The sequence below is a fragment of the uncultured Sphaerotilus sp. genome, from assembly GCF_963924895.1.
In the GTDB taxonomy this organism is placed as follows: domain Bacteria; phylum Pseudomonadota; class Gammaproteobacteria; order Burkholderiales; family Burkholderiaceae_C; genus Sphaerotilus.
Window position 1 is genome coordinate 1 of the sequence record NZ_CAWURG010000020.1, and the last position, 108,587, is coordinate 108,587.

At 69.4% G+C, this 108,587-nt stretch carries 113 protein-coding genes (1 of these 113 running past the window's edge); 45 read left to right on the forward strand and 68 right to left on the reverse strand.

The window, feature by feature from the left end:
- The 3 genes from AABN02_RS07915 to AABN02_RS07925 all read left to right on the forward strand — a co-directional run.
- On the forward strand, positions 1–630 hold a 630-nt coding region (locus AABN02_RS07915), incomplete at its 5' end, for a transposase (protein ID WP_338414382.1).
- A 133-nt stretch (positions 631–763) separates the two neighbouring features.
- Positions 764–1,294 (forward strand): hypothetical protein, encoded by a 531-nt coding sequence (locus tag AABN02_RS07920; RefSeq protein ID WP_338414383.1) that lies wholly within the window; start codon positions 764–766, stop codon positions 1,292–1,294.
- Positions 1,295–1,342: 48 nt separating this feature from the next.
- On the forward strand, positions 1,343–2,116 hold the full coding sequence (locus tag AABN02_RS07925; RefSeq protein WP_338414384.1) for a type III pantothenate kinase: 774 nt from the start codon (positions 1,343–1,345) through the stop codon (positions 2,114–2,116).
- On the opposite strand, the gene AABN02_RS07930 is transcribed toward AABN02_RS07925, so the two are convergent.
- The 7 genes from AABN02_RS07930 to AABN02_RS07960 form a co-directional block, all read right to left on the reverse strand.
- Positions 2,104–2,886 carry a potassium channel family protein gene (locus AABN02_RS07930; protein WP_338414385.1) on the reverse strand — a complete coding sequence of 261 codons (783 nt, stop codon included), beginning with the start codon at positions 2,884–2,886 and terminating at the stop codon, positions 2,104–2,106. The genes AABN02_RS07925 and AABN02_RS07930 overlap by 13 nt on opposite strands.
- 65 nt (positions 2,887–2,951) lie before the next feature.
- Positions 2,952–5,051 carry an EAL domain-containing protein gene (locus tag AABN02_RS07935; protein ID WP_338414386.1) on the reverse strand — a complete coding sequence of 700 codons (2,100 nt, stop codon included), beginning with the start codon at positions 5,049–5,051 and terminating at the stop codon, positions 2,952–2,954.
- Between the two features lie 77 nt (positions 5,052–5,128).
- Complete coding sequence (gene hslU / locus AABN02_RS07940) at positions 5,129–6,493, reverse strand: ATP-dependent protease ATPase subunit HslU (RefSeq protein ID WP_338414387.1); 1,365 nt, start codon at positions 6,491–6,493, stop codon at positions 5,129–5,131.
- Between the two features lie 13 nt (positions 6,494–6,506).
- Positions 6,507–7,049 (reverse strand): ATP-dependent protease subunit HslV, encoded by a 543-nt coding sequence (gene hslV, locus AABN02_RS07945; protein ID WP_338414388.1) that lies wholly within the window; start codon positions 7,047–7,049, stop codon positions 6,507–6,509.
- 61 nt (positions 7,050–7,110) lie between these two features.
- Positions 7,111–8,904 (reverse strand): hypothetical protein, encoded by a 1,794-nt coding sequence (locus AABN02_RS07950; protein ID WP_338414389.1) that lies wholly within the window; start codon positions 8,902–8,904, stop codon positions 7,111–7,113.
- A 51-nt stretch (positions 8,905–8,955) separates the two neighbouring features.
- Complete coding sequence (dksA, locus tag AABN02_RS07955) at positions 8,956–9,429, reverse strand: RNA polymerase-binding protein DksA (protein ID WP_338414390.1); 474 nt, start codon at positions 9,427–9,429, stop codon at positions 8,956–8,958.
- A 138-nt stretch (positions 9,430–9,567) separates the two neighbouring features.
- Positions 9,568–10,629, reverse strand: coding sequence for a GTP-binding protein (locus AABN02_RS07960; protein WP_338414391.1), 1,062 nt, complete (start codon positions 10,627–10,629; stop codon positions 9,568–9,570).
- A gap of 172 nt (positions 10,630–10,801) precedes the next feature.
- On the opposite strand from AABN02_RS07960, the gene AABN02_RS07965 reads away from it, so the two are divergent.
- Positions 10,802–11,689 carry a transporter associated domain-containing protein gene (locus tag AABN02_RS07965; protein WP_338414392.1) on the forward strand — a complete coding sequence of 296 codons (888 nt, stop codon included), beginning with the start codon at positions 10,802–10,804 and terminating at the stop codon, positions 11,687–11,689.
- 4 nt (positions 11,690–11,693) lie between these two features.
- Positions 11,694–13,205, forward strand: a complete 1,512-nt coding sequence (gene lnt / locus AABN02_RS07970) for an apolipoprotein N-acyltransferase (protein WP_338414393.1) — start codon at positions 11,694–11,696, stop codon at positions 13,203–13,205.
- Between the two features lie 24 nt (positions 13,206–13,229).
- On the opposite strand, the gene AABN02_RS07975 is transcribed toward lnt, so the two are convergent.
- A complete protein-coding gene (locus tag AABN02_RS07975; RefSeq protein WP_338414394.1) occupies positions 13,230–14,360 on the reverse strand; it encodes a YbdK family carboxylate-amine ligase in 1,131 nt (376 codons plus the stop codon).
- Positions 14,361–14,388: 28 nt separating this feature from the next.
- Positions 14,389–15,699: a cation:proton antiporter gene (locus AABN02_RS07980; protein ID WP_338414395.1), complete on the reverse strand. Its 1,311-nt coding sequence runs from the start codon at positions 15,697–15,699 to the stop codon at positions 14,389–14,391.
- A 224-nt stretch (positions 15,700–15,923) separates the two neighbouring features.
- On the opposite strand from AABN02_RS07980, the gene AABN02_RS07985 reads away from it, so the two are divergent.
- Complete coding sequence (locus AABN02_RS07985) at positions 15,924–17,810, forward strand: ATP-binding cassette domain-containing protein (protein WP_338414396.1); 1,887 nt, start codon at positions 15,924–15,926, stop codon at positions 17,808–17,810.
- A 23-nt stretch (positions 17,811–17,833) separates the two neighbouring features.
- Here AABN02_RS07985 and AABN02_RS07990 read toward each other — a convergent pair whose 3' ends face one another.
- Positions 17,834–18,250: a TerB family tellurite resistance protein gene (locus AABN02_RS07990; RefSeq protein ID WP_338414397.1), complete on the reverse strand. Its 417-nt coding sequence runs from the start codon at positions 18,248–18,250 to the stop codon at positions 17,834–17,836.
- Between the two features lie 123 nt (positions 18,251–18,373).
- Between AABN02_RS07990 and AABN02_RS07995 the strand changes: the two genes are divergently transcribed.
- Entirely contained in the window at positions 18,374–19,291 is a 918-nt protein-coding gene (locus AABN02_RS07995) for a LysR family transcriptional regulator (protein ID WP_338414398.1), read from the forward strand.
- Positions 19,292–19,318: 27 nt separating this feature from the next.
- Here AABN02_RS07995 and AABN02_RS08000 read toward each other — a convergent pair whose 3' ends face one another.
- The 5 genes from AABN02_RS08000 to AABN02_RS08020 are packed head-to-tail and all read right to left on the reverse strand — an operon-like array spanning position 19,319 to position 23,515.
- Positions 19,319–19,948, reverse strand: a complete 630-nt coding sequence (locus AABN02_RS08000) for an SCO family protein (RefSeq protein ID WP_338414399.1) — start codon at positions 19,946–19,948, stop codon at positions 19,319–19,321.
- A complete protein-coding gene (cyoE, locus tag AABN02_RS08005) occupies positions 19,945–20,859 on the reverse strand; it encodes a heme o synthase (protein WP_338414400.1) in 915 nt (304 codons plus the stop codon). The genes AABN02_RS08000 and cyoE overlap by 4 nt, the downstream gene beginning before the upstream one ends.
- A complete protein-coding gene (locus AABN02_RS08010) occupies positions 20,856–22,025 on the reverse strand; it encodes a COX15/CtaA family protein (RefSeq protein WP_338414401.1) in 1,170 nt (389 codons plus the stop codon). Before AABN02_RS08010 ends, cyoE begins: the two co-directional genes overlap by 4 nt.
- A 22-nt stretch (positions 22,026–22,047) precedes the next feature.
- Positions 22,048–22,782: a hypothetical protein gene (locus AABN02_RS08015; protein ID WP_338414402.1), complete on the reverse strand. Its 735-nt coding sequence runs from the start codon at positions 22,780–22,782 to the stop codon at positions 22,048–22,050.
- Positions 22,772–23,515: an SURF1 family protein gene (locus tag AABN02_RS08020; RefSeq protein ID WP_338414403.1), complete on the reverse strand. Its 744-nt coding sequence runs from the start codon at positions 23,513–23,515 to the stop codon at positions 22,772–22,774. Before AABN02_RS08020 ends, AABN02_RS08015 begins: the two co-directional genes overlap by 11 nt.
- 42 nt (positions 23,516–23,557) lie before the next feature.
- Between AABN02_RS08020 and AABN02_RS08025 the strand changes: the two genes are divergently transcribed.
- Complete coding sequence (locus AABN02_RS08025) at positions 23,558–23,782, forward strand: twin transmembrane helix small protein (protein WP_338414404.1); 225 nt, start codon at positions 23,558–23,560, stop codon at positions 23,780–23,782.
- Positions 23,783–23,880: 98 nt separating this feature from the next.
- Here AABN02_RS08025 and AABN02_RS08030 read toward each other — a convergent pair whose 3' ends face one another.
- From AABN02_RS08030 to AABN02_RS08060, 7 genes are all read right to left on the reverse strand, one after another.
- Positions 23,881–24,762: a cytochrome c oxidase subunit 3 gene (locus tag AABN02_RS08030; protein ID WP_338414405.1), complete on the reverse strand. Its 882-nt coding sequence runs from the start codon at positions 24,760–24,762 to the stop codon at positions 23,881–23,883.
- A gap of 60 nt (positions 24,763–24,822) precedes the next feature.
- A complete protein-coding gene (locus AABN02_RS08035) occupies positions 24,823–25,059 on the reverse strand; it encodes a DUF2970 domain-containing protein (protein WP_338414406.1) in 237 nt (78 codons plus the stop codon).
- Positions 25,056–25,679: a cytochrome c oxidase assembly protein gene (locus tag AABN02_RS08040; RefSeq protein ID WP_338414407.1), complete on the reverse strand. Its 624-nt coding sequence runs from the start codon at positions 25,677–25,679 to the stop codon at positions 25,056–25,058. Before AABN02_RS08040 ends, AABN02_RS08035 begins: the two co-directional genes overlap by 4 nt.
- On the reverse strand, positions 25,676–25,798 hold the full coding sequence (locus tag AABN02_RS08045; protein WP_338414408.1) for a cytochrome oxidase small assembly protein: 123 nt from the start codon (positions 25,796–25,798) through the stop codon (positions 25,676–25,678). Before AABN02_RS08045 ends, AABN02_RS08040 begins: the two co-directional genes overlap by 4 nt.
- A gap of 32 nt (positions 25,799–25,830) precedes the next feature.
- Positions 25,831–27,471 carry a cytochrome c oxidase subunit I gene (gene ctaD / locus AABN02_RS08050; protein WP_338414409.1) on the reverse strand — a complete coding sequence of 547 codons (1,641 nt, stop codon included), beginning with the start codon at positions 27,469–27,471 and terminating at the stop codon, positions 25,831–25,833.
- Positions 27,472–27,501: 30 nt separating this feature from the next.
- A complete protein-coding gene (gene coxB / locus AABN02_RS08055) occupies positions 27,502–28,671 on the reverse strand; it encodes a cytochrome c oxidase subunit II (RefSeq protein WP_338414410.1) in 1,170 nt (389 codons plus the stop codon).
- A 280-nt stretch (positions 28,672–28,951) separates the two neighbouring features.
- Positions 28,952–29,866, reverse strand: coding sequence for a biotin synthase (locus AABN02_RS08060; RefSeq protein ID WP_338414411.1), 915 nt, complete (start codon positions 29,864–29,866; stop codon positions 28,952–28,954).
- 28 nt (positions 29,867–29,894) lie between these two features.
- Here AABN02_RS08060 and AABN02_RS08065 point away from each other — a divergent pair, with 28 nt between their 5' ends.
- Complete coding sequence (locus AABN02_RS08065; RefSeq protein ID WP_338414412.1) at positions 29,895–30,656, forward strand: ComF family protein; 762 nt, start codon at positions 29,895–29,897, stop codon at positions 30,654–30,656.
- Positions 30,657–30,683: 27 nt separating this feature from the next.
- Entirely contained in the window at positions 30,684–31,154 is a 471-nt protein-coding gene (trmL, locus tag AABN02_RS08070) for a tRNA (uridine(34)/cytosine(34)/5-carboxymethylaminomethyluridine(34)-2'-O)-methyltransferase TrmL (RefSeq protein ID WP_338414413.1), read from the forward strand.
- A gap of 6 nt (positions 31,155–31,160) precedes the next feature.
- On the opposite strand, the gene AABN02_RS08075 is transcribed toward trmL, so the two are convergent.
- Entirely contained in the window at positions 31,161–32,144 is a 984-nt protein-coding gene (locus tag AABN02_RS08075) for an NAD(P)H-dependent glycerol-3-phosphate dehydrogenase (protein WP_338414414.1), read from the reverse strand.
- A gap of 28 nt (positions 32,145–32,172) precedes the next feature.
- A complete protein-coding gene (gene secB / locus AABN02_RS08080) occupies positions 32,173–32,640 on the reverse strand; it encodes a protein-export chaperone SecB (RefSeq protein WP_338414415.1) in 468 nt (155 codons plus the stop codon).
- Between the two features lie 106 nt (positions 32,641–32,746).
- Between secB and AABN02_RS08085 the strand changes: the two genes are divergently transcribed.
- Positions 32,747–33,424, forward strand: coding sequence for a histidine phosphatase family protein (locus AABN02_RS08085; RefSeq protein ID WP_338414416.1), 678 nt, complete (start codon positions 32,747–32,749; stop codon positions 33,422–33,424).
- Here the strand turns inward: AABN02_RS08085 and AABN02_RS08090 are convergent.
- On the reverse strand, positions 33,397–33,810 hold the full coding sequence (locus AABN02_RS08090) for a thioredoxin family protein (protein ID WP_338414417.1): 414 nt from the start codon (positions 33,808–33,810) through the stop codon (positions 33,397–33,399). The two genes, AABN02_RS08085 and AABN02_RS08090, sit on opposite strands and share 28 nt — an antisense overlap.
- A gap of 107 nt (positions 33,811–33,917) precedes the next feature.
- On the opposite strand from AABN02_RS08090, the gene AABN02_RS08095 reads away from it, so the two are divergent.
- Positions 33,918–34,874, forward strand: a complete 957-nt coding sequence (locus AABN02_RS08095) for a CysB family HTH-type transcriptional regulator (RefSeq protein ID WP_338414418.1) — start codon at positions 33,918–33,920, stop codon at positions 34,872–34,874.
- A gap of 19 nt (positions 34,875–34,893) precedes the next feature.
- Here the strand turns inward: AABN02_RS08095 and AABN02_RS08100 are convergent, their stop codons facing one another.
- From AABN02_RS08100 to AABN02_RS08110, 3 genes are read right to left on the reverse strand one after another with little or no spacing between them, the layout of a single operon-like run.
- On the reverse strand, positions 34,894–35,157 hold the full coding sequence (locus tag AABN02_RS08100) for a Txe/YoeB family addiction module toxin (protein WP_338414419.1): 264 nt from the start codon (positions 35,155–35,157) through the stop codon (positions 34,894–34,896).
- Positions 35,154–35,396: a type II toxin-antitoxin system Phd/YefM family antitoxin gene (locus tag AABN02_RS08105; protein ID WP_338414420.1), complete on the reverse strand. Its 243-nt coding sequence runs from the start codon at positions 35,394–35,396 to the stop codon at positions 35,154–35,156. Before AABN02_RS08105 ends, AABN02_RS08100 begins: the two co-directional genes overlap by 4 nt.
- A 53-nt stretch (positions 35,397–35,449) precedes the next feature.
- Positions 35,450–35,905 carry a TOBE-like domain-containing protein gene (locus AABN02_RS08110; RefSeq protein WP_338414421.1) on the reverse strand — a complete coding sequence of 152 codons (456 nt, stop codon included), beginning with the start codon at positions 35,903–35,905 and terminating at the stop codon, positions 35,450–35,452.
- A 144-nt stretch (positions 35,906–36,049) separates the two neighbouring features.
- On the opposite strand from AABN02_RS08110, the gene AABN02_RS08115 reads away from it, so the two are divergent.
- The 8 genes from AABN02_RS08115 (at position 36,050) to fae (AABN02_RS08150) (ending at position 43,868) form a co-directional block, all read left to right on the forward strand.
- Positions 36,050–37,111 (forward strand): transposase, encoded by a 1,062-nt coding sequence (locus AABN02_RS08115; RefSeq protein WP_338414422.1) that lies wholly within the window; start codon positions 36,050–36,052, stop codon positions 37,109–37,111.
- A 181-nt stretch (positions 37,112–37,292) separates the two neighbouring features.
- The gene (locus AABN02_RS08120) at positions 37,293–38,402 is read left to right on the forward strand and encodes a beta-ribofuranosylaminobenzene 5'-phosphate synthase (RefSeq protein ID WP_338414423.1); all 1,110 of its coding nucleotides are present in this window, start codon (positions 37,293–37,295) and stop codon (positions 38,400–38,402) included.
- Positions 38,403–38,404: 2 nt separating this feature from the next.
- Positions 38,405–39,319, forward strand: a complete 915-nt coding sequence (locus AABN02_RS08125) for an NAD(P)-dependent methylenetetrahydromethanopterin dehydrogenase (protein WP_338414424.1) — start codon at positions 38,405–38,407, stop codon at positions 39,317–39,319.
- Entirely contained in the window at positions 39,316–40,416 is a 1,101-nt protein-coding gene (locus AABN02_RS08130) for an ATP-grasp domain-containing protein (protein WP_338414425.1), read from the forward strand. The genes AABN02_RS08125 and AABN02_RS08130 overlap by 4 nt, the downstream gene beginning before the upstream one ends.
- A complete protein-coding gene (gene mch / locus AABN02_RS08135; protein WP_338414426.1) occupies positions 40,413–41,420 on the forward strand; it encodes a methenyltetrahydromethanopterin cyclohydrolase in 1,008 nt (335 codons plus the stop codon). Before AABN02_RS08130 ends, mch begins: the two co-directional genes overlap by 4 nt.
- 6 nt (positions 41,421–41,426) lie before the next feature.
- Positions 41,427–42,386: a RimK family alpha-L-glutamate ligase gene (locus AABN02_RS08140; protein WP_338414427.1), complete on the forward strand. Its 960-nt coding sequence runs from the start codon at positions 41,427–41,429 to the stop codon at positions 42,384–42,386.
- A complete protein-coding gene (locus tag AABN02_RS08145) occupies positions 42,383–43,258 on the forward strand; it encodes a triphosphoribosyl-dephospho-CoA synthase (RefSeq protein WP_338414428.1) in 876 nt (291 codons plus the stop codon). The genes AABN02_RS08140 and AABN02_RS08145 overlap by 4 nt, the downstream gene beginning before the upstream one ends.
- A 97-nt stretch (positions 43,259–43,355) precedes the next feature.
- Complete coding sequence (fae, locus tag AABN02_RS08150; RefSeq protein WP_338414429.1) at positions 43,356–43,868, forward strand: formaldehyde-activating enzyme; 513 nt, start codon at positions 43,356–43,358, stop codon at positions 43,866–43,868.
- A gap of 55 nt (positions 43,869–43,923) precedes the next feature.
- Here fae (AABN02_RS08150) and AABN02_RS08155 read toward each other — a convergent pair whose 3' ends face one another.
- On the reverse strand, positions 43,924–44,442 hold the full coding sequence (locus tag AABN02_RS08155) for a dihydroneopterin aldolase (RefSeq protein WP_338414430.1): 519 nt from the start codon (positions 44,440–44,442) through the stop codon (positions 43,924–43,926).
- A gap of 195 nt (positions 44,443–44,637) precedes the next feature.
- Between AABN02_RS08155 and AABN02_RS08160 the strand changes: the two genes are divergently transcribed.
- From AABN02_RS08160 to AABN02_RS08180, 5 genes are read left to right on the forward strand one after another with little or no spacing between them, the layout of a single operon-like run.
- Positions 44,638–46,695, forward strand: a complete 2,058-nt coding sequence (locus AABN02_RS08160) for a sigma-54-dependent Fis family transcriptional regulator (protein WP_338414431.1) — start codon at positions 44,638–44,640, stop codon at positions 46,693–46,695.
- Positions 46,628–47,284 carry a flavoprotein gene (locus tag AABN02_RS08165; RefSeq protein WP_338414432.1) on the forward strand — a complete coding sequence of 219 codons (657 nt, stop codon included), beginning with the start codon at positions 46,628–46,630 and terminating at the stop codon, positions 47,282–47,284. The genes AABN02_RS08160 and AABN02_RS08165 overlap by 68 nt, the downstream gene beginning before the upstream one ends.
- Entirely contained in the window at positions 47,254–48,648 is a 1,395-nt protein-coding gene (locus AABN02_RS08170) for a DUF6513 domain-containing protein (RefSeq protein WP_338414433.1), read from the forward strand. The genes AABN02_RS08165 and AABN02_RS08170 overlap by 31 nt, the downstream gene beginning before the upstream one ends.
- On the forward strand, positions 48,645–49,238 hold the full coding sequence (locus tag AABN02_RS08175) for a DUF447 domain-containing protein (protein WP_338414434.1): 594 nt from the start codon (positions 48,645–48,647) through the stop codon (positions 49,236–49,238). The genes AABN02_RS08170 and AABN02_RS08175 overlap by 4 nt, the downstream gene beginning before the upstream one ends.
- Complete coding sequence (locus AABN02_RS08180; RefSeq protein WP_338414435.1) at positions 49,238–49,999, forward strand: (5-formylfuran-3-yl)methyl phosphate synthase; 762 nt, start codon at positions 49,238–49,240, stop codon at positions 49,997–49,999. Before AABN02_RS08175 ends, AABN02_RS08180 begins: the two co-directional genes overlap by 1 nt.
- Here the strand turns inward: AABN02_RS08180 and AABN02_RS08185 are convergent.
- Genes AABN02_RS08185 through AABN02_RS08195 form a run of 3 tightly spaced genes read right to left on the reverse strand, consistent with a single transcriptional unit; the run spans position 49,918 to position 52,611 of the window.
- Complete coding sequence (locus tag AABN02_RS08185; RefSeq protein ID WP_338414436.1) at positions 49,918–50,538, reverse strand: aspartate kinase; 621 nt, start codon at positions 50,536–50,538, stop codon at positions 49,918–49,920. The genes AABN02_RS08180 and AABN02_RS08185 overlap by 82 nt on opposite strands.
- Positions 50,538–51,668: a hydantoinase/oxoprolinase family protein gene (locus AABN02_RS08190; protein ID WP_338414437.1), complete on the reverse strand. Its 1,131-nt coding sequence runs from the start codon at positions 51,666–51,668 to the stop codon at positions 50,538–50,540. The genes AABN02_RS08185 and AABN02_RS08190 overlap by 1 nt, the downstream gene beginning before the upstream one ends.
- On the reverse strand, positions 51,655–52,611 hold the full coding sequence (locus AABN02_RS08195) for an ATP-grasp domain-containing protein (RefSeq protein WP_338414438.1): 957 nt from the start codon (positions 52,609–52,611) through the stop codon (positions 51,655–51,657). The genes AABN02_RS08190 and AABN02_RS08195 overlap by 14 nt, the downstream gene beginning before the upstream one ends.
- Between AABN02_RS08195 and AABN02_RS08200 the strand changes: the two genes are divergently transcribed.
- The 7 genes from AABN02_RS08200 (at position 52,610) to AABN02_RS08230 (ending at position 59,366) form a co-directional block, all read left to right on the forward strand.
- Complete coding sequence (locus tag AABN02_RS08200) at positions 52,610–53,356, forward strand: HisA/HisF-related TIM barrel protein (protein WP_338414439.1); 747 nt, start codon at positions 52,610–52,612, stop codon at positions 53,354–53,356. The genes AABN02_RS08195 and AABN02_RS08200 overlap by 2 nt on opposite strands.
- Before the next feature lie 146 nt (positions 53,357–53,502).
- Positions 53,503–54,720: a formylmethanofuran dehydrogenase gene (locus AABN02_RS08205; protein ID WP_338414440.1), complete on the forward strand. Its 1,218-nt coding sequence runs from the start codon at positions 53,503–53,505 to the stop codon at positions 54,718–54,720.
- Positions 54,717–56,378, forward strand: coding sequence for a formylmethanofuran dehydrogenase subunit A (locus AABN02_RS08210; protein ID WP_338414441.1), 1,662 nt, complete (start codon positions 54,717–54,719; stop codon positions 56,376–56,378). The genes AABN02_RS08205 and AABN02_RS08210 overlap by 4 nt, the downstream gene beginning before the upstream one ends.
- A complete protein-coding gene (gene fhcD / locus AABN02_RS08215; protein ID WP_338414442.1) occupies positions 56,375–57,265 on the forward strand; it encodes a formylmethanofuran--tetrahydromethanopterin N-formyltransferase in 891 nt (296 codons plus the stop codon). Before AABN02_RS08210 ends, fhcD begins: the two co-directional genes overlap by 4 nt.
- Positions 57,262–58,101, forward strand: a complete 840-nt coding sequence (locus AABN02_RS08220; RefSeq protein WP_338414443.1) for a formylmethanofuran dehydrogenase subunit C — start codon at positions 57,262–57,264, stop codon at positions 58,099–58,101. The genes fhcD and AABN02_RS08220 overlap by 4 nt, the downstream gene beginning before the upstream one ends.
- A 26-nt stretch (positions 58,102–58,127) precedes the next feature.
- Positions 58,128–58,661, forward strand: coding sequence for a formaldehyde-activating enzyme (fae, locus tag AABN02_RS08225; RefSeq protein WP_338414444.1), 534 nt, complete (start codon positions 58,128–58,130; stop codon positions 58,659–58,661).
- A gap of 36 nt (positions 58,662–58,697) precedes the next feature.
- Positions 58,698–59,366: an HAD family phosphatase gene (locus tag AABN02_RS08230; protein ID WP_338414445.1), complete on the forward strand. Its 669-nt coding sequence runs from the start codon at positions 58,698–58,700 to the stop codon at positions 59,364–59,366.
- On the opposite strand, the gene AABN02_RS08235 is transcribed toward AABN02_RS08230, so the two are convergent.
- Genes AABN02_RS08235 through AABN02_RS08260 form a run of 6 tightly spaced genes read right to left on the reverse strand, consistent with a single transcriptional unit; the run spans position 59,355 to position 64,952 of the window.
- Positions 59,355–60,962 (reverse strand): ATP-binding protein, encoded by a 1,608-nt coding sequence (locus AABN02_RS08235; RefSeq protein ID WP_338414446.1) that lies wholly within the window; start codon positions 60,960–60,962, stop codon positions 59,355–59,357. The genes AABN02_RS08230 and AABN02_RS08235 overlap by 12 nt on opposite strands.
- Positions 60,963–60,992: 30 nt before the next feature.
- Entirely contained in the window at positions 60,993–61,523 is a 531-nt protein-coding gene (locus AABN02_RS08240) for a thioredoxin family protein (RefSeq protein ID WP_338414447.1), read from the reverse strand.
- Positions 61,520–62,347: a quinoprotein dehydrogenase-associated SoxYZ-like carrier gene (locus tag AABN02_RS08245; protein WP_338414448.1), complete on the reverse strand. Its 828-nt coding sequence runs from the start codon at positions 62,345–62,347 to the stop codon at positions 61,520–61,522. Before AABN02_RS08245 ends, AABN02_RS08240 begins: the two co-directional genes overlap by 4 nt.
- A gap of 29 nt (positions 62,348–62,376) precedes the next feature.
- A complete protein-coding gene (locus AABN02_RS08250; protein WP_338414449.1) occupies positions 62,377–63,375 on the reverse strand; it encodes an MBL fold metallo-hydrolase in 999 nt (332 codons plus the stop codon).
- A 3-nt stretch (positions 63,376–63,378) separates the two neighbouring features.
- Positions 63,379–63,927 carry an SRPBCC family protein gene (locus AABN02_RS08255; RefSeq protein ID WP_338414450.1) on the reverse strand — a complete coding sequence of 183 codons (549 nt, stop codon included), beginning with the start codon at positions 63,925–63,927 and terminating at the stop codon, positions 63,379–63,381.
- Positions 63,924–64,952 (reverse strand): YncE family protein, encoded by a 1,029-nt coding sequence (locus tag AABN02_RS08260; RefSeq protein ID WP_338414451.1) that lies wholly within the window; start codon positions 64,950–64,952, stop codon positions 63,924–63,926. Before AABN02_RS08260 ends, AABN02_RS08255 begins: the two co-directional genes overlap by 4 nt.
- Here AABN02_RS08260 and AABN02_RS08265 point away from each other — a divergent pair.
- Entirely contained in the window at positions 64,947–65,498 is a 552-nt protein-coding gene (locus AABN02_RS08265) for a DUF3280 domain-containing protein (protein ID WP_338414452.1), read from the forward strand. The two genes, AABN02_RS08260 and AABN02_RS08265, sit on opposite strands and share 6 nt — an antisense overlap.
- 17 nt (positions 65,499–65,515) lie before the next feature.
- On the opposite strand, the gene AABN02_RS08270 is transcribed toward AABN02_RS08265, so the two are convergent.
- The 6 genes from AABN02_RS08270 to AABN02_RS08295 form a co-directional block, all read right to left on the reverse strand.
- The gene (locus AABN02_RS08270; RefSeq protein WP_338414453.1) at positions 65,516–66,382 is read right to left on the reverse strand and encodes a quinoprotein dehydrogenase-associated SoxYZ-like carrier; all 867 of its coding nucleotides are present in this window, start codon (positions 66,380–66,382) and stop codon (positions 65,516–65,518) included.
- Complete coding sequence (locus AABN02_RS08275) at positions 66,379–66,753, reverse strand: hypothetical protein (RefSeq protein WP_338414454.1); 375 nt, start codon at positions 66,751–66,753, stop codon at positions 66,379–66,381. Before AABN02_RS08275 ends, AABN02_RS08270 begins: the two co-directional genes overlap by 4 nt.
- Before the next feature lie 11 nt (positions 66,754–66,764).
- A complete protein-coding gene (locus AABN02_RS08280) occupies positions 66,765–67,520 on the reverse strand; it encodes a hypothetical protein (protein ID WP_338414455.1) in 756 nt (251 codons plus the stop codon).
- Between the two features lie 40 nt (positions 67,521–67,560).
- A complete protein-coding gene (locus AABN02_RS08285; protein WP_338414456.1) occupies positions 67,561–68,427 on the reverse strand; it encodes a substrate-binding domain-containing protein in 867 nt (288 codons plus the stop codon).
- Positions 68,428–68,429: 2 nt separating this feature from the next.
- A complete protein-coding gene (locus AABN02_RS08290) occupies positions 68,430–68,795 on the reverse strand; it encodes a cytochrome c (protein WP_338414527.1) in 366 nt (121 codons plus the stop codon).
- A 210-nt stretch (positions 68,796–69,005) separates the two neighbouring features.
- Positions 69,006–70,826 carry a methanol/ethanol family PQQ-dependent dehydrogenase gene (locus tag AABN02_RS08295; protein WP_338414457.1) on the reverse strand — a complete coding sequence of 607 codons (1,821 nt, stop codon included), beginning with the start codon at positions 70,824–70,826 and terminating at the stop codon, positions 69,006–69,008.
- 472 nt (positions 70,827–71,298) lie between these two features.
- Here AABN02_RS08295 and AABN02_RS08300 point away from each other — a divergent pair, with 472 nt between their 5' ends.
- Positions 71,299–71,667: a translation initiation factor Sui1 gene (locus AABN02_RS08300; RefSeq protein WP_338414458.1), complete on the forward strand. Its 369-nt coding sequence runs from the start codon at positions 71,299–71,301 to the stop codon at positions 71,665–71,667.
- A gap of 1 nt (position 71,668) precedes the next feature.
- Here the strand turns inward: AABN02_RS08300 and AABN02_RS08305 are convergent, their stop codons facing one another.
- The 15 genes from AABN02_RS08305 to argH form a co-directional block, all read right to left on the reverse strand.
- Positions 71,669–72,004: a YkgJ family cysteine cluster protein gene (locus AABN02_RS08305; RefSeq protein WP_338414459.1), complete on the reverse strand. Its 336-nt coding sequence runs from the start codon at positions 72,002–72,004 to the stop codon at positions 71,669–71,671.
- Positions 72,005–72,059: 55 nt separating this feature from the next.
- Entirely contained in the window at positions 72,060–72,515 is a 456-nt protein-coding gene (locus AABN02_RS08310; RefSeq protein WP_338414460.1) for an MSHA biogenesis protein MshP, read from the reverse strand.
- On the reverse strand, positions 72,512–73,405 hold the full coding sequence (locus AABN02_RS08315) for a prepilin-type N-terminal cleavage/methylation domain-containing protein (RefSeq protein WP_338414461.1): 894 nt from the start codon (positions 73,403–73,405) through the stop codon (positions 72,512–72,514). Before AABN02_RS08315 ends, AABN02_RS08310 begins: the two co-directional genes overlap by 4 nt.
- Positions 73,395–73,853, reverse strand: a complete 459-nt coding sequence (locus tag AABN02_RS08320; protein WP_338414462.1) for a type II secretion system protein — start codon at positions 73,851–73,853, stop codon at positions 73,395–73,397. The genes AABN02_RS08315 and AABN02_RS08320 overlap by 11 nt, the downstream gene beginning before the upstream one ends.
- Positions 73,843–74,322: a prepilin-type N-terminal cleavage/methylation domain-containing protein gene (locus AABN02_RS08325; protein WP_338414463.1), complete on the reverse strand. Its 480-nt coding sequence runs from the start codon at positions 74,320–74,322 to the stop codon at positions 73,843–73,845. Before AABN02_RS08325 ends, AABN02_RS08320 begins: the two co-directional genes overlap by 11 nt.
- Before the next feature lie 7 nt (positions 74,323–74,329).
- Entirely contained in the window at positions 74,330–77,686 is a 3,357-nt protein-coding gene (locus AABN02_RS08330) for a LamG domain-containing protein (RefSeq protein WP_338414464.1), read from the reverse strand.
- 26 nt (positions 77,687–77,712) lie between these two features.
- The gene (locus AABN02_RS08335; protein WP_338414465.1) at positions 77,713–78,102 is read right to left on the reverse strand and encodes a type II secretion system protein; all 390 of its coding nucleotides are present in this window, start codon (positions 78,100–78,102) and stop codon (positions 77,713–77,715) included.
- Positions 78,103–78,216: 114 nt separating this feature from the next.
- The gene (locus AABN02_RS08340; protein WP_338414466.1) at positions 78,217–79,467 is read right to left on the reverse strand and encodes a type II secretion system F family protein; all 1,251 of its coding nucleotides are present in this window, start codon (positions 79,465–79,467) and stop codon (positions 78,217–78,219) included.
- 4 nt (positions 79,468–79,471) lie between these two features.
- On the reverse strand, positions 79,472–81,193 hold the full coding sequence (locus tag AABN02_RS08345; RefSeq protein ID WP_338414467.1) for a GspE/PulE family protein: 1,722 nt from the start codon (positions 81,191–81,193) through the stop codon (positions 79,472–79,474).
- A 15-nt stretch (positions 81,194–81,208) separates the two neighbouring features.
- Positions 81,209–82,891 carry a pilus (MSHA type) biogenesis protein MshL gene (gene mshL / locus AABN02_RS08350; RefSeq protein WP_338414468.1) on the reverse strand — a complete coding sequence of 561 codons (1,683 nt, stop codon included), beginning with the start codon at positions 82,889–82,891 and terminating at the stop codon, positions 81,209–81,211.
- Positions 82,891–83,394, reverse strand: a complete 504-nt coding sequence (locus AABN02_RS08355; RefSeq protein WP_338414469.1) for a hypothetical protein — start codon at positions 83,392–83,394, stop codon at positions 82,891–82,893. The genes mshL and AABN02_RS08355 overlap by 1 nt, the downstream gene beginning before the upstream one ends.
- 2 nt (positions 83,395–83,396) lie before the next feature.
- Positions 83,397–84,050: a GspMb/PilO family protein gene (locus AABN02_RS08360; RefSeq protein WP_338414470.1), complete on the reverse strand. Its 654-nt coding sequence runs from the start codon at positions 84,048–84,050 to the stop codon at positions 83,397–83,399.
- Positions 84,047–84,697, reverse strand: a complete 651-nt coding sequence (locus tag AABN02_RS08365; RefSeq protein ID WP_338414471.1) for a PilN domain-containing protein — start codon at positions 84,695–84,697, stop codon at positions 84,047–84,049. The genes AABN02_RS08360 and AABN02_RS08365 overlap by 4 nt, the downstream gene beginning before the upstream one ends.
- 4 nt (positions 84,698–84,701) lie before the next feature.
- Positions 84,702–85,625 (reverse strand): hypothetical protein, encoded by a 924-nt coding sequence (locus AABN02_RS08370; protein ID WP_338414472.1) that lies wholly within the window; start codon positions 85,623–85,625, stop codon positions 84,702–84,704.
- Between the two features lie 120 nt (positions 85,626–85,745).
- On the reverse strand, positions 85,746–87,176 hold the full coding sequence (argH, locus tag AABN02_RS08375) for an argininosuccinate lyase (protein WP_338414473.1): 1,431 nt from the start codon (positions 87,174–87,176) through the stop codon (positions 85,746–85,748).
- A 94-nt stretch (positions 87,177–87,270) separates the two neighbouring features.
- Between argH and AABN02_RS08380 the strand changes: the two genes are divergently transcribed.
- Entirely contained in the window at positions 87,271–88,332 is a 1,062-nt protein-coding gene (locus AABN02_RS08380; RefSeq protein WP_338414474.1) for a sensor histidine kinase, read from the forward strand.
- A complete protein-coding gene (locus AABN02_RS08385) occupies positions 88,329–89,096 on the forward strand; it encodes a LytTR family DNA-binding domain-containing protein (RefSeq protein ID WP_338414475.1) in 768 nt (255 codons plus the stop codon). Before AABN02_RS08380 ends, AABN02_RS08385 begins: the two co-directional genes overlap by 4 nt.
- Before the next feature lie 27 nt (positions 89,097–89,123).
- On the opposite strand, the gene AABN02_RS08390 is transcribed toward AABN02_RS08385, so the two are convergent.
- Positions 89,124–90,620: a hypothetical protein gene (locus AABN02_RS08390; protein ID WP_338414476.1), complete on the reverse strand. Its 1,497-nt coding sequence runs from the start codon at positions 90,618–90,620 to the stop codon at positions 89,124–89,126.
- Here AABN02_RS08390 and AABN02_RS08395 point away from each other — a divergent pair.
- Complete coding sequence (locus AABN02_RS08395; protein WP_338414477.1) at positions 90,605–90,871, forward strand: hypothetical protein; 267 nt, start codon at positions 90,605–90,607, stop codon at positions 90,869–90,871. The genes AABN02_RS08390 and AABN02_RS08395 overlap by 16 nt on opposite strands.
- Before the next feature lie 558 nt (positions 90,872–91,429).
- On the opposite strand, the gene AABN02_RS08400 is transcribed toward AABN02_RS08395, so the two are convergent.
- Together AABN02_RS08400 and AABN02_RS08405 are read right to left on the reverse strand one after the other, a co-directional pair.
- Positions 91,430–92,986 (reverse strand): hypothetical protein, encoded by a 1,557-nt coding sequence (locus AABN02_RS08400; protein WP_338414478.1) that lies wholly within the window; start codon positions 92,984–92,986, stop codon positions 91,430–91,432.
- Positions 92,987–93,201: 215 nt separating this feature from the next.
- Positions 93,202–94,911, reverse strand: a complete 1,710-nt coding sequence (locus tag AABN02_RS08405) for a hypothetical protein (RefSeq protein WP_338414479.1) — start codon at positions 94,909–94,911, stop codon at positions 93,202–93,204.
- A gap of 114 nt (positions 94,912–95,025) precedes the next feature.
- Here AABN02_RS08405 and AABN02_RS08410 point away from each other — a divergent pair, with 114 nt between their 5' ends.
- The 4 genes from AABN02_RS08410 to AABN02_RS08425 all read left to right on the forward strand — a co-directional run bounded on the left by AABN02_RS08410 (position 95,026) and on the right by AABN02_RS08425 (position 98,646).
- Complete coding sequence (locus AABN02_RS08410; protein ID WP_338414480.1) at positions 95,026–96,132, forward strand: glycosyltransferase; 1,107 nt, start codon at positions 95,026–95,028, stop codon at positions 96,130–96,132.
- A gap of 95 nt (positions 96,133–96,227) precedes the next feature.
- Positions 96,228–96,521 (forward strand): FeoA family protein, encoded by a 294-nt coding sequence (locus AABN02_RS08415; RefSeq protein ID WP_338414481.1) that lies wholly within the window; start codon positions 96,228–96,230, stop codon positions 96,519–96,521.
- Positions 96,518–98,380 (forward strand): ferrous iron transporter B, encoded by a 1,863-nt coding sequence (locus AABN02_RS08420; RefSeq protein ID WP_338414482.1) that lies wholly within the window; start codon positions 96,518–96,520, stop codon positions 98,378–98,380. The genes AABN02_RS08415 and AABN02_RS08420 overlap by 4 nt, the downstream gene beginning before the upstream one ends.
- 2 nt (positions 98,381–98,382) lie before the next feature.
- Complete coding sequence (locus AABN02_RS08425; protein WP_338414483.1) at positions 98,383–98,646, forward strand: hypothetical protein; 264 nt, start codon at positions 98,383–98,385, stop codon at positions 98,644–98,646.
- On the opposite strand, the gene AABN02_RS08430 is transcribed toward AABN02_RS08425, so the two are convergent.
- From AABN02_RS08430 to AABN02_RS08450, 5 genes are all read right to left on the reverse strand, one after another.
- Positions 98,603–99,613 (reverse strand): NAD(P)-dependent oxidoreductase, encoded by a 1,011-nt coding sequence (locus tag AABN02_RS08430; protein ID WP_338414484.1) that lies wholly within the window; start codon positions 99,611–99,613, stop codon positions 98,603–98,605. The genes AABN02_RS08425 and AABN02_RS08430 overlap by 44 nt on opposite strands.
- Positions 99,610–100,722: a Gfo/Idh/MocA family oxidoreductase gene (locus AABN02_RS08435; protein ID WP_338414485.1), complete on the reverse strand. Its 1,113-nt coding sequence runs from the start codon at positions 100,720–100,722 to the stop codon at positions 99,610–99,612. The genes AABN02_RS08430 and AABN02_RS08435 overlap by 4 nt, the downstream gene beginning before the upstream one ends.
- A gap of 46 nt (positions 100,723–100,768) precedes the next feature.
- Positions 100,769–101,983 (reverse strand): glycosyltransferase family 2 protein, encoded by a 1,215-nt coding sequence (locus AABN02_RS08440; RefSeq protein WP_338414486.1) that lies wholly within the window; start codon positions 101,981–101,983, stop codon positions 100,769–100,771.
- A 3-nt stretch (positions 101,984–101,986) separates the two neighbouring features.
- A complete protein-coding gene (locus AABN02_RS08445) occupies positions 101,987–103,165 on the reverse strand; it encodes a hypothetical protein (protein WP_338414487.1) in 1,179 nt (392 codons plus the stop codon).
- Positions 103,166–103,336: 171 nt separating this feature from the next.
- Positions 103,337–104,710, reverse strand: coding sequence for an O-antigen ligase family protein (locus AABN02_RS08450; protein WP_338414488.1), 1,374 nt, complete (start codon positions 104,708–104,710; stop codon positions 103,337–103,339).
- A gap of 222 nt (positions 104,711–104,932) precedes the next feature.
- On the opposite strand from AABN02_RS08450, the gene AABN02_RS08455 reads away from it, so the two are divergent.
- The 3 genes from AABN02_RS08455 to AABN02_RS08465 all read left to right on the forward strand — a co-directional run bounded on the left by AABN02_RS08455 (position 104,933) and on the right by AABN02_RS08465 (position 107,115).
- On the forward strand, positions 104,933–106,138 hold the full coding sequence (locus tag AABN02_RS08455; protein WP_338414489.1) for a glycosyltransferase: 1,206 nt from the start codon (positions 104,933–104,935) through the stop codon (positions 106,136–106,138).
- Positions 106,139–106,150: 12 nt separating this feature from the next.
- Positions 106,151–106,669: a serine acetyltransferase gene (locus tag AABN02_RS08460; protein WP_338414490.1), complete on the forward strand. Its 519-nt coding sequence runs from the start codon at positions 106,151–106,153 to the stop codon at positions 106,667–106,669.
- Positions 106,670–106,947: 278 nt separating this feature from the next.
- On the forward strand, positions 106,948–107,115 hold the full coding sequence (locus AABN02_RS08465) for a DUF3149 domain-containing protein (RefSeq protein ID WP_338414491.1): 168 nt from the start codon (positions 106,948–106,950) through the stop codon (positions 107,113–107,115).
- Positions 107,116–107,126: 11 nt separating this feature from the next.
- Here the strand turns inward: AABN02_RS08465 and AABN02_RS08470 are convergent, their stop codons facing one another.
- The gene (locus AABN02_RS08470) at positions 107,127–107,783 is read right to left on the reverse strand and encodes an RluA family pseudouridine synthase (protein ID WP_338414492.1); all 657 of its coding nucleotides are present in this window, start codon (positions 107,781–107,783) and stop codon (positions 107,127–107,129) included.
- A gap of 112 nt (positions 107,784–107,895) precedes the next feature.
- Between AABN02_RS08470 and AABN02_RS08475 the strand changes: the two genes are divergently transcribed.
- A protein-coding gene (locus AABN02_RS08475; RefSeq protein WP_338414493.1) for a mechanosensitive ion channel domain-containing protein crosses the window boundary here: on the forward strand, positions 107,896–108,587 show its 5' portion. The gene runs 637 nt beyond the window's last position; only the first 692 of its 1,329 coding nucleotides appear in the window; it begins with the start codon at positions 107,896–107,898; its stop codon lies off the right edge, out of view.

Here is a 108,587-nt window from a genome sequence, read left to right on the forward strand (position 1 = left end):
TTCTCGCAGGACGCGCGCGGCCGGTGGTACCTGAACGTGTGCGTCAAGGTGGACGTGCCGAAGTCGGCGGGTACCGGGTCGGTCGGCATCGACCTCGGCCTGAAGACCGCGGCGACGTGCTCGGACGGCGAAGCGCTGGCATCCGGCCTGTACCGCAAGCACGAGGGCGCGCTGGGGATCGCCCAGCGGGCGCGCAAAAAGGGCCGGGTGCGCGCGATCCACGGGAAGATCGCCAACACGCGCAAGGACGCGATGCACAAGTTCAGCACCGGGCTGGTCGAGCGCAACGCGGCGATCTTCGTCGGGAACGTGCAGGCCGGCGCGATGGTGAAGACCAGGATGGCGAAGTCCACGTTGGACGCCGGATGGTCAATGCTGAAGACGATGCTGGAATACAAGAGCCATGGGGCCGGCATCGTCTTTGAAGAGGTGAATGAAGCCTACACAACCCAGACGTGTTCGAGCTGCGGGGTCATTCCCGCGAGCAGTCCGAAAGGTAGGACAGGGCTTGGAATGAGGAGGTGGACTTGCTGCGAATGCGGCGCGGAACACCACCGCGACGTGAACGCAGCCAAGAACATCGCCGCGCGCGGGCATGCGCGTCTCGCAGGAGGAATCCCCGTCCTTTAGGGCGGGGAGGATGTCAAATTCCTCCCGGCGGCGTTGCAAACGTGCAGCGCAAGGTGAAGATTTACAGTCACAATTCCCACGTGGTGAACCAGCGATTCCGTTGATTCCTTCACCACGATTGCGAGGGACAACCTTGGGGATTCCGTGCAAGACGGCCGCCGGACACGCCGAACTGGCATCGCAGGATTGCAGGCTGTCCAAGCGGCACCGCGTGCTGCTGTTGCTGGTGGACGGGGAACGGTCACTGGACGATGTGGTGCTGCTCGGACGCCAGGTGGGCGTGCCCCAGAGCTACATCGACGAACTCTTTTCACTCGGCCTGATCGTGATCGGGCCACCCCACTCCCAGACCATCAGCGAGTTCGCCTGCCTCGATCCGGACTCCACGCTCCCCTTGCCGAGCGTGGTGGAAGACTCCGAACCGGAGCCACCCGATGCGCGTGAGTTCGATGTCGCCCAGGCACGCGGCGCCTTGCTGGACGTGCTGCTGTCCAATGTCCCCGTGACAGGGATGGTGACGATGATCCGCGTGCGGCGTGTGCAGTCTCGCGCAGAATTGCGGGCCCTGCTGCCCGAAGTCCAGGCTCGACTGAGCCGCTCGCGGTCGCTGGTCGAGGCGCGGCAGCTGTTGCAGCGCGTCGAATCCCTGCTGGCGGTCCGCTGACGGTCGCCAGTCGTCTCCCACCTGTAGCGTCGTAGCGGTCCTGCCTGCATGAGTTTCCTTGTCATCGACATCGGCAATACCCGTCTCAAGTGGGGCTTGTATGCCGCCCCCCGGCCCGGGGCTGAACTGCTGGCGCATGGTGCGTCATTCCTTGAAACCATCGACCGCCTGGCCGACGACGAGTGGGCGCACCTGCCTGCACCCACGCACATGCTGGGCTGCGCGGTGGCGGGCCTGGCGGTGCGCCGGCGGGCCGAAGAGCAGCTGGACCTCTGGGACCTGGAGCCGCGCTGGGTGGTGTCTCAGCCGGTGGCCTGCGGTGTCACCAACGGCTACGAGCATCCCGCCCGGCTCGGCTCGGACCGCTGGGTGGCGATGATCGGCGCGCGGGCGCGGGTGCTGGCCGCCGGGCGGCCGCGGCCGGTGCTGGTGGTGATGGTGGGCACGGCGGTCACGGTCGATGCGCTCGACGCCGAGGGGAACTTCCTCGGCGGGCTGATCCTCCCGGGCTTCGGGCTGATGCTCAAGGCGATGGAGTCGGGCACGGCCGGCCTGAAGGTGCCGACCGGCGAGGTCCGCGAATTCCCGACCAACACCAGCGACGCGCTGATGAGCGGCGGCACCTACGGCATCGCCGGCGCGATCGAGCGCATGCACCGCCACCTCGTGCAGCGCTGCGGCGAGCCGCCGGTGCTGCTGATGAGCGGTGGTGCCGCGGTCAAGCTGGCGCCGGAGACCGATCTGCCCTTCGAGCTGACGGATACGCTCGTGTTCGAGGGACTGCTGCAACTGGCCGCAGCGGGTCCGGGTCAGGGCGGCTGATCCAGCCGGCGCTGCAGCGCCTTCAGTTCCTCGTGCGTGGCGCGCAGCTCGGCGCGCAGCTGGCCGATCTCGGCGTGCAGGTCGCGCAGGATGTCGTCCTCCATGCGCCGCTCCGAGGATTCGACCCACATCGCCGCGATCGAGGCCGTGACCAGCGACAGGATGCCGAAGCCCAGCAGCACCACGAACACGGCGAAGACCTTGGACGCCGGCGTGCTCGGCACCACGTCGCCGTAGCCGACGGTGGCTGCGGTGGTGAAGGCCAGCCACAGGCCGTCCTGCAATGTTGGCGTGCGGGGTTCGATCCACCAGAAGCCCGCGCCGCACAGCACCAGCACCAGCACCGCCGCGCCCAGCAGCGCCGGCAGGCTGTCACGCGCCAGCAGGTGCTGCAGCAGCCACATCATGTGCAGCAGCGTCAGCAGCGCCGTCAGCAGCCGCAGCGACAGCGCCAGTGACGAGGTCGAACTCGGTGGCATCAGCGCCGCCAGCAGCAGCCCGGCGATCAGCGCCCACACCAGCCAGCGGCGGGACCGGCTCGCCATGAGCACCTGCCGCCGCGCGATGCGCAGCAGCATGGCCAGCGCGGCGACGACATAGACGGCGGCGGCTACGAGCGAGCGCTCACCGGTGAGCATCTCCAGGTAGAAGGCCGGGATCGTGGCGATCAGCGTGCCCAGGATGAACCAGCGGTCCGGGTCCCGCAGCACGCGCAGCGGCAGGGTGCCCGAGTGGGCACGCAAGGCGGATCGGAGGCGGTGGATGGCCATCCGGCCAGATTAGCAGAGGCGCGGCGCCACGCTGCTGCACGGTCTGTCGGCCGTGTTGTCCTGCGTCACGAGGGTCGGTGCGTGGCCAGCCAGACCTTCAGCTGGGAAGGCGTCAGCGGGGCGCTGATGATCATCCCTTGCAGCTGGTCGCAGCCCTGCCCGACCAGGAAGGCCCGCTGCGCCTCGGTTTCCACGCCTTCGGCGACCACGCTCAGGCCGAGGCCGCGGGCGAGCTGGACGATGGCGCTGGCGATGGCCGCCGATTCGCGCTGGTGGGGCAGCTCCTGCACGAAGGAGCGGTCGATCTTCATGGTGTCGATCGGCAGCTCCTTCAGGTGGCTGAGCGAGGAGTAGCCGGTGCCAAAATCGTCCACCGAGAGCTTCACACCCAGCGCCCGCAGCTGCTGCAGCCGCGCACAGACCTGCGGCACGTCGTCCATCAGCATGCGCTCGGTGAGTTCCAGCTCCAGCCAGCCGGCGGGCAGGCCGGTCTCGGCCAGCAGGGCCTGGATCGAGGCGACGAAATCCGGCGCCTGGAACTGCAGCGTCGAGAGGTTGACCGCCACGGTGAGCGGCCAGCCGGCGTCGTGCCACTGGCGCGCCTGGCGGGCGGCTTCGCGCAGCACCCAGGCGCCGATGGGCACGATCAGCCGGTGCTGCTCGGCCAGGGCGATGAACTCGTTGGGCGCGAGCAGGCCGCGCTGCGGATGCTGCCAGCGGATGAGCGCTTCGACGCCCACCGGGTGGCCATCACACGCCCGCACCTGCGGCTGGAACAGCAGCGAAAACTCCTCGTGCGTGATGGCGTGGCCCAGTTCGCCTTCCAGCATCAGCTGGTCGTAGGCCGTGGTGGCGACCGCCGGCTCGAAGAAGGCGAAGGTGGCGCGGCCGCGGCCCTTGGCGACGTGCATGGCGGCGTCCGCGTGCTTGATGAGCACGTCGGGCGTGTCGCCGTCCTGCGGATAGAGCGCGATGCCGATCGACGGCGTCACCGAGATCGACTGGCCCTCGACCGTCACCGGCGCGCCCACCGCTTCGAGCAGCTTGCCGGCCACGCGGACCACGGCGTCGCGGTCGCGCACGCCGGGCAGCAGCACCATGAACTCGTCGCCGCCGAAGCGGGCAACCCGGTCGGTGCTGCGCACGCGCTCGCACAGGCGCTGCGAGATGGTCTTGAGCAGCGCGTCGCCGCGGGTGTGGCCGACCGAGTCGTTGACGCGCTTGAAGTGGTCCAGGTCGATGAAGAGCAGCGCGAGCTGGGTGTCGGAGGCGCGGGCGGCCACCATCAGGTGGTCGAGCTGCGCGAGGAAGGCGGCGCGGTTCGGCAGGCCGGTCAGTGCGTCGTGGTGGACGAGGTAGTGCAGCTTGGCCTGGGTGGCGTGGCGGTCGCGGATGTCGCGCACCACCGCCATGCGCATCGGCTCGCCGTGCTGCATGGTGCCGCGGTCGATCACTTCGACGGGGATGCGCGTGCCGTCCTGGTGGACCACGCTGGTCTCGAAGGTGACGTCCTGCTGGCCGTCGAGTTGCCGGATGGTGCGGGTGTGCTGCTCGGGGGCGATCAGCATCAGGGCCGGGCGGCCCAGCAGGTCGTGCAGCGACAGGCCGACCAGCTCGCACAGGGCCGGGTTGGCATCGGCGATGTGGCCGTCGCGGTGGAAGAAGATGCCTTCGACGCCGGCCTGCAGGAACTTGGACAGGCGCTCCTCGGATTCGAGCAGGGCACGCTCGGCGGCGTGGTGGCGGCTCTGGTCCACGATGAGCACGTAGACGCCGGAGCGGCGGCCCTCTGGGTCGCTGTGCGGCGTGAGCGTGATCTCGACCCACAGGTGCTGGCCACCGCGCAGCTGCAGCGGCTGCTCCAGGGTGAGCGCCTCGCCGTCCAGCAGGGTGCCGGCGAGTGCGGGCGACAGTTGCTGACCCAGTTCCGGCGTCAGCACATCGGCCAGCGCACGCCCCAGCGGTGCGCGCGCCGTGTCGCAGAGCCCCTGCACGAAGGTCCGGTTGGCGTAGGTGCAGAGCTGCCGCGGCCCGTCGAAGTAGGCCATCATGACCGGCGCACTGTCGGCCAGCCGGCACAGCTTGTCCCGGTCCTGCACGGCCTCGGGCCCAGCCTCTCCGGAGGGGGGGGTGTCGTCAGCAGCAGGACCGGAGGGACAAGGCATGGGTACCCATGATACCGACCGGGTTGAACTTGCCTGAGGCAGGTACACCCCGTGTTCCGGGGTGGTACCCCCTGGTGTCAGAGGATGTACCGCGACAGATCTTCGTTGCCAGCGAGGGCGCCGAGGCGTTTTTCCACCTCCGCCGCGTCGATGGAGATGGTCTGGCCGGCACGCTGCGGGGCCTCGAACGAGAGCTCGTCGAGCAGCCGCTCCATCACGGTCGACAGCCGGCGCGCGCCGATGTTCTCGGTGCGCTCGTTGACGCCGTGGGCGGTCTCGGCGAGGCGGCGGATGGCGTCGGGGGTGAACTCCAGCGTCACACCTTCGGTGGCCAGAAGCGCCTGGTACTGCTTGATCAGGCTGGCGTGGGTGCTGGAGAGGATGGCCTCGAAGTCGTCCACGCTCAGCGAGGACAGTTCCACCCGGATCGGGAAGCGCCCCTGCAGTTCCGGGATCAGGTCGCTCGGCTTGGACAGGTGGAAGGCGCCCGACGCGATGAACAGGATGTGGTCGGTCTTGACCATGCCGTGCTTGGTCTTGACGGTGGTGCCCTCGACCAGCGGCAGCAGGTCGCGCTGCACGCCCTGGCGCGACACGTCGGCGCCCTGCGACTCGCTGCGGCTGGTGACCTTGTCGATCTCGTCGATGAAGACGATGCCGTTCTGCTCGGTGTTGTGCAGCGCGCGGGTGACGATCTCCTCGTCGTTGACCAGGCGCTGGGCTTCCTCGTCGATCAGCAGGCGGCGCGCTTCGGCGATCGTGACCTTGCGGGTCTTGCGCTTGCCCTGGCCGAGCTGCGAGAACATGCCCTTGAGCTGCTCGGCCATGTCTTCCATGCCGGCCGGCCCCATGATCTCGACCGCCTGCCGCGCTTCGGCCAGGTCGATCTCGATCTCCTTGTCCTCCATCGTGCCTTCGCGCAGGCGCTTGCGGAAGGTCTGGCGCGCGGCGCTGTCGACCGGGGCCGGCGCAGGAGCGGGTGCTTCCCCGAAACCGAAGCCCAGGCCGCCGGACGCCGCTGGCCGCACCGGCGGCACCAGCACGTCGAGGATGCGGTCCTCGGCAGCGTCTTCGGCGCGGTGGCGCATGAGGGTGACCTGGCGGTCGCGCTCGAGCTTGACGGCGCTCTCGACCAGGTCGCGGATGATGGTGTCCACGTCCTTGCCGACGTAGCCGACCTCAGTGAACTTGGTGGCCTCGACCTTGATGAAGGGGGCGTCCGCCAGCCGGGCCAGCCGGCGGGCGATCTCGGTCTTGCCGACGCCGGTCGGGCCGATCATCAGGATGTTCTTGGGCGTGATCTCGTGGCGCAGCGTGGCGTCCACCTGTTGCCTGCGCCAGCGGTTGCGCAGCGCGATGGCGACGGCGCGCTTGGCGGCGTGCTGGCCGACGATGTGGCGGTCGAGTTCGGAGACGATCTCCTGCGGGGTCATGGCGCTCATGGTCGGTTCCGGCTCAGTCGAGCGTCTCGATGGTGTGGGTCTGGTTGGTGTAGATGCACAGGTCGCCGGCGATCTCCAGCGAACGCTTGACGATGTCGGCCGGCGCCATCTCGGTGTGCTGCAGCAGCGCGCGGGCGGCGGCCTGCGCATAGGCGCCACCCGATCCGATCGCCACGATGCCGTGCTCCGGCTCCAGCACGTCGCCATTGCCGGTGATGATCAGCGAGGCGGTGCGGTCGGCCACCGCGAGCATGGCTTCGAGCTTGCGCAGCACGCGGTCGGTGCGCCAGTCGCGGGTCAGCTCGACGGCGGCGCGCACGAGGTGGCCCTGGTGTTTTTCGAGCTTGGCCTCGAAGCGCTCGAACAGCGTGAAGGCATCGGCCGTGGCACCCGCGAAGCCGGCCAGCACCTGGTCGCGGTGCAGCTTGCGCACCTTGCGCGCGCTGGACTTGACGATGATGTGGCCGAGCGTGACCTGGCCGTCACCGCCGATGGCCACGGTGTTGCCGCGGCGCACGCTGACGATGGTGGTGCCGTGATAGGACTCGGTGGACATGGGCAAGGGTTTCCAGTGAGAGGCCGGTGCGCGCCGCGGCGCGGACCGGCCGGGATCAGAATCAGAAGTTCCGGACCGTGACGCGGGCGTGTTCGCTGATGCCCATGGCCCCGCAGAACAGCGCCACCAGGCGGTGGGCGTCGACGAAGCTGACGTTGCGCCCCTCGGAGTGGCGGGACAGCACCCAGTTGAGCAGATCGCCCGCCGCGATGAAGTCGACGCGGATCAGGCGCGTGCACGAGACCTGGATCAGCGTCGACTTGCCGATCTGCTGGTCCATGCCCTTGAGCAAGTTGCTGATGTCGCCGATGAGCTGGCCGTTGAGTTCGACCGTCGCCACCTCCAGCAGGCCTTCGTCCGGCGTCTGCGACTCCATGAAGCCGGTGACGACCTCGGCGACGCTGGAGACCGGCGCGACCGTGCGGCCCGTGTCGTCGGACAGGCGGAGCACGCAGCGCGAGGGGGTCCACGACGGCGGCGAGACCTCGTAGGTCAGGCAGTAGTCGATGGCGATCTGGTCGAAATCGAGCGCCCGGTGGGTCAGGCGCAGCGCTTCGAGGCGCAGCATCCAGTACGCCGGATCGGCGTCGCGCACACCCGTTGGCGACAGGTCGGCCAGCAGCGTGAACAGCGAATCACCGCCGAGCCAGCACATCTCGATCGGCTCGTCGGCCCAGTCCTTCAGCAGGCGGTGCAGCGCGCTGGCGGCCTGCGCGTCGATGTGGCGCGTGTGGCGCCAGTCGAGCACCCAGGGCAGCGGCATCTGCAGCAACTGCGAGCGCAGCTGGCTGACGGCGTCGACATCGATGAAATCGGGGGCGACCCAGCCAACCGTGCCGTCGAACTGGCTGTTGCCGCGCTGGGTGGGGCGTGCGCGCTCGCTGGCGACGGCATCCGCCACCAGCCGCGGCAGCGAATACCACTGCGGCGGCGACCAGCCGAAGCGCTGGGTGTAGTCCACGGCCAGCGACTCGAACTTGAGCTGCTGGCCTATCGCGCGGTAGAGATCGAACAGGGCGTACCAGGTCTCGGCATGCTGGGCGCGTGGCCCGCTCAGTCCGATCAGGCTGTGCAGCGAGCGTTCGCACAGCTCGAAATCGGCGTTGGCGAAGGCAATCACGGCCTCGTCGAGGTCCGGATCGTGGGCCAGCTCGGTCACTTCGACGCTGTGCGGCGAGGTGTCGTCCATCGGGCCATGGACGCTGCTGATGCGGGGGGGCGGTAGACGCGAGGCGCCCGTCGTCAGGCCTGGGGATTCGGAGGGGAAGGCCCGCAGCGAGAGGCCGCGGGTGTGGGTGTCGTGGCCGATCAGCTCCGACTCCATCTGCATGGGCGTCGTCGGCTTGAACGCGTCCGAGAGCTGGGGGTGCGCCGCCATGACCTGCGGGGCCGTTGTCGCGCCGAAGAAGGACTCGGTGCGCGCGACCGGCGCCTGCCGGCCCATCGTGACCGCGGCGTTGCGACGGGGCGCCGAGCCGTTGGCCTCGCCCACCATCTGGCGCTCGATCGCGTCGATCTTGTCCTTGACGTCGTCGCTGTCCGGGCGGGTGGCGTAGCTGTCCTGGCTGCGGACCTCGGAGTCGTCGAGGTGGGACAGGCCGTCGAGTCCGGCCAGGCCTTCGCCGGTCAGCCCTTCCCGGCGGATCTTGCGCAGCGTGTCGAACTCGCGCTTGCGCACGAAGTCATTGCGCCGCTTGCGCTCGATCATCGCCTTGAGTTCCGACTTGGCGTGGTCGTCTTCCGTGCTGGCCGTGCCCGCCGAACTCAGGTCTGCCCAGTCGGTGGTCGGGTTGAGCGCGAAGCGCACCACCTTGCGGAAAAAGCCGCTCTTGGGAGGATCCTTGGGGTCAGCCATGTCTGGAGGTACGGCTGGACACAGGCGGGGTGATCAGCAGGGCCCGTGTGCTCAGTCGCCGAAGAGTTTTTGTTTCAGTTCCCTGCGCTGCTGCGCTTCCAGCGACAGTGTAGCGGTCGGGCGTGCCAGCAGGCGGCCGAGGCCGATCGGTTCGCCGGTTTCATCACAGTAACCGTAGTCACCGGATTCGATGCGGCTGAGCGACTGGGTGATCTTCTTCAGCAGCTTGCGCTCGCGGTCACGGGTGCGCAGTTCCAGCGCGTGCTCTTCCTCGATCGTGGCGCGATCCGCCGGATCCGGGACGATGGACGTGTCTTCGCGCAGGTGCTCGGTCGTCTCGCCGGCGTTGGCCAGCAGATCGTCCTTCTGCTTCTTCAGGCCGGCGCGGAAGAAGTCGAGCTGCTGCTCGCTCATGTACTCGCTCTCGGGCATGGCCATCAGCTCCGCTTCCGTCAGGTCGCGGCCGGCTTTGGTCTTCCAGGCGTTGGCGAGGGTCGGGTCGGTCTTGGGGTCGTTCTGGGGCATGGGAGACTCTGGTGGCAATCAAGGGTGAAATCGTGGCGGCCACCTGTCAGGGCCGATTCCGGGCGCGCGGATTGTATCCACCTCAGCCTGCCGGTGCCTGAGGCGTGCCGGCGAGGGTGTGCCCGGATGTGCGGCGCATCACACCAGACACTGCGCCAGGCCTTGCTGGAACACGTCGCCGGGCAGATCGATGCCGATGAACACCATCTTGCTCTGGCGCTTCTCGCCGGGCATCCACTTCGGGCCGAGGTCGCTGCCCATCAGCTGGTGCACGCCCTGGAAGATGACCTTGCGCTCGGTGCCCTTCATGTTCAGCACGCCCTTGTAGCGCAGCATGCGCGGGCCGTAGATCTGCACGATGGAGCCGAGGAAGTCCTCCAGCTTGGCCGGGTTGAAGGCCTTGTGCGAGCGGAACACGAAGGACTTGACGTCGTCGTCGTGGTGATGGTGGTGCGGGTGGTCGCAGTGCTCGCCGGGTGCGTGGTCGTGACCATGGTGGTCATGGCCATGGTCACCGTGCCCGTGGCCCTGGTCGGCGGCGGCCAGGAACTCCGGGTCGATCTCCAGCTTGGCGTTCAGGTTGAAGCCGTGCAGGTCGAACACCTGGGCGATCGGCACGTCGCCGAAGTTCACGCGGCGCTGCGGCGCGCGCGGGTTCATGTGCTTCAGGCGGTGCGACAGCGCGTCGAGCGTGGCCTCGTCGACGAGGTCGGCCTTGCTGATGAAGAGCTGGTCGGCGAACCCGATCTGGCGGCGCGCTTCCTGGCGGTCGTCGAGCTGCTTCTGGGCATGCACGGCGTCGACCAGCGTCAGGATGGAGTCGAGCAGGTAGCTCTCGGCGACCTCGTCGTCCATGAAGAAGGTCTGTGCCACCGGACCCGGATCGGCCAGCCCCGTCGTCTCGATCACGACGCGGTCGAAGGTGAGTTCGCCCTTGCGGCGCTTGGCGGCCAGGTCGGACAGCGTCGAGCGCAGGTCCTCGCGGATCGTGCAGCAGACGCAGCCGTTGCTCAGCTGGATGATCTGCTCCTCGGTGTCGCCGACGAGGATGTCGTTGTCGATGTTCTCCTCGCCGAACTCGTTCTCGATCACGGCGATCTTCTGGCCGTGGGCTTCCGACAAGATGCGCTTGAGCAGCGTCGTCTTGCCCGAGCCGAGGAAGCCGGTGAGGATGGTGGCGGGGATGAGGCCTGTGGACATGGGGTGGTGGGCGAGAGGCAGAGGACAAAAAACGGATTGTCGAATGTCTGTCAAGCCCCTGGGTGTGTCAAGGCATCCGTTTGTCCTGCGGCAAGGGTGTCGGGCTGGCCCGGATCCGCGGCGTCACCGTCATCGGGTATTCTCGCCACATGATCACTACCGGCACCTGATCGTGTCCGAACCCCAGCAGAGTTCCCGTTTCGGCCGCGAGTCGGTACGGGCCACTCCACACGATCACCGCACGCTCTTCGAGCGCGTGATCGAATTCATTTCTCCCGGACCGGATTCCCGGAACGAGCTTCTGGAGACCTTGGCCGACGCCGAGAAGCGCGAGCTGATCGACCCGGAATCGCGGTCGATGCTCGAAGGCGTGTTGCGCATGGCGGACCTGACGGCCGGCGACGCCATGGTGGCCTCGCCCCGGATGGACATGATCGACATCGCCTCGACCTACGACGAGGTACTGGCCAGCGTCATCGACATCGGGCACTCCCGGTTCCCGGTGTTCGAGGGCGAGCGCGACAACATCATCGGCGTGCTGATGTCCAAGGATCTCCTCAAGGTCCAGCGCGCCCCGGAGCTGCACCTGCGCACGCTCCTGCGTCCGGCGCTGTTCGTGCCCGAGTCCAAGGGCCTGAACGAGCTGCTGCGCGACTTCCGCTCCAACCGCAACCACCTGGCCATCGTCATCGACGAGTTCGGCGGGCTCGCCGGCCTGATCACGATCGAGGATGTGCTCGAGGAAATCGTCGGCGAGATCGAGGACGAGTTCGACGACAAGGTCAGCGAGTCCGGCCTCTACACGCTGGCCGACGGCAGCTGCCGGGTGCCGGGCGACGCGTCGATCGAGGCCATCAACGCCCACTTCGCGATCGAACTGGCCGAGGACGGCATCGAGACCATCGGCGGACTCGTCGCGCACCGCAACGGCCGGGTGCCGCGGCGTGGCGAGATCGTCGATGTCGGGCCGCTGCGCTTCTCGGTGATGCTGACCCGGGGCGGGGCGGTGCGCTGGTTCAAGGTGGTGCGCCTGTCGCTGGACGAGATGGCCGGTGGCTGAGGCGGTGTCCGCGCGCAGGCGCCTGCTGGTCCTGGTGGCGCTCGCCCTGCTCGCGGGCGGGGTACAGGCCTGGTCCATGGCCCCGGTTGCACGGGGCTGGCTGGAGGTGTTGTCCGTGGCCGCGCTGCTGGCTCTGGTCAGCGCAGCGCCGCCGCGGCGGGCCTGGCTGGTGGGCGGGGCCTTTGGCGTGGGCTGGCTGGGCGGCACCTTCTGGTGGCTGTTCACCAGCCTGTACCGCTACGGGCACCTGCCGGCCTGGCTGGCCGTGCTGGCTGTCGCGCTGCTGGCGGCGGCGCTGTCGGTCTATCTGGCGCTGGCGACGGCGCTGTTCGTGCGCTGGAAGCGCGATCGGCTTGTGCCCGACCTCCTGCTGTGGAGCGCCCTGTGGCTGCTGGCCGAACTGGCGCGGGCGCAGATCTTCACCGGGTTTCCGTGGGGCGCCGCTGGTTACGCGCATGTGGACGGGCCGCTGGCGGCACTGGCGCCCTGGACCGGCGTGTACGGCATCGGGGCGGTGGCCGCGGGGCTGGGCCTGCTGGTGCAGCGGGGGCTGGCGACACCCGGTTTGGTCCCCCGGCTCGGCGCGGTGGTCGTCACGGGCGCGCTCGTGCTGCTGCCAGCCTGGACCGGCGGCGACTTCACCCGCGCACGCTCCGGCCTGTCCGTGACGCTGCTGCAGGGCAATGTGCCGCAGGACGAAAAATTCGAGTTCAGCCGCCTGCCCGAAACACTGGACTGGCACATCAAGGCGCTGCTGGCCTCCACGGCCGATCTGGTGATCGCGCCGGAAACCGCCATTCCGCTGCTACCGGCGCAGTTGCCGCCGGGCCTGTGGGAGGGGCTGCAGAGCCACTTTGCACAGGGCCGCACCCGGGCGCTGATCGGCGTGCCGCTGGGAGACACGGATCGGGGCTACACCAACTCCGTCGCGGGATTCAGCGCCGGGGCCGGCGCGCCCGTCTACCGCTACGACAAGCACCACCTCGTGCCCTTCGGCGAGTTCATCCCGCTGGGCTTCCGCTGGTTCGTGGACATGATGCAGATGCCGCTGGGCGACTTCGCCCGCGGCCCGCTGGTGGCGCCGTCGTTCACGGTGGGTGCCGAGCGGGTCGGGCCGAACATCTGCTACGAGGATCTGTTCGGCGAGGAACTGGCGGCGCGCTTCGTGGACGCAGCGACGGCGCCGACCGTGCTGGCCAATGTCAGCAACATTGGCTGGTTCGGCGAGTCGGTCGCGGTGGACCAGCACCTGCTGATCTCGCGCATGCGCACGCTGGAGCTGCAGCGGCCGATGGTGCGCGCCACCAACACGGGGGCCACGGTGGCGATCGACCACCGCGGCGTGGTGACGCACCGGCTGGCGCCGCATGTGCGTGGCGTGCTGGAGGCGCAGGTGCAGGGGCGCGAGGGCACGACGCCGTTTGTCTGGTGGGCGGGCCGGTTCGGTCTGTGGCCGCTGTGGGCGCTGGCCCTGGGCGCAGTCGCCGTGGTCGCGCGCCGCCGGACGCCGAACTGACCCTGTCGCCAGCGGACTGGCGGGTCAGCGCGCTGCGGGCGGGCTGTGTGCCCACCGCCGGGCCGCCGCCTCGACGACCTCCGACAGCGGCGCGTCCTGCGCCCGCTGCCGCCGCAGCCACTGCGCATCATTGCCCTCGCCGAGCGACTCGCGCAGCAGCTGGCAGGCCTCCCACGACTTCAGATCGACCGCGTGCGTCTCGACCCGCGCCAGCGTGCGCACGATGTCGTCGCGCAGCTTGCCGCGCTCCTTGGTCTGCGGGTTGACGATGTCGCCCTGCAGCCCGAAGCGGCAGGCCTGGAAGCGGTTGTAGGTGTAGACGAGGTAGTCGTCCTCCACCGGCTCGAACGGGCGCTCCTCGATCAGGTAGCGGCAGATGGCCTGCAGGTAACACGCCAGCGCCGCGGCCTTCTCCACCGTCAGCGGGGTGTCGCACACGCGCAGCTCGATCGTGCCGTACTCGGGCTTGGGGCGGATGTCCCAGTAGAAATCCTTCATCGACTTGACCACGCCGGTGGCGGTCATCTTGTCGAAGTAGGCGCCGAACTCGTCCCAGCTCCGCACGAAGGGCGCCCGCCCGGACAGCGGAAACGCGAAGACCGAGTTCAGCCGTGCCGAGTCGAAGCCGGTGTCGTGCCCCTGCACGAAGGGCGACGAGGCCGACAGCGCGATGAAGTGCGGCACGTAGCGCGACAGCGCGTGCAGCAGCCACAGTGCGTCGTCGCCGTTCGGGCAGCCGACGTGGACGTGCTGGCCGAAGACGGTGAACTGCTTGGCCAGGTAGCCGTAGAGGTCGCTGAGGTAGTGGAAGCGCTCGCCGGGGTAGATCTGCTGTTCGCTCCAGTGCTGGAAGGCGTGGGTGCCGCCGCCAGCGATCTCGATGTTCAGGCGCCGCGCCGCGCGCACGAGCTGGTCGCGCATGTCGCGCAGTTCGGCCACCAGCGGGCCGTGTTCGCGCTGGATCGAGGTGCCGATCTCGATCATCGAGCGCGTGATCTCGGGCTTGATGTCCCAGGCGCCGGTGTGGCGGGCGGTCTCGCGCAGCAGGTCCTGCGCCTGCGGGATCAGGTCGTGGTCGTGCGTGGAGATGAGCTGCAGCTCCAGCTCGACGCCGATGGTCAGCGACTCGGAGGTGGTGAAGTCCTGCAAAGACATGGGCGGTTCCTCGGGGCGTGGCAGTGCGTCAGCGGGACGGGGGGGTGCAGGTCTCGCGGGCGACGCCGCACAGGCCGAGCTGCAGCCAGACCGGCCCGCTCAGCTGCATCAGCGTCAGCGCGATCAGCAGCGCCTGCAGCAGGGTCGACTCCGGCAGCGGCAGCGCGCTCGGCCAGCCCAGCGTGTTGCCGGTCAGCAGCACCGTCAGGCTGGAGGCCGGCTGCAGCGCCAGACCCAGCCCGAGCGCCTGCCGCCAGCCCAGGCCGCTGGGGCGGGCCAGCAGGATCACCGTGCCGGTCTTGGCGAGAAAGCGCGCGCCGATGATGGCGGCGACCAGCGGCAGCAGGTCCACCAGGCCTTCCAGCGTGGACAGCAGCCCCAGCGTCACCAGCAGCAGCAGCGTCAGCGCTGCGCCGCCGCTGCCGAGCTGTGGCTCGACCTGCAGCCGGTGGCCCATCCGGCTGCGGGCGACCATGCCGGCGATGAGCAGGGCCAGCAGCGGCGAGAAGGTGTACTGCGCCGCCAGCATCGCCGCCAGCACCACCAGCGCGAGCTGCAGTGCGGCCAGTCCGCTGCCGTGGATCTGCCGGCTCAGCCGCTCCAGCAGCAGGCCGCTGACGGCGCCCAGCAGGTAGGAGCCGCACAGCGTGTAGACCGCCCCGGCCAGCGCCGGCTGCCATTCGAAACCACCGGAATCCAGCGTCGTCAGCACCCGCCAGGCGGTCAGCGCCAGCACGGCGCAGACGGTGTTCACCGCCGTCATCATCAGCAGCCGTTCGCTGACCTGGCCGCGTGGCTTCAGCTCGTTGAGCACGGTCATGGCGATGACGGGCGAGCTGGCCATCGCCACCGCGCCCGCGAGCGCCGCCGACGACAGCGACACGTTCAGCCAGACCAGCGCCGCGGTGACGGCCACGCCGGTGACCAGGGCCTCGGCCAGGCACTTGACGGCCAGCCACGGGTTGTCGATCAGCCAGCGCGGCCGGATGCGGCTGCCCAGCTCGAACACCAGCAGGCCCACGGCCAGATCGAGCAGCGGTTTCCACGGATCCAGCTCGGCGCGCACCACCAGACTCAGCGCCAGCGGGCTGGCCAGGGCGCCGACCAGCATCGCGCCGAGGGCCCGCGGCAGCCGGGTCATGCGGTGCACCGCTTCCCCGGCCAGCAGCGCCACGATCATCAGCACCGCCAGCCCCATGATCGGATCCGCGCCGCGCAGGGCCTCGATCGGCCAGAGTGCCAGTTCGCTGCCCAGGGTGCCGAGGTTGTCGAGGCTGAACCCGCCGGCACTGCCGGCGCTCAGCAGGTCCAGGGGAAATGACACATCGGTCTTGCTCACATCCGGTCTCCTCGGGGCCGCTGGTCCAGGGGCTTGGTATTTGGTTACATGCCGTACATTTGCGACATATTTCACGAAATTTCGCGTATCCGGCCGCAGTGTACCGACCGGCCGGCCGGGCACGGTAACAACGTGATGTGACGCGCGTGGGTCGTCTGCACACGGTGATTCCGGCCGCTGGACGCCCGGGGTCGATAATGGTCGATTATCGTCAGAACTCCCCCATGGCCCTCCTTACCCTTCTTGACGCCAGCCTCGCCTACGGTCACGTGGCGCTGCTCGACCACGCTGCGATGTCGCTGGAGGCTGGCGAACGCATCGGCCTCATCGGACGCAATGGCACCGGCAAGTCGTCGCTGCTGAAAATCCTCGCCGGCCTGGAACTGCCCGACGACGGCACGCTGCAGGTGCAGGCCAATGTGCGCCGCTACTACGTGCCGCAGGAGCCGCAGTTCGAGCCGGGCATCAGCGTGTTCGATGCGGTCAGCGTGGGCGTTGCCGAGGCCAAGTCCTTGCGCGAGCGCTACGAGGCCCACGCCGAGGGCGATGACCTGGACGCGCTGCAGAGCCAGATCGAGGCCGTCGACGGCTGGACCTGGGAGCAGCGGGTCGACGAGACGCTGGAGCGGCTCAAGCTCACCGCGGACCAGCAGGTCGATGCGCTGTCCGGCGGTCTGCGCAAGCGGGTGGCGCTGGCGCAGGCGCTGGTGGCCGCACCCGATGTGCTGCTGCTCGACGAGCCGACCAACCACCTGGACCTCGAATCCATCATCTGGTTGCAGGACCTGCTGATCTCGTTCCGTGGCGCGGTGCTGCTGATCACCCACGACCGGGCCTTCCTGGACGCCGTCTCGACGCGCATCCTCGAACTCGACCGCGGCCAGATCCGCAGCTATCCGGGCAGCTTCACCACCTATGAAGCGACCAAGGCCCGCGAACTCGAAGACGAGTCGCTCTTCAACGCCCGCTTCGACAAGCTGCTGGCGCAGGAAGAGGTCTGGATTCGCAAGGGGGTCGAGGCGCGCCGCACCCGCAGCGTCAGCCGCATCAACCGCCTGACCGCCCTGCGCGACCAGCGCGCCGCGCGGCGCGACGTGGTGGGCAAGGTGCGGCTCGAAGTCGATGCCAGCTCGCGCAGCGGCAAGATCGTCGCCGAACTGGAGGACGCCACCAAGTCCTACGGCGACCGCACCATCGTGCGCGGCTTCACCGGGACGATCCTGCGCGGCGACAAGGTCGGTTTCATCGGCCCGAACGGCGCCGGCAAGACGACGCTGCTGAAGATGATCCTCGGCGAACTCCAGCCCGACAGCGGCACGGTCAAGCTCGGCACGCTGCTGCAGGTCGCCTACTTCGACCAGATGCGCGAGGCGCTCGACCTCGACGCCACGCTGGCCGACACCATCAGCCCCGGCAGCGAGTGGATCGAGATCGGCAACGCGCGCAAGCACGTGATGAGCTACCTCGGCGACTTCCTGTTCTCGCCGGCGCGGGCGAATTCGCCGGTGCGCAGCCTCTCCGGCGGCGAACGCAACCGGCTGCTGCTGGCGCGGCTGTTCGCGCGGCCGGCCAATGTGCTGGTGCTCGACGAGCCGACCAACGACCTCGACATCGAGACGCTGGAGCTGCTGGAAGACCTGCTGCAGAACTTCAAGGGCACCGTGTTCCTGGTCAGCCACGACCGGCGCTTCCTGGACGCCGTGGTGACCAGCACCATCGTCAGCGAAGGCGACGGCAACTGGCGCGAGTACGAAGGCAGCGTCGAGGACTGGCTGCTGCAGTCCCAACGTGCCGCCGCGATGGCCGCCAAGGCCGCCCGCAACGCCCCCGCGCCGACACCGGCGAAGGCCGTGGCGGTGGCCGCCGCACCGGTGGCTGCACCCGCCGCCAAGCGCAAGCTCAGCTACAAGGAGCAGCGCGAGCTGGACGAGCTGCCCGCCCGCATCGCCGCGCTCGAAGCCGAGCAGGCGGCGCTGAACGAGGCGCTCGCCGGCACCGCGCTGTACGCCGGGCCGGCCGACAAGGTGGCCGCGGCGCACGCGCGCCATGGAGTGATCGACGACGAGCTGCTGGCGCTGATGGAGCGCTGGGAGACGCTGGGCGCGCGCTGACCGTCGACATCCGGCGATGGGCGTCAGGCGGCCAGGGCCATCGTGCGCTGGGCCAGCGTGTGGTGCCAGTGCACGAAGGCGGTGGAGAGCATCAGCGCCTCGCTGTCGGCCACGTGGCGGTCGGCCTCGATCACCGTGCGGCACACGTGCATCAGTTCGGCGCACAAGCCCGGGTGATCGATTTCGGACAGCAGTCCCTTGACCAGTTGCGGGTCGATGTGGCTGTTGTTCGACCAGACCATCGGCGACTGCACCAGCAGGTCTTCGCACAGGCCATGCATCACCTCGCGGAAGGCGTGCCCGGTCAGGCCCAGGCGTTCGGCGACGCCGTGCAGCTCCAGTGCGTCGATCTCGACCAGACTCAGGTGTCCGTCGGCCAGCAGGGCCAGGGCGACGACACGGGCGGCGGCTTCGGGGCTGTTGCGGGGGTAGCTGCGCATGCTGAAAGTCCTTGTGGTGGTGGGAACGTGGTGCGATGTGCTCATCGACAGGCACAGCTTAGGCGCCCAGACATGGCGGAAAAACCAGCCATTCACTGAGTTTTGGTTCGTAAAATACGAACCATGAGCCTCGACTTCAGCTACCGGCATCTCTACTACTTCTGGGTGGTCGCCAAGGAGGGCGGCCTCTCGCGGGGCGCCGAGCGGCTGGGGGTGGCGGTGCAGACGGTGAGTGCGCAGGTGCGCGAGCTGGAGCAGGCGCTGGGCCACGCGCTGCTGCAGCCGGCCGGCCGGGGCGTGGTGCTCACCGAGGCGGGGCGTGCGGCGATGCTGCAGGCCGAGCAGATCTTCCAGCTCGGCGCGGCGCTGCCCGACCGGGTGCGTGATGCGGCGACCGTGCCGGTGGTGCGGCTGGCGGTGGGGGTGGGCGGCGGGCTGCCCAAGCTGGTGGTGTGGCGGCTGCTGCAACCGGTGCTGGACGAGCCCCACCTGCGCTTGCAGATCCGCGAGCAGGACTTCGAGCCGATGCTGGCCGATCTGGCGCTGCACCGGCTCGATGTGGTGCTGGCCGACCGCTCCGCACCGCCGCAGCCTGGCCTGCGGCTCTACAGCCACCGGCTGGGGGGATCGCCGGTGGGCTGGTATGCACCTCCCGCGTGGCAGTCCATGCTGCGCGACGATTTTCCCCGCGCACTGGCCCGCGTGCCGGTGCTGCTACCGACGCGGTCTGCCGCGATGCGCACCGGGCTGGACCAGTGGTTCGAGCGCGAGGCGCTGCACCCGCGGGTGGTCGGCGAATTCGACGACAGCGCGATGCTCAAGACCTTCGGCGCGGGCGGGATGGGCGTGTTCCCGGCCGCTGACTGGGTGCATGACGACCTGGTGGCCCGCTACGGCGTGTGCCGTGTCGGGGGCAGTCCGGGTGTGGAAGAGCCGTTTTTTGCCATCGCAGCCGACAAGCGCATCCAGCATCCGCTGGTCCAGCGCTTGTGGTCCGAGCCAGTGGCGGGCCGGCGCATGCCGTCCGGCTCCCGGCCTTGATCCTGTGGCAGGTCTGGTCTGGCCTGTTCAGTGACTGGACAGCAGGACCTTGATGTCCGCCGCCAGATCCGCTGGCGGCGTGTTGTGCCGCACATAGAGCCGCACCTTGCCCTGCGGATCGAAGACGAAGGACGCCGCGGTGTGGTCCACCGTGTAGCTGGTTTCCGTCTTGCCCGGCACTTCGCGGTAGAACACCTTGAACTCCTTGGCAGCGGCGGCGACCTCGTCCGGCGTGCCGCGCAGCGCGACCCAGTTCGGGTTGAAGGCGCCGACGTAGGACTTCAGCAGCGTGGCGGTGTCGCGCTTCGGATCGACCGTGACGAAGATGCCGACCAGCTTGTCGCCGTCCGGGCCGAGCAGGCGCTGGGTTTCGGCGAGGTGGGTCAGCGTGGTCGGGCAGACGTCCGGGCACTGCGTGTAGCCGAAGAAGACGACGGCGACCTTGCCCTTCAGGCTGGAGAGCTGGAAGGGCTGGCCGTTGGCGTCGGTCAGCGCGAGCTGGCGGGCGTATTCGGCGCCGGTGATGTCGAGCGACTTGAAGCTGGGTGGTGGTGCCTTCTCGCAGCCACCCAGGGCGCCGAGCACGGCCAGGGTGGAGACCAGCAGGGCCAGACGCCGCGCGGGCCGGTGGGCTCGGGTGGGAACAGTCACAGTCACAGCCAGGGCCTCAGGTAATGGTCGAGCAGCAGCGCGGCGAAGAGCAGCGACAGGTGCCAGATCGAGAAGCGGAAGGTCTCGCGGGCGAGCGCTTCGCTGTATTCGCGACGCAGGCGGATGGCGTAGTGGATGAACCGCGCGCCCAGCACCACGGCTGCGGCCAGATAGAGCCAGCTGCTCATGCCCTGCACGAAGGGCAGCAGCGTCGCGGCGAACAGGATGAAGGTGTAGAGCAGGATCTGCAGCCGCGTGAACTCGTTGCCGTGGGTCACGGGCAGCATCGGCAGGCCGGCGCGGGCGTAGTCCTCGGCGCGGTAGAGCGCCAGCGCCCAGAAGTGCGGCGGGGTCCACAGGAAGATGATCAGGAACAGTGCGATCGCCTCCGGCCCGACCTCGCCGGTCAGCGCAGCCCAGCCCAGCACCGGCGGCATCGCGCCCGAGGCACCGCCGATGACGATGTTCTGCGGCGTCATCGGCTTGAGGATCACCGTGTAGATGACCGCGTAGCCGACGAAGGTGCCGAAGGTCAGCCACGCCGTCAGCGGGTTGACGCGGAAGTACAGCAGCGCCATGCCCGCCCCGCCCAGCACGGCCGAGAACAGCAGGGCCTGTGCCTGGCTCAGGTCGCCGTTGGCGGTGGGGCGCCAGGAGGTGCGCTTCATGCGGGCGTCGATCTTCTGCTCGATCAGGCAGTTGAACGCCGCCGCGGCGCTCGCCACCAGCCAGATGCCGGCGGTGGCGAGGAGCGCGGTGACAACGTCCGCCCAGCGCGGCGCACCAGGGATGGCCAGCAGCATGCCGATCGCCGCGCAGAACACGATGAGCTGCACGACCCGCGGCTTGGTCAGCGCGACGTACTGGCGCCAGCGCGACAGGCGCGGCGTGGTCGGGGTGAGGGTGGTGGCATTCATCGGGACGGGGCGGCTGACGGGAGGTGGGAAGAGACCGGCGGGGCGGGCGAGGGGGCGGTGGCGCGGTGGCTGTGCGCGAGCAGCGCGGCCAGCAGCGTCACCAGTGCGGCCGCGCCGCCGGTGTGGGCCACGGCGGCCAGCAGTGGCCAGCCGAGCACGATGTTGGACAGGCCGGTGAGCGTCTGCAGCACGGCGATGGCGAGCAGACCACGGGCGTAGCGGGGAGCGGGCCGGCGCAGCGCCGCGATCAGCAGGCCGAGCGCGGCCAGCACGACGACGGCGCCGATCCGGTGCGTGACGTGGATGGCGGTGAGCGCGGCGAAGGGCAGGGCGCTGCCATCGGCCTGCACGCCCAGGCCACGTTGCAGGGTGAAGCCGGCGTCGAAGTCCATCGGCGGCCACCATTGGCCTTGGCAAGTGGGCACGTCCTGGCAGGCCAGCACCGCGTAATTGGTACTCACCCAGCCACCGAGCGCGACCTGCAGCACGACGAGCCCGAGCACGGCCCACACGGCGGTGCGCAGCGTGGCCGACAGGGTGAGCGGCTGCGGCGCATGTCGGCGCGTCTGCACGGCCAGCAGCGCGAGCAGGCCGATGCCGCCGAGCAGGTGGCAGGTGACGATGGCGGGGTAGAGCTTCATCGTCACGGTGAGCGCGCCGAACGCGCCCTGCAGGCAAACCCAGACGAAGGTGAGCGCGGCCCAGCCCGGCGCGACCAGCCGCGCCTGCGCCGGATCGCTGCGGCGCAGCCGGCGCACGGCCAGCACGCTCCACACCATCAGCACCGTCAGCAGCGCGCCGACGCCGGTGGCGAGGTAGCGGTGGATCATCTCGATCCACGCCTTGCCGTGCGTGACCGGGCCGGTGGGCATCGCGGTCTGGGCCTGCGTGATCTGGTGGACGGCGCCGAAGGGGCTGGAGTTGCCGTAGCAGCCCGGCCAGTCGGGGCAGCCCAGGCCGGAGTCGGTCAGCCGGGTGAAGGCGCCGAAGAGCACGAGGTCGAAGGTCAGGAACAGCGTGACCAGCGTCAGCGCCCGCAGCCGCTGCGGGGTGGTCTGGCCGCGGTGGCGCCACGCCAGCCACACCAGCGGCAGCGTGGCCAGTGCGGCGGCCAGCAGCGCGATCTGTGCCAGCGGGCCGAGGTCGATGAGGTCGGTCGGTTTCATGGCGTGGGCACGGTCTGGCTGCTCAGCGGGCGAGGCCCGGCGTGGTGGTCACCGGACCGACGATGGCGGGGTCGCGGCCGGCGCGGTCCCAGGAAGTCGAGGCGCGCAGCACGCGCTCGATGTCGCGCTTGACCTTGGCCGGCTCGAACGCGGCCGGGAACCGCATCATCCACACGCCCATCGGGTCGACGAGGTAGAGGTGGGCCGAGAGGGCCTCGCCGGGCGCCGGCTTGAGCCAGGCGGCCACAGCGTCGCGGGGGGCGCGCAGCACGCTGGTGTCGGCCAGTGCGGGGAGCAGGTCGGTGCGCGGGGGCTGGTCGCCGGTGACGAGCCAAACGCGGTCGAGGCGGCCTTTCTCCTTGCCCAGCGTTTCACGCAACTGGCGCTGGGCGTACAGGAGCTTCTCGCAGGTGCTGTCGCAGGCACCATCGGCCACCACCACCAGCAACCACTGGTCACGCAGGCTGCGTGGATCGACGGTCATGCCCTGCAGGTCGGTCAGTGGCAGCGCGGCAACGGGCGGGATGTCGACAGGCGGCTGGATCAGCGCGCCGTGCCCGGGTTGACCGGTCGGTCGGATCACGTAGTAGGTGAAGTACGACGCGATGACGGGAGAGGCACAGGCCAGCATGATCAGCACCATCTTCAGCCGGCCCAGGCGGGTGCGCTGCGGCACCTCCAGCGTGGCGGACGGAGAGGGCAGATCGTGGACCGACAGGTTCAGCGGTTGTGCGGCGTTCGGGGTGTCATTCGACATGGGAAGCGGCCAGCCTGCGCGGGCGGATGAGTTGGAACCAGACATACAGCCCGGCGATCAGGGCGCTGAGGGCAAACCATTGGGCGGCGTAGCCGTGGTGCTTGTCGACACCGGTGGAGGGCGCGGACCAGTGGCGCAGCAAGCCGTCGTCCGTCGGGCCTTCGGTCTGCAGCAAGGCCACCGGGCGCAGGCTCAGGCCGGACTCGCGGGCGGCGGCGGCGATGTCGAGATTTTGACGGATGGGACCGGATTCGAGACCACCGAAGTCGAACAGCCTCGATGGTGTGGGGATGATGCGGGCGACGACGGTCACGGCCTCCGCGTCCGGCGTCTTCACCGGGGGCAGGTCTTCGCGCCGCAGGGCGTTGCGCGGGGCCCAGCCACGCTCGACCAGCACGGCGGTGCCATCGGCCAGTTGCAGCGGCGTCACGACGTGGAAGCCGACGCGGCCGTCCATCGGGCGGTTGTCCAGAAACAGCGTCGCCCGCGCGACCCAGCGGCCCTGCAGACGGACGAGGCGCTGGATCTGTCCGTCGACCTCTTCGGGCTGGCGGGCCAGATCGGCCGCGGTCAGCTCCGGCAGCTTCTGGCGCTCGTCGAGCAGGGTCTGCCGGTCGATCTTCTGCGCCGCGCGGTCCAGTTGCCAGAGACCGAGCCGCGCCGTCCCGGCGACACCGACGAGGGCGGCCACCAGGATCACCCAGCGGTGGTGGCGATGTCGGATCAGGGTCATGGAGGCGTGCGCCAGAGTGGGGTGGTGGAATAATCCGGCGTCATGAAAATCATCATTGTGCTGGCGTTTGTCGCCATTCTGGCCGCCCTGGCTTCGGCCGGGATCTTCATGATCAAGCGTGGCCCGGAGGGTGCGCCAGCCCCCAAGGGCCGCATGGCGCGCGCGCTGGCGATCCGGGTGGGCGTCTCGGTGAGTGTCTTCCTTTTTGTGCTGCTGAGCTACTTCATGGGTTGGATCGAGCCGACGGGGTTGCCGGTCGGACGCTGAAGCGGCGGCGGCAGCCACTGCCGCGTCGGATCAACAAAAAGAGCGCCGAAGCGCTCTTTTTTGTTTCAGGCAGGTGCCGGACCACCGGCACCACGCCATCACATCCAGTAGACGATGAAGTACAGGCCCAGCCAGACCACGTCCACGAAGTGCCAGTACCACGCCGCGCCTTCGAAGCCGAAGTGGCGCTCGGGGGTGAAGTGGCCCTTCATCAGGCGGATGGTCATGACCAGCAGCATGATGGTGCCGACGAGCACGTGGAAGCCGTGGAAGCCGGTCAGCATGTAGAAGGTCGAGCCGTAGACGCCGGAGTTGAGCTTGAGGTTCAGCTCATGGTAGGCGTGGAAGTACTCGTAGCCCTGGCAGGTCAGGAAGGTGGCGCCCAGCAGGACGGTGATCCACATCCACAGGATGGACTTGGAGCGCTGGTTGGCGATCAGCGCGTGGTGCGCGATCGTCAGCGTGACGCCCGAGGTCAGCAGCAGACCGGTGTTGATGGTCGGCAGCGGCCACGGACCCATGGTCTGGAACGGCTCGACGATGCCGGCCGGCGAGGCGGTGGCCCCAGCGACCGAACTCGGCCAGACGCCCTTGAAATCGGGCCACAGCAGCGCGTTGTCCAGGCTGCCCAGGCTCGGCACCGACTGGGTGCGCGCCCAGTACAGCGCGCCGAAGAAGGCGGCGAAGAACATCACTTCCGAGAAGATGAACCAGGCCATGCTCCAGCGGTGCGAGACATCGACGCGGTCGCTCAGCATGCCGGCTTCGGCTTCGCCTGCGGCTTCACCGAACCACTGGCGCAGCACGAAGACCGTCCACAGCAGGCCGAACAGCAGCGAGTACGCCCCCCAGCCGTGGCCGTTGATCCACTGGCCTGCGCCCAGGATCACGAAGAACAGGCCGATGGCCGTCATCACCGGGTGCCGCGAGGGCGCCGGAACATAGTAGTAAGGCGTCACGCCTTTGGTTGTTGCCGACATGAGTTGCTCCTGGAATCCGTGTCGCGAATGTTGTGGTGTGTGGTGTCGTGTTGGACTGGCTCAGCCCGCGATCCAGCGGACCAGCACCACCAGCAGGCCGACAAACAGCGCTGCGCTGAGCAGGCCGGCCAGGATGATGTGCACGGGGTTGAGCTGGTTGACGTCGTTCTGGTGGTCGGCGCCGCGGCGGATGCCGAAGAAGGACCAGGCCACGGCCTTCATGCTCTGGGCGAACGAACTCTTGCGTTGCACGGCATCGCGCAAGTCGTCCGCCGAGGTCCGTGGTTCCTGCTTCATGAGCGCACCCCTTGCGGCAGCACGGGGGCGGTCGAGCCGGTGACCGGTGCCGCAGGCGTCTTCGATCCGACCTCGAAGAAGGTGTAGGACAGGGTGATGGTGGTCACGTCCTTGGGCAGCTTCGGATCGACGACAAAGACCACGGGCCACTTCTTGACTTCACCGGGTTGCAAGGTGTACTCGTTGAAGCAGAAGCACTCCAGCTTGTTGAAGTGGGCCATGGCCTGCTTCGGGGCGTAGCTGGGGATGGCCTGTGCGGACATCGTGCGGTTCTGGACGTTGCGGAACTCGTACATCACCGTGGTCACTTCGCCAGGGTGAACCTGGACGGAGGACTGGGCGGGCTTGAAGTCCCACGGGCCGCGGGCGTTGGCGTCGAACTCGACCGTGATGGTGCGGCTGGCATCGACCTGGGTGTTGAAGTTGCCGGATCCGGACTTGCCCGTGACCAGCAGCTCGTTGCGGCTGAGGATGTTGATCCCCAGCGCCTCGCAGATCGACTGGTACATCGGCACCAGCGCATAGCCAAAGCCGAACATCACCAGCGCGATGACGCACAGCTTGCCCAGCATGCGCTTGTTGTCGCGCTGCAGGCCGCTGACCTTCGGCGTGTCGCTCATGGACGCGCACCCGACAGCAGCAGCACACGGGCCATGAACCCGACGAAGAACACCAGCGCGACCGTGGCCAGGATCAGGCCGAGGCGCACATTGCTGCGTCGTTTTTCTTCGTTGGTCATGGCAGGTCGTCCCGTTGGTCAGCCAGTGGAGATCAGAACTTCAGTACCTTGGTGGCCGTCACGTCCAGCGTGGGCGGCGTCTCGAAGGTGTGGAACGGGGCCGGCGAGGCGACTTCCCACTCCAGACCTTCCGCGGCTTCCCACGGCTTCTGCGGCGCCTTCTCACCCTTGCCGCGCATCATCGGGACGACGACGAACAGGAAGAAGTAGACCTGCATCAGACCAAAACCGAAGGCGCCGATCGACGCGATCATGTTGAAGTCGGCGAACTGCAGCGGGTAGTCGGCGTAGCGGCGCGGCATGCCGGCCATGCCCAGGAAGTGCATCGGGAAGAAGGTGATGTTGAAGGTCACCAGCGAGCCCCAGAAGTGGAACTTGCCGCGGCCTTCGGAGTACATCACGCCAGTCCACTTCGGACCCCAGTAGTACACGCCAGCGAACATCGCGAACAGCGAGCCGGCCACCAGCACGTAGTGGAAGTGCGCCACGACGTAGTAGGTGTCCTGCAGGTTGATGTCGATCGGGGCCATCGAGAGGATGAGGCCCGTGAAGCCGCCCAGCGTGAACACGAAGATGAAGCCCACGGCCCACAGCATCGGGGTCTCGAAGGTCATCGAGCCGCGCCACATCGTCGCGATCCAGTTGAACACCTTCACGCCGGTCGGGACCGAGATCAGCATCGTCGCGTACATGAAGAACAGCTGGCCCGTCAGCGGCATGCCGGTCGTGTACATGTGGTGGGCCCACACGATGAACGACAGGATGGCAATCGACGCGGTCGCGTACACCATCGACGCGTAACCGAACAGGCGCTTGCGGGCGAAGGCCGGGATGATCTGGCTCACGATGCCGAAGGCCGGCAGGATCATGATGTAGACCTCGGGGTGACCGAAGAACCAGAACACGTGCTGGTACATCACCGGGTCACCGCCACCGGCGGGGTTGAAGAAGCTGGTGCCGAAGTGGCGGTCCGTCAGCGTCATGGTGATCGCGCCGGCCAGCACGGGCATGACCGCGATCAGCAGGTAGGCGGTGATCAGCCAGGTCCAGACGAACATCGGCATCTTCATCAGCGTCATGCCGGGAGCGCGCATGTTCAGGATGGTGACGACGATGTTGATCGAGCCCATGATCGACGAGGCGCCCAGGATGTGCATCGCGAAGATGCCGGCATCCATCGACGGTCCCATCTGCAGGGTCAGCGGGGCGTAGAGCGTCCAGCCAGCAGCGGGGGCGCCACCGGGCATGAAGAAGCTCGACACCAGCATCAACGCGGCGGGGATCATCAGCCAGAAGCTGAAGTTGTTCATCCGCGCGAAGGCCATGTCGCCTGCGCCGATCTGCAGCGGGATCATCCAGTTCGCGAAGCCGACGAAGGCCGGCATGATCGCGCCGAACACCATGATCAGCCCGTGCATCGTGGTGAACTGGTTGAACAGTTCAGGGTTCACGAACTGCAGGCCCGGCTGGAACAGCTCGAGCCGGATCAGCAGCGCGAGGATGCCGCCGATCATCAGCATCGTGAAGGAGAACAGCAGGTACAGCGTGCCGATGTCCTTGTGATTGGTCGCAAAGACCCAGCGACGCCAGCCGTGGGGAGCATGGTGGTGGTCGTCATGGGCATGGTCGTCATGCCCGTGACCGTGACCGCCCGGATGGAGAACTGCGCTCATGGGTAGTGATCCTCTGGAAAGTCGTCTTGGTTACTTGCGGGCAGCGACCACTTCGGCCGGCTGGACGATCTGCTCGGTCTTGTTGGACCAGTTGTTCTTGGTGAACGTGATCACGGCGGCGATCTCGGTGTCCGAGAGCTGCTTCCATGCCGGCATCGCACCATTGTTCTGGCCATTCAGCAGCACCGCGATCTGCTTGCCCTTGTCGGCGTCGAGCACGACCGGCGAGCCGTCCAGCGGCTTGATCGGACCGGCGCCCTTGCCGTTGGCCTGGTGGCAGGCGGCGCAGTTGTTGGCATAGACCTTCTCGCCGCGGGCGATCAGGTCCGGCAGCTTCCATTCCTTGGCCGGATCGTCAGCCAGCGCGGCCAGCTTCTTCTTCTCGCCAGCCACCCAGGTGGTGTATTCAGCGTCCGAAACCACCTTGACGTGGATCGGCATGTAGGCGTGTTCCTTGCCGCACAGCTCGACGCACTGGCCGTAGAAGTCACCCGTCTTGTCCGCACGGAACCAGGTGTCGCGCACGAAGCCGGGGATGGCGTCCTGCTTGACGCCGAAGGCCGGGATCATCCACGAGTGGATCACGTCGTTGGCGGTGGTGATGATGCGGATCTTCTTGCCGACCGGCACGACCAGGGGGTTGTCCACCTTCAGCAGGTAGTTGTCACCGGCGGGCTTGCCGGCGTCCGACAGTGCGCGCTGGGTGGCGTCGAGCGTCTGCAGGAAGCTGATGCCTTCGCCTTCGCCCTTCAGGTAGTCATAGCCCCACTTCCACTGGTAGCCGGTGGCCTTGATGGTCACGTCGGCGTTGGTGGTGTCCTTCATGGCCACGACGGTCTTGGTCGCCATGGCGCCCATGCCGATGACGATGACGAAGGGCACGATGGTCCAGGCGATCTCGACCGCGATGCTCTCGTGGAAGTTCGCCGGCTTGTGTCCCTTGGACTTGCGGTGCTTGATGATCGAATAGAACATCACGCCGAACACGGCCAGACAGATCACGCCGCAGATGACCATCATCACCACATGCAGCCAGTGCTGTTCGGCAGCGATCTGCGTGACGGGGGTCTGGAAGTCCAATTGACGGACGCCAGGGCCACCCGGCAGATCGTTCACTGCCAGTGCCAGGGTCGTGACCATGGAAGCACATGCAGCCAGACTCCACTGGCTCGCATGGCGCCACAGAGCTTTCTTCATCATCATCTGCGCTCTCTTTCTCTACCAGATCGGCTGGCCGGTGGCCGCCGCGGACATAGTGTCTTGTCTGCCTGCAAACATGCACCACCAGCACCGACCGGCCATCCGGAAGAGTCCGGATGACTGGAGCAGAAAACCAGTGGGTGGGGATTGATCACCGTCAGCAACCATCCGAAGGCTTTTTGATTCGGATCATTGCGAAGGCTATCGAACAGGCTGCGAATTTTAGGCGCTGATATCACCCCGGGGCAATGTTTCGCGCGGCATGGCGGGCTTACCGCACTCAGTCGGTGCGCCCGGGGTTGCGCTGGCGCGTCATTTCGCGCATGGCGTCGAGCGAAATCTCGGTCTGCGCCTGCACCCGGGCCCGGGTGACTGGCCGGAACGCGTGTCCGTAGATGATCTCGAAGCGCAGGTGCAGGCGCCCGTCGGGGCCTGTCAGGTGCCGCTTCAGGGCATCGTCCAGTGTCTGGCGCCACTGCCGGCCCCGCAATCCGGGTTGACGCGAAGAGGCGGTGTTGCGGCCCAGTCCACGCAGTTCGGCCAGCAGGGCCGCGGGGCTGTCCCAGGTCAGCGTCAGGTACTCCATGTCCATGACCGGGTCGGCAAAGCCGGCGTGCACCAGTTCGTCCCCGAGATCGTGCATGTCGATCCAGGGGCTGCCCGGCAGGCCCCAGCCAAGTTCGGCGTAGACCGCGCGCAGTTCCAGGAGCGTGTCCGGACCGAAGCACGAGAACATCAGGAAGCCGTCCACCTCCAGCGCCGCGTGCCAGCGCGGCAGCAGCGCCGGCAGGTCGTCGACCCAGTGCAGCATCATGTTGGCCCACAGCAGCTCGGCGGTGGGTGGGGCCGCGGGCAGCTCGGCCCGCGCCGGCTGGCCGATCAGGCGCTGCCACCAGCGCGGGCCGGTGTCCGTGCCGGGGGCTTCGGGCAGCGGCTGGTCATCGCAGCCGTAGGGCAGGAGGCGCGCCTGCGGATACTGCGCCTTCAGCAGGGCGGCGCTGCCCGAGGTCGGGCTCCACCAGTCGATCACCCGGGCGGGCTGGCGGCGCACCAGCGACAGGCGCTCGGCCATGCGGCGGGCGATCTCCTCGTGCAGCCAGGGCGCGGCCCGGCTGGCGGATTGCCGGAGGTGGCGTTGCAGCGCAGCGGGGTCGATCCGGGGCGTGCGGCGGGCGGTGGGGGTGGGTTCGGCCATGGTGGTGGAACTGTATAGTCAGCCGCACATGAGCTTGCGCAACTCTCGGCCCTTTCTCGCCTGGCGCGCCTTCGCGGCGGCCTGGCGCTGGTCGCCTGGCTCCGCTTGCCAGATCTGCGCCACCTGGCAGCGCGACGCGGTCTGCGGGACCTGCCGGCAGCGCTTTCGCCATGCGGGCCACCGCTGCCGCTGTTGTGCGGTGTCGCTGGTGGGTCTGAACGAGGTCTGCGGCCGCTGCATCCTGCGCCCGCCGGCCTTCGACCACACGCTGACGGCATTCGACTACGCCTATCCCTGGGACGGGCTGATCACGCGCTTCAAGTTCAGTGGCGCCTGCGAGCTGGCGGGTCCGCTGGCAGACCTGATGAGCGATGCGCTCTGGACCGCCGCGGAACAGACCGGATTCGAGCCCCCCGACGTGCTGCTGCCGGTGCCGCTGTCCGCCGCCCGGCAGCGGGCGCGCGGCTACAACCAGGCGTGGGAGCTGGCCCGCCGCGTCGGCCCCGCGCTGGAAGTGCCGGTCCAGGCGCGCTGGGTCGAGCGGGTGCTCGACACGCCGCACCAGACCGGCCTGCCGCGGGCCGAGCGCCTGCTCAACCTGCGTGGCGCATTCGCGGTGACGGCCGCCGGCCGGGCCGGTCTGACGGGCCGCCGCGTGGCGATCCTTGATGACGTGATGACCACCGGCGCGACCCTGGACGCGCTGGCCGCGACCGTGCGCCGGGCCGGCGCCACGGCGGTGCAGAGCTGGGTGCTCGCGCGCACGGTGAGCGATGATGCGGCCCCCTGACCGCCCGCTCTTCCGCCACGCCGCACCATGTTCCGCATCGTCCTCGTCCACCCCGAAATCCCGCCCAACACCGGCAACGTGATCCGGCTGGCGGCCAACACCGGCTGCGAGCTGCACCTGATCGAGCCGCTCGGCTTCTCGATGGACGACAAGCTGCTGCGCCGCGCCGGGCTGGATTACCACGAGTACGCGCCGGTGCGCCGCCATGCGTCCTGGGACGCGCTGATCGCCGACTGCGCGCCGGACCCCGCGCGCATGTTCGCGCTGACCACCCGCGGCAGCCGGCCGTTCGCCGAGGTGGCATGGCAGCTCGGCGACTGGCTGGTGTTCGGCTGTGAGACCAGCGGGTTGCCGCCCGCGTTGCGCGATACTTTTCCCGCCGATCAGCGCGTGCGGCTGCCGATGCGGCCCGAGCAGCGCAGCCTCAACCTGAGCAATGCGGTGGCGGTGACAGTGTTCGAGGCCTGGCGCCAGAACGGCTACGGCGGGGCGGTCTGACCGGCTTCAGACTTCAGCGCGGGCGCCGCGTTGCATCAGGGCTTGCACGGCTTGCTGCGGCGTGAGTTCCCCCTGCAGCACCGACACCACCGCCCGCGTGATCGGCATCTCCACACCCAGCCTCTGCGCCCGGTCGAGCACTGTGCGGGCGCTGTAGACGCCTTCCGAGACATGGCCCAGGTCTTCGAGGATGTGGGCCAGCGTCTTGCCCTCGGCGAGCTGCAGGCCGACACGGCGGTTGCGCGAGAGGTCGCCGGTGGCGGTGAGCACCAGATCGCCCAGGCCGGACAGGCCCATGAAGGTCTCGGCCTGCGCGCCCAGCGCCAGTCCGAGCCGGGTCATCTCGGCGAGCCCGCGGGTGATCAGGGCGGCGCGGGCGTTCAGGCCCAGTGCCAGTCCGTCGGCCATGCCGGTGGCGATGGCCAGCACGTTCTTCACCGCGCCACCCACTTCCACGCCGACCGGGTCGGTGGAGGAGTAGATGCGCAGCGTCGGGCCATGCAGCGCGTCCACTGCCGCCTGGCGCAGCGCGGCGTCCTGGCTGGCGGCGACGAGCGCCGTCGGCTGGCCGCGGGCGACTTCGAGCGCGAAGCTCGGTCCGCTCAGCACGCCTGCGCGCAGGCCGGGGGCCGCTTGCCGGGCGATCTCGTGCCCGAGCAGGCCCGTGCCGGCTTCGAAGCCCTTGCTGAGCCAGAGGGTGGCGGTGCCGTCCGGCAGGCGCTGCAGCATCTCGCGCAGCGCGGCCGTGGGCGTGGCCACGATGACCAGCCCCGTCAGACCCGCATGGGCGACGGCGCCGGAAAAATCCGAGGTGAGTTCCAGCGCAGCCGGCAGGGCCACGCCGGGCAGGTAGCGCGCATTGCACCGCGAGGCCGCGATCTCGCGGGCCTGGCGGTCGTCACGGGCCCAGAGGACCGTGGGGTGGCGGGTGGCGGCCTGCGCCGCCAGCGCGGTGCCCCAGGCACCGGCGCCGAGCACCGTGATCTGCATCGCGCGAACCTGTCAGCAGACCTGGGGATCAGCTGTTCAGCGCTTGCTGGCCTTGCTGCTGCTGGGCTTCGTACATGGCCTGGAAGTTCACTTCGGTCAGGTGCACGGGCGGGAAGCCGGCGCGGGTGATCGTGTCGGCCACCACGGCGCGCAGGTAGGGGTAGACGATGCCGGGGCAGGCGATGCCCAGGATCGGCTGCATCTGCTCGGGGTCGATGTTGCGGATCTCGAAGATGCCGGCTTCCTTGGCTTCGCACAGGAACAGGGTGCGGTCGCCGAGCTTGGTGGTGACGGTGGCGGTCACGCAGACTTCGTAGATGCCATCGGCGACGGGGCCGACTTCGACGCCGAGGTTGATGTCCACGGCCGGCTGGCCCTGCTCGATGAGGATCTGCGGCGAGTTCGGCTGTTCGAGCGACAGATCCTTCAGGTACACGCGCTGGATCTGGAACACGGGTTGTTCTTGCGAGTCGAACGAGTCGGTTGCGTCGGCCATGGTCAGGTTCTCGGTGGTGAAAATCAAAAAAACATCAACAAAACGCACGGGGTCGGTGCGGGTCGGCGGGAATATAGCAGCAGCGCTCCGGCGCATACTTGGCCGCATGGCGCACCTCACCCTCATCCGTCACGGAGAAACCGACTCGAACCGCGTTCACCGCTTCCAGGGGCAGATGGACGTGCCGCTCAACGCCACCGGCTTGCTGCAGGCCGAGCGCCTGGCCGAGCGGCTGACCGACGAGCGCTTCGATGTGGGGGTGGTCAGCGACCTGTCGCGCACCCGGGCCACCGCCGCGCCGCTGGCCGAGCGTCTCGGGCTGACGCTGCGGCAGGACGCCCGCTGGCGCGAGCAGCATTTCGGGGTCTTCGAGGGGCAGCAGGTCACCGACCTCCTCGACCGGCACCCGGACCTCTGGGCGCAGTGGGTGCAGCAGGACGCCGACTTCGCGCTGCCCGGTGGCGGCGAGAGCATCCGGGCCTTCCACACGAGGGTCTGGTCGGCGCTGGATGCGCTGGCCGCCGCGCATGTGGGCCAGCGGGTGCTGGTGGTGACCCACGGCGGCGTGCTGGACATGGTGTGGCGCACGGTGCGCGGCCAGCCGCTGTCGAGTGCGCGGCAGTGCGCGATTCCGAATGCGGGCATCAACCGCCTGCACTGGCACGGCCCCGGGCGCGCCGAGATCGACGTCTGGGCCGACGATGCCCACCTCGCCGGCCTGCCGCCGCAGCCCTCGACGGTGTCGCTGAGCGTGCGTTACGGCGCGGGTGTGTCGACACCCTGAACCCGGTGCGCCGCGGCCAGCGTCGCGACCGGCCCGGCCAGCGCCGTGCGCACCGTGGCGCCATCCATCGACCCGGCCTGTGCGGCCAGCACCATGCGCTCCAGCGTGCCGGCGTGCGGCATCACGGTGCCGAGGAACAGCGGCCGCTGTGCCTGCCCGCGCGCGCCCTTCATCACCAGCAGCGTCGGGAAATTCTCGATGTCCAGCGCCTCGTCGCCGAGGGCGTCGCTGTGGTCCTCGATGTCGATCCAAGTGAAGCACACGTCCGGGTGCGCCTGCGCGACCTGCGCGAAGGTGGCGGCATAGGCCTTGCAGGCGACGCACCAGCCCGCACACAGGCAGGCCACGGTGAGTGCTTCGGGGTGTGGAGCGGGCAGGGTGGACATGGTTTTCAGTGTGCCAGAGCGTGCGCGGCGCTCCATATTTGCTCTGCGCATATGGATAGTCGTTTTGAATCGTTTTCCGAGCAAGCCGGCGCCGGAATAATCGCCCGGTGAACTTCCAGCAACTGCGCTCCGTGCGCGAAACCGTCCGCCAAGGCTTCAACCTCACCGAAGTCGCCCTCGTCCTGCACACCTCGCAGCCCGGCGTGAGCCGGCAGATCCGCGAGCTGGAGGAGGAACTCGGCGTCGAGATCTTCGTGCGCGCCGGCAAGCGGCTCACCGGGCTGACGCCGCCGGGCGAGGTGGTGCTGCCGATCGTCGAGCGGCTGCTGATCGAGGCGGACAACCTCAAGCGCGCCGGCGCCGACTTCGCTGCGCAGGACCGCGGCACGCTGACGATTGCCGCCACGCACTCGCAGGCACGCTACGCCCTGCCACCCGCCGTGCGCGATTTCCGTGCGACGCACCCGGACGTAGTGCTGCAACTCCACCAGGGCTCGCCGCGCCAGGTCGCGCAGATGCTGCTCGATGGGGAGGCCGACATCGGCATCGCCACCGAGGCGCTGGCGGGTTACGAGGACCTGGTGGCGCTGCCTTGTTATAGCTGGTCGCACGTCGTCGTCGTGCCGCGCGACCACGCGCTGGCGCAGGAGGCCGACCGCGGCCTGACGCTGACGCTGCCGCGGCTGTCCGAGTTTGCGCTGATCACCTACGAGACCGGCTACACCGGCCGTAGCCACATCGACGAGGCGTTCGCCCGCCACGCGCTGGTGCCGAACGTGGTGCTGGCCGCGATGGACGCGGACGTGATCAAGACGTATGTCGAACTCGGCATGGGCGTCGGGCTGGTGGCGTCGATCGCGTACGACGAGGCGTGCGATGCCGGCCTGCGCGCCATCGATGCGCGGCACCTGTTCGCCACGAACATGACCCGCTTGGCGCTGCGCCGCGGCGCCTACCTGCGGCGCTATGCCTACGAATTCATCCGCTGCTTCGCGCCGCCGCTGACGCCCGAGCTGATCGGGCAGGCGATGGCGAGTTCGGAGGGGAGTCGGTTCGAGATCTGATCGCGGCGGTGGCACTCGCCTATTCGTAGTGGGACCACATGCGCAGCACCCGCACGGTTCTTTCGCTCGGGAACACCTCATAGACGAGGCGATGCTGGATATTGATGCGCCGCGAATAGGCCCCTGCCAAGTCGCCGACCAGCTTTTCGCAGGGGGGCGGGGTCTGGAATGGATCAACCGCCAGCAGGACCAGCAGTTCCTGGGCCTTCTGCTTCAGCCCCGCTGCGGACAGTTTTTGCGCATCCTTCTGCGCGTGCCTGGAAAAGACGACTTGCCAGCTCACCAGTCCAGCCCCGTGGCACTGGCCTCCAGGGGCTCGGCCATGGCGTCCTTGATGGACTCGCGCATGCCAGGAATCGACAGCAGATAGAGCGTTTCCTGGATGGCTTGCCAGTCTTCAGCGGCCACGAGCACGGCGCTGGTGCGCTTGCCGGAGATGTGGATCGGCTGGTGGGACTGTGCGGTCTGGTCGATGAGCCGGTAGAGGTTGGCTCGGGCTTCGCTGGCGGTGAGGGTGTGCATGAGACGGTCTCCGTGAACGCCTCAATGGTACGCTTTATCGTACTCTCGTCACATCAAATCGCCGCCGCCGGATCATCCGCCGTCTCCTGAAACCGCGTGATCCGCCGCGGCCTCAGATGCGCGGCACTCCCCGGCCGCAGCCCGAGCCGCCCGCGCAGTGCGGTCCACGCCTCACGCGACAACTCCACGTCCACCAGCGACTCGTCCTCGACGCGGCGGAACTCCAGCCGCGTGTTCGGCCCCACCGTCAGCACATGCGCCAGCGTCACCGCCCAGGTGTCCGGCCCGGCCGTGGTGACGATGTCGATCTCGTGCGGGCGCACGTAGGTCACGTCCTTGGCTTCCACCGGCTGCCCCGGCGCATGGTCGCGCCGGCCATGGAACAGGTTCACATCGCCCAGGAACTGCAGCACGAACGGCGTCGCCGGCTTGTCGTAGACCTCGTCCGGCGTGCCGACCTGCTCGATGCGGCCCTCGTTCATCACCACGATGCGGTCGGAGACTTCCATCGCCTCCTCCTGGTCGTGGGTGACGAAGACGCTGGTGACTCCGGAAGGAGTGACAAGCTCCGGGGTTCAGCCCGGGGTAGAGCGATCAAGCTGGAACGGCTTGCTACGGATGCTGTATGAAATTACAGTATCACGATGGAAGCCATGAAGACCCTCAAGCTGCGCATCAAGGACAAGCACGCCGCTGTGCTGTCGGCGATGGCACGCGAGGTGAATCAGGTGTGGAACTACTGCAACGAGACGAGTTCGCGTGCGATCCGGGAGCGGCGCAAGTTCTTCAGCGGGTTCGACCTGCAGAAGCTCACGGCCGGGTACTCGAAGAGCGAAGGCGTGCAGGTGGGCAGCGCGACGGTTCAGCTGGTGTGCGAGGAATACGCCACCCGGCGCAAGCAGTTCAAGAAGTCGAGGCTGAACTGGCGAGTGTCGAATCCGAAGTCGGCGAAATATTCGCTGGGCTGGGTGCCGTTCAAGGCGGGCGGCGCGAAGTACAAGGCTGGGCAGATCGCTTTTCTCGGGCACAAGCTAAGCCTGTGGGATAGCCACGGGCTGAACCGCTTCGATCTGCGCGCCGGCTCGTTCTCGCAGGACGCGCGCGGCCGGTGGTACCTGAACGTGTGCGTCAAGGTGGACGTGCCGAAATCGGAAGGCGTCGGATCGGTGGGGATCGACCTCGGCCTGAAGACCGCTGCGACATGCTCGGACGGTGAAGCGCTGGCATCCGGCCTGTACCGCAAGCACGAGGGCGCGCTGGGGATCGCCCAGCGGGCGCGCAAGAAAGGCCGGGTGCGCGCGATCCACGCGAAGATCGCCAACACGCGCAAGGATGCAATGCACAAGTTCAGCACCGGGCTGGTCGAGCGCAATGCGGCGATCTTCGTCGGCAACGTGCAGGCCTGTGCGATGGTGAAGACCAGGATGGCGAAGTCCACGTTGGACGCCGGATGGTCCATGCTGAAGACGATGCTGGAATACAAGAGCCATGGGGCCGGCATCGTCTTTGAAGAGGTGAATGAAGCCTACACAACCCAGACTTGTTCGAGCTGCGGGGTCATTCCCGCGAGCAGTCCGAAAGGTAGGACAGGGCTTGGAATGAGGCGGTGGACTTGCTGCGAGTGCGGGGCGAAACACCACCGCGACGTGAACGCAGCCAAGAACATCGCCGCGCGCGGGCATGCGCGTCTCGCAGGAGGAATCCCCGTCCTTTAGGGCGGGGAGGATGTCAAGGACCGCCCCGGCTGCCGGGGTGACAGTCTGTCCTGATGGCGGCACAGGCGGCGGCGCACGGGGAGGGCGGCAGGGCTGCACCCGCCGGTTGGACTCAGGGTAATCCGCATTTGGAATACCGATTGCTTTGAACCCCGGCAATCCCACTGTTGCCAGGTGCTCCATGACTCCCAACGCCCCTGCGCCCGTCGTCGACGCGTCGCTGCATGCGCCCGGTCTGCACGTCACCGTCGAAGCGCCGGCCCGGCTCCATCTGGGCTTCATGGACCCGGCCGGCACGCTCGGGCGTCCGTTCGGCAGCCTCGGCCTCACGGTCGATGGCCTGTCGACCTGCGTCACGCTCGGTGCGGCCGAGCGCCAGGGTGCCAGCCACGGCCCGTCCGTGCCCGCGGCGGAACTCGATCGCGCGCAGGCCCACCTCCACACCCTGCAGCAGCGCACCGGCCGGAACGCGCCGCTGCACCTGCACCTGCACACCCACCTGCCCAGCCACGCCGGGCTCGGCTCCGGCACGCAGCTCGCGCTGGCGGTCGGCCGCGCCTTCGCCAGCTGGCACGGACTGGATTTGCCCACAGCGACGCTGGCGCAGTGGCTGGCGCGGGGCCGGCGCTCGGGGATCGGCATCGCCGGCTTTGACCTGGGCGGTCTGCTGCTGGATGGCGGGCCGCTCGCCAGCGGGGCGCCGGCGCCGCTGCTGGCGCGGGTGGTGCTGCCGGCGGCGTGGCGGGTGCTGCTCGTCACCGATCCGGGTTGCCGCGGCCTGAGTGGCGCGGCCGAGCTGGCCGCGCTGGCCAGCCTGCCGCCGCTCGGCCAGGCGCAGGCGGCGCAGATCTGCCACGAGACGCTGATGCGCGTGCTGCCCGGTGCCGCCGGTGCGGGCTTTGCCTGTGCCGCGGCCGGGCTGAGCGCGGTCCAGACCGTGCTCAGCGACCACTTCGCCCCCGCGCAGCAGGGCGAGCCCTACACCAGCCCCGCCGTTGGCCGCCTGATGCGCTGGCTGGCCGACGCAGCGCAGCAGCCCGCCGACGGGCTGGCGACCGATGAACTCGGCGCCGGCATCGGCCAGAGTTCGTGGGGACCGACCGGCTTCGCGCTGCTGCCCTCGGCGGCGCGTGCGCAGGCGCTGATCGACGCCGCCTGCGCGGCCGGCGTGGTCGCAGACGGTCTGCAGTGGCGCCTTGCCACCCCGCTCGACCGCGGCGCCCGGATCACCACCGCGCACCGCCTGCCCGCCCACTCTGCCCCTTCCTTGCACTCCGACCCGCAGGCCTGACGATGGAACGCCCCTACATCCTCCACATGTTCACCCCCGGCGCCCAGATGAGCCCGTTCGACATCAACATGGCCGCCGACGCCGGCTACCAGATCCTGGCGCCGTGCTGCGGCGTGACGCTGCAGGCGGTCACCGGGCTGACGCAGGACACGATCTTCTCGCGCAGCCCGAAGGGGCTGGCGCGCACCGGCATCTTCATCGGCGGGCGGGACGCGCTGCTGGCGTCCGACATGCTCGCGCGGGCGCAGCAGGCGCTGGTGCCGCCGTTCGTCGTGTCGATGATGGCCGACCCGAGCGGCGCCTACACGACGGCGGCGGCGATGGTGGCCTGCGTCGAGGTGGCGCTGCTCGACACGACCGGGGTCGGCCTGGCCGGCCGGCGGGTGGTGGTGCTCGGCGGCACCGGGCCGGTCGGTCGCATTGCGGGCGTGATCGCGGCGCAGGCAGGGGCGCGGGTGGGCCTGTCGAGCCGCAACGGGATCGACGTCGCCGACGCGGCCGCCCGCGAGACGGGGGCGCGCTTCGGCGTCACGCTCGACGGTGTCAGCGGCGGTGACCGTGCTGCCGTGCGGGCCTCGATTGCCGAGGCGGACGTGCTCCTGGCCTGCGCGGCGGCTGGCGTGCAGGTGGTGTCGGCCGAGGACCTGGCCCACGCGCAGGTGCTGCGGGTCGTGGCCGACGTCAACGCGGTGCCCCCCGCGGGCGTGGCCGGCGTCGGCGTGATGGACAACGCGCGGCCACTGGAGGGCGTGCCGGGGCGGGGCGCGGTCGGCATCGGCGCGCTGACCATCGGCAACGTCAAGTACCAGACCCAGCAGCAACTGCTGCGCCGCATGCACGGTGCCGCGACGCCCCAGGTGCTGAGCTTCACCGAGGCCTTCGAGGTGGCGCGGGCGCACCTCGCGGCGTCCGCATGACGCTGCCCGTGCGGCTGGTGATCGCGGGCCTGTCGGTGCGCGCTACCGCCGAAGCGGCGCGGCGCGACGGGTTCGACGTGGTGGCGGTCGACCAGTTCGGGGACGCCGACACCCGCGCAGCGGCGACCGCGTGGCACGCGCTGGCGCCGCTGCCGGACGTCGGAGGTGGCGCGCCGTGGCTGGTCACGAGTGGTTTTGACACCCCCGGCGCGCTGGCGGCGCTGCACAGCCGCCCGCTGCTGGGCACCTCGCCTTCGGCCATCGACCGCGTGCGCGACCCGCGCGCCTTTTTCGCGGCCCTGGATGCCCGCGGCATCGCCCATCCCGCCGTGTCCCTGATGCCGCAGGCCGGCGCCGGCTGGCTCTGCAAGGACTTCGCCAGCAGCGGTGGCCAGCAGGTCCAGCCTGCCGACGAGGCGAGCCGCACGCCGTCACCCGGCCGCTACTGGCAGCAGCACGTTGCCGACGCTGTGCCGGTGTCGCTGACCTTCATCGGCAACGGTGAACGGGCGGCGCTGCTGGGTCGGAACCTCCAGTTGCTGCACCCCGAAGCCACCTGTCCGTGGCGCTTCGGCGGGCTGATCGGGCCGCTGCCGATGACCGGGCGGCAGCGGACGCGGCTGCAAGGCCTCGCCGACCGGCTGACCAGCGAATTCGATCTGCGCGGGCTGGCGAGTCTGGATCTGCTCCAGGTGGAGGAAGACGCGTGGCTGGTGCTGGAGATCAACCCCCGCCTGTCCGCCAGCCTCGTGCTTTATGGGGCTGCGGGTGGGCTGATGCGCGCGGTGGTCGAGGCCTGTGTCCACGGGCGTCTTCCCGACGAGCCGGCCTTGCAGCGGCTGCGTGGCCCGCACCTGCGTGGATACGAGATCGTGCGGATGGAGCGGCCCAGTGTGCTGGACGCCGCCGGCGTGCGGGCGCTGCAGCAGAAGGCCGGCGCGCTCGGGCTGCACGACCTGCCCGCCGGGCCGCAGGGGTTCGAGGCGGGTGATCCGCTGTGTTCGATCGAGGTCGAAGGCGACACCGCTGACGCCGTGCGGCGCGCACTCGCCCACCAGCGGACGGCGCTGGATGTGTTTCTGGAGACATGGACATGACGATGACTTCGCCGCCGCTGGCCGGTTGCACCCTGAGCCTGAACGCGCTGGCCGCCGCGCCGCTGGCAGCGCTGACCGCGCGGGCCCATGAATTCGGCGTACGCATCGCGCGCACCGCGTCCGGCGTGACCCTCATCGACGCCGGGATCGAGACGCCGGGCAGCACCGCCGCCGGCTTGCTGATCGGCGAGATCTGCTTGGGTGCGCTGGGTGCAGTCAGCCAGCGCTCGGGCTGTGCCTCGCCGTGGCCGAGCTGGATCGAGGTGTCGAGCGCGCAGCCGGTGCTGGCCTGCCTGGGCAGCCAGTACGCGGGCTGGAGCCTGTCGGCGAGCAAGGAGGAGACGGGCGGGCGCAAGTTCTTCGCGCTGGGCTCCGGGCCGGCGCGGGCGCTGGCGGTCAAGGAGTCGCTGTTCGCCGAGCTGGGCTACCGCGACCACAGCGACCGCGGCGTGCTGGTGCTGGAGGTGGACCGGCCGCCGCCGCAGATCGTCATCGACAAGGTGCTGCGCGACTGCGGGCTGGCCCCGGAAGGGCTGACGCTGATCCTCACGCCGACGCGCAGCCTCGCCGGCACCGCGCAGGTGGTCGCCCGCGTGCTGGAGGTGGCGCTGCACAAGGCGCACACGCTGGGCTTCGACTTGGGCGACATCGCGGAGGGGGCGGCCTGCGCGCCGCTGCCGTCGCCGGTGGCCGACGGCGTGCAGGCGATGGGGCGCACGAACGACGCCATCCTCTACGGCGGTCAGGTGCACCTGCGCGTGCGGGGCGAGGTGGCCGCGGCGCGTGCACTGGCGCTGCAGTTGCCCTCGTCGTGCTCGCGCGACTACGGCACCCGCTTCGCCGACATCTTCCAGCGCGCCGAATTCGACTTCTACCGGATCGACCCGGCCCTGTTCGCGCCCGCCGAGGTCTGGGTCAGCCACCTGGACAGCGGGCAGACCTTCCATGCCGGGTCGATGAACCTGGACCTGCTGCTGGCCGACTGGCGCCAGTCCGCCGGCTGAGCCGCCATGCGCGTCGCGATCCTGACCGACGAGGTCGGCTGGCACACCCGGCAGTTGCAGCAGGCGCTGCGGGCGCGCGGCGCGGTCGGGCGCTGCGTGGACCTGGCCGACTGCGACATCGACACCATGGCCAGCGCGCACGGTCTGGTCATTCCCGGCTATGGGCGCGGCTTGCCCGATGCGGCGATCGTGCGCGGCGTGGCGGGCGGCAGCTTCGAGCAGGTGACCAAGCGGCTGGGCGTGCTGCACGCGCTGCAGGCGCTGGGCGTGCCGGTCTACAACGAGGCGCGGGCCATCGAGCGCAGCGTGGACAAGTCGATGACCAGCCTGCTGCTGCACGCGGCCGGGGTGCCCACGCCGCCGACCTGGGCGACCGAGTCGGCGGCGCGGGCGCGGCGCATCGCGGTGCGCGAGGGCGCGGCGGGCCATGCGCTGGTGATGAAGCCGCTGTTCGGGTCGCAGGGCAAGGGGCTGCAGCAGGTGGGCGCCGTGGACGGCACGCCGCACGGCGAACACCGCCCGCTGCCCGACCTCGCGGACTTCGGGCGGCTGGCCTACCTGCAGCGCTTCGTGCCGTCCGCGGATGCGGGACCGGGGTTCGACTGGCGTGTGCTGGTGATCGGCGGACGGGCGGTGGCGGCAATGCGGCGGGTGAGCGAGCACTGGGTCCACAACGTCGCGCAGGGCGCCCGCACCGAGGCCGCCGAGCTGACACCCGACCTGGCCCGCCTCGCCGAGGCGGCGAGCGCGGCGCTGCAGATGGACTACGCCGGCATCGATCTGATCCCGGCGCCGGGCCGTGGTCCGGGTGGCGGCTCGATCCAGGTGCTCGAAGTCAACGGCGTGGCGGCGTGGCGCGGGCTGCAGCGGGTGACACCGTTCAACATCGCCCGCGCCCTCGTGGACGACCTGATCGACCGCAAGCTGGTGGCGGCGGTGCCGCGGCTGAACGCACGCCGCGCATGAGCAGCCTCCGGCGCGCCTTCCTCGACGCCTGCGCCTGGGACGTGGCGGTGCGCAAGCCGGGCAATGTCAGCGTGCATTCCGCCGGCCACGGCATGGAGGCCCGCACCTTCCTCGACAGCGCCGGGGCCTGCGTCGGGGCGCTGTGCCGGCCGGGCGCGCCGGTGGGGGCGCGCATCGAGCAGGCGGTCGCGGCGACCTGGGCCCGCGTGGGCTGCAACACCAACCTCGGCATCCTGCTGCTGTGCGCGCCGATCGCGGTGGCGGCGGAGCGGGCCGCGGCCCCGGTGGACGAAGCTGGTCTGCGGCAGGCGCTGGCGGATGTGATGGCCACGCTGACGGTCGAGGACGCCGCGGCCGCGTTCCGCGCCATCGTGCAGGCGAATCCGGGTGGACTCGGCGCGGCGGCACAGCAGGACGTGCGGCAGGCGCCGACGGTGACGCTGCGCGAGGCGATGGTCCTGGCCGCCGGGCGCGACCGCATCGCCGCCCAGTACCGCGACGGCGGCGCGGCGCTGTTCGACACCGGCCTGCGCGCCCTGCGCGGCGGCGAGGGTGTCGCCTGCGCCGTGTCGCCGCAGGCCGTCCAGCGCGTCTACCTCGCCTGGCTGGCCTCGGACCTCGATGCACACATTGTCCGCAAGCACGGCCCGGCGCTGGCACAGATTGTCCTGAACGATGCGCAGCGCTGGTCGGTGCGTGCTGCTGCCGGCGAGCGCCTGGACGCCGATCCGGCCTTCCAGGCGTGGGACGAAGCGCTGAAATCCGCGGCGATCAACCCCGGCACCAGCGCCGACCTCACCGTGGCGACGCTGATGCTGGCGGCCCTGCTCGACCGGGGCGTCGGCGGTCGATGTGGCACGGAACGTGTTTAGAAGACAGGGGGGCTGCGGCTTCCGTGCAGCACGGCATCCCACTCGACCTTTCCCCGACCTTTCCCCGACCTGTATCCAATTTAGGAGACGAAACAACATGGCCAAGATCGATCGCATGATGGTGGGCGAATCCCTGGTGGGCGATGGCAACGAAGTTGCGCACATCGACCTGATCATCGGCCCGCGTGGCAGTGCCGCCGAGACCGCATTCGCCAACGCGCTGACCAACAACAAGGACGGTTTCACCTCGCTGCTGGCGGTGGTGGCGCCCAACCTGCTGACCAAGCCGGCAACCGTGATGTTCAACAAGGTCACGATCAAGGGCGCCAAGCAGGCCGTGCAGATGTTCGGCCCGGCGCAGCGCGGCGTGGCGATGGCGGTCGCCGACTGCCTGGAAGCCGGCACGATCCCGATGGACGAGGCCGACAACCTCTTCATCTCGGTCGGCGTCTTCATCCACTGGCTGGCCGCGGACGACGCGAAGATCCAGGACTACAACTACGCCGCCACCCGGGAAGCGCTGGAGCGGGCCGTCGCCGGTCTGCCCACGCCAGCGCAGGTGGTGTCGGGCAAGGCCTCGGCCACCCACCCGTTTGCCGCCCATGCGTGAGCGGTGACTGTGCGGTGACTGCGCGGCGCCGGGAGACCGGCGCCGTGCGCGCTGGTCAGCGCTTCGGGGCTGGTGCCGGGTCCGGTACCAGCCCCGAGCCGATCCAGCGCAGCACCTGGGCCCCGCGGCCGCTGTCGGCGTCGGGCTCGTCGTCGGCCGGTTCGGCCTGGCGCTCGATCTGCACGCCGACCGCGGCCACGTTGTCGAACTTGCGCGGCTTGACCACCTTCACGCGCACCCGCGCCGCGCCGAAGTCGACCAGCAGCAGCTGCGCGATGCGCTCGGCCAGGGCTTCGAGCAGTTGCACGCCGTGGTCCAGCATCAGCGCGTCCAGCCGGTCGCGCACGACGCCGTAGTCGATCGTGTCGGCGATGTTGTCGGTGCGGCAGGCGCGGGCGCGTGGCAGGCCGGCCTCGATGTCGATCACCAGCGGCTGCGGCCGGTGGAGTTCGGATTCGTGGATGCCGATGATGGTCTGGCCGGTGTAGCCCTCGATGAAGACCAGGTCCATCGGTGGGGCGGCGGCATGCGGGTGGGCGGTGGTGCGGGCCATGGAAGCGGGCTGGGCAGGCATGGGTGGTCTCCTCTTGTCTCGGGTGGCTGGGGACCATTTCAGCAAGATGTGCGCCCGCTGAGCGCGCGCTGAAGCGGGGTGCGCTTTCGGGTGTTTTGTTGGTGAAACCCCAGATGCACCGTGCAGGATTTCACACAAGAATGCAGATGGGCTGCGGCGATGCCACCCGCATTGCCAGCCCGCAGGAGCGAGAACATGGGGATCAGTCTGCTGAGCACCGGTCAACACGCGGAGCGTGTCTTCGACGTCGTCCGCAGCGGCTTCGAGGATGGTGGCAACGACGTCGTGGCCCGTTCCTGGCGCCGCTGCCTGGACGACTACCTGCTGCACCCGGACCGTCCGCGCGACCTGCGCTCGCTCGAGGCCGACGCGCTCGACGACCGCCTGCAGCGCATGTCCACGCTGCTCGACTGCGCCCGCCACGAGATGTCGACGCTGTTCCAGCAACTCGCCGACCAGGAGTCGGCGGTGGTGCTGACCGACACCGACGGCGTGATCCTGCACATGGTGGCCGCGTCCGCCTTTGCCGAGGAGATCGCGCCGATGGGCCTGCGCCCCGGCGTGGTCTGGAGCGAGACCGAGGCCGGCACCAACGGCATGGGCACCTGCCTGGCCGCCGCCTGCCCGGTGGCCGTGCGGCGCGAGGACCATTTCTACACCCAGTTCACCGGCCTGACCTGCTCGGCCGTGCCGGTCTACCACCCGTCGGGCGAGATGGTGGCGGTGCTGGACGTGTCGAGCCGCTCGACGCTGATGCAGCAGCACCTGCTCGTGCTGCTCGGCATGACCGCCCGCATGATCGAGAACCGGCTGATCGACCAGTGTTTCCGCGACGCCTACCCGCTGCACTTCCACAGCCGCCCGGAGTTCGTCTACACGCTGCACGAGGGCCGGCTGGCGGTGTCGGACGACGGCCGCATCCTGGCGGCCAACCGCAGCGCGCTGTTCCAGCTCGGCCTGCAGTCGGTGGCGGACATCCAGGGCCGCCGCGTCGAGGACATCTTCCAGACCTCGCAGGACGACCTGCTGCAGCGCAGCAGCCTGTCGTCCTTCCACCCGGTGGTGACCTACCGCGCCCATGCCTCGCACCGTTTCTTCGCCGTGATGCGCCGCCCGGCGCAGGAGGCGGGTGCCGCGCAGGCCAGCACACCCGTCATCCAGGCACCCGGACCGGGCCGGGCGCTGTCGGCCCGCACGGTGCCCGCGCCGCGGTCGGCGGGCGCAGTGGCGACCATGGGTGACCCGCTGCTGGCGCGCAACCTGGCCGTCGCCCGCCGCGTGATCGCGCGCCAGACGCCGGTGCTGCTGTGCGGCGAGACCGGCTCGGGCAAGGAGGTGTTCGCCCGCGCCGTGCACGACGGCAGCCCGCACGCCGACGGCGCCTTCGTCGCGATCAACTGCGCGAGCCTGCCGGAGAGCCTGATCGAGTCCGAGCTGTTCGGCTACCGGGCGGGCGCCTTCACCGGGGCGCAGCGCAACGGCCGGCGCGGCAAGATCCTGCAGGCCGATGGCGGCACGCTCTTCCTCGACGAGATCGGCGACATGCCGCTGGAGCTGCAGGCGCGGCTGCTGCGGGTGCTGGAAGAACGGCAGGTCACGCCGCTGGGTGCGGAGGAGACGCTGTCGGTCAACTTCCAGCTCCTCAGCGCCAGCCACCGCGACCTGCAGGAGCTGATCGCCGAGGGCCGCTTCCGCGAGGACCTGTACTACCGGCTGGCCGGCGTGGAGCTGCGCCTGCCCGCGCTGCGCGAGCGCACCGACCGCAAGGAGCTGATCCGCAGCCTGCTGGTGGCCGAGGGCGGGGCCGAGGCGGCACTGTCGGCCGAGGCGGAGCGGCTGCTGATGGCGCACCCCTGGCCGGGCAATGTGCGGCAGCTGCGGCATGTGCTGCGCTCGGCCTGCGCGCTGGCGGATGCGGAGCTGATCCGGCCGGAGCACCTGCCGAGCCTGGGCCGTGCAACGGCTGCACGCGTCGCCTGGCCCGCAGCGGAGGAGGCCGAGTCCCTGGCCGAACTGCCGGCACCGATCTTGCCTGCAGAGGTCGTGGCCACCGCCGCGGCCGAGGAAGCGGCCACCGCGGCGGCCGTGTCCCGACTCAACCCCATCCTCGCCAACGAGCGGCAGGTGCTGATCAAGTTGCTGGAGCACCACCGCTGGAATGTGAGCAACGTCGCCAAGGCGCTCGATGTCAGCCGCAACACCCTGTACCGAAAACTCCACAAGCTGCACATCCAGATCTCCCACGCCGAGTGAACCCGCCGAGGCGCCGGAAGCACCTCGTTCGCGCTTCGCCTGGTGCCTGACCGGCTCGGGCCACGGCCTGCCCGAGTCGCTGGCGCTGGCCGGGCGGCTGCCGCAGGTCGATCTGTTCCTGTCGGCGGCTGGCGAGGAGGTGCTGGCGATCTACGGCATCACGCTGGCCTCGCTCAAGGCGCGCTTCCGCGTGCTGCGCGACAAGAGCGCCAGCGCCACACCGGTCGGCACGCTCTACAGCGACGTCTACCACTCGGTGGTCATCGCGCCGGCCACCAGCAACACGGTCGCCAAGTGCGCGCTCGGCCTGAGCGACACGCTGCCCACCAACATGTTCGCGCAGGCCGGCAAGCTCGGCATTCCCAGCCTGGTCTTCGCCTGCGACACCGAGCCGGTGGTGGTCACCCGCGCGCCGCACGACTGGGTGACGCTGCGCCCGCGCCGCATCGAGCTGGACAACGTCGAGCGCCTGCGCGCGATCGACCACTGCCGCGTCGTCGCCTCGGTGGCGGAACTCGAACAGGCCCTCGATCAACGACTGCAGCAACTGGCCCTCGCATGGAACGCCCCGAGCACGTCCTCTTCCTGACCGGGCGGCTGGCGCTGCCGGCGCTGACCCGCGTGCTGACCGATCTGGGCGCCTTGCCCTTCACCTGGGAGATCCGCGAACTCGGCCTGCAGGTGGCGGCGCTGATGACCGCCGACATGGTCCGCCGCCGACTGTCCACGCCGGTCGCGGCGGACCGGATCATCGTGCCGGGCCGCTGCCGCGGCGATCTGGCAGCGCTGTCGCAGGCGCTGGGCGTGCCGGTGGAGCGCGGGCCGGAGGAGCTGAAGGACCTGCCGCGCTTCTTCCGCCGCGCCGCGCAGCCGGTGGATCTGAGCACTTGGCGCGTGCAGATCTTTGCCGAGATCACCGACGCGCCGCGGCTGACGGTCGCGCAGGTCGTCGCCCGTGCGCAGGCGCTGCGGGCGGACGGCGCCGACGTGATCGACCTCGGCGGCCTGCCGGACACGCCGTTCCCGCAGCTCGAAGACTGTGTGCAGGCGCTGAAGGCGGCGGGGCACCGGGTCAGCGTCGATTCGCAGTCGAGCGACGAACTGCTGCGCGGTGGCCGGGCCGGTGCCGACTACCTGCTCAGCCTGACGCCGCAGACGCTGTGGATCGCTGACGAGGTGGCCTCCGTGCCCGTGCTCATCGGTGCGGAGCCGGGCGACGAGGCAGGGCTGTGGGCGGCGATCGAGGCGATGCAGCGAAGAGGGCGCCCGTTCATGGCGGACGCGATCCTCGACCCGATCCCCTTCGGCCTCACGCGCTCGATCGTGCGCTACCACCGGCTGCGCGAGCGCTTCCCCGAGGTGGCGATCCTGATGGGCACCGGTAACCTCTCCGAGCTGACCGAGGCCGACACCAGCGGCATCCACGCCGTGTTGCTCGGCCTGTGCGCGGAGCTGGACGTGGCGGCGATCCTGACCACGCAGGTCAGCGGCCACGCCCGCCGGGCGGTGCGCGAGGCCGATGTGGCGCGACGGATGATGCACGCGGCGGTGCAGCTCCAGACCCTGCCCAAGGGGCTGGGCGACGCGCTGATGACCGCGCACGACAAGCACCCCTGGCCCGACAGCGCCGACGAGATCGCGACCATCGCCGCGCAGGTGAAGGATCCCAATTTCCGCATCCAGGTCTCGGCCGAGGGGCTGCACGTCTACAACCGCGACGGCCTGCGGCGCGCGACCGACGCGATGGCGCTGTGGCCGCAGCTCGGGCTGCAGGGCGATGCCGGGCACGCGTTCTACATGGGCGCGGAGCTGGCGCGGGCCGAGATCGCGTGGCAGCTCGGCAAGCGCTATGTGCAGGACCAGCCGCTCGACTGGGGCTGCGCGGTGGAGCGGCCGCCGGACGACAAGCTGGCCTGGTGTGCGCCGGCGCCGACGAAGGGAGCCAGGCCGTGACCCAGGCACTGAACGACGTGATCTACGAAACCGTGGTGACCACGCGCTGCACCGACGGCCGTGTGCACGCGGCGCCGATGGGCGTGCGCTACCGCGGCGCGCAGGTAGTGCTGATGCCGTTTCGGCCGTCCACTACGCTGGACAACCTGCTGCGCGAGCGCGTGGCGGTGCTCAACATCGTCACCGACACACGGGTCTTCGCTGGCTGCGTCACGGGCCGGCAGGCGTGGCCGACCTGTCCGGTGGCGGACGGGCTGGGCGAGCGGCTGGCGGTGGCGATGCGGCACCTGGTCTTGCGGCTGGCGGCGGTGAGCGATGACGCGCAGCGGCCGGTGCTGACGCTGGACATCGCCGAGGACCGCACCCACGCGCCGTTTCCGGGCCTGAACCGGGCGCAGGCGGCGGTGATCGAAGGCGCGGTGCTGGTCAGCCGGCGCCACTTGCTGCCGCGGGAGCGCATCGATCGCGAGATGGCGCAGCTGCAGACCGCCATCGACAAGACCGCGAGCGCGGTGGAACACGAAGCCTGGGGCTGGCTGCAGCAGGCCATGAACGAGCTGAAGACGCCGATGGCGGGGGAACAGACGTGATGCGGATCCTGGTGAGCGTGCGGGACATGGCCGAGGCTGAACTGGCCGCAGCGGCGGGGGTGGGCTTCATCGACCTGAAGGAGCCGTCGGACGGGGCGCTGGGCGGCTTGCCGGTCGAGAGCATCGGGCGGATCGTTCGGCGCCTGCGCCACCTGGCACCGGGCGTGCCGGTGACCGCGACCATCGGCGACTGGCCGGCGCATGCGTTGGCCGCGATCCGCCAGCGCGTGCTGGCGGTGGAGGCCTGTGGCGTGGACCACGTGAAGGTCGGCGTGGTGCCGGGCATCGGGGCGGCGGCGCTGGTGGTGGCGCTGGGCTGGATGGCGTCGTCCGGCGTGCCGGTGGTGCCGGTGCTGATCGCGGACGACGGTGTGCAGGCGGACCTGCTCGACCTGATCTGCCAGCAGCGCTTTGCCGCGGTCATGCTCGACACGGCCGACAAGCGCGGCGGCACGCTGCTGCAGCGGGTGCCGGCGGCGGCGCTGGCGGGCATGATCGCCCAGGTGCGCCGACATGGCGGTTTGGCCGGGCTGGCCGGCGCGCTGCAGTGCGAGGACCTGCCCGCGCTGCGCGCGCTGGCCCCGGATTTCGCCGGATTCCGCTCGGCGGTGTGCGCCGGGGACCGGCGTCTGGGGATCGACGAGGCGCGGCTGCGGCGCCTGACCGGTTTGGTGGCCGATCAGGAGACCGCACGCCGGTGGGCGCCGATCAGCTGCGGTGCGCTGCCCAGCAGCAGCGCCCGCAATTCGTCGAGCTGGTGACCGCCCAGCACGTCGATCGGCAAGCCTGACTGCTCCGCCAGCGCCGCGAAGCGGCGGTCCAGCACCTCGGCCTCCACCAGCTGGCAGACGCTCATGTCCGCGTCGATGTCGCAGGCCTTGAGCACCACCAGCCGCTCGGCGTTGAGCCGCCGCGCCAGCCCGAGGGCGATGCTGTCGGAGGTGACGTCCCAGTTGGTGTTGGCGTCCGGATGGTGGCGCAGCAGCTCCAGCGGCATCCACAGCGCCACACCGCCGCGCCGCAGCACCAGCGGCACATCCGCCTCCCGGCTGACCGGCTGCAGCCCCGGACTCAGGCCGTGCAGCATGTAGGCGTTCTGGACCATCGCGAGGATGGCCATGTTGTGCGCGGGCAGGTCGTCCAGCGCCCAGCGGGTCTGCAATCGCCGCACCTCGTCGGCGAGGATGCCGCCACCACACACCAGCGCAATGCGCCCGCCGCCGAGCTGTGTGACCAGCGAGAGCCAGTCCGGCAGCCGTGGATCGCTGCAGAAACTGCCACCGAGCTTGATGATCCACATCAGACTGCTCCCCTCCCGGCTGGGGCCGGTGTTGCGCTGTGATCATCTCGCCACAAGGCGGCGACGGCAACCCCGGGAGCGCCGACCCGGGTCCAGTCCGCGAGTGCCGCGGGCAGGTTTGCGGCCAGCGGGGCGACGTCGTGGCCATAGTCGAGCACCGGATTCCCGCACATGGAGTCTCCCAGCACGGATGGAACAAGGAAGGCGCCGCAGCCCGCGGCGACGAGGTGGCGGGCATCCGCTGGCGTGCGGGCGTGGCGGTCCAGCACGCGCCGGACCTGTCCCGCGATCTCGGCGCACTGCGCCGCACGCCAGGTGTGCGCGAAGGCCAGCCAGTCCGCATCGCTGCCGTCGCGCGCATCGCAGCCGACCATGCGCGCCAGCCGCGCCCGGGTGGCGTGCAGCGACTTGTCGGCGCCGTCGGCGGTGGGCTGCTGGTCGTGGGCGGGGTCGAGTTCGCCGGTGAGGCGGTAGACATCGGCGGTGGTGGCGAACCACTCGTTCATCACGTTGAGCGTCTGGCCCTGGAACACCGTGCGCTGCGCCAGCGCGCACAGCGGCGTGCGCACGACGCCCTGGTAGACCAGCTCGCCACTGGCCAGCCGGTCCCGGTCGCTCAGGCTGTCGCCGAGCACGCGGCCCTGGTCGAAGGCGATCACGTCGGTGGTGGTGCTGCCGATGTCGATCAGCAGGCCGCGGCCGAGCCGGGCCGCCGTGTGCTGGGCGCAGGCGCGCCAGTTGGCCGAGGCGATCGCGGGCCAGTGGGCCGCGGCCTGCGCGGGCGTGACCCAGTGCTGCGGGCCGGCGTAGAGGTGCACCGGGCCGGGCAGCCGCTCCGCCAGCGTCTGGCTGATCCGGTGCACGCCGTCGGCCCGGTCGGCGAACAGGTCGACCATCTCGCCGCTCATCGTCACGGCGTGCGCGGCGCGGTCCATCGCCTGCGGCCAGCGTGTCCGCGCCTGCGCCAGCGCGTCCTCCAGATGCACCAGCCCCTGCCACAGCGGACAGGCCCACTGCGCCACATCGCGCACCTGGCCCCCGTGCAGCCAGCAGGCCTTGAGGTGCGCGCCGCCGACGTCCCAGCCGATCACGTCCGTGGCCAGGTCCGTGCCCCTGTCATCGGCAGGCACGGAGCACCTCGCTGGCCAGGTTGCGCCCGAGGGTGTCGGACAGCCCGGCATAGGCATTGGTGACCCGCGCGTTGACCTCGATCGGCACCGGGCCGTGCTGCGGGTGCCAGACCAGATCGATGCCGACGAAGCCGCGCAGGCCGGGCAGGGCGCCGGCCACGGTGTCGGCCATGGCCTGCAGCGCCGGCCAGCGCGGGTCCCCGGCATCGGCGCCGGTGTGCGTGACGCCGATGTAGTCGAGCCGGCCCGAGGCGCTGCAGTGCAGCTGCTGCCGGTTCAGGCTCAGCAGCGAGGCGTGCACGCCGGTGCCGCACAGCAGCGACAGGCTCAGCGCCTCGCCTTCGACCCAAGGTTGCAGCGTCACGCGCTCGCCTGCGGCCGACCGGCGTGCGGCCAGCGCCTGCGCCGCGCCGTGGTCGTCGAGCACCACGGTGTCGACCGCACCGGCGCCCACATCGGGCTTGACCACCCAGCGCCGTGCCTGTCCGGGCGCGTCGAAGTCCCAGGGCGTGCGCAGGCCGGCGCTGGCCAGGCGGGCGAGGGTGCGCGTCTTGCTGGAACTCGTGTGCAGCGCCGCGGCCGTGCTGCCCAGCCAGCGTGCCGGTGCGACCAGGGCACAGCAGGCGGACAGCAGGCCGTCACTCTCCGGCGCGATCACCCAGACACCGTCGTGCTGTGCGGCCTGTTCGGCCAGGAAGTCGAGGGCGGGCTGTCCGGGCCGGGTGCGCACGGGGTGCAGGCGCCCGGTGCTGTCGCTGCTGGCTGGCGCGCCTGCGCTGTCGGCCACGCTGACCCGCCCGATGCGGTCCGCCGGCAGCCGCAGCAAGTCTGCCGCCACGGCATCGCGCATCGCCACGCCGATCGGTTGCAGGGTGGTTTCGTCCGGGTGCCCCGGCATGCCGCCAGCGCTGACGAACTCGAAGACCAGTATCGTGTCAGCCATGCAATTGATCCCAGTCCTCGATGTGATGCAAGGCCGTGTGGTGCGCGCCGTGCGTGGTGACCGCCGGTCCTACCAGCCGATCGTGTCGGTGCTGTGCGCGGGCAGCGACCCGGTGACCGTCGCGCAGGCGCTGTGCCGGCACGCCGCAGCGTCCGTGCTCTACATCGCCGATCTGGATGCGCTGCAGGGCGGCGCCGTGCAGACCGACGTGCTGCGCGCCCTGGGTGCCGCGCTGCCCGGCGTGCGGTTCTGGCTGGACGCCGGCTTTGCGGACGTCGGGGCGGTCCGGGCGCTGCTGGCGCAACTCGGGTCGGAGGTGGCCGCGCGGATCGATCCGGTCTATGCCAGCGAGTCGCTGCAGGACACGCAGGCGCTGACCGAGCCGATCGATGCCGCCGACCGGCCGAGCCAGCGCGCGATCCTGTCGCTCGACCGGCGCGACGGGCAGCGGCTCGACCCGGCCGGGTGCTGGGAGCAGCCCGCGCGGTGGCCGGCCCGGGTGATCGTGATGACGCTGGAGCGCGTGGGCGCCCACACCGGGCCGGACCTGGACACGCTGGCCGAGGTGCAACGCCGCGCGCCGGCCGCCCGGCTCATCGGCGCGGGCGGTGTGCGCGGTGCGGATGATCTGCGAGAGGCGGGACGGGCGGGCGCGGTGGCGTGGCTGGTGGCCAGTGCCTTGCACGACGGTCGGCTGCCGCCCGTCAGGGTGCAGGGCGGCGGAGGTCGCGGACCGGAGGCGTAGGCACATGGCGCGATTGCAATCAGGTTTCGTGCCACGCCGGCCATGCGGTTCTTGCCGGTTGCCGCGGGCAGCCTGGTGCTGAAACGCCACACTCTGTGGCAAGTCCAGTCGGGTCAGCGGGCGTTTTCCCCCGCGGGCCGTGTGGCATGCCGATTGCCTCTGCGATGGGCATGCGCCCTGATCCGAGCCTTGTCTGGACCTGTCCCTTCTGTCCGCTGCTGTGCGATGACCGCCCGGCGAGTGCCACTGGCTGCGCGCTCGCCGAAGCGGGGTTGCGGCAGACGGCGGCCCCCTCTGGCGTGGCCGGTGCGCCGCGCATCGACGGCCAGCCCGCCACGCTGGAGTCCGCGCTGGCGGCGGCGGTGCAGCGGCTGGCCCGCAGCCGCCAGCCGCTGATCGGCGGCTGGGGCACCGATGTCGCTGGTGCCCGGGCGCTGACCACGCTGGCCGAGCTGAGCGGCGCGTGTTGTGATGCCGCGGCGGGCGAGCCGCTCAGCCAGTCGCTGCGGGCGCAGCAGGACCGCGGCGGCTACAGCACCACGCTGGCCGAGGTGCGCGAACACGCCGACCTGATCGTGGTGCTCGGGAGCGGGCTGCTGTCTCGGGCGCCGCGGTGGCTGGAGCGGGTGCTCGACGGCCGGACCACGCCCCCGCAGATCGTGTACCTCGATGCGCCGGGGGATCTGCCCGACACGCTCGTGCGGCTGCACCTGCTGGTGGCCGGGAAGTCACCCGCGGCGGCCGAGGCCTTGGCGTACCCGGCGCTGGCCACATTGGCTGCGCAGCTCAAGGCCGCACGCTACACCGTGCTGGTCTGGGAGCCGTCGCAGCTCGGCCCCCACGCGGCGCTGTGCATCGAGCGCCTGATGCAGCTCATCCAGCGGCTGAACCAGACCACCCGCGCCGCCGCGCTGCCGATCGGCGGCGGAGACGGCGCGATGACCGCGCAGTACGTCCACGCCTGGCGCACGGGCCTGCCGCTGCGCAGCCGCCACGGCCCGCGCGGGCTCGAACACGATCCGCTGCGCTTCGGCGCCCAGCGGCTGCTGGAGGACGGTGCGGTCGATCTGCTGCTGTGGGTGGCGAGCTTTCCGGGTCTGGTGGCGGGCGGGGTGCCGGCCGCAACCGGGTTGCCGCGCATCGTGCTCGGCTTGCCGGCACTGGCGGCGCAGCTGGGTGACGAGCGGCACACGGTGTTCATTCCGGTGGCGACGCCGGGCGTTCACACCGACGGCCATCTGTTCCGCGCGGACGGCGTCGTGCTGATGCCCTTGCACGCGTTGCAGGACAACGACCTGCCCACCGTGGGTGCGGTGGTGGAGGTGCTGATGCAGGCCCTGGCGCCGGGGAGGGCGGCCGCATGAGCACGATCCGACTGCACGGCGGCCGCCTGCATGACCCGGCCAATGGCGTCGACGGCGTGGTGTGCGACCTCGTCGTGCGCGACGGGCGCATCGGCCAGCTGGCGCCGGGCGAGCCGGCCGACGAGTCCTTCGACGCGAGCGGTTGCGTCGTCCTGGCCGGCGGCATCGACCTGCACACCCACATCGGCGGCGGCAAGGTCAACCTCGCCCGGCTGCTGCTCCCCGAGAACCACCGCGGCGGCGACGACGACCCGTGTCGCCACATCACGCCCGGCACGCGCGACACCGGCCGGCGCTACGTGCAGATGGGCTACACGGCGGCCTTCGAGCCGGCGATGGTCGCCACCAACGCCCGCCACGCCCACATGGAGATGGGCGACACCCCCATCCTCGACCACGGCGCCTACGTGATGCTCGGCAACGACGAGCTGTTCCTGCAGATGCTGGCCGAGGGTGCCCACCCGGACGAGTTCCGCGACCTGATCGGCTGGACCTTGCACGCGACCAAGGCGATGGGCGTCAAGGTCGTCAACCCGGGCGGCATCTCGGCCTTCAAGTTCAACCAGCGCCGCCTGAACGTGGACGAGGCCCACACCCGCTGGCAGGTCACGCCGCGCCAGGTGGTCCACACGCTGGCCCGCGGGCTGCACGCGCTCGGCGTGCCGCACCCGCTGCACATCCACGGCAGCAACCTTGGCGCCGCTGGCAACATCGCGTCCACGCTGGAGACGATCGACGCGCTCGAAGGCCTGCCCGCGCACCTGACCCATGTCCAGTTCCACGCCTACGGCAACGAGGGGCCGAAGAAGTTCTCGTCCGCCGCGCTGGCGCTGGCCGAGGCGGTCAATGCGCGGCCGCAGCTCAGCGTCGATGTCGGCCAGATCATCTTCGGCCAGACGGTGACCGCCTCCGGCGACACGATGCGCCAGTTCGCCAACGCCGGGCTGGCGAGTCCGCGCAAGGCGATCTTCTCGGACATCGAGTGCGAGGCGGGCTGCGGCGTGCTGCCCTTCCGCTACCGCGAGTCGAGCTATGTCAACGCGCTGCAATGGGCGATCGGGCTGGAGATCTTCCTGCTGGTGCGCAACCCGTGGCAGATCGTGCTGACCACCGACCACCCGAACGGCGGCCCCTTCACCAGCTACCCGCACCTGATCCGGCTGCTGATGGACCGGTCCTTCCGCGAGGAGCAACTCGCCAAGCTGCACCCCGAGGTCGCGCAGTTCAGCGCGCTGAAGTCGATCACCCGCGAGCTGACGCTGCAGGAGATCGCCATCCTGACCCGCGCCGCGCCGGCGAAGCTGCTCGGCCTGCGCGACCGCGGCCACCTGGGCGAGGGCGCGGCGGCCGACATCGCGGTCTACCGCGACGACGCCGACCGCGAGCGCATGTTCACCGCGCCCGAACTGGTCTTCAAGGACGGCGTGCTCGTCTCCCGCGCCGGCCGCCTCACCGCCGAACCGGTCGGCGGCACGCACTTCGTCGCACCCGACTACGACCTGTCCTTCGCCCAGACGCTGCGCCGCCGCCACGCCCGCCACGGCTCGGTCAACCCCGACCACCTCGTCATCGGCCACGACGAGCTGTGCGTCTGCGGCCGGGGCGGGGCGCTGCTGCCGGTGGCCTGTCTGCAAGGCCAGGATCGGGACACGCCATGACGGTCCTCATCGACGACACCTTCGCCGAAGCCTTCCCGATGAAGGCGACCCGGCTGCTGATCACCGCGCACAACCTCACCTGGGCGCGCCACGCCGCCGTCGCCGCCACGGGCTTCGCCACCTCGGTGATCGCCTGCGGTTGCGAGGCGGGCATCGAGCGCGAACTGTCCGCCGACGAGACACCCGATGGCCGGCCGGGTCTTGCGGTGCTGCTGTTCGCGATGAGCGGCAAGGAACTGGCCAAGCAGGTCGAACGCCGCGTCGGGCAATGTGTGCTGACCTGCCCGACCACGGCGGTCTTCGCCGGGCTGCGCGAGGGCGAGCCGATCGCGTTGGGCAAGAACCTGCGTTTCTTCGGCGACGGCTGGCAGCAGTCGAAGGTGATCGGCGGCGTGCGCTACTGGCGCGTGCCGGTGATGGACGGCGAGTTCGTCGCGCAGGAGACGACGCCGGTGGTCAAGGGCGTCGGGGGCGGCAATCTGCTGTTCCTGGCGCGTGACACGGATGCCGCGCTCGCGGCGGCCGAGGCGGCGGTCACGGCGATGCGGCGGCTGCCGGACGTGGTCCTGCCGTTCCCGGGGGGCGTGGTGCGCTCGGGCTCGAAAGTTGGCAGCCGGTATCCGGCGCTGATGGCGTCCACCAACGACGCCTTCTGCCCGACGCTGCGCGGGCTGGCCAGACGCAGTGAACTCGACGAGCGCATCGGCTGCGTGATGGAAATCGTCATCGACGGGCTGAGCGAGGCGGCGGTGGCGGCGGCCATGCGGGTCGGCATCGAGGCGGGCGTGGCGCTGGGCACTGCGGGCGGGCTGCTGCGGATCTCGGCGGGCAACTACGGCGGCAAGCTCGGGCCGTTCCACTTTCACCTGCACAGGTTGACGCCATGAGCGGCCATCGACTCACCTTGCGCCAGATGCCTGCGCTGCGGCTGGACCTGCGCGGCGTGCGGCCCGACGCGCTGGCCGGCCTGTCCGTCGCGGAGGTCGAGCGCCTGCCGCTGGCTTATGGCCGCGACCTCGTGCCGCTGGCCGAGTGGTTCACGGTCGAGGCGACGCAGGACGCCGACGCTGACACCGAGGCGGCGCTGCACCTCGTCGGCGACCTGTCCCGCGTCGACCACATCGGCCACCAGATGGCGTCCGGACGGCTCCGCATCGACGGCTCGGTCGGCGATGGTCTCGGTGTGCAGATGCGCGGTGGGGTGGTCCGGCTGCACGGCTCGGCGCGCGATCTGGTCGGCTGCGAGATGGGCGGTGGCGCGCTGCACATCGACGGCGACATCGGCGACTTCGCGGCGTCGACGCTGCCCGGCAGCATGGACGGCATGCGCGGCGGGCTGCTCGCCGTGCGTGGCCGCGCGGGCGACCGGCTCGCCGACCGGATGCGGCGTGGCACGGTCCTCGTCGGCGGTGCGGTCGGCGACTTCGCGGCCTCGCGGCTGGTGGCGGGCACGGTCGTGCTCGGCGGGCGCTGCGGCGTGCATCCGGCCTGGGGCATGCGCCGGGGCAGCGTGCTGTTCGCGGATCCGACGGTGGCGCCGATGGTGCTGCCCGGCTTCGTGCCCGGCGGGGGCGAGATGGCCGTCGCCTGGCAACTGATGGCGCGTGACCTGGCGCGCCACACCGATTTCCCCGCGCTCGCCGACCTGCCGCGCCGCGCCGTTCACCGCCTGCGCGGGGATCTGGCGGTCGATGGCCTGGGCGAGCTGCTCCTTGTCACCTGATCGTCACCTGAAAGGAAGTTCCCCCGATGTCACTGCCGTACACCTTCCATGCCGGCGAGGCCACCGTGCTGGCCGCCGAGGGCCAGTTCACCGACGCGATGCCCGAGATCCTGATCGGCCGCGTCGACGGCCCGGTCGGGCAGGCCTTTGCCAACATGATGGCGCAGAGCAAGGGCCACACCGCGATGTTCGCGATCCGCGCCTGCAACCAGCTCGTGCGCCCGGCGACCATCACCGTCCCGAAGGTCACGCTCAAGGACATGGCCAACATCGACCTGTTCGGCGGCGTGGTCCAGAGCGCCACCGCCGACGCGGTGCTCGACTGCGTGATCGAGGGCCTGATCCCGAAGGACCTGGTCAACCAGCTCTGCATCGTCAGCCTGGTGTGGATCGACCCGCGCTGCGCCAAGGACCCGAACCTCGACAAGAAGGACATGTACCGCACCAACTACGAGGCGACGAAGCTGGCGCTGTGGCGGGCGCTGAACAACGAGCCGACCATCGACGAGCTGATCGCCAACCGCCACGCGATCCGCCACGACATGGACGACTGGAGCTGACACGGCGAGGTCGTGCGCTCGGGGCATGATGGCGCCATGCTGCAGATTGCCCTCTTCGACCTCGACCACACGCTGATCCCCTTCGACACCGGACTCGCCTGGACCGATTTCCTGATCGCCCGTGGCGTGTTCGACGACGCGGTGCGCGTGACCTACCTCGACCACTGCCGCCAGTACGCCGCCGGCACGCTCGACATCCGCGAGATGCAGCGCGCCAACGTCGGCGCGCTGCGCGAGGTGCCACCGGCCGAGGTGGCGCGCTGGATCGACGACTTCCGCGAACACCTGCGCCCGCGGGTGCCGGCCGCAACCCGGGCGCTGGTGGACGGCCACCGCGCGCGCGGCGACCTCTGCGCCATCGTCACCGCGACGCCGCGTTTCCTGGCCGAGCCGCTGGCGGCGCTGTTCGAAGTGCCGCACCTGCTGGCGAGCGAATCCGCCGTCGATGCCCGCGGCCACCGCACCGGCGAGGTCGAGGGCGAGCCCTGCTACCGCGGCCACAAGATCGACCATGTGCAGCGCTGGCTGGCCGCGCAGGGCCACACGCTGCAGACGGTGGGGCGGAGCTGGTTCTACTCGGACTCGGCGAATGACCTGCCGCTGCTGCAGGCGGTCAGCGACCCGGTGGCGGTGTCGCCGGACGCGCGGCTGCGGGCGCATGCGCTGGCGCAGGGCTGGCCGGTGATCGACCCGTCAGCGCACTGAGTCTGGGTCGCGCGTGGCCGGGATCGTTTCCACCTCGAACCCGACCACGTTCCGGTCTTCCCGGCTGAACTCGACCCCGATCAGGTGGATCGGCTCGCCGCGGCCACGGTATTTCCCGGCGTAGTCGCGGTCCTTGAGCTGCTGCAGCGCGTGGCCCTGGGGCGTCAGCTCGACGACCTTGAACTCGAACAGCCAGACCACCCCGCCGAACAGCACCGCCATGTCGATGCGGCCCTTGTTCGTCGTGTCCTCCACGCGGACATCGAGTCCGAGCGCGGCGAAGTGGCTGTAGAAGATGCTCGCGTAATAGCCCTCGAAGCCGGACAGCGCGTTGCGGCGGTACCAGTCGTGCGGGATGCTGGCGAAGAAGGCGTGGAACAGCGGGCGCAGCGCCGGCACATCACCCGCCAGCAGCACGCGGTAGAGGCGGCTGATCTGCGGCTCGGGGATCTCGGCACTGCCCGACAGGTGTCGCAGCAGGCTGTCGTTCAGGCTGGCCTGGACCTCCAGATTGGGGTATTTCAGCGTCAGCTCGCGCCGCCCCGGGATCTCCCAGACGCTGTCGATTGTCAGGTAGCCGGCCTGGAACAGCAGCGCCTCGGGCTGCAACGTCTCGACATCGAAGGTGGACAGCAGCGTGTCGGTGGCGACGATGTGGCCCAGGTCCGGCGTGAACGGGCGCCGGGCGGCGAGCAGATCGACGAGGAAGGTGGGCGTGCCGGTCTCGAACCAGTAGGGGCGGAACTGCCGGTTGCGGAACAGCAGCAGCAGGTCGAAGGGGTTGTAGACCGAGGTGCCGAGCCAGTTGTAGCCGTTGTACCAGCGGCGGATCTCCTCGCGGTCCAGCCCCGGCAGCTCCGGCGCGAACACGGTGTCCACGTCGTCGTCGGTGTAGCCGCACAGCGCGCTGTAGCGGGGGTCCAGCGTCAGGTCGGTCAGGTTGTTCAGGCCCGAGAACAGGCTGACCTTGCTGAACTTGCTCACCCCCGTCAGGAAGACGAACTTCAGGTGCTCGTCGGTGTCCTTGAGCACCGCGTACACGTCCTTCAGCCCCTCGCGCATCTGGCGCGCCACGACCGGGTCGGTGATGTTGTCGAGGATGGGCTTGTCGTATTCGTCGATCAGCACCACCGCCCGCTCGCCGCGGCTGCGGTGCGCCTGCCGGATCAGGTCGGCGAAGTTGCCGGGCAGGTCGTCGCCAGGCAGACCGGTGGGCAGCGGCAGGCCGAGTGCCTCGCGGTTGACACGCAGGTTGTCGCGGATGCGCTGGACCAGCCCGGTGCCCGCGGGCGACACGCCTCCTGAAAAACTCAGGCGAATCACCGGGTAGCGGCGCGACCAGTCCCAGCGCGACTCGGCCGCCAGGCCCTCGAACAGCGCTCGGTTCCCTTCGAACAGTTCCTTGAACGTGTCGATGAGCAGGCTCTTGCCGAAGCGGCGGGGGCGGCTCAGGAAATAGTGTGTCCCGGACTCGATCAGGTCCATGACCAGCCCGGTCTTGTCCACGTAGTAGCAATGTTCGCTGCGCAGCTTGGCCAAGCTTTGCAGGCCGACGGGCAGCTTGAGACGGGGCAGTGCGGCGGCGGAGGCATTCATCGCTTCAGTTTAGACCGACCTCGTTCGTTTTCATTCGACGAGGTCCAGGATCTCGATCTGCTCGGGCACCGTCTGAAAGGTGCCTGCACCGGCGGGCATCTGCATCAGTGGCTTGCCGCTGGCGGCGTCCAGCAACCACACGCTCGGGTAGACCAGCAGCCGCGCGCGCTGGTCGCCGATGGCGCGCTGGAAGTCGGCGTAGGGCAGGCGCAGCGCCTCGGTGCGCAGGATGAGTTGGCGGTCGGTGACGGAGAGCTGGCTGCGCAGATCGACGACGAGGTACTTCGGGGCGAAGCGCGGCACCAGCTCGCGCAGGTTGGCCGCCAGGAACTGCTCGTACTTGCGGCAGTAGGGGCAGTCGCTGGCGCCGAGGTAGACGTACAGCGCCTTGCCCTCGCGCCGCGCGCGTTGCTGGGCGGGGCGCAGGTCGAATTCGTACTGCCCGCTGGCGCTGACTTGCGGCTGGACCTCGACCGGCGCATACGCGGTCGGGAATGCTGCCTGCGCCGCGAGTGACAGGACGGCCGCCAGCGCCATCACGGCGGTGTGCAGCGTCTTCATGAGGCAGCCCAGGGATCGAGCGAGCCGGTGAATCGCCCGTCCTTGGTGTCCTCGACCTCGGCCGTCAGCAGCCCGCGCTCGCGGGGCACGAAGTTGAAGCGCCAGCTCGGGTTCTCGCTGACCGAAAAATCGGTCTCGGCATCGAACAGCCGCTGGCCGGCGTAGGCCACCTGCACGCGGCGCACGAAGTGCGGCGGGATGTACATCACGGTGACCTGGTTCAGCTCGAAACCGGTGTCGTTCGGATGGACCACGCTGACCTCGACGGGCGTGACGGCGCCGGGGTGCAGTCCTTCCGGCAATCGAAACCGGGTCCGGCCGATCAGCTCCGGCGCCGAGCGGTTGGGCGGCGCGCTGCAGCCGCCCGAGACCTTCACGTAGCGCGAGTCCATGTGCAGCGCGCCGTTGTCCAGCTCGCCGATGACGCGGATGTGGCTGTACTCGTCCACGCGCAGCCGGGTCTCGAAGTCAGCCTGGCCGAGCGCGAGGGTCAGGTCAAGCGTGGCTGCGACCGGCGAGGGGTTCTTGTCCACCAGCAGGGTCAGGCGCTTCAGGTAGCGCTCGGGCGTCTGCGGCACCCGGGTGACGATCTTCACCGGCACCGACGCGCCATACGCCGCCCGCAGCGGCACGACGAGCTGCATCAGGCTGTCCGCGCCGCTGGCGATCGGGCGCGTGCCGAAGAGCTGGCCGCGCAGATGCTCCCACTGTTTCGAGCTGTCGCCGTGGCCGACGTTGGTGGGCAGGCCACCCTCGGCCGCGCGGGCGGCCAGCGGCCACAGCGCGAGGGCCAGCAGGCGGCGGCGGGCGGGGTGGATGGGCATGGTGCGTCCTTTGGTGTACGGCGGTGGGCTCAGTGCGGGGTGGGGCCGAGCATCAGCGCCCGTTCCTGCCGCAGGAACACGATCGAGGCGTTGCGGCGGTGGGTGGTGTCGTAGTGGTCGTCGCCGGCGAAGTCGGGCAGCTCCGTGGCGTCGGCGACCTCGCTCAGCGGCACGCCAGCGGCGAGCAGCGCGGCGGTGCGCTGCGCCAGTTGCGTGAGGTAGCGCTCGACGCGGTCGATCAGCGTGGTTGCCGGGGCGGCGGGGCCGTGGCCAGGGATCGCCTGTCGCAGCGGCAACGCGCGCAACTCGGCCAGCGCCGCGTGCCAGCCGGCGAGGTCGGCATCCTGCACATCGGGGATGGTCCCGGCATCCAGCAGGGCACCGGCGAACAGGGTGCCGGTGCGGGTGTCGAGCACGGCGAGGTGGCCGGGGCTGGCGGCGAGTCGGCCCGGCGGGGGCGCGAGCAGCCGGACCGGGCGGCCGATGTCGGGCAGGGCGGTCCCCGCATCGACCTCCGCGTCCGTGACCACGCGCTCGATCTGGGGCACCCGGGTGTCGGCCATCTCGCCAGCGCCGAGCAACTGGTGCAGCGTTTTCAGGCAGCCCTCGCAGCGCCCGGTCATCAGGCGCATGGCGTCGCGGTGCATCACCACGGGCACGCCCGCGGCCTGGAAGGCGGTGGCGCCGAAGAGGAATTCCTGCCGCGCCTGGGTGAGCACCAGCGCCCGCAGCGGCTGCGCGGTCACGCGGCGGATCGCGGCCAGGCGCGCCAGCCCGTGCCGGTGCGAGGTGCCGCTGTCGATGGCGATCACGCCGCCCGGGCCGACGATGAAGCCGGCGTTGCCGATCCGGCCGCGGGTGTCGGGGCCGATCTCGCCGCGCACGCCGGGCAGCAGAAAGACGCCGTCGGCGACCTCCCGCGCCACCTCATCGCCGGTGGCCGCGGGGCCGGTCGCGCAGCCCAGCGGCAGCGCGGCCAGTCCGAGCAGCAGCCGGCGGCGGCGGGCGTCCGTGTCCGGCGCGGGCATGGCTCATTTCCCTTCGACCAGCTGCTTCAGGTTGGCCAGCCCGCTCTGGTAGACGCCGGTGATGGCCTTGACGGCGGCTTCGTCGTTCTGGTCCGGCGGCGGGTCGTTGTTCGGGTAGCCGCGGTAGAAGGCGCCGCGCCACTCGACCTGCGCCTTGCCGCCCGCGTCGGTGACGCGGATGGTCGAGGTGTAGTTGCTGACCGGCAGCGGGCTGCCGTCCTTCAGGCGGTAGCTGTACTTCATCTGCGCGTCGTCGTAGCCCTCCAGCGTCTCGGTCAGCTCGCCGCCGCCCTTGAGCTGGACGAGGCGCACCGAGCCGACCGCATTGCCCTGGTTCGCGGGGCTGTCGGCGACGGCGGGGTGCCAGTCCTTGAGCGCGCCGAAGTCGCGGATGCGCGCCCAGACCGTGGCCGCGGGGGCCTCGATCGTGACGGTCTCGGTGACTTTCTGGCGGGTCGGGCCGTGGGCCTGGGCGGCCAACGGCAGGCCTGCGGCGAGGGCTGCGCCGCCGAGCAGGGCGACCAGGCGCAGGGTGAAGGGGCGTCGGTTCATGGTGCAGGGGTCCCGATGAAGGCGCCGAAGCCGCGCGGGTTGCGGCCGGTGGCGAGGGTGGTGATGTGCCGGCCGCTGGCGGCGTCGAGGACCTGGACGTTGTCGTCCATCCAGTTGACGACGAAGACCTGCGCGCCCCGGGCGGCGATGCCCTCCGGGTAGCCGAAACCGGTGAGGGTCTGCAGCGTCTGCAGGGTGTCGGCGTCGTAGACGCTGACGGTGTCGTCGTGCTGGTTGGTGACGTAGAGCCGGCGGCCCTGGTCGGCGAGGGCCGCGCCGTAGGGGGCCTTGCCGGTGGGCAGCGTGGCGACCACGGTGCGGGTGCGGGTGTCGATGACCGAGACGCTGTCGCTGCGCACGTTGAGTGCGTAGAGCCGCTGGCGTGCCGGGTCCAGCAGCAGCGCGAACGGGTGCTCGCCGACCGGCACACGCGCCACGACTTCGGCGCGGGCGACATCCACCAGCGCGACGCGGTTGTCGTCGCGCTCGGCCACCCAGGCCATCGTGCCGTCTGGCAGTGCGGCCACGCCCGCCGGTGCCGGACCCAGGGGAACGCGGGCGATGGTCTGGCGGTTGGCGCTGTCGACCACCTGCAGCGCGGCGCCGTACCAGTCGACGACGAAGAGCCGCCGCCCGTCGGCGCTGGCGTCCAGACCGACGCTGCCCTGGCCGCCGGGGAAGGTGGCGCTGACCTGCTGGCGCTGCATGTCGATGACCGAGATGCTGTGGTCGTCGGCATTGGCGACGAAGACCTCGCCGCGCCGGCTGGCCGCGACCACCCCGGCCGGCGCCTTGCCGACCGGCACGGTGGCGACGACGCGCAGGGTGTCGGCATCGATCACCGTCACATCGTGGCTGCCCTGGTTGGTGATGTAGGCACAGGTGCAGATCGGGCTGGCGGGGCCGGCGGCCGCCACCGGGCCGGCGAGCAGCAGCGCCAGCGCCGTGGTGAGCAAGGCACGCGGCTTGCAGCGTGGGGCGATCTGTCCCAGGTGTTCCAGGCCAAGAAGGAGATCCCCATGCATGGAGAAACCGCCGATGCCATCCGCCGCCGCACGCTGCTGTTCGGGGCCTTGTGGCTGCCCGTCGGCGGACTGCGGGCGCAGGCCGAGGTGCCGGGGCTGGCCTTCGCCGGCTTCGAGCTGATCGATGAACAGCCCGATCCGGCGCGCACCGCGCTGCAGCCACCCCGGCTGGCCCGCATCGGCGCGCAGATGGCCCGCGGGCTGGACGAGCGCGGCCTGTACCGGGTGGTCGCGTCGGACAGCGCCACGGCGGCGGTGGAACAGGTGCGCCGCAGCGTCGACCTGCTGCACCGCTGCAACGGCTGCCTGGACCCGGTCGCGCAGGCAGCACAGGTGCGGCTGGTCGGCGTGGGCTGGGTGCAGCGGGTCAGCAACCTGATCCTCAACCTCAACTTCGCGGTGTGGGACGTGCCGGAGGACCGCATGGCGCTGACCAAGTCGGTGGACATCCGCGGCGACAACGACGAGTCGTGGCGCCGCGGCGTGGACTACATGCTGCGCGACATGGTCGAGCGCCGCGCGCGCCAGCCGCGCTACGGCCTGTAGCCACCACCGTCCCGGCGTCACCGCAGATCCTTCAGCGCGATCGACCCGCTGAAGCGGCGGTCGAAGGTGTCGATGGCCTCGGCGCGCAGCTCGCCCGTGCCGCGCGGGACGAAGCGAAAGCGCAGCGTCGGGTTCTCGCTCAGCGCGAAGTCGACTTCCGCCGACAGCAGCAGCCGCTCGCCCTGCCACAGCCGCATGCTGCGCACGAACTGCGCCGGGGTGAACTGGCGCGTCGCCTGGTTCATGGCCAGGCCGGAATGGTTGGGGTGGTGGACCATCCACTGCACGGTCAGCGGCGTGCCACTGGCGAGGCTGGCGCTGACCTCGGCGGGATCGGCGCGCCACAGCATGCGGCCCATCGCGGCCTGCACCGCGGCGTCGTCGCCACCCGGCGGGGCCGAGCAGCCGCCGGAGGCCTTGACGAAACGGGTGGCCATCAGCAGCCGGCCGTCGCGGGTTTCAGCGATGGCGCGGACGAAGGTGTATTCGTCCACCCGGGTGCGGGTCTCGATGTCGGGCAGCGCGCCGTCCGGCGGCAGATCGATCACGGCGGCCACTGGCGACGGGTTGTTGTCGATCACCAGTGTCAGGCGCTGCACAGACTGTGTCGTGTCCGGGTGGAGCGTGCCGGGCGTGCTGCGCAGCGCCATCGGCACGAAGGCTGGATCGTCGGCCCGGCGCGGCGCGGTGAGCACGACCTGCCCGCCGGGGGCGCTGTCGATCGGCCGGTTGCCGAACAGCGCTGCGCGGACAGCCTGCCAGCGCGGGCTCGCTTCCGGATCATCCCCGGCCGGCAACTGCGCCCGCGCGGCGGCGGCCAGGCCCAGCAGCGTGGCCGGGAGGGCCCGGCGGGTCGGGTGCAGTCGGTCGGGGCGGGCGTTCATGGGATCACGAAGCAGGCCTTCTTCACGCGGGTCTGCAGTGCGCGGTAGCGCTTGATCTGTTCCTGGAGCGGCTCGTTGTCGCGGATGTAGCCGCCGCGCTCGCCGCCGATGGTGGTGGCGTTCGAGGCGGTGGACAAGCTCACGTAGTCGTCGTAGCGGATCTCGGCGGCCAGGTGCTCCTGGGCGCAGGCGCACTTGTTGACCATCTCGTAGTGCCCGCCACCCGGGTGGCTGCGCATGCATTCCTGGACGTAGAGCACCCGGTCGACGGTGGGGAAATCGTTGTCACGGGCAGCAGCCGCGCCGGCACCGGCGAGCAGGAGGGCGAAGACGGCTGCCAGGCGGCGGGCGGCGGCGGAGGGCTGGGGCATGGAGACTCCGTTCAGGGGCGCAGGGGTTGGGTCCGCTTCAGCGCGGCAGAGGCCGAGGCCGAGGCGGTGGGGGCTGGTCGTGTGGCGCCGTCGATCCACAGGGTGTCCTCGATCAGCGGGCTGGCGCTGCCCTCGGCGCTGGCGGAGGTGCGGATCGCGACCACGCTGCCGGGCACCGCGTCCGACATCAGGAACACGTACTGCTTGCGTGCCAGCTGCTCGAAGCGGACGCGGTTCGGGTCGTCGAGGTAGGGCTCGATCACGATTTCCTGGCCGGCGAGGCTCTGGCCGCGGTAGCTGAAGCGGACGTCCCGGACCTGCGCACCCTGGTAGAGCGCCATGCGGATGCGCTTGCGGAAGTAGTTCGCCTGGCCCTTGGTGAGGCGCTGCATCTCGCGGATGTCGTGTTCCAGGAAGTACAGGGTGACCGGGTTGCCCTGCGCATTCTCGACCTCGGGCAGCGTGACACGCCGCTCGCCGGTGAGGAACTCTCCGGTGGCGGCGCAGCACTTCCCGTCGGCCTGTCGGGTCAGCTGGATGCTGACCTGGTCCTCGAAGGGCGTTTCGAGCGTGCCACCGTGCTGGAAGTGGTAGCGCAGCGTGGTCGGCGGCTGGACCTGTTTCAGCTGGTCGCCCATCAGCAGCAGGCGTTCCGCGGCGGAAAAATCGGGCGGTGGTGGCGAGGTCTGGGCCAGTGCGGGCACGGCCGAGAGCGTGGCCATCAGGCCGAGGCATGCCAGCAGCCGGGTCAGGGTCGGGCGGTTCATGCGGGCTTCTCCGGGGCGCACGGTGGGAGGCAGGGACAGCTCAGCGCTGGGCGGCGGTGGCGCTGCCGTCGTCGACCAGCGGCACGCCGAAGTCGTTCAGGATCGCCCGGATCTCGGGCCGGTGCGACTCGATCACCTGCTCGATCTGCTGCTTCCATTCGCGCTCGCCGTAGCGCACGCCCATGGCCATCTCGTAGTCGAAACGCACGCCGGGTTCGGACTTCATCGGCACCACCACGAGCTGAGGGGCGCTGACGCGCTTGGCAAAGAAACCAGCGATCGGGCCCCAGACGATGGCCACGTCGATCTTGCCGCTGGCGAGTTCCTTTTCCAGCAGCTCGCCGGGGTACTGGGCCGGATCGGCGTTGAGCATCTGGTAGGGGACACCCTGCTCGACGAGCTGGTGCTTGTTCAGCCACTCGGACGCGGGCGAGCGGTCGTAGACGCCAATGCGCAGCTTCTTCAGCCGATCCGGGCCGAGGCCGAGGAAGTCGAGCGTCGAATGCACCTCGTCGAGTCCCTTGCCCTTCGGGTAGACCAGCGCGTAGGTCGAGCGGTAGTAGGGCTTGGTGACGGAGACCTGGTCGAAGCCGACCGGCACGCCCATCACGATGTCGCAGCGGAAATCCTCGCCCGGCAGCTTGTAGCGCAGCGTGTTGCGGATGAAGGCCATCCGGGCGGGGAAGGAGTAGTAGGTGACCGGCAGGCCGAGCACGCGGCCGAACAGCTCGGCGAGCTTGTTCTCGATGCCTTCACCCGCCACGTTCGAGAAGGGCAGGTTGTTCGGATCCTGGCAGACGCGCAGCGCCTTGCGCTCGCTGTCCTGGGCGCTGGCGGCCAGCGGTGCCACCACCAGGGCGGCCAGCAGCAGTGCCGCGGCGGATGCGGTGGCGGTCTTGGCGGACATGGCTACTTGATCTCCTCGACCTTGGCCCGCGTGATGGCGCCGTCGGAGCGGCCCTTCAGGTAGGCGTACAGCTGGTTGATGTTGTCCATCACCACGGGACTGTTGCCGAAGCTCTGCATGCCCTTTTCCAGTCGCCCGTTGGTGACCGTGGTGATGAACTCTTCCTTGGTCAGCGTCTTGAGGCTGTTGACGAGCGAGGGTCCGACCATGCCTTCCTGGTTGGCGCCGTGGCAGCGGTCGCAGGCCGCGGCGCGCCAGGTGCGGAAGCCTTTCATGGTGTCGGCGTCGACCTTGTAGCCTTCCTGCACGGTGTAGAGCGGGGCGGCCTTGTCCTGGGCCGAGGCCGAGGCGCCGAGGACGGTCAGCAGGAGCGCGGCACACAGGGCCGGCAGCGGAAGCGGGAGCGGGAGCAGTGCAGTGGGTCGTCTCACGGGCGTGGTCTCCAGGGGCCGGGTGGTGGCAAAAAGGGCCGGGGCGACTGTTCCAGGATCGCTCCGGCCTTGGACAAGGTGAACGGCATCGGTTCTTCCACCCTTCAACGCCGTTCACCGCTTGCGGGTGCTGGTGATTTCCCTGGCTCAGTTGGGCAGCGCGAAGATGGTCAGCGAACCACCGAGTTCGGTGTACTGGCTCAGCTCCTTGTAACCGCCCACGGCGCCCAGACCGTCGGTGTCCTTCTCCAGACCGGCGGCCATGCCGATGCCGGCCCAGCCCCCGATGCCGGAGAACACGCCCATGTACTGCTTGCCCTTGTGCTCATAGGTGAACACGTTGCCGATGATCCCGGACGGGGTCTTGAACTTGAACAGCTCCTTGTTGATGTCCTTGGCATCGACGCACTTCAGGTAGCCCTCCAGCGTGCCGTAGCAGCTCAGCCCGCCCGCGGTGTTGAGCGAGCCGCTCCACACCGAGAACTTCTCGGCCTTGGTCTGCACGATCTTGCCGGTGCCGGCGTCCCAGGCGATGTAGTTGCCCATGCCGCCATGGCTGTTCGGCGTGGGGAACATCGACAACGTGGCGCCCACGTAAGGCTGGCCGGCGGTGTACTCGACCTTGAACGGCTCGTAGTCCATGCAGACGTGGTTCGTCGGCACGTAGAACAGGCCGGTGTTTGGATCGAACGAGGCTGGCTGCTGGTCCTTCGTGCCGAGTGCGGCCGGGCAGATGCCCTTGGTGTTGACGTCCGGGCCGTTCTTCGCGGTCGAATACTTCGCCACCACCTGCGGTCTGCCGGACTTCATGTCCACGTGGGTAGCCCAGTTGACCGTCGGATCGAACTTCTCGGCCACGAGCAGCGCGCCCGTCACGCGGTCAAGCGTGTAGCCGAAGCCGTTGCGGTCGAAGTGGACGAGGGCCTTGGTCGGCTTGCCCTTGACCGGGATGTCGGCCAGGATCATCTCGTTGATGCCGTCGAAGTCCCACTCGTCGAACGGCGTCATCTGGTAGACCCAGTTGACCTTGCCGGTGTCCACGTCACGCGACCAGATCGACATCGACCACTTGTTGTCGCCCGGGCGTTGCGAGGGGTTCCAGGTGGAGGGGTTGCCGGAGCCGTAGTAGACGGCGTTGGTGGCCTTGTCGTAGCTGTACCAGCCCCAGGTGGTGCCGCCGCCGGTCTTCCACTGGTCGTCCTTCCAGGTCTTCAGCGAGGAGTCGGGGCCGACCGGCGTGACCTTGCCATCGGCCCAGGTCGTGGACTTGACCGGGTCCATCAGCATCTCGCTGTCGGGGCCGACCGAATAGCCCTTCCAGACCTGCTTGCCGGTGTTGATGTCGTAGGCGGCCAGGAAGCCGCGCACGCCCCATTCGCCGCCGGAGATGCCGGTGATGACCTTGTCCTTGAAGACGTGGGGCGCGTTGGTGTTGACGGCGCCGAGCTTGGGGTCGCCGTTCTTGACCGTCCAGAGCACCTTGCCTGACTTGGCGTCCAGGGCCACGAGGTTGGAGTCGGCCTGCTGCAGGAAGATCTTGCCTTCGGCATAGGCGAGCCCGCGGTTGACGGTGTCGCAGCACATCTGCGGGATCACGGCCGGGTCCTGCTTGGGCTCGTGCTTCCAGAGGATCTTCTGGGTTTCCAGGTCGATCGCGAACACCTTGTTCGGGAACGGCGAGTGCAGGTACATCGTGCCGTCGATGACCAGCGGCGAGCCTTCATGGCCGCGCAGCACGCCGGTCGAGAAGGTCCAGGCGACCTGCATCTTCCCGACATTGCCCTTGTTGATCTGGTTGAGCTTGCTGTAGCGCTGATTGAACATGTCGCCAGCCTGCGTCGCCCAATTCTTGGAATTGGCGATGTTTTTCTCGACGTCGGCATTGGCCAAGGCGAGGGTGGGCAGACTCATCAGTGCCACGCAGGCGCCACGTACCAGCCAGTTGCTCCGTTCGACGGATGCGTTCATGGAATGTCTCCTTGCTCACGATCACGGGTGGTCTTCTGACGGGGGAGGACATGGAGTCGCCGGCAACCACCGGAACCTGACGCGACCTGTCACACCCCCTCTTTTTCGCAACTACCGTGCCCATTCGGATGCATGGACGCAGGGCCATGCACAGCCGCGGTGCCCGCGTGCTGCTGCAGGGTGCCGATCTGTGCCGACCGGTGCCAAAGCGTGCGTGGAAACCCTGGTAACGGGCCGCCGGAAGTGGTCGGAAAGGGGTGTCCGGCGGGCCGGCGAGGGCGGTGCACAGGGAAAGTACCGAGGGGCCGCAGGATCCTGGTCCGCAGGGATCGCCTGGCGCGCACGGGTTCCGGTGGCCGGGCGCCCTCAGATTCGGAGCAAAGTGTTGCACCCCATTGCGCGGTGTGATCCGGACACTTTCCGCTGCCCGTATGCTGGCGACCTTGTTGCAACCCGAGCCGGTCCCTTGCCCATGAACCAGTCCCGTTCCTCCTCCGGCGGCCTCGTCTACTCGACCGACAGCGGCCGCATGTGTCCGCAGTGCCGCCAGCCGATGGCGCAGTGCGTCTGCAACGCGGCGGCCGCCGTGTCCGTCTCGGCCGACGGCATCGTGCGCGTGTCGCGCGAGACCAAGGGCCGCGCCGGCAAGGGCGTGACGCTGGTCAAGGGACTCGGTCTGGAAGGCGAGGCGCTGACCACGCTGGCCAAGGCGCTCAAGGCCACCTGCGGCAGCGGCGGCACGGTCAAGGACGGCGTGGTCGAGGTGCAGGGCGACCACTGCGACAAGGTGCTGGCCTACCTCGCCGCGAAGGGCTGGAAGGCCAAGCGCGCCGGGGGGTGAATCAATCCAGCGGCGCCATCCCGTGCCGCCGCCGCGCCCGCCCGCAGGCGTCGTCGCCGCGTCCGAGTGGCGCCAGCATCCCGAATTCGCGGCACGGCCCAGGTCGCCACTCGTAGATCCCGCAGCCGGCTTTCACGCCCACCGTGCCGACCAGCGCGGCACAGCGCGGGCGGGCGTGGTCGGTGCCGCGCATGCGGGCGGTGCCCTCGTTGACCTCGACGGTCAGTCCGTCGGGCACGCAGCCGCCGCAGGACTGCAATTCTTGTGTCGAGAAATCGACGCGGAAACTCGCGCAGCAGGCGCCGCAGCTCAGGCAGGGATTGGGGGCATCACTCATGGTGGGCGTGACGATAGCGCAGCCGGCCGTCCGGCCGGCAGCCGCTGCGCCACGTTCACTGCGCCGCCTGCACCTGGCGCCGGCGTTCGATGTAGCCGGGTTGCACTGCGCGGGCGTTGTCCGGGCAGGCGCTGGTGCTGTTGCAGGCGACCGCGTTGACCGTGTAGACGCGCAGCGTCTGGGCGGCTCCGCTGGTGTTCTCGCCCTCGTTGTAGAGGGTCGACGAGCAGCTCACGGTGACCCGCATGCCGATGTCCGCACGCAGGTCCAGCGTCTGGCTGGCGCCGCTGCAAGTGGTCCAGCTGCCCTTGAGCGCCTGGTAGAGGCCCCATTCGGTGCCGGCGCGCGCAGCGGCCCATGCGCGTGCGCCGAGGATGTCCTGCGCCGAGCCGGTCTGCGTCGATTGCCCGAGCCGCACGATGGCCGCCGCCAGACTGGCCAGTACCACCAGCACGAAGATGGCCGCGATGGCGCCGAAGCCGCCGGATGCATGCGGATGGAGGCGTTTCATGGCGCGTTCGACACGTGGGCGCCGACGACCAGCGACACGCTTTCGTTGCGCCGGGTCAGTTCGAGCTGGAGGTAGACGAAGCCGTTCTGCTGCGTCGCGCCCTGGTTGGGGTCGTAGGTGATGGTGCAGCGGCTCAGGCCGGTGAGCACGGTCTGCCCGCCTGCGACCGAGGGGCAGGCGCTCGGGTAGCTGGCATTGAAGCCGTAGCCGGACAGGCGGACCAGGGTGCCGCGGGCGGTGCCATTGGCATCCAGCGAGCCGTCCGCGCCGCTGCAGACGTAGAAGACGGCCTGCTGGCTGGCGCTGACCACGCTGAAGCGCCCGCCGTCGTAGCCGAGCGGGAATTGCGTCGGATTGATGGCCAGGCGGTGCAGCCCGAACGCCGGGTTCGGCGTGCTGATGGTGGAGATGGCGGCGCGGTTGCTGCCGCTGTAGACGTCGTTGGGCGACTGGTTGCCGATGACCAGCCAGTCGCCGACCGCCGGCACGGTCGACAGCGGCGTGAGCACGTCGAGCGCGCTGGTCAGCGCGGTGGTGTCGAGTGGCGCGGAGCAGCTGGCCGAGGGCGTGCAGCCGGGGGTGCTGTCGTTGACCGTGTCGGCGGCCATGCGCAGGCGCCCGCCGGTCAGGGTCGGGACCATCTCGACGCACTGGCTGCCGGGGCTGCGCACGGAGTTCGGCACCGCCAGCCGCACCTCGCCCACCAGCCGGCGCAGCGCGGCGTCGGCCTGCGCGGACAGGTCGGCGCGGTTGCGGGTCGCGAGGTAGCTGTCGAAGGCCGGGCGGAAGAACACGGTGAGCGAGGCCGCCATGACGCCGCCGATGACGATCACCAGCAGCAGCTCCAGCAGGGTGAACCCCCGCGCGGCGCGTGCGCGCTCAGCTCGCATAGTCCAGTCGCCAGCCGGTCAGGGTGAGCTGGTCGCTGCCGCGGCTGACGGTGACGTCGATGCGCCGCGCCGCCGAAATGCCGCCGAAGCTCGCGGCCTGCACCGTCACGCGCAGCGAGTAGCCGGCGAGGGCGGCGACCGGTGTGCCATCGATGGTGCAGATCTGGCTGGTCGTGGTGTAGCCGTGGTAGTCCATCAGGTCGTTCCACGTCGTGCGTGCGCAGCCGCCCGCAGCGGCGTTGGCGGCTGCGGCGTAGGGCTTGAGCTGGATCTCCTCGAGCATCTCCTCGGCGATCGACAGCAGCTGCTTGCGCACCACCGGGTCGGACGAGCCGCGGGTCACGGTCGAGTAGGCCAGCAGTACGCCGGCCAGCCCGACCCCGAGGATCAGGATCGCGATGACCAGCTCGATCAGCGTCATGCCGCGTGTGCGCCGCCTACTCGACATGGCCGGTTTCTCCGAGCACGGTGATGGCGGTCTGGCCGGTGATGCTGATCTGCCAGCTGGCGCTGGTGGTGCCGGCGGCGTCGGTGGTGGCGCGGCCGCTGGGCTGGAAGTAGACCGTTCCGGCCGGACTCAGCGCGGTGGCCGTGCCGCTGCCGGTGGCGTAGACGCTCTGGCCATCGGGGCCGACGAGCGGATCGGAGCAGGCGCTGGCCGGGTTGGCGGCGGCAATGCGCAGGCTGACACCGCCGGTGGTGATGTTCACGCAGACCAGCCGGCGGTGGGCCACGGCGGTCTGGCGGGCGTTGCGCAGCGCGGCGATCAGCTCGCCACGCCAGGCTTCGTCGCGGAAGCCGAAGACGCCGTCCAGGCTCGGCATCGCGAACACCGCCAGCACGGAGGTCAGCACGATCACGCCGAGCAGCTCCGGCAGCGTGAATCCGTGGGCAAGGGCAGGGCGGTGCGGGCTCATGTCACGCTCAGTACAGCTCGCGCACATGCACGGTCTTGCGGGTCTCGGGGCTGGCGACGCCGAAGCTGGCGCGGGCGGCCGGGTCGCGGTCCCAGGTGCTGGCGCAGCTGCCGTTGCGGCCGCGCAGCCAGGCCAGGCCGGCGCCGGTGCTGGCCGGGTGGCTGGACAGGCAGCTCGCGTCGGTACCCGTGCTGCCCAGGTTCAGCGCCAGATCGACGCTGCCCGTGCTGCCCGCCGGCGTCGGCGCGGACAGGCTGACCGTGCCGTTGCCGCCGAGGATGGTCAGGGCACCCGGCGTGGTGGTCCAGGCCGCGGTGGCGCTGCCCTGGTAGTTGAGATAGCCGGCGCGCACGACGGAGGCCGCTGGCGCCGTGGTGCAGCTGTCGGCGCTGTTGAGCGCCCAGGTCTTGCCGGTCCAGTACTGGGCCTGCACGGGCAGCTGCAGCGCGGTCTTTTCCGAGCCGAAGACGTTGGACAGCCACAGCCGCCCGCTGCGCAGCGGCATGGCCGGCTCCAGCGCGCCGCTGGAGCTGACGCTGTCGGCGTCGATGGCGCGCAGGGTCAGGCTGCCGGGGGCGCTGGTCTTGCTGGTGTAACTGTAGGCCACGCCGGTGGCCGAGGCGACGCCCGTGCTGAAGCGGCTGGCGGCGACCGTGGCGGTGCTGCCGAAGCTGCCGAGGCCGAGTGCGGCGGCGTCCGACAGCGTCACCGCCTGCGCGTAGGACGGCGTGAGCACGCCGCTGCCGTCGTAGTTGACGGTGCGGGTCGGCGTGCCCAGGCCGTTCATCGCCATGAGGCTCACGGTGAAGGGCTGGCCCGCGTAGCTGAAGCTGCCGCAGGCGGGCGTGGCGACCACGTCGAAGTGGTGCGGGATGAAGCGGCCGAGCGCGGTGCCGGCCACGCCGGTGCTGCCGGTGACGGCGGTTCCGGTGCCGAGGTAGCTGGCCCGATCCGCTTTCAGGTCGATGCGGCCGACTTCGCTCCAGACGAGGTTGCTGGCGGTGGCGCTCCCGTTGCTGAAGGCGCCGAGGCTGCCGGAGAAGGTGCCGCTGCTGCTGCCGGTGCCGGTGGGCGTGGCCTTGACGTGGGTGAGCGTCGGGGTCTGCGCGGTGGGGGACTCGCGGCCGAAGTTGGGCGCCGTGTTGCCGGCGCTGTTGCGGGCGCGCAGCGTGGCGGAGAAGGCGCTGCCGGCGCGGGTCGTGCCGGTCGGGTAGGCGGTGAACTCGAACGAGGCGGGCGAGGCGATGAAGCTGGTGCTGCCGGTCATCGTCAGGCCGGTGTCGTTGCTGGCGGCGCTGCCGGTGTAGGTGCCGGTGAGCTGCACCTGGCCGACGTCCGCGTAGACGAGGGTGGCGCTGGCGGTGCCGGTGGCGTCGAAGGTCAGCGGGGTGGCGCGGCCCGTGGCGTCACAGGCCGCCGCGGCGTTGCTGGTGGCGTTGACGGCGGTGGCATTGATGCGCACGGGCAGCGTCCCGCTGGACGGGTTCAGGTAGGCGCACTTCAGCGTGATCGACTTCGCCCCGGTGATGGCCGGCACGCACTGGCTGCTGCTGTCCGAGGAGCGCACGGCGCGCACGGTCAGCGTGTTGCCGCTGCTCTCGGCCAGCTGGTTCGACGCAGTGAGCAGCAGGCCGCTGGCGCTGGCGGTGTACGTGCAGGCGGGGCCGCCGAAGTTGCAGGTGGTCGCGTTGCTGGCGGTCGGCGCGCTGGAGGTGGCGCCGAGCAGGGTCGTTCCGGCGGTGGTGAGCTGCACGCGGCGGTCGACCGTGCTGCTGCCGCTCGGGATGGTCACGGTGGCGGTGTCGGCCCAGACGACGCTGGCGCTGGAGGACAGCGTCGCCGTGACGCCGCCGGTGTAGGGCGTGCTGCAGCTGGCGTCCTGGCAGGCTGCGATGGTGAGCGTCGACGGTGTGCAGGTCACGCCGGTGCCGCTGGCGTGGCGGACTTCCAGGTGGTGCAGCGTGATGGGGCAGGCGTGGGTCTGGGAGATTTCCAGCGCGACCTGTGCCAGCGTGAGGTCGTAGTTGTAGAGGCGGACCTCGTCGAGCCGTCCGTCGGCGGAGTTCAGGGTGCCACCGGCGGACGTGACCGTGCTGCGGTTGTCCCCGAGCATCAGCGAGCCGATCGAGGAGTCGATCAGCCCATTGGTGGTGCCGGACGTCGTGGCGACCTGGCTGCCGTTGATGTAGAGCTTCAGGGTGCTCTGCGTGGCAACGCCCGAGAGCGACCAGGTGGCGGCGATGTGCGTCCAGGTGTTCGCCGCGACGCTTTGCGCCGGGCTGCTGGCGGTGAGGATGACGCCGGCGCTGTCCGACACCATCAGCTTCAGTACACCCGCCTGCACGGAAAGGTGGAAGGGTCGGGTTGTGCTGGTGGTGGCATCCATCAGCACGCCGGTGGTGCTCGCCCAGGTGTTGTTGCCGGCGTACCAGAGCGAGAGCGAGCCTTTCGAGCCGAGCACGGTGCTGACCTGCACCGACGAGTCGACCCCCGCGATGGTGTTGTTGATGTTCGACGGCACGGACAGCGCCCGGCAGAGGTAGCCGCTGGCGGTATTGGTGGCCGTGCCGACCCGCACGCCGTTGTTGCTGTTGCCGGAGCTGTCGGCCACCTCGCCCACCGTGCCATTCCAGCTCGACTCTTCGAAGCGGAATTCCGCCACCTTGTTCGGGAGGGTGTTCGGGATGTACCAGCGGATCGCGCTGCCGCTGGCGTTGTAACCACTGTTGTAGCCGTAGAGCGTGTAGTCGGTGCTGCTGAGCTGCACGCCGATGGTGGCGTTCGAGCCGCTGGCATTGGCGTTGCCGAACTGGTACTTGAACTCGCCGTTCTCGTACAGGATGACCTGGAAGGTGTACGGTGTGCTGGTGTTGAACTGGAACACGTCATTCCAGGACACGACGAAGTAGCGGTTCGGTGCCGACCCCTTCTGCTCCCAGGTGACGGTTCCCCCTGCTGCCGGGTTCAGGTCCGTCCAGTACGCCATCAGGGTGTTGCCGGTGGCGCCGGAGGTGCAGCGGCTGCGGGAAGGCACGGCGCCTGTGGGCAACGTGGTGTTCGTGAAGATGCGGAACAGGCCGTTGTCGGTGCCGAACTGCAGCATGCCGTTGGAGAGGATGCGCACGCTGGTGTAGTTGATGCCGGCCAGCCGGAAGGTGAACCCACCCGTGAAGCTGACGGACATCTGGTCATCGTCCACCGGGTAGTCGGTGCAGGCGCGGGACCAGGTCACCGCGTTGGCGGTCGACTCCCAGGCGTAGGTGTCGCTGCGCGGTGCGTAGGTGCCGGCGTGTGCCAGCCCCGGCAGCAGGAACAGCCACAGCCACAGCCAGGTCCCTGGCAGGCGCCACAGGAGTCCAGCCACGGTGTGCCGCCCGCTGCCCATCAGGCTCAGTTGCCTGCGGCGATCGCGGTGAAGTTGGAGGTCTGTCCACCGCCGGTCACCGTGCAGGTCGACGTGCTGCCGTTGGTGCCACCCGGGTCGGTGCCCGCCAGCGTGTAGCCGGTTGGCAGGCCGCCCTGCAGCAGGCTGGACGCGTCGGCGCAGGCGCTGACCTTGACGCACTTGTTGGCGGTCACGACGTTGGCGGTCAACGCGCAGCCGGCGTAGTTCAGATTCATGGCGGATGCCGCTGCGCCTGCAACGCCGGCCACGCTGGCGGCCTGTGCGTCGCTCTTCATGTCGACGAACTTCGGCATCGCGGTGGCGGCGAGAACGCCCAGGATGACGATGACGACGATCAGTTCGATCATCGTGAAGCCGGCTTGTCGTGATTTCATGGAATGCTCCAGTTCTGTTTGATGTCGGGCAGCGCGGGCGGTGAGGTCGCTTACACCGGTGATTTCGGCCTGGGCGGGCCTTGACTTGAGGGCTTTTTCATGCTGAACGCTTCCTTATTTGGTAAAGGCCGTGCGGCCCAGGTCCCAGACCGGCAGGAAGACCCCGAGCGCCAGGATCAGCACCAGCACCCCGAGGAAGATGATCAGGATCGGCTCCAGCTGCGCGCTGAGCGTCTTCAGCTCGTACTGGACCTCGTTGTTGTAGAGATCGCTGACCTCTTCGAGCAGCTCGTCGATGGCACCGGTCTCTTCACCGACCGCCAGCATCTGCAGCACGACCGGCGTGAAGATGCCCGTCACGGCGGCCGCGCGCAGCACGGACTCGCCGCGCTCCACGCTCTCGCGCATGCCCTCGATGCGGCGGGCGATGTGCTGGTTGTCCACCGTCTGCGCCACCACCGACAGCGCCTGCGAGATCGGCACGCCGCTCTTCAGCGACAGCGAGAAGCTGCGCGCGAAGCGCGCCAGCATCGCCTTGCGCACGATCTTGCCGGCCACCGGAATGCGCAGCATCCAGCCGTCCCAGCGCAGACGGCCCTCCGGCGTGGCGATCCACGCCCGCAGCACCATCACGCCCGCGGCGACGCCCAGCACGATCAGGCCGCCGTAGTCGAGCGTGAAGCGCGAGGTGGCGAGCAGGATGCGCGTGGCCAGCGGCAGCGTGGCGCCGGCCTGCTGGAACACGGTGGCGAAGGCCGGAATCACCATCACGTTGATCACGCCGATGGCTGCGACCATGGCGCTCACCACGAAGCTCGGGTAGCGCAGCGCCGCCTTGACCTGCTGGCGCATGAACAGCTCGAACTCCTGGTGGTGGAACAGGCGCAGGAAGATCTCGTCGAGCCGGCCGGTCATCTCGCCGACGCGGACCAGCGCGATGTAGAAGTTGTCGAACACGCGCGGGTGCTGCGCCAGCGACATGGAGAGCGCGATGCCGGACTCCAGACTGCGCCGCACCTCCGCCAGCGTCGTCTTCATCTTCTCGCTGGTGGCGGTTTCCTGTAGCCCCATCAGCGCCCGAAGGATCGGCACGCCCGCACGCAGCAGCGTGTTGAGCTGCCGGCTGAAGATCAGCAGGTCGACGGGGGCCACCTTGGGCTCGAAGAGGTGCGCGGGCAGCAGGCTGCGCAGCATGGCGCCCGCGTCGCCGCCGGCCGCAGACCCGGTGGATGCCTCGATCGTCAGCGGGATGATGCCGCGGCCGATCAGGGCCTCTGCGGCGGCCGAGGCGTGGGCCGCCTCGATCACGCCGCTGGTGGTTCCTGCCTGTGCGGAGTGCCCGGTCCAGGCGTAGCGCTGCATCATGGCATCACCCCGCCGGCCCTTCGGCCATCTGGTGGCTCACGCGCATGGCTTCGGCCACGGTGGTCCGTCCGGCCAGCACGAGCCGCGCGGCGTCCTGGCCGAGGTGGTGACCCGCCATCTGCCGCCGCGCCGCCTGCGCGAAGGTGAGCGGATCGCCGTGGTTCATGGCCTCGACCAGCTCACGGGTCATCTCCAGGATCTCGTAGACGCCGGTGCGCCCGCTGAAGCCGGTGTGGCTGCATTCGCTGCAGCCGGCGCCGTGGCGCAGCGCTGCGGTGTCGACCGTGCGGCCGCACTGCGTCTCCAGCCAGGCCAGTTCATGCGGGTCGGGCCGGTGGAACTCGGTGCAGTGCGTGCAGATCACCCGCACCAGCCGCTGCGCCAGCACCATCTGCAAGGACATCGCCACCATGTAGCGCGGCACGCCCATGTCGATCAGCCGAGTGGGCGTGGACATGGCGTCGTTGGTGTGCAGCGTCGACAGCACCAGGTGGCCGGTCAGCGCGGCGCGCAGGCCGATCTCGGCAGTGGCCTGGTCGCGCATCTCGCCGACGAGGATCACGTCCGGGTCCTGCCGCAGTGCGGCGCGCAGCACACGGGCGAAGTCGAGGTCGATCTTGTCGTGGACCTGCACCTGGTTCAGGCCGGGCAGGCGGTACTCGACCGGATCCTCGACGGTGATGATCTTGCGCTCGCTGTTGTTCAGCGCGTTCAGCGCGGCGTAGAGCGTGGTGGTCTTGCCGCTGCCGGTCGGGCCGGTGACGAGCACCATGCCGTTGGGCTTGGCGATGGCGCGGCGCAGCGCCTCGGCCACCCGCGGCGGCAGATTCAGGTGGTCGATCGACAGCAGGCCCGAGCTTTGATTGAGCAGCCGCATCACGATCGACTCGCCATGCTGCGTCGGCATGGTCGAGATGCGCACGTCGATCGCGCCGCTGCGCAGCGTCACCGCGAAGCGGCCGTCCTGCGGCAGCCGGCGCTCGGAGATGTCCAGGCCCGACATCAGCTTCAGCCGCAGCGCCACGGCGGCGGCGATCTTGGCGTCGGCTTCGGTCTGCACATGCAGCACGCCGTCGATGCGGAAGCGGATGCGCAGCGAGCTTTGCTGCGGCTCGATGTGGATGTCCGAGGCGCGCACGCGCAGCGCTTCCTCGAACACGGAATACAGCAGCCGCACGACCGGCGCATCCTCGGCGCTGGCGGTGTTCAGGCCGAGCAGATCGCCCAGGCTGTCCTCGACATTGCGCAGCTCGCTGGTCAGCTCCTGCGCCAGACCGGCGATGGCCTCGGTGTTGCGGTAGGAGCGGTCGATCGCGCCGAGCAGCTGGCTCTCGGCCACGACGACCAGCTCGATGTCGCGCCGCACGATGCGGCTGATCTCGTCGTAGGCGGTGAGGTCGGTCGGATCGGCCATGCCGACGCGCACGCCGGCCGGCGTCTCGTCCAGCACGATGGCGCGCAGCCGCCGCGCCTGCACTTCGGGCAGCAGCCGCGCGACCTCGGGGCGCACGGAGCGCTTGGCGAGGTCGAGGTAGGTTGCGCGCAGCTGGCGGGCCAGCGCCTGCGCGATCTGGACCTCGTTGACCCAGCCGCTGTCGATGAAGACGCGGCCGAGCTTGCGCCCGGTGGTGCGCTGGGAGACGAGCGCCTCGGCGAGCTGTTCGGCGGTGATCAGGCCCTGCTGGACCAGCAGGTCACCGAGTCGGATGCGTTCTGGGCGTGCCATGCGGGGGCGGTCCGGTCAGCGGGTGGATTCAGGGAAGGGCGCGATGCCGGCGCTCGGGGTACGGGTATCGGCCTCCGGCCAGGCGCCGTCCTCGTGGATCACGGTGGTCTTCATCAGGATGACCAGCTCGCGCTTGCGCATCACGGTGGATTTCTGGCGGAACAGACCGCCGACAACGGGCGCCTCACCGAGGCCCGGCACCTGGCTGTTGTCCTCGCGCTGCTCCTGCTGCATCAGGCCGCCGATGGCGACGATCTGGCCGTCCTTCACGCGCACGATCGAGTCGGTCTCGCTGATCGTGCTGGCCGCCAGCGGCAGCTTGTAGGAGCCGAGCGAGCCGAGGTTGATCGACTTCTGCTTCTCGGTGACGGTGCTGATCGAGGGGTGGACGTGCAGCATCACCATGCCGTCCTTGTCGATCTGTGGCGTCACGTCGAGCGCGATGCCGGAGAAGAAGGGCTGCAGCGTCACCGACGGCACCGAGGTCGTGGACGAGCCGGTGGAGCTGATCGACGAGGACACGCCGGTGACGTACAGCTCGTCCGAGCCGACCTTGAGCACGGCCTTCTGGTTGTTGATGGTGGCGATGCGCGGGCTGGACAGCACCTGCACCTTGCCCTGGGTTTCGAGGAAGGTCAGCAGCGTCGAGAAATTGGAGTTCTGGAAGGACATGCCGTAGAAGGCCTTGCCCGAGGTGGCTGCGGTGGTCGTGGCTGCGGCCAGGTCGATCTGGCCGGTGCCCGACAGCGTGATGCCGGGGGCGAGGGCGGCGAGGCTGAGTGCGCCGTCCAGAAAACGGCCGAAGGCGCTCCAGTTCACGCCGGTCTGCGCGTCCTTGCTCAGCTCGACTTCGAGGATCTTGGCTTCGAGCATCACCTGCCGCTCGATGCTGACCTGCACCGCTTCGAGGTACTGCGCGATCTGGCGCAGCTCCAGCGGTGTCGCCCGCACGACGATGACGCCGGCCGAGGCATTGACGATCACGCTGCGCCGCTGGCTGCCCTGGGCGTCGCTGGTCAGCATCGCCGACAGCGAACCCTGCACGTCGCGCCAGAAGTCGGAGTCGGAGGTGGTGCGGACGTGGGCCGTGTCGTCCTGCCGGCTGCCGGGCACGGCGGCACCATTGCTGCCCCCATTGCCGCCCCCGTTCCCTGCGCCGGTGTTGCCGCCCATGCCGCCCATGCCACTATTTCCACCAGCGCCGGCCACCGTGCCATTGCCGCCGCCGACCTGGCCGATCGAGCTGGAGGTCACGCGGATGTCGCTGGTGCCCTGGCGGCGGCCGGGCAGGTAGTTGATGCGGAAGACGCGGGTCTGCACCGTGTTGGGCTGCACGTAGATGCGGCGGCCGCTGATGCGGTAGTTGTAGCCATACAGCTCGCGCATCGCGTCCATCGCGTCGAGCACCGTGGTGTCGCGCAGGCTCAGCGACACCGTGCCGGTCACCTCGGGCGACAGCAGCACCTGCCAGGGTGAGCCGGCCGCGATCTGCAGGAAGACCTGCGTGGCCGGCGCCTGGTTCACCGAGAGATCGAACCGGGATTCGGCCGACGCGGGCGGGGCCACGGTGGCGGGCAGCGGCGCCGTCAGCGGGGTGGTGGCGGCCAGGGTCAGGCCGGTCTGCGCGCACAGCAGTCCGCACACCACGGCACGGGTGACGGCGGTGAGGCGGGAGCGGATTGGGTGGTTCTGGGCCATCAGGGTTCCTTGCGCGCGGCGGTCTGCTCGGGCGCGTTCGCGGTCAAGGGTTCGGGTGCAGGCGCCTCGACCGGGGCATACAGCCCCAGCCACTGCGTGCCGCCGCGGGGCAGTCGCAGCCACACGCCGTCGGCACGGATGTCCTGCACGGTCGCGTCGCCCAGCCGGTCGCCGACCCGCAGCAGGCGGCCGTCGATCAGGGCGGTGGCGCTGCCGGGCGCCGCATCGGCGTGCAGCTGCAGCCCCTGCACCCGTGGTGGCACCACCGGTGCTGCGGGGCGCAGCGGACGCATGTAGGCCGCCGGGTCCGGTGTCAGTACAGCCGAGCGTGGGGGCAGCAGCGCCGGGGCCGCGGCTGGCGAGTTGCCCAGGCCTGGCGGCGGACGCGTCGGATCGGGCAGGGCGGCGCGTGCCGCGCTGCCCGACAGCAGCACCCAGAGCCCCGCCGACAACAGGGCCGACAGCAGCGGGGCGATCATCAACAGGCGTGCCTGGACAGTCATGGTCAGATTTCCACCCAGTGGGCGTCCGTGCTCAGCGTGTGCAGGCGCAGCGTGAGCCGCACCTGGGGATGCTGGAGCACCTGGAGTTGCAGGCTGCCCCACAGCAGGCGCTGCGGCGAGGCTTCGAGCGACTTCAGGTACTCCATCAGGTCGGTGTAGCGGCCCTCGACGCTCAGCTCCACGCCGTGGCGGTAGAGCGTCGGTGTGCCCTGGTCGAGCGGGGTGCGGCCCAGGGACTGCAGGCTGCGCAGCTTCAGGCCGCTGTGGCGCGCGAGCAGTTGTTCGAGCAGCGGCAGCATGTCGGCCGGGCTGACGAGGTCGCTCGTGCGGCCCTGTGCATCGGCCTGGGCCACGCGGGCCTGCAGCGCGGCGAGTTCGGTCTGCAGCTGCCGCAGGTCGAGGTCCTTGCGCTGGTGCAGGGCGGTGATGCTGGTGTCCAGTGTCTCGAGCACCTGCGCCGAGGTCTGCCGGGTCTGGCGGGCCTGGTTCCAGGCCTTCCAGGCCGGCGTGACCCAGAGCTGGTCAACGGCCATGAAGACCACGGCCGTGCAGCACATCGCCACCAGCACCCGTTCACGCGGGCTCAGTACCTGGTAGCGGCGGCTCAGCGCTCGCCAGCGTGCGGCCAGGCCGGGAGAGGGCAGGGTCGGTTTCATGGCTTGGCGGGCTCCGTGCGCGGGGCCTGGCTGGACAGCGTGAATTCGCTGTAGTCGGGCCTGGTCACCGGCTCGAGGCCGTCGGTGGCCTGGCTGCTGGTGGTGGTGGTGCCGCCGGGGCGGATCTGCAGCGTGGCGAAAGCCCGGCCCTTGAAGCGGGGTTCGGACTGCAGGCTGCGCAGGTAGTCCGGTAGCACGGCCGGATCGGTCATGCGGCCGCGGATCTCGATGGCGTCGTCGCTGCCCTGCAGGTTCAGGCCGGTGATCCAGACGGCGGCATGGGTCTGGCGGGCCAGGGCTTCGAGGTAGTCGACATAGCCTTCGCGCCGGCCGGCGCTGCCATTGTCCAGCAGGCCCTGCAGGCGCTGGACGGCGGCCTCGCGGTCGCGCAGGCGCTTGAGCTGGTCGCGCTGGGTCTGTTCGCGGTGGTTGCCGGGGGCCGGCAGCAGCGCGCCGCGCCGGGCATCGGCCTGGGCCATGAGCTGGACCGTGTCCGTCTGGATCTGCCGGGTGTGCCATTGCAGGCCGGCACCGGCGAGCAGGGCCAGCCCGGCCAGCGCGCCCTGCAGCATCAGCATGTGGCCGAGGGCATTGGCTTGCCGGCTCTGGCAGAGGCTGCGGGCGTAGAGATTGAGTTGCTGCGGCATGGTGTCAGGCGCGGCGCAGCGCGGCGCCGATGGCGATGGGGGACACGGTGGCCGTGGTCAGCGTGCCGGCCAGCTCGGCCCCGTCGAAGTCGATGCAGTCCTCGATGCGCAGCCGCACGACCGGCACGTAGAGCAGCTCGCGCACGTAGTCGGTGAAGTCGTCCGATGTGGTGGTGGACACCACCAGCCGCGACAGCGTCACCCGGCTGAAGAGGCGCTCGAAGCTGTCGAGCGTGCGCTGCAGCTCCAGCCCGGCGCGGTCGAAGGCCTGCTGGCGCAGCGCCTCGTCCGGCTCGGCGATCTGGGCGGCGCTCACGTCGATGTGGCGGGCCTGCAGCAGCTCGCCGCTGGCGGTGATCACCAGCGTGCTGTGGGTCTCGTCGATGAGCAGCAGGGCGATGCCGCGCCCCGGTTCCTCGAGCAGCGCCGCCAGATTGCGCAGCGCGGTTTCCGGCAGGTCCATCACCTTCCAGGGCATGCGGGCGCGCAGGGCGTCCTCGGCCACTGGGGCCAGTTCCTGCCGTGGTGCCAGGGCCGCGAGCACCGATGGGCGCCCGCGCTGGTTGGTTTCGGCGGGGATCTCGAGCAGGTCGATCTGTGCGTCCGCGACCGGGAAGCTCACCAGATCGCGCAACTGCCAGCGCACCGCGTCGGACCATTGTTCGCGGGGCACCTCCGGCGCTTCGGTCGGCAGCAGCTGGTACTGGTGGCGCTGCAGCACCAGCAGCCGGTGGTGGCGCTGCAGGGCACGCTGGCGACGCAGATCGCGCAGGCTGCTCAGTGGCGTGGACCAGTCGAGCTGGCAGGCCCAGCGCACCTGCGGCCGGCCATCGGCCGGCCAGCGCAGGTACAGTGCCTGGGCGGTGGTGCCGTTGGGCACCACCACGACCCAGCCATCAAGCCGAGGTTGTCGCAGCCAGGAGAACACGGGGGTTCACTCCATCAGAAAGGATGGGGCGATGCTGCCTGTGTCGGTACCAGCTCCAGACGCGAAAAAGCCATGCAAAACGCGGCCACCAAGGGCCGCGTTGTCAGGGGGCAGGAAGGATCAGCCCAGGCGCGCGCGGTGGCGTTCGATCTGCGCACGCACCTGCACCGGTGCCGTGCCGCCCAGCACATTGCGGGCGTTCAGCGAGCCGGTGAGGCTCAGTACCTCGAACACGTCGGACTCGATCCGGGCGTCGAAGCCCTGCAGCGTCGCCAGCGGCAGCTCCGACAGGTCCTGGCCCAGCGCGATCGAGGTCTTCACTGCGTGCGCCACCACTTCGTGTGCGTCGCGGAAGGGCAGGCCCTTCTTGACCAGGTAGTCGGCCAGGTCGGTGGCGGTGGCGTAGCCGCGGCGGGCGGCGCGCTCCATCGCATCCGCCTTCACCGTCAGGCCACCGGCGCGTGACCCGTCCGCTGCCACTTCGCCGCCGATCATCTCGGCCATGATGCGCAGCGTGTCCTTGACCGTGTCGACGGTGTCGAACAGCGGCTCCTTGTCTTCCTGGTTGTCCTTGTTGTAGGCCAGCGGCTGGCCCTTCATCAGCGTGATCAGGCCGATCAGGTGCCCGACGACGCGGCCGGACTTGCCGCGTGCCAGCTCGGCCACGTCCGGGTTGCGCTTCTGCGGCATGATCGACGAGCCGGTGCAGTAGCGGTCCGAGAGGTTGATGAAGCCGAAGTTCTGGCTCATCCACACCACGATTTCCTCGGCCATGCGCGAGACGTGGACCATCACCAGCGTGGCGAAGGACGTGAACTCGATGGCGAAGTCGCGGTCGCTGACGGCGTCCAGGCTGTTCTGGCAGACACCCTCGAAGCCCAGCGTGCGGGCCACGCGCTCGCGGTCGAGCGGGTAGCTGGTGCCGGCCAGCGCCGCAGCGCCCAGCGGCAGGCGGTTGACGCGCTTGCGCAGGTCGGCGAGGCGCTCGGCATCGCGCGAGAACATCTCGACATAGGCCAGCAGGTGGTGCGCGAAGCTCACGGGCTGGGCGACTTGCAGGTGCGTGAAGCCGGGCAGGATCACCTCGACGTTCTGCGCCGCGACGTGGACGAGCGCGCGCTGCATGTCGTCGAGCAGCGCCGACGTCGCGTCGATCTCGTCGCGCAGCCACAGGCGCACGTCGGTGGCGACCTGGTCGTTGCGGCTGCGGCCGGTGTGCAGGCGCTTGCCGGCGTCGCCCACCAGCGTGGTCAGGCGGGCCTCGATGTTGAGGTGGACGTCTTCGAGGTCGAGCTTCCACTCGAAGGTGCCGCCCTTGATCTCGGCGTGGATCTGCGCCATGCCGCGCCGGATGTCTTCCAGGTCCTGCGCGCTGATGACGCCCTGGGCGGCCAGCATCTCGGCGTGGGCCAGGCTGCCCTCGATGTCGGCGCGCCAGAGGCGCTTGTCGAAGGTGACGCTGGAGGTGTAGCGCTTGACCAGCTCGCTCATCGGTTCGGAGAACAGGGCGGACCAGGCTTGCGACTTCTTGTCGAGTTGATGGGTGCTCATCGGCGGGCGGCTCAGGGAAGGGGACAATCGGAGAATCTGCGCGGATTGTAGAGAGCGCGCCTGTCCACTGCCTTGACCCCGCCCGGCGTTCGCCATGTTCATGTCCTCCGAATCCGATCCGAACGACCTGCCGGACGACCTTTGCCAGGGCGGTGTCGTGCTGCGCACCGTGCTGTTCGTGCACGGGGTGGTGGCGCTGGGGCTGGGGTTCCGGTCGACGTCGATCCGCCAGTGGCTGGTCGATGTGTCGGTGGTGGTGGCCGCCGTGCTGCCGGCCACGCTGGTGTGGCTGCTGGCGGCGTGTGCGCTGGGACGTGCGCGGCTGCGGGTGCCGGAACGCGCCCAGCCGGCGGTGGCGTGGCTGGTGCTGTGCGGCCTGGGCGCGGCCTGCGGGGCGATGGCGTGGACGCTGCTGGTCTGGCTCGGTCAGATCGACGAGGGCTGGCCGACCGGCCTGGCCACCGTTGGCAGCGGCGCGGCGCTGTCCGGCGCGGTGTTCCACTGGCTCCGGCAGCGCACCCGGATGCGCCTGCCTGCCGGCACCCAGGCGCGGCTGGCGGAGCTGCAGTCACGCATCCGGCCGCATTTCCTGTTCAACGCGCTCAACAGTGCGATCGCGCTGGTGCGGGTCGATCCGGCGCAGGCCGAGGCGGTGCTGGAGGATCTGTCGGAGCTGTTCCGCGCCGCGCTGGTCGGCTCGGGCGAGCGGGTCACGCTGGGCGAGGAGGTGGAACTGGCGCAGCGCTATCTGGCGATCGAGCAGGTGCGCTTCGGCGACCGGCTGGACGTGCGCTGGAAGATCGACCCGCTGGTGGAAAGCGTCTGGGTGCCCTCGTTGTTGCTGCAGCCGCTGGTCGAGAATGCGGTCAAGCATGGCGTGGAGCCGTCGCCCACGGGCGGCGCCATCCGCATCCGGGCGCAGGCCCGCCACGGCCACGCCCTGATCACCATCACCAACACAGTGCCGGAAGGCCGGCCCCGCAAGGGCCACGGCATGGCCCTGCACAACGTGCGCGACCGGCTGCAGCTGCTGCACGACCTGGACATGCGCTTCGAGGCCGGTCCGATCGAGGGCGGGCGGTTTCGGGTGCGGCTGCTGGTGCCGCTGGTCAAGGGCACCCAGGGTTCTCGGAGACTGGAGGAGAAACGGCCATGAGCACCTTGCGCGTCCTGCTGGTCGATGACGAAGCGCTGTCGCGCCTGCGCCTGCGCACGCTGCTGGGCGACTGCGTCGATCCGGTCTGTGCCGTGGTCGGCGAGGCTGCCTCCGCACCGGCCGCGCTGCACTGGCTGACGCTGCACCAGGCGGATGTCGTGCTGCTCGACATCCACATGCCCGGCATGGACGGGCTGCAGCTCGCCGAGCGCCTGCGCGGTCTGCCGCGGGCGCCGGCGGTCATCTTCGTCACGGCGCATGCCGAGCACGCGCTGGCGGCGTTCGAGGTCGAGGCGGTCGACTACCTGACCAAGCCGGTGCGCCGGCTGCGGTTGCAGGCGGCGTTGCTGCGCGTGGCCCAGCGGCTGCACGGACCGGCGGCCACGGCGCCCGCGCCACTGGACGCGCTGCCGGCCACCCCCGTCATCGTGGTGCACGAGCGGGGCGAGCTGCTGCGGGTGCCGCTGGCCGAGGTGCTCTACCTCAAGGCCGAGCTGAAGTACGTGACGCTGCGCACCGCGCGGCGGGCCTTGCTGCTGGACGAATCGCTGGCGGAACTGGAGGAGCGCATGGGCGACCGCTTCCTGCGCATCCACCGCAATGCGCTGGTGGCGCGGCATGCGGTGGTGGCGCTGGAGCGGCGCGATGGCGATGAAACGGCAGAGGGCTGGGCCGTCCGCATCGCGCCGACCGATGAATGGCTGGTGGTGTCGCGCCGCCAGCTGGCCGCGGTGCGCGACATGCTGGCGGCGGAGGGGCTGTGAAACCCCGTCTCGCAAAGCTTCGGTGACTCAGCGCTCCACGGCGCCGAGGTCGATCTTGCTGCCCTTCACGGTGCGGGCCACCGGCACGTAGCCCGTGCCGAGCTGGTAGTTCACCCCGTAGGCGGCGGCTGCCGCCGGTGCGGCCTGACCGGCATCGACGATGGCACTGCCCGCCAGCGGCGTGAACGTCGCTGCGTCGAAGGGCAAGGCGCTGCCGGTGAGCAGGTTGGCCGCGCCCTTGACCTGGCCCTTCAGCGTCTTCCACTGCGTGGTGTCGGTCCAGCCGGTGCGGATCCAGTTGACGCCGAGGTTCAGGATGCCGTCCGAGGTGTAGGTCGGCGACAGCGAGTCGTTCTCGGCCTGGCGCATGTTCAGCTCCGTCACCGTGCTGTCGAACCAGAACACGTTGTTCCAGGCCTCCACCGTCTCCGCCGTGGTCGAGATCTGGAAGATGCGCGCGCCGCTGCCGGTGCCGTAAACCGTGTTGTTGAAGAAGTACAGCGTGCCCTTGCGGAACAGCGATTCGCCCCAGTTCGCCCCCGCCGGTGCACCGAAGTGGTCACCACCGTAGTGGAAGAAGCTGCCGTCGTCGCCGTTCTTCTTGATCTGGTTGCCGTAGACGAAGCTGGTGCGGTAGGCCGGGGTGGCGAGTGCGGTGATGGGGAAGTCTTCCGCCTCGACCATGTCGATGGCACGTGCACCGCCTTCGATCCGGTTGTAGCGCACGACCATGCCGGCCGAGCGGTCCTTGGCCGAATTGCCCAGCGAGCCGGCGCGCAGCGGGCCGTAGCGGTTGAACTCGATCACCATGCCCACGCTCTGCGTGTAGGTGCTGTGCATGTGGTCGTCGCCGACGATGCCGTGGCCCCACAGGTAGTTGCCGGCGATGCGGATGTTGCGGGTCACGGCGAAATCCCCCTCGTCGTTCGACTTGGTGAAGATGCCCATCTGGCAGTCGCTGATCTCGTTGTCGGCGATCAGGATGTTGTGGCCGCGGTCCACCCAGACGCAGGCGCCGAAAGGGTCGTAGGGCTTGCTGACGCCGGCGGCGTTCTTGAAGGTGTAGTTGGGGTGACCAGCGCGGATGTTCAGGCCGTCGATCGAGATCCAGCTCGGGTAGTCGGTGTAGGTGCCGCTGGCATTCGCCTTGATGGCGATGATGGTGCGGCCCTGGTGGATGTCGCGCGTCTCGACCGTGTTGCCGTAGACAGTGCCCAGCGCGGCGCGGGTGGTGGCGCCATTGCCTTCGATGATCGGGCGCTCGTTGTTCGGCCCGCGCACGCCGCAGATCCGCACCGGTGCGGCCTGCGTGCCGGAGGCGGCGACCATGAACTTGCCCTTGTACGGCGTGGCCGTGTAGAAGATGCGCACCGTGTCACCGGCCTTCAGCGATTCCCAGGGGACCGTGTCGAGCGAGGCATAGGCCTTGCCCGGGCCGACCTGGTAGTCGACACCCTTGCCGGAGGCCAGACACGGCGTCAGCGCCAGACCGTCGACGGGCGGGGCCGGTGTCGGCGCGGCCACGGGAGCAGGAGCGGGAGCAGGAGCAGGAGCAGGAGCAGGAGCAGGAGCAGGAGCAGGAGCAGGAGCAGGAGCGGGAGCGGGAGCGGGAGCGGGAGCGGGAGCGGGAGCGGGAGCGGGAGCGGGAACGGGGCTGGGGCTGGGGCTGGGGCTGGGGCTGGGGCTGGGGCTGGGGCTGGGGCTGGGGCTGGGGGTGGCGACCGGTGTCGGGCTCGGTGCAGGTGTCGCCACGGGTGCCGGGCTCGGCGAGGTGACCGGACCCGGTTTGGGCGCGACCGCGGGAGACGGAATCGGGGCGGGGCTCGGCGCCCCGCTCACATTGAGCGCGGTGCCTGTGTCGCCACCACTTCCCCCGCCGCAGGCCGTCAGTCCACCGACCAAAGTCAAGCAGGTTGCCATCCACAAGGAGCGTACGTGCGCTGTTCTGATCTGGTCCATCGGGTCCTTCTTCTGGGTTGCTGCAGGGAGGGGGCCGAAGATAGATGGACGGTCGAACAGGGTCGGTAAGCAATTTTCTTTACTGTAACGACCCATGTGACGCAACAATAATTCGCGATACGCGCTGTTTTTGTAAATTTTCCACTTCTGGGGTTTGACGAAAAACCAGAAATTCCGACCCGGACCGTGCGCTGTTTCACGCTGACCGCGACCGGTGTGGAGCAGGCTGCAAGCACCGGTCACAAGGCGTAGCCGGCAGCGCAGGGCGCCGCCGGGCCGGATCGCCGCATCTCCACACCTCCCGTTGCAGACGAAGGGTGTTTGCATCGTCTGCAGCGCGCCGCGCGGCGCTCTGCGCAGGTCGGTCGGCATCCTCAGCGCGCGCTGGCGCGGCCGGTCAGTGCACCAGCGCGCATGGGCTGCATCGTCGTGGCATCGACGGGCATGCCGGTTCCGGTCTGCAGCCACTGCGTGCCGCTGAGCGTGCCGCCCACCGGGTGCCAGGGATCGCTGTCCTGCCAGCCCGTGCTGATCCAGTTCACGCCCAGGTTCAGCACGCCGCCACCCACCCACGGCGCGGCGACCTCCTGGTGCATGCGCAGATTGCGCTGCGCCACGCTCGGGGCGAAATAGAAGACGTTGTTCCAGGCTTCGACCTTCTCCAGCGTGGTCGAGATCTGGAACACCCAGGCCTGCGTGCCCTTGAGCAGCACGGTGTTGTTCCAGAAATGCAGCGTGCCCTGGCGGAACAGCGGCTCGCCCCAGCCAGCGCCCGGGGCGCTGCCGAAGTGGTCGCCGCCGTAGTGGATGACGCTGCCGGTGTCGCCCGTCTTGATGATCTGGTTGCCGTAGACCTGGGTGCTGCGGTAGGCGGGCAGCGCCCGCGCCGTGACGGGGAAGTCCTCGGCCTCGACCAGGTCGATGGCGTGGGCGCCTTCCTCGATGCGGTTGTAGCGGATCACCGCGCCCACCGAGCGGTCCTTGATGGCGTTGCCCGGCGCGCCGCTGCGCAGCGGGCCGTAGTCGTTGAACTCGACCACCGTGCCCACGCTCTGCAGGTAGGTGGTGTGCTCGTGCCAGTCGCCGACGATGCCGTGGCCGGCGAAGCGGTTGCCGGCGATGCGCAGGTCGCGGGTCACGGCGAAGTCCCCATCGTCGGTGGACTTGCTGAACACCGCCATCTGGCAGTCGGTGATCTCGTTGTCGGCGATGGTGATGTGCTGGCCGCGGTCGACCCAGATGCAGGCCCCGAAGGGCGCGTACGGGCGCTCCGCTCCGGCGGCGGTGCGGTAGCGGTAGTCCGGGTGGCCGCGGGTGATCTTGAGACCGTCGATCTGGATGTAGCGCGGGTAGGCGGTCCAGGCTTCGGTCGCCAGCGGCTTGAGGACGATGATCGCGCGGTCCTGGTGGACGTGGCTGTAGGCCAGGGTGCCGTTGTAGAGCGGGCCGAGGGCCGCGCGGGTGGTGGCACCGCTGCCGTCGATCACCGGCCGCTCGCCGTTCGGCCCGCGCACGCCGCAGACCCGGATCGGCGCGTCGGCCGTGCCCTGGCCGGCGATCAGGAACTTGCTGCGGTAGGGTGCGTCGCGGTAGAAGATGCGCACGGTGTCCCCGGCGCGCAGCGACTCCCACGGCACGGCGTCGAGGCTGGTGTAGGGCTGGCCGGTGCCGACGCGGTAGTCGGTGCCACGGCCGGACGGGGCGCAGGCGCTCAGTCCGAGTGCCGCGCTGGGCGTGGTGAGCGGGGCACCTGCGGAGGTCGGCGTCTGCACGGTGACCGGGGCCGGTGGCTGGGTGATGGGGGGGCGTGTGACCGTGGTTGGCGCCCGCGCGCCCTGGGCCGGACTGGCGGCGGCCAGCAGCAGGGCGCTGGCGCTGGCGAGACCACAGTGCAGGCGGACCGAAGTCCGGGTGGTGGGGATAAAACGCATGGAACAACCTCCTGAACCGGGTGTGATCCACCCGATCCGGACGTGCGTCAGACAGCGACGCACTGGCCCGGATCTCGGCCCGTGAGGTGTTGGCAAGCGGTGACCCCCTTATTTAAGGGGGATTGAATTGGCCTGAATTCACGGGTCGCTGGATCGACGACCAGTGGATTCCTTCTGGCTGTTACCTAAAGCCCGAAAAAACCTGCGCGTTCACGTCATTTCAGCTCGAATGCACCGAGGTCCGGCGCACGCCCGGCGACGGGCCGCTTCACGATGCCCGCCGGTTCGGCGAACTGGTAGGCCACTGGAGGCAGGCCGGCGGCGTTGTCGGCCAGATCGGTGCCGGCCGCGCCGGCGCGGGGGTGGAGGTCTGCCGCGATGCCTGGTGCGGGCTGGCTCAGCAGCTTGCCCTTGACGGCGACCTTGACCTGGGAGGTGGGTGCCGCTTCGGCCCAGTCGCGGCTGATCCAGTTGTTGCCGTTGAACTCGATGGTGCCGGCTTCGTGGCCGATGCGCATCTGCGTCGTGCCCTGGTTGATGAACAGGTTGGACTGGGCATCGACCTTCTGCTGCGCGGTCGGCATGTCGAACAGCGCCATGTACCAGGCCTGCGCCTGCGTGCTGTTGTGCAGCACGGTGTTGTTGTAGAAGTGCAGCGTGCCCTGGCGGAAGTAGCGCTCATCGTTGTCGCCGCCCCAGTGGATCAGCTTGACCGAGGCATAGCCGGGGTTGCGGAAGTCGTTGACGATCAGGTTGCCGTAGACCCAGGCCTGCGGGTAGAGCGGGTCCTTCAGGATCTGCTTCACCCCGCCTTCGATCTCCACCAGGTCGATGGCGCGGGCGGCCGCGACGATGTGGTTGAAGCGCACGACGGTCGCGCTGGAGCGGTCCTTCATCGACGAGCCCTTGGCGCCGGGGACGAGCTGGCCGATGTAGTTGCCCTCGTAGAGCGCGCGGGCGGTCTGCACATAGAGGTTGTGCTCGAACCAGCTGCCGACGTTGCCGTTGTCCCAGATGCGGTTGTGGCGGATGAAGACGTTGCGGCTGGCCTCGTCCTCGGACTTGCTGTTGACGAAGACGCCGTTGCCGTTGCGGGTGATCTCGCAGTTCTCGATCGCCAGGTCTTCCACGACGATGGCGTAGATGCCCGCCGCGCCGCTGGAGAAGTTGCCGGTGCTGCCGTCCTGCGCGGTGTAGCGGCTGTCCTTGTGGGCGCCGGTGATCCTGAGGTTCTCGATGCGGATGTGCTTGGGCCGGCTGCCCCAGGCCTGGTCGCGCGACTTGTAGATGAAGATCAGGCCGAGGGCTTCGCTGTACTGCTTGCTGAAGAAGCCCGCGGCGGCGGCGTCACGGGCGGTGACGGCGTTCTGGCCGCTGAGGACCGGGCGGTTGCACTTCGTGTCGGTCACGCCGTGGATCACCACGGGCGCGTCGGCCGTGCCCTGGGCGCGGAGGCCGATCTTGGTGCGGTAAGGCTCGGCGCGGTGGTAGATGTTGACCACGTCCCCGGCACGCAGCGACAGCCACGGCACGTCGGTCAGTTCGGTGAGGGTCTGGCCCGGCCCGACGTGGTAGGTGGTCCCGGAGCCGGTCAGCGGCTTCGAGCAGCCGTCGGCGCTGACGGGTTCGCGTGGCGCGGGCGGCCAGGCGGTGTCGGCGGCGGGCGGCGGGGTGTCGCCCGGCTTGCCAGGGTTGGCCGCCACTTCCGGCGCTGGCGCGCCCAGATCGCCGATGAACTGGCCGGACTCGCTGCTCGGGCCGCCGGTGGTCTGCACGCCGCTGTTCGAGGAGGGAACGATCACGCGCTGAGCGTGACCCGGCAGGGACAGCAGCGACAGACCGGCAGACAGGCCCAGTGCGAGCACCCGGGGCAGGGCGTTCTGGCGGAAGGAGGTCGGGCGGCGTGGGGACATGCGTGGGGACATGGGGGTGGACTCCTGGGCAGGCGGCGCTGCCGAACGGTGGCAGTCTCTCAAACGGACGGTGGCTGCGCTAGCATGCGCGCCATTCCAGACAGCCCGATTCTCGCCATGAGACTGATGCACATTGTTGATTCGCTCGAATTCGGAGGCCTCGAACGGGTGACCACCGATCTGGCGATCGAGCAGAAACGCCGCGGCGACACGGTCTGCGTGTTCAGCCTGCTGCACACCGAGGGCCTGAAGTCCGAACTCGAAGCCGCCGGCATCGAGGTGATCGTCGGCGGCAAGCGCGACGGGGTCGATCTGGCGCTGATCGGCCGCCTGCGCCGCACGATCGCCGAGCGCGGCATCGAGGTGGTCCACGCCCACAACTTCGTCCCCAACTACCACGCCGCCGCCGCGCTCTGGGGCCGCTGGCGCCGCCCGACGCTGGTCTGCAGCCTGCACGACATGGGCTTCCGGCTCGACCGCGAGCCGCGGCTCAAGCGCTTCTTCACCTGGGCGATCGGCCGCACGCAGGGTTATGCGATGGTCGGCGCGCAGATCCACGGCCGCTACGTCGGCAGTGGCCTGGTGGCCGCCGAGCGGGCGACGACCGTGCTCAACGGCATCCCGGTCGACCGCTTCCGCTGGACGCCCGAGCGCCGCCGGATCGCGCGCGAGCGCCTGGGCGTGCCGCAGGACGCGCTGCTGATCGGCGCCGTCGGGCGACAGGTGGCGCTGAAGAACCATGCGCTGCTGATCGAGCTGATGCCGGCGCTGCTGGCGCGCCATCCCTCGCTGCGGCTGGCGCTGGTCGGCAGCGGGCCGCTCGAGGCCGAGCTGCGCGCGCAGGCCGACGCGGCCGGACTCGGCGACCGCGTGATCCTGACCGGCCAGCGCCGCGACGTGGCCGACTTGACCCCGGGCTTCGACATCTTCGCGATGCCCTCGCTGACCGAGGGCCTGTCGATCGCGCTGCTGGAGGCCTGCGCGACGCGGCTGGCCATCGTCGCGACGGCGGTGGGTGGCAATCCGGAGCTGGTGCGCGACGGCGAGAGCGGCCTGCTCGTGCCGCCGGGCGAAGGTCCGCCGCTCTTGAAGGCGCTGGACCGGCTGCTGGCCGATGCGCCGCTGCGCGAGCGCCTGGGCCAGAACGCCTGCGACTGGGTGCGCCAGCATGGCTCGCTCGACACCCTCTACACCGCGTTCCGGAATTTCTACGCAACGGCGCAGCGGCGCTGATCTGGATCAAGACCGGGACGATTCCCGTGTAAACCAGCGCAAACGTGGGGGATGGGCAATCTGATTGAAAACGATTCTTGTTTAGAATTGATTCCATGACACACGCCCCCATCCTCCTGTCCCTGCGCGATCTGCCCCTGCGGGTCAGCGCCTGCATCGCGGCCGTCGTGCCGCGGTCGGCCGATGACCGTGTCGCACAGCGGCTGGAAGAACTGGGCTTCGTGCCCGGCGAGCGGGTGCGGGTCATCGCCCACGGGCCGCTGGGGGCGGAGCCGATCGCCGTGCAACTGGGCTTCACCCGCTTCGCGCTGCGGCGCGCCGAGGCCGAGCGGGTGATGCTCAACATCACGTCGGTGGAGTCCCCCGCAACGGCAGCCGGCCAACCATGAGCACCGCTGCCGCTGCGAGCGACCTCATCGCCCACCTCGCGCTGGTCGGCAACCCCAACTGCGGCAAGACCGCCCTGTTCAACCGCCTGACCGGCAGCCGCCAGAAGGTCGCCAACTACACCGGCGTCACCGTCGAGCGCAAGGAAGGCCGCTTCACCGGGCCGTCCGGCCGGAAATTCCGCATTCTCGACCTGCCCGGCGCCTACAGCCTGCAGCCCAAGAGTCCGGACGAGGCCGTCACGCGCGCCGTGTGCCTGGGCGAGCTGGCCAGCGAGCCGCTGCCGGATGTGCTGATCGCCGTCGTCTCCGCCACCAACCTGCGGCTGCACCTGCGCTTCGCGCTGGAGGTGCGGGCGCTGGGCCGGCCGATGGTGCTGGTGCTGAACATGATGGATGAGGCCCGCCGCCTCGGGATGCAGATCGACCGCGAGGCCCTGGCGCGCGAACTGGGCGTGCCGGTGGTCGAGGCGATTGCCGTGCAGCACGACGGCGCACAGGCGCTCATCGAACTGCTGGACCGCGGCGTGCCGCCAGTGCCGACAGTGGCCACGCCGCCCGATCTCCATGCCGAGACCGCCCGCCTGCTCGGCCGCACCGTCACCTTCAGCGACACGGTGAGCCTGCGCGACGAGCGGCTGGACGCCGTGCTGCTGCACCCGGTCTGGGGGCCGCTGGTGCTGGCGGCGCTGCTGCTGCTGATGTTCCAGGCGGTGTTTTCCTGGGCCGCGCCGCTGATGGAGGGCATCAAGGCCGGCATGGTGTGGCTGACCGAGCTGGTCAATGGCGTACTGCCCGAAGGGCCGCTGCGCGGGCTGCTGACCGATGGCGTGATCGCCGGCGCAGGCGGCGTGCTGGTGTTCCTGCCGCAGATCCTGATCCTGTTCCTCTTCATCCTCGCGCTGGAGGAGTCGGGTTACCTGCCGCGGGCGGCCTTCCTGCTCGACCGGGTGATGGTGAGCGCGGGGCTGTCGGGGCGTTCCTTCATCCCCCTGCTGTCGAGCTTTGCCTGTGCGGTGCCGGGGATCATGGCCACCCGCAGCATCCAGCATCCGCGCGATCGCCTCGTCACCATCCTGGTGGCGCCGCTGATGACTTGCTCGGCGCGGCTGCCGGTCTATGCGCTGCTGATCGGCGCCTTCATTCCCGACCGGACGGTGGGCGGTGTCTTCAATCTGCAGGGATTGGTGCTCTTCACGCTGTATGTGGCGGGCATCGCCAGTGCAGTGCTGGTGTCGATGGTGCTCAAGCGCTGGTTCTCGGGCCAGGGTGATACCGAGCAGCCGCTGCTGCTGGAGCTGCCCGCCTACCGCCTGCCGAATCCACGCGACCTGGCGATCGGGCTGCTGGAGCGGGCGCGCATCTTCATCCGCCGCGTCGGCACGATCATCCTGTCGCTGACCGTGCTGCTGTGGGGGCTGGGCAGCTTTCCGGCGCCGCCAGAGGGTGCCACGGGGGCCGCGATCTCCTACAGCTTCGCCGGCATGATCGGCCACGCGCTGGAGTTCGTGTTCGCGCCGATCGGGTTCAACTGGCAGATCTGCATCGCGCTGGTGCCCGGCATGGCGGCGCGCGAAGTGGTTGTTGGCGCGCTGGCCACGGTGTACGCGCTGTCCGACACCAGCGAAGCCGCCACCCAGCAGCTCGCTGGCCTGATCGGCGCGCAGTGGGGACTGCCGACGGCGCTGTCGCTGCTGGCCTGGTTCGTGTTCGCGCCGCAGTGCATCTCGACGCTGGCCGTCATCCGCCGCGAGACCAACTCGGCGCGCACGATGTGGCTGTCGGCGGCCTACCTGACCACGCTGGCCTACGGCGCGGCGTTCCTGACCTTCCACATCGCCAAGGCCCTGACCGGAGCATGACCATGAGCACCCCGACGCTGTACGCCGCCTTCGAAGCCACCGTGATCGCCGCGGCCTGCGGCTGGGCGCTGTGGCACACCGCCACGCGCGTTCTCAAGCTGAAGCTTGGGCGCCGCGCGGGGGTGTCTGCATCTGCGGGATGTGGCAGCGGCTGCGGGGGATGCAGCGCTTCACCGGGGGCTGGCAGCGCCTGTGGCAGCGGTGCCAGCGACCCGGCGCGGATCAGCGTGGTGGCTGCGCCTTCAACCAGGCGTAAGTCCGGCTGAGTCCTTCGGGCGTCGGCACGCGCTGGGTCCAGCCGATGCGCTTGAGGCCCTCGTTGCTGTAGCGGATCGGCGTGTACATCGACTGGACGACGTAGGGCGTGAAGACCGCGGGCATCTGGCCCTTCGACTTCTTGTTGTAGGCCACCAGTTGCTTCGATAGCCACAGGAACACCCCGAAGGACAGCGGGATGACGCGCATCTTCTGCACGTTCTTCAGGTAGCCGTCGAGGTACTGGCGGCAGGTCGGGATGTTGTCGTCGGTGACGGCAAACGCGCTGCCGCTCGGCGCGTGGACCGCTGCCCGCGCCACCGCGTCAGCGCAGTTCTCGACATAGGTCAGCGGCAGCAGCGCGCCATTGCCCAGGCTCGCGAACAGCCCCATCGCCTTCAGCCCGACGCGCGGCGACAGCGCGCCACCGCCTGGCCCGTAGATCACGCCGGGGCGCAGGACCACGGTCTCGAAGCCGTACTGCGCCGCGTATTCCATGAACATGTGTTCCTGGCGTGTTTTGGCATAGCCGTAGGGGCCCTTGTCCACGCCGACCGGCTCGATCGGGGTGTCCTCGCCCAGCGTGTCGCCCGGCTTCATCCCGTCGGTCTTGTAGACCGCGAACGAGCTGATCAGCGTGATGCGCTGGATGCCGGTCTTGCCACACGCCTCGAAGACGTTGCGGCTGCCCATGACGGTGTTGGCGAACATGTCGGCCGCCGCGCCCTTCATGCCGGCCGCCGCGTGGATCACGCAGTCCACCCCCTGCAGCATCGCGTCGAACGAGCCGCGCGCGAGCAGGTTGGCCGCGGCCGTCTCGATCTGCGCCTGCGGGAATTCCTTGACCAGCGACTCGATGAAGCCGGCCGGGGCCTTGTTGCGGAAGTGCAGCCGCAGGTCGAACTGACCTTGCATCAGCAGGCTGCGGGCGATCTGCTTGCCGAGGAAACCGCCGGCGCCGGTGACGAGGATCTTCATGCTGCGACCTCCTTGGCGGTGCCGTTGCCGTTCTGTTGTGCCATGCAGGCGTCCACACCCTCGACGATCTGGTCGATCACGCGGCACACGCGCAGGATCTGCTCGGGCGGAATCGGGTCCGGTCCCTTGCCTTCGACGGCGTCGTAGAAGCGGTCCAGCAGCACGCGCATGCACTGGAAGTAGTGGAACTCGTACTTGCGGAAGCGCGTGATGTTGCGGCGGCCGTTGGCGGCGAGCTGCTTGGCCTGGGTCCACGCCATGAACTGGCGGCCCAGCGCGCTCGGCGCCGACCAGCGCGAGGCCTGGATCAGCGTGCGGGCGGTGTAGTCGAGTTCGACCGAATCGTTCGTGCCGACCACCTTCAGCGTGTGCGGCACGGGGCGGCCGTGGGCGCTGACGTTGCCGCTCACGGTGACACCGCCGCTGCGCAGGATGAAGCGCAGCTCGTCGGGCATCGCGTCCACGATGGCCGAGCCGGTCGGGCCGCGGCGGCGGAAGGCCAGCACGCGGGTGTCGATCTCGTCGCCGAGGAAGGGGATGACCTTGGCCAGCACGTGGTCGAGCACGTTGTGGAACAGCTTGCCGGGCAGGCGATGCACCCAGTGGCCCGGGTCGGTCATCACGGCCAGGCCATAGTCGCCGGCGAGGTTGTAGCCGTAGTTGGTGTCGAGGTGGACGATCTCGCCGAGCGTCCCCTTCTTGACCAGTTCCTCCAGCTCCAGCCCTGGCGTCTCGTAGTTGTAGAGGTAGTTCACCCCTGCCTTGCGCCCGGCCTGCGCGGCCAGCGCCAGGATCTCGCGTGTCTGCGCGGCAGTCAGCGCGAACGGCTTTTCCATGAACACATGGCAGCCGGCGGCGAACGCCATCTTCGCCAGGAACAGGTGCGAGTCCGGCGGCGTGGCGATGTGGACGACGTCCAGCCGCTCCTTGGCGAACATCTCCGCCGCGTCGTCGTAGCGGCCGGGGATCTTCAGTCGCACGGCCAGTTGTTCGGCCATCAGCGGTTCGCGGTCGCACACGGCGACCACCTCGCCGCGCCCGATGGCGCGGATCTGTTCGACGTGGCCGTCGGCAATCTTGCCGCAGCCAATGATTCCTACCCTCAACACGGCATGCACTCCCGGTGGTTCTTCAATGTGTCGCAATTCGTCAGATTCAGCGGCTCGTGCGGCCCCAGCTTCCGCTGGCCCGCCCGGTCGAAAAACGCCAGGACGCCACCAGGAACGCCCAGTTCAGCGCAAACAGGAAGGCGGCCAGCTTGACCAGCGTCGGCAGCTTCACGCCGCGGGTCGTCAGCCGCCAGCCGGCCCAGGCCAGTCCATAGCTCGTCGCCTGCGCCAGCGCGTAAATGGCCCAGCCCGAGGACTGTTCCCGCACGGCCAGCGCGACCGAGGCGGCCAGTGCCAGCAGCAGCAGGTGCGGTGCCGTCCAGCGCAAGACCTTGTGCGAGACATAGGCGAAGGCGGTGGCCAGCGAGGTGCGCGTCAGGTACTGCGGGTGGCGGGCCAGCGCCTGGAAATTGCCGATGCCGATGCGGATGCGGCGCTTGACCTCTTCGCCGATCTGCTCGGGCGTGTCTTCTTCGGCCCACGCCTTCGGTTCGTACACCAGCCGATGGCCGGCGGCCGACACGTTCATCGCGACGCAGAAGTCGTCGCAGATCGTGTCCGGGCGCAGCGGCTGCCACAGGGTGCGGCGGATGGCGTAGATCGCGCCGTTCGCACCCAGCAGCGCGCCGATGCGGGCCTCGAAGAACTTCAGGAACTGCTCGATGCGCCAGTACAGGCTGTCCTGGTTGTCGCCGCCGGCGTTGCCCAGCAGGCGCAGCTCGCCGGTGACGCCGCCCACCTTCGGGTCCTGGAAACGCGCCACCAGCCGCTTCAGCGCGCTGCGCTCGAAGTAGGTGTTGGCGTCCGAGAACACGACGATCGGCTCGACCGTGCGCGACACCAGATCGTTCAGCACGCTGGCCTTGCCGCGGTTGACCTCGAAGGGCAGGGCGACGACCCGCGGCTCGTCCTTGAACTGCGCCATCAACTCGGCCGTGCGGTCGCGGCTGCCGTCGGAGCCGATGTAGGCGCGCAAGCGGTCGGCCGGGTAGTCGAGCGCCAGCAGGTTCTCGATGCGCGAGACGATGTGCGTCTCTTCGTTGTAGGCCGAGATGACGACGGCGACCGGCGGCCAGTCCGGCTCGGCCTCGGTGTGGCCGGCGTCGATGCGGCGGTCGCGCTTGCGGAAGACGAAGCCGACATCGCGCAGCCCCTGGACCACCGATCCGACGACGAACAGCACGACCGGGTAGAGCGCGTAGGAATAGAGGACCGCGACGACACCCCCGATGGCGATGAGGGCCAGCAGCGTGTGCAGCACCGATCAGCCTTTCGCCGCTGCGTTCGTGGTGTCGCGGTAGCCGGGACGCGGAATCACCAGGTCGCGGTACTGGCCCGGCTCGCCCGGCAGGCCCTGCTCGGCGGCCTTGACGATGTTGTACATCTCGCGGGCGCTGACGTAGTGCAGCTTCCAGTCCTTGCCGTCGTTGTACTTGGCGTGCAGGTGTTCGTAGGTGCGGCGCATCGGCTCGCCCAGCAGCGTGTCCATGTCGCGTTCCTGCGTGCCGTGGGTGTGGATCTTCACGAAAATCCATTCCGGCTTGCCTTCGACGTGGATGCCGGTCTCGACCCACGCGTCCACGCGGTCCGGCGTCGGCGGGCAGCTGGTGCGGATGTCCGAGTTCTCGATGCGCGGGATGATGCCGAACTTGCGGTCGTTCCACTTGAAGCCGAGCGGCCCCTGGATCAGCATCAGGTCGCCCGACGCCCGGCCGCCGACCTTCACGCGCACGCCGGTGTCGTGCGACTTGCAGGCGTGTGGGTCGTCCTTGGCGTAGTAGATCTTGTTGATCGTCGAGGTCTGGCAGGGATCGGGCGAGGCCGGGAAGGTGTAGTCGACGTAGCAGCCTTCTTCACGCAGCACGATCAGTTCGTTGTTCACGCCGCAGCCATAGCCATCGGGGTGCGAGTTGTCGAGCGCCCAGTTGCCGTGGATGAAGGCCCAGCGCGGCTGCTTCGTCACCGGATCGACCGGCAGCGCGTCGTGGCGATCGACCAGCAGCTGCGTGAAGCGGCGCAGCTTCTCGCGCAGGCCGGCTTCGGTGTCCTTGTCGTGGTGCAGGTGGATCTCGATCTCGCCCAGCCCCATGCGGCAGATCTCGACCAGCGGGTCGAGGTGCTCGGGGCGGTATTCCTCTTCAGGATAGAAGAAGCTGTGGATCGGTCCGCGGCCGTCGGCGTCCTTGAAGGGGGCGCAAAGGGCGGGGTATTCCTGGCGCCAGCGGGCCACGCGCTTGCATTCGGTGGCGTAGTCCGGCTGCTTCCACATCGGTTCGTAGTGGTCGACGAAGCAGAACATCACGTGCTTCGTCACCCCGGCCGGGGCGGGGGCGTGCCAGTCCTGCTTCAGGTAGCTGGCCAGCCAGGTCTGGATATTGCGCTGGCGGATGAACAGTGCCACGACGCCGGCAATGGCCGCCAGCAGGGCGAGAAGGACAAGCACGACACTCATCGGAGCCTTTTGATGTTGTGGAGGTCAGCCAGCGCGCTGGCCAGTCCGCAGTAGACAGACCGGGAGCCCAGTGCAAAAACAGGTGCCGGAGCGCTCGGAAAAACGGACCGGCCGAACTCTAGCATCGCCCGGCTGTCCGGGAAGACCCTGTAAAGCTGAAGCTCAGCGAGCGCCGCCCATGTTGTGAGAAAACACGAAGGCCCTGACTGCAAAAATCGTGAAGGCCATCATCAACAGCGTACTTTTCACCCACTTGACTTCATGGGTACGCTGGTAGGCGACGGAATCCCGATCTGACATTGCGGGAGATTGCGTGGCGCAATACCAGGAAGAAACGCACAGGGCGAGGAGAAAGTACAGCACGGGTTGATAGGTGCGCGACAGAAACCATGCACAAACCAGAAAACCCACCAGCGAATTGCGCAGCAGCGCGACCATCTGGCGGTGCGGGCTGCTGCTCGGCATGCAGTCAATCACGGAACTGAGGCTTTTGAACGTCAGCACGATCATGCCGATCCAGAGGAAATAACCCACCAGTCCTAATTCTGCAAAACACAGCACGAAGGAGTTATGTGCGGTCAGTGGATTGTGGTCGGTGAAATTGCCATAGCCGATGCCGAAGACCGGGCGCCATTTCAGCAGTTCGAGCCCGACCGACCAGGCCTCGATGCGGTCGGCAGCCGATTGTTCCTGCGACGAGATGGCCCGGCCGCCGATGGCGCTGGCTGCGATGAAGGCCGTGCCGCCGAGGGCCATCAGCAGCGTGGTGCGGGTCGTGCCCAGCCACGCACGCACGGTGAAGAACAACAGCGAGGCCGCACCCAGCATCGCGCCACGCGACTGGCTCAGGTAGATGCCATAGCCCATCACGGCGCCCGGTGCGAGCACGAACAACAGATTGCGCAGATGCTTGCCAGCCCGCCAGGCCGCCCACAGCAACGGCAGACACATCACCAGTACCTGCGAGAAGTCGTTGGGGTCGCTCAGAAAGCCCTGGCCGCGCACCCGCCAGAGGTACCAGCCCGTGGTGTCCTGGGCAGGAATCTCCGACGCAGAGGACGGTGGTGCCCGGCTGGGGTCATCTTCCTCGTGGTTCGGTGCTGTCTGGCGGAGCACCAGTTGTGTGGCGTACTGGCCCGTGTGAAACGCCTGGATGCCGAAACCAGACGCGATCAGCATGGACAGAACGACCGCGGCACAGGTCTTCTTCAGCCGCTCCAGACTGGTCACGTTCAGCGCCACCAGCACGAACAGCATCGACGAGGTGCTGAAGTCGTTCATCGCGGTGAAGGCGCCGCCGGCCCAGCCGTTGAACAGCAGGGACAGGCCCAGCGCCAGCATGAACCCGAACAGCAGCTTGAAGTCGATGGCCCGAGCCGCCACCTGCTTGCGCACCATCGCACGACCGGCCGCCAGCACAAACCCCAGCGTCCAGAGCACCAGCATGGGTCGAAATTCTGCAATTTCGGGCACGAACAATTCGATCGGCCGGAAAAAGCTCAGGAACACGTACAACAGGAAGACCGCGAAGCTCATTGTCGATGACCGATGTTCTGGCGCAAAAGCTCGATCGTACCGGCTTCTGCACGCAATCCGCGTGACGGACACCCGTCAGACGCGGGAGTCGGCTTAATCTGGAATTACTTGGTACCGCAGGCTGTTGCACAAACATCGAAGCTGTGTGCTTCGACCGCCTGCGCACGGGTGTGGCCCGCGTACCATCACGGCCGCGTGAATACGGAAATCCAACTCCCCTCCATGAACAAGCCTGCTGTCCTCCCTCCCTTGCGCCGTGTGCTGTACCACCACCGTACCCAGGGCAAGGCCGTCGAAGGCGTCCACATCCGCGGCATCACCGACGCGCTGCGCGCCGAAGGGGTGACCGTCGACATCATTTCGCTGCCGGGCGCGGACCCGTATGCGAGCCCCAAGGCGCTGAGCCCGACCAAGCAGGCCCGTCCGTGGATGAAGTGGGTCACCAGCCTGCCCGAGCCGCTGTTCGAACTGGTCGAGCTGGCCTACAACGCCGTGTCCGGCTGGCGCATCCGCGAGTACCTGAGCGCCCACAAGGACGTGGACCTGATCTACGAGCGCTACTCCCTGTACATGTTCGTCGCCGTGGTGATCGGCCGCGCCCGCAAGATCCCGGTGATCCTGGAGGTCAACGACTCGGCCACCGTCTACCGCGTGCGCCCGCTGTTCTTCCTGAAGCTGGCGACGATGATCGAGCGCTGGGTGTTCCGCCGGGCCAACGGGCTGGTGTTCGTGTCCGGCGCCTTCCGCGACCGCGTGACCAAGGCGCACGGCCACATCGCGCCCTCGCTGGTCTCGCACAACGCGGCCAACATCGACAAGTTCAGCTTCACCCCCGCGCAGCGCGCCGAGACCCGCGTCAAGTGGGGGCTGAAGGACGGCGAAGTGGTGTGCGGCTACCTGGGCGCCTTTGTTCCGTGGCACGCGATCGACCAGTTCGTCTACAAGATCGCCGACCGCCTGAAGGCCAATCCGCACCTGAAGCTGCTGCTGGTCGGGGATGGCGCGACCTTCCCGACCGTGCAGGCGTTCGTGACGAAGAACGGGCTGGAGCAGCAGGTGATCCTGACCGGCCGCGTCTCGCACGACGAGGTGCCGGGCCTGCTGGCGGCGATGGACATGGCCGTGCTGCCGAGCGCGGGCGACTACACCTCGCCGGTCAAGCTGTTCGAGTTCATGGCCTGCGGCATCGCGCCGATCGCGCCGGACTTCATTCCCATCAAGGAAGTGGTCCAGGAAAACGAGACGGGCTGGCTGTTCAAGGCCGGCGACCTGGAAAGCGCGGTCGGCATGGTCCTGCAGCGCAGCCGCGACCTGCCAGCGCTGCAGAAGATCGGCCAGGCCGCGCGTGCCTACATCGCCCGCGAACGCCAGTGGCGCAACAACATCCTGGCGTTGGTCGACTTCCGCACCCAGGTCAAGGACAACTGAGGTGCGCCGCCCATGAAGCTGCTGCTGTCTGACCTGCGCGCCAAGCAGGTGCTCTACGGCGAGGGCGGCCCGCCCGTCTCGCTGCTCAAGGTGGTGCTGGCCGACGGCACGCTGGCCAATGCGCTCTACCGGCTGCAGGCCTGGCTGGCACGCCTTGGTCTGGCGCCGCTGGCGCTGCTGCCGCACATCCTGAACAAGTGGCTCAACGGCTGCGTGATCGGCGTGAAGTCGCAGTTCGGCCCGGGCTTCGTGCTGATCCATCCGGTGGGCGTGGTGATCAACTCCAGCGTGCGCGGCGGGCGCAACGTGTGGCTGGAGAGCGGCGTCGTCATCGGCGAGAACCGCGGGGCCTTTCCCCGGCTGGGCGACGACATCTTCGTCGGCTCAGGCGCGAAGATCATCGGGGGGGTGCAGGTGGGCGATGGGGCGCGGGTCGGGGCCAATGCCGTGGTCCTGCACGATGTGCCGCCGGGTCACACGGCGCTGGGCATTCCCGCCCGCAACCGGCCTCCGCCGTCTGCTGGCGCCTGAATCCGGTCAGCGTTCACGTTTCGCCAGAGTTCCCAGCAATGCATCAACGCATTCCCTAGGGCGTGCGCTGCCGCTGCCACGGTAGTCTCGGTGCTGTCGATCGATGGTTTCACGGCCCTCGTGGTCGGCACATCAGAGCATTTGCCCCCAGGTTGGATCAACCCGGGGGCATTTTTTTGATCTGGTCCAGAGGGTGTGCTGGTGTCGCTTGATGCATCGCAATCGGTGCAGGCTGTCACAGGGGTGTGATGGAGGCCTGATTCAACGAGGAGCCAACCATGCATGCCTTGCAAGATTTTCTGTCAACCGACTACGGGTTGATGAGCGCGGCGGGCCTGGCCTTCATGCTCGGCATGGGGGTGTTTTTCCTGCGCTATTTCCTTCGGCACATCCGCGAGGACGGCGAAGCGGCGGCACGTGCTGAACGAAACAGCAGCGTGGCCTGACCGAATGCATTTCAAAAGTCGGCTGGATCGAGGAAGGCCAGGGGTTCCCCGGTGAGCGGGTGCGCAAAGGCAAGTTGACTGGCATGCAGCAGCAGCCGCCCTGAGGCCCGCTGCCAGTGGGTCGGCGCATACAGTTCATCGCCAACGATCGGATGCCCGATCGACTGCAGATGGACTCGCAACTGGTGCGAGCGTCCGGTGACGGGTTCAAGTTCAACCCGGGCCGTACCGTCCAGCGCATGGCGCGAGAGTACCCGCCAGCGTGTGAGTGCAGGCTTGCCAAGTGCGTGGTCGACGATCTGGCGCGGCCGGTTCGGCCAGTCGCAGACCAGTGGCAGCGATACCTCGCCGCATTCGTTGTCTGGCATGCCCGCGACAACCGCTACATAGCGTTTGGTCACACGCCGTTCGGCAAATGCCGCACTCAGGAGCCGCTGTGCCTGTGGGCCACGGGCCATCAGCAGCAACCCGGAGGTGGCCATGTCGAGTCGGTGCACGACCAAGGCGTCCGGCACGCGCTGTTGCACCCTTGCAGACACGCAGTCGGCGCGCTCCGGCCCGCGGCCAGGTACGGACAACAGTCCCGCTGGCTTGCGCACGACGACCACGCCGCCGTCGAGGTGGAGGAGTTCGATGTCCAATGGGCCGGCAAGGGGGGGCGCGTGCATATGCCGATTGTCGGGGCTTCCACGCCAACGCTGCGGCAAACACCCCGAAACGCAAGTTGACCCAGTAGACCGGCAGAATCGAGATTCCTGATCCTCCGAGACTGTGTACACCATGACGATTCCGCCCGCTGTTGATCTGTCCACCTTGCTGGCGTCCCTGGCTCGTCCGTCGTCGCTGATTGAACTGGCCGTTCTGGCAGGCGTGGTGCTGGTGTGCTGGTTGCTGGTTTGGAGTCTGCGCCGCAGCCTGCAGGATCCGCCGGACCGCCGTTCGATCTGGTTCGGCGCGCACCTGTTCGACGGCGTACTGTTCCCGGTGCTGACCCTGGCACTGGCCTATGTGGCGCGGCGGGTGTTGCTGGATCTCGGGCTGCCGCTGGCCGTGTTCCGACTTGCCATTCCAGTACTACTGTCACTGCTGGTCATCCGGCTGAGCGTGCGGGTGCTGCGCCTGGCGTTTCCGGAGTCGGCGCTGGTACGCGCGGTGGAGCGCACGATCTCGTGGTTCGCCTGGCTGGGCATGGTGCTTTGGGTGACCGGTCTGCTGCCTGCCGTGCTTGATGAACTGGATGGTATCCAGTGGGTCATCGGCGCGCATCCGATCAGCCTGCGCCACGTGATCGAGGGTGCGTTGACGGCGGGTTTCGTGCTGGTGGTGGCGCTGTGGATCTCGGCGGCGCTGGAGGCGCGGCTGCTGGCCGGTGCGGTCGGTGCGCAGTTGTCGCTGCGCAAGGTTGCTGCCAATGTGCTGCGTGCTGCGCTGCTGTCCATCGGGCTGCTGATGGCGCTGTCGGGCGTAGGGAT

Excerpts from the sequence above, each read along its gene's own strand:
- AABN02_RS07925 (WP_338414384.1), top strand. The coding sequence starts at position 1,343 with ATGAGTTTCCTTGTCATCGACATCGGCAATACCCGTCTCAAGTGGGGC.
- AABN02_RS07930 (WP_338414385.1), bottom strand. The coding sequence starts at position 2,886 with ATGGCCATCCACCGCCTCCGATCCGCCTTGCGTGCCCACTCGGGCACC.
- AABN02_RS07935 (WP_338414386.1), bottom strand. The coding sequence starts at position 5,051 with ATGCCTTGTCCCTCCGGTCCTGCTGCTGACGACACCCCCCCCTCCGGA.
- hslU (WP_338414387.1), bottom strand. The coding sequence starts at position 6,493 with ATGAGCGCCATGACCCCGCAGGAGATCGTCTCCGAACTCGACCGCCAC.
- hslV (WP_338414388.1), bottom strand. The coding sequence starts at position 7,049 with ATGTCCACCGAGTCCTATCACGGCACCACCATCGTCAGCGTGCGCCGC.
- AABN02_RS07950 (WP_338414389.1), bottom strand. The coding sequence starts at position 8,904 with ATGGCTGACCCCAAGGATCCTCCCAAGAGCGGCTTTTTCCGCAAGGTG.
- dksA (WP_338414390.1), bottom strand. The coding sequence starts at position 9,429 with ATGCCCCAGAACGACCCCAAGACCGACCCGACCCTCGCCAACGCCTGG.
- AABN02_RS07960 (WP_338414391.1), bottom strand. The coding sequence starts at position 10,629 with ATGTCCACAGGCCTCATCCCCGCCACCATCCTCACCGGCTTCCTCGGC.
- AABN02_RS07975 (WP_338414394.1), bottom strand. The coding sequence starts at position 14,360 with ATGTCTTTGCAGGACTTCACCACCTCCGAGTCGCTGACCATCGGCGTC.
- AABN02_RS07985 (WP_338414396.1), top strand. The coding sequence starts at position 15,924 with ATGGCCCTCCTTACCCTTCTTGACGCCAGCCTCGCCTACGGTCACGTG.
- AABN02_RS07990 (WP_338414397.1), bottom strand. The coding sequence starts at position 18,250 with ATGCGCAGCTACCCCCGCAACAGCCCCGAAGCCGCCGCCCGTGTCGTC.
- AABN02_RS07995 (WP_338414398.1), top strand. The coding sequence starts at position 18,374 with ATGAGCCTCGACTTCAGCTACCGGCATCTCTACTACTTCTGGGTGGTC.
- cyoE (WP_338414400.1), bottom strand. The coding sequence starts at position 20,859 with ATGAATGCCACCACCCTCACCCCGACCACGCCGCGCCTGTCGCGCTGG.
- AABN02_RS08010 (WP_338414401.1), bottom strand. The coding sequence starts at position 22,025 with ATGAAACCGACCGACCTCATCGACCTCGGCCCGCTGGCACAGATCGCG.
- AABN02_RS08015 (WP_338414402.1), bottom strand. The coding sequence starts at position 22,782 with ATGTCGAATGACACCCCGAACGCCGCACAACCGCTGAACCTGTCGGTC.
- AABN02_RS08020 (WP_338414403.1), bottom strand. The coding sequence starts at position 23,515 with ATGACCCTGATCCGACATCGCCACCACCGCTGGGTGATCCTGGTGGCC.
- AABN02_RS08025 (WP_338414404.1), top strand. The coding sequence starts at position 23,558 with ATGAAAATCATCATTGTGCTGGCGTTTGTCGCCATTCTGGCCGCCCTG.
- AABN02_RS08030 (WP_338414405.1), bottom strand. The coding sequence starts at position 24,762 with ATGTCGGCAACAACCAAAGGCGTGACGCCTTACTACTATGTTCCGGCG.
- AABN02_RS08035 (WP_338414406.1), bottom strand. The coding sequence starts at position 25,059 with ATGAAGCAGGAACCACGGACCTCGGCGGACGACTTGCGCGATGCCGTG.
- AABN02_RS08040 (WP_338414407.1), bottom strand. The coding sequence starts at position 25,679 with ATGAGCGACACGCCGAAGGTCAGCGGCCTGCAGCGCGACAACAAGCGC.
- AABN02_RS08045 (WP_338414408.1), bottom strand. The coding sequence starts at position 25,798 with ATGACCAACGAAGAAAAACGACGCAGCAATGTGCGCCTCGGCCTGATC.
- ctaD (WP_338414409.1), bottom strand. The coding sequence starts at position 27,471 with ATGAGCGCAGTTCTCCATCCGGGCGGTCACGGTCACGGGCATGACGAC.
- coxB (WP_338414410.1), bottom strand. The coding sequence starts at position 28,671 with ATGATGAAGAAAGCTCTGTGGCGCCATGCGAGCCAGTGGAGTCTGGCT.
- AABN02_RS08060 (WP_338414411.1), bottom strand. The coding sequence starts at position 29,866 with ATGGCCGAACCCACCCCCACCGCCCGCCGCACGCCCCGGATCGACCCC.
- AABN02_RS08065 (WP_338414412.1), top strand. The coding sequence starts at position 29,895 with ATGAGCTTGCGCAACTCTCGGCCCTTTCTCGCCTGGCGCGCCTTCGCG.
- trmL (WP_338414413.1), top strand. The coding sequence starts at position 30,684 with ATGTTCCGCATCGTCCTCGTCCACCCCGAAATCCCGCCCAACACCGGC.
- AABN02_RS08075 (WP_338414414.1), bottom strand. The coding sequence starts at position 32,144 with ATGCAGATCACGGTGCTCGGCGCCGGTGCCTGGGGCACCGCGCTGGCG.
- secB (WP_338414415.1), bottom strand. The coding sequence starts at position 32,640 with ATGGCCGACGCAACCGACTCGTTCGACTCGCAAGAACAACCCGTGTTC.
- AABN02_RS08085 (WP_338414416.1), top strand. The coding sequence starts at position 32,747 with ATGGCGCACCTCACCCTCATCCGTCACGGAGAAACCGACTCGAACCGC.
- AABN02_RS08090 (WP_338414417.1), bottom strand. The coding sequence starts at position 33,810 with ATGTCCACCCTGCCCGCTCCACACCCCGAAGCACTCACCGTGGCCTGC.
- AABN02_RS08105 (WP_338414420.1), bottom strand. The coding sequence starts at position 35,396 with ATGCACACCCTCACCGCCAGCGAAGCCCGAGCCAACCTCTACCGGCTC.
- AABN02_RS08110 (WP_338414421.1), bottom strand. The coding sequence starts at position 35,905 with ATGGAAGTCTCCGACCGCATCGTGGTGATGAACGAGGGCCGCATCGAG.
- AABN02_RS08115 (WP_338414422.1), top strand. The coding sequence starts at position 36,050 with ATGAAGACCCTCAAGCTGCGCATCAAGGACAAGCACGCCGCTGTGCTG.
- AABN02_RS08120 (WP_338414423.1), top strand. The coding sequence starts at position 37,293 with ATGACTCCCAACGCCCCTGCGCCCGTCGTCGACGCGTCGCTGCATGCG.
- AABN02_RS08125 (WP_338414424.1), top strand. The coding sequence starts at position 38,405 with ATGGAACGCCCCTACATCCTCCACATGTTCACCCCCGGCGCCCAGATG.
- AABN02_RS08130 (WP_338414425.1), top strand. The coding sequence starts at position 39,316 with ATGACGCTGCCCGTGCGGCTGGTGATCGCGGGCCTGTCGGTGCGCGCT.
- mch (WP_338414426.1), top strand. The coding sequence starts at position 40,413 with ATGACGATGACTTCGCCGCCGCTGGCCGGTTGCACCCTGAGCCTGAAC.
- AABN02_RS08140 (WP_338414427.1), top strand. The coding sequence starts at position 41,427 with ATGCGCGTCGCGATCCTGACCGACGAGGTCGGCTGGCACACCCGGCAG.
- AABN02_RS08145 (WP_338414428.1), top strand. The coding sequence starts at position 42,383 with ATGAGCAGCCTCCGGCGCGCCTTCCTCGACGCCTGCGCCTGGGACGTG.
- fae (WP_338414429.1), top strand. The coding sequence starts at position 43,356 with ATGGCCAAGATCGATCGCATGATGGTGGGCGAATCCCTGGTGGGCGAT.
- AABN02_RS08155 (WP_338414430.1), bottom strand. The coding sequence starts at position 44,442 with ATGCCTGCCCAGCCCGCTTCCATGGCCCGCACCACCGCCCACCCGCAT.
- AABN02_RS08160 (WP_338414431.1), top strand. The coding sequence starts at position 44,638 with ATGGGGATCAGTCTGCTGAGCACCGGTCAACACGCGGAGCGTGTCTTC.
- AABN02_RS08165 (WP_338414432.1), top strand. The coding sequence starts at position 46,628 with ATGTCAGCCGCAACACCCTGTACCGAAAACTCCACAAGCTGCACATCC.
- AABN02_RS08170 (WP_338414433.1), top strand. The coding sequence starts at position 47,254 with ATGGAACGCCCCGAGCACGTCCTCTTCCTGACCGGGCGGCTGGCGCTG.
- AABN02_RS08180 (WP_338414435.1), top strand. The coding sequence starts at position 49,238 with ATGCGGATCCTGGTGAGCGTGCGGGACATGGCCGAGGCTGAACTGGCC.
- AABN02_RS08185 (WP_338414436.1), bottom strand. The coding sequence starts at position 50,538 with ATGTGGATCATCAAGCTCGGTGGCAGTTTCTGCAGCGATCCACGGCTG.
- AABN02_RS08200 (WP_338414439.1), top strand. The coding sequence starts at position 52,610 with ATGCAATTGATCCCAGTCCTCGATGTGATGCAAGGCCGTGTGGTGCGC.
- AABN02_RS08195 (WP_338414438.1), bottom strand. The coding sequence starts at position 52,611 with ATGGCTGACACGATACTGGTCTTCGAGTTCGTCAGCGCTGGCGGCATG.
- AABN02_RS08205 (WP_338414440.1), top strand. The coding sequence starts at position 53,503 with ATGCCGATTGCCTCTGCGATGGGCATGCGCCCTGATCCGAGCCTTGTC.
- AABN02_RS08210 (WP_338414441.1), top strand. The coding sequence starts at position 54,717 with ATGAGCACGATCCGACTGCACGGCGGCCGCCTGCATGACCCGGCCAAT.
- fhcD (WP_338414442.1), top strand. The coding sequence starts at position 56,375 with ATGACGGTCCTCATCGACGACACCTTCGCCGAAGCCTTCCCGATGAAG.
- AABN02_RS08220 (WP_338414443.1), top strand. The coding sequence starts at position 57,262 with ATGAGCGGCCATCGACTCACCTTGCGCCAGATGCCTGCGCTGCGGCTG.
- fae (WP_338414444.1), top strand. The coding sequence starts at position 58,128 with ATGTCACTGCCGTACACCTTCCATGCCGGCGAGGCCACCGTGCTGGCC.
- AABN02_RS08230 (WP_338414445.1), top strand. The coding sequence starts at position 58,698 with ATGCTGCAGATTGCCCTCTTCGACCTCGACCACACGCTGATCCCCTTC.
- AABN02_RS08235 (WP_338414446.1), bottom strand. The coding sequence starts at position 60,962 with ATGAATGCCTCCGCCGCCGCACTGCCCCGTCTCAAGCTGCCCGTCGGC.
- AABN02_RS08240 (WP_338414447.1), bottom strand. The coding sequence starts at position 61,523 with ATGAAGACGCTGCACACCGCCGTGATGGCGCTGGCGGCCGTCCTGTCA.
- AABN02_RS08245 (WP_338414448.1), bottom strand. The coding sequence starts at position 62,347 with ATGCCCATCCACCCCGCCCGCCGCCGCCTGCTGGCCCTCGCGCTGTGG.
- AABN02_RS08250 (WP_338414449.1), bottom strand. The coding sequence starts at position 63,375 with ATGCCCGCGCCGGACACGGACGCCCGCCGCCGCCGGCTGCTGCTCGGA.
- AABN02_RS08255 (WP_338414450.1), bottom strand. The coding sequence starts at position 63,927 with ATGAACCGACGCCCCTTCACCCTGCGCCTGGTCGCCCTGCTCGGCGGC.
- AABN02_RS08265 (WP_338414452.1), top strand. The coding sequence starts at position 64,947 with ATGCATGGAGAAACCGCCGATGCCATCCGCCGCCGCACGCTGCTGTTC.
- AABN02_RS08260 (WP_338414451.1), bottom strand. The coding sequence starts at position 64,952 with ATGCATGGGGATCTCCTTCTTGGCCTGGAACACCTGGGACAGATCGCC.
- AABN02_RS08270 (WP_338414453.1), bottom strand. The coding sequence starts at position 66,382 with ATGAACGCCCGCCCCGACCGACTGCACCCGACCCGCCGGGCCCTCCCG.
- AABN02_RS08275 (WP_338414454.1), bottom strand. The coding sequence starts at position 66,753 with ATGCCCCAGCCCTCCGCCGCCGCCCGCCGCCTGGCAGCCGTCTTCGCC.
- AABN02_RS08280 (WP_338414455.1), bottom strand. The coding sequence starts at position 67,520 with ATGAACCGCCCGACCCTGACCCGGCTGCTGGCATGCCTCGGCCTGATG.
- AABN02_RS08285 (WP_338414456.1), bottom strand. The coding sequence starts at position 68,427 with ATGTCCGCCAAGACCGCCACCGCATCCGCCGCGGCACTGCTGCTGGCC.
- AABN02_RS08295 (WP_338414457.1), bottom strand. The coding sequence starts at position 70,826 with ATGAACGCATCCGTCGAACGGAGCAACTGGCTGGTACGTGGCGCCTGC.
- AABN02_RS08300 (WP_338414458.1), top strand. The coding sequence starts at position 71,299 with ATGAACCAGTCCCGTTCCTCCTCCGGCGGCCTCGTCTACTCGACCGAC.
- AABN02_RS08305 (WP_338414459.1), bottom strand. The coding sequence starts at position 72,004 with ATGAGTGATGCCCCCAATCCCTGCCTGAGCTGCGGCGCCTGCTGCGCG.
- AABN02_RS08310 (WP_338414460.1), bottom strand. The coding sequence starts at position 72,515 with ATGAAACGCCTCCATCCGCATGCATCCGGCGGCTTCGGCGCCATCGCG.
- AABN02_RS08315 (WP_338414461.1), bottom strand. The coding sequence starts at position 73,405 with ATGCGAGCTGAGCGCGCACGCGCCGCGCGGGGGTTCACCCTGCTGGAG.
- AABN02_RS08320 (WP_338414462.1), bottom strand. The coding sequence starts at position 73,853 with ATGTCGAGTAGGCGGCGCACACGCGGCATGACGCTGATCGAGCTGGTC.
- AABN02_RS08325 (WP_338414463.1), bottom strand. The coding sequence starts at position 74,322 with ATGAGCCCGCACCGCCCTGCCCTTGCCCACGGATTCACGCTGCCGGAG.
- AABN02_RS08335 (WP_338414465.1), bottom strand. The coding sequence starts at position 78,102 with ATGAAATCACGACAAGCCGGCTTCACGATGATCGAACTGATCGTCGTC.
- AABN02_RS08340 (WP_338414466.1), bottom strand. The coding sequence starts at position 79,467 with ATGATGCAGCGCTACGCCTGGACCGGGCACTCCGCACAGGCAGGAACC.
- AABN02_RS08345 (WP_338414467.1), bottom strand. The coding sequence starts at position 81,193 with ATGGCACGCCCAGAACGCATCCGACTCGGTGACCTGCTGGTCCAGCAG.
- mshL (WP_338414468.1), bottom strand. The coding sequence starts at position 82,891 with ATGGCCCAGAACCACCCAATCCGCTCCCGCCTCACCGCCGTCACCCGT.
- AABN02_RS08355 (WP_338414469.1), bottom strand. The coding sequence starts at position 83,394 with ATGACTGTCCAGGCACGCCTGTTGATGATCGCCCCGCTGCTGTCGGCC.
- AABN02_RS08360 (WP_338414470.1), bottom strand. The coding sequence starts at position 84,050 with ATGAAACCGACCCTGCCCTCTCCCGGCCTGGCCGCACGCTGGCGAGCG.
- AABN02_RS08365 (WP_338414471.1), bottom strand. The coding sequence starts at position 84,697 with ATGCCGCAGCAACTCAATCTCTACGCCCGCAGCCTCTGCCAGAGCCGG.
- argH (WP_338414473.1), bottom strand. The coding sequence starts at position 87,176 with ATGAGCACCCATCAACTCGACAAGAAGTCGCAAGCCTGGTCCGCCCTG.
- AABN02_RS08380 (WP_338414474.1), top strand. The coding sequence starts at position 87,271 with ATGTTCATGTCCTCCGAATCCGATCCGAACGACCTGCCGGACGACCTT.
- AABN02_RS08385 (WP_338414475.1), top strand. The coding sequence starts at position 88,329 with ATGAGCACCTTGCGCGTCCTGCTGGTCGATGACGAAGCGCTGTCGCGC.
- AABN02_RS08400 (WP_338414478.1), bottom strand. The coding sequence starts at position 92,986 with ATGCGTTTTATCCCCACCACCCGGACTTCGGTCCGCCTGCACTGTGGT.
- AABN02_RS08405 (WP_338414479.1), bottom strand. The coding sequence starts at position 94,911 with ATGTCCCCACGCATGTCCCCACGCCGCCCGACCTCCTTCCGCCAGAAC.
- AABN02_RS08410 (WP_338414480.1), top strand. The coding sequence starts at position 95,026 with ATGCACATTGTTGATTCGCTCGAATTCGGAGGCCTCGAACGGGTGACC.
- AABN02_RS08415 (WP_338414481.1), top strand. The coding sequence starts at position 96,228 with ATGACACACGCCCCCATCCTCCTGTCCCTGCGCGATCTGCCCCTGCGG.
- AABN02_RS08420 (WP_338414482.1), top strand. The coding sequence starts at position 96,518 with ATGAGCACCGCTGCCGCTGCGAGCGACCTCATCGCCCACCTCGCGCTG.
- AABN02_RS08425 (WP_338414483.1), top strand. The coding sequence starts at position 98,383 with ATGAGCACCCCGACGCTGTACGCCGCCTTCGAAGCCACCGTGATCGCC.
- AABN02_RS08430 (WP_338414484.1), bottom strand. The coding sequence starts at position 99,613 with ATGAAGATCCTCGTCACCGGCGCCGGCGGTTTCCTCGGCAAGCAGATC.
- AABN02_RS08450 (WP_338414488.1), bottom strand. The coding sequence starts at position 104,710 with ATGAGCTTCGCGGTCTTCCTGTTGTACGTGTTCCTGAGCTTTTTCCGG.
- AABN02_RS08455 (WP_338414489.1), top strand. The coding sequence starts at position 104,933 with ATGAACAAGCCTGCTGTCCTCCCTCCCTTGCGCCGTGTGCTGTACCAC.
- AABN02_RS08460 (WP_338414490.1), top strand. The coding sequence starts at position 106,151 with ATGAAGCTGCTGCTGTCTGACCTGCGCGCCAAGCAGGTGCTCTACGGC.
- AABN02_RS08465 (WP_338414491.1), top strand. The coding sequence starts at position 106,948 with ATGCATGCCTTGCAAGATTTTCTGTCAACCGACTACGGGTTGATGAGC.
- AABN02_RS08470 (WP_338414492.1), bottom strand. The coding sequence starts at position 107,783 with ATGCACGCGCCCCCCCTTGCCGGCCCATTGGACATCGAACTCCTCCAC.